We start from the raw sequence: 113,688 nt of genomic DNA, 5'->3' as shown, positions 1-113,688 counted from the left end.
GAGCAAGGGAAAACGGCCCATCACCACCGGCGCTTCAGCGGCGACATTGAGGCGATAACCGTCGATCCGGCGCCAGTGCGCCAGGCCGCTCGAGGGGTAGAACACCAGCACCTGCATGGGCTGGCCGTCGAGCGGATCGGGAATGCTCATGCGGTGCAGGCCGACGTTCCACTGTTGCGCGGGCTCGGCCTGCACCACAAGGCTGCAGCACAACGCACCGAGCACCAACAACGTCCGAAGAACCCGCATTTGCTTTCACCCTGACCCAATGGCGATGACCCGCCTAATGCAAAGCATAGAGCGGGCCACATTGGTGCAGATGAAAGCTCGATGAAAATCCTGACAGCCAGGGCGGGCATCTACTGCCCGCGAAGGCCGGAGACTCAGGCCGCAGCGAACAGGTCGTTGGCGATCTGAGCCTGGGCAGCCTGCAGCGCGTTGTTGCGTGGCTCGTCGCCGTAGGCCAGACCGTGGGCGCGGACGAATTCGATGTCGGTGATGCCGATGAAACCGAGGAACACCTTGAGGAACTCTTCATGGCCGACACCGGTAGGCTGACCGACATGCAGACCGCCCGCGGTGGATACCACGATCACTTTCTTGTTACCGCACAGGCCTTCCGGGCCGGTTTCGGTGTAGCGGAAGGTCTTGCCGGCAACGGCAATGCGGTCGATCCAGGCCTTGAGCTGGCTGGCGATGCTGAAGTTGTACATCGGCGCGCCGATCACCACGGCGTCAGCGTCGAGAAACTCCTGCAGGGTATCGGCGCTCAGCTTGGCTTCGTGGGCCAGGGCGGCGTCGCGTGCTTCTTCCGGAGTGCCCGCGGCCAGCAGAGTGGCGGAGGAGAAATGGCTGATGGCATCGGCGGCTAGGTCACGGTAGACCACCTGAATCGATGGCTCGGCGGCTTGCCAGGCCTGAACCACTTGCTGACTCAGTTGGCGCGAAGCGGAGTTATCGCCGAGGATGCTGGAATCGATATGCAACAGTTTCATGGGGCTCTCCTGAATGAGGACCACTGGTCGGCGGTCACGATGGAGACAATCCTAACGGCATAACCAATAGCTGATAAGATCGCAAAATTGCGTTAGTTCGTCCTACTGATGGAACAATCATGCAAGACCTCAATGACCTGTTCTACTTCGCCCGCGTGGTTGAAGCCGGTGGCTTCGCCGCTGCCGGGCGCCAACTGGGGATTCCCAAGTCACGGTTGTCGCGGCGAATCGCCGAGTTGGAGGAGCGTCTCGGCACGCGCTTGCTGCAGCGCACCACCCGGCAACTGAAGCTGACTGCCGTGGGCGAACGCTACCTGCGCCACTGCCAGGCGATGCTGCTGGAAGCGGAAATGGCCGACGAAGCGGTCGCCAGCATGACCAGCGAACCGCGCGGCCGATTGCGCGTGTCCAGCCCGGTGGGCCTGGCCCACGCCTTTCTGCCGGAGGTGATCACTCGCTTCCTGGCGCTGTACCCGCACGTGCAACTGGAGATGGTGCTGGTCAACCGCCGCGTCGACCTGATCAACGAAGGTATCGATGTCGCCCTGCGCGTACGCGACCTGGGCGATGAAGACCCGGCACTGGTCACCCGCCGCCTCAATCGCGCGCAGATGCAACTGGTCGCCTCCCCCGACTTTGCCCGCCAGCACCCGGTCCAGCACCCGAGCGAATTGGCCGTGCTACCGGTCCTCGGCGCGGTAGAGGCCGACCGGTTGGTGCACCTGCGCCTGATGGACAAGGACGGCCAGCGTGAAGAGCTGAGCCTGGAAGCCCGCTTGGGGATCGACGATTTTGTAGTGCGCAAGGCCGCAGTGCTCGCCGGCCTGGGCTTCACCGCCCTGCCCTTGCTGCACTGCGAAGCCGAACTGGCCAGCGGCGAGCTGGTGCGGCTGCTGCCGGACTGGTCGATGCCCAGCGGTTACCTGCAAGCGGTTTATCCGCATCGGCGCGGCGTACTGCCGGCGGTGCGGGCGTGGATCGACCATCTGGTCGCGTCTTTCGAGGAATGTGGAGAGCGTTATGTCTGAAAAGACCCTGAACGAAGACCAAGTGGCGGAGTTTTGCCTGACGCTGCCTGGCGCGCGGGAAGACTATAAATGGGGCGGCGTGCGGGTGTTTTCCGTGGCGGGCAACAAGATGTTCGCGGTGCTCGACCTGGCGGGGGCTGGGCTGTCGTTCAAGGTCGACAAGGACCTGTTCCTCGGCTACGTCGATATTCCCGGGGTTCGCCCCGCGCCGTATCTGGCCAGGGCACACTGGATCAGCGTCGCCCCGCCCTACGCATTGGGACGCGGGACGCTTGAGGACATGTTGAGGCGGTCGCACCAGTTGGTGGTGAGGAAGTTGCCGAAGCGGCTGCAGGTAGGGTTGTTGCTGGATTGAATCGGGGCGTTGAGGCGGCGGCTAAAAGATATGCCGCCATTGCCCCAGAAACAGCACGTCCACCCACACCACCTGATGCACCAGCACGATCAGCCAGAACACCACTTGATAGGACAGCTTGCGCGTCTTGTGCCGCCACAGTTGCTGCGCCACCAGCGCGCCCGGCCAGCCGCCGAGCAGTTCGCTGAGGTGCAGCAGCTTTTCCGGAATGCGCGGGCCCTGCACCTGCGCCTGGCGCTTGTCGTGCCAGTAGAGTCCGGCACACACCAGGCTCGCCGCTATATACAGCAGCGCAGGGAACCAGAACTGTTCGGCGAGGCCCGTTTTCAGGGCCCCGCCCAGCGGCAGCAGGCAGAGCATGGCGAACGCCAGCAGCTTGAGCCGTGGATAGCGCATCAGCCGTGGGCTACCGACCAGTCGACCACACCGAAGGCCCAGGTCCCGAGGATCACCAGACCGAAGACGATGCGATACCAGGCGAACGCCGCGTAGCTGTGGCTGGCGATGAACTTGAGCAGGCCGCGCACGGCGATCATGGCGAAGATGAACGAGACCACGAAGCCGATGGCGAAGACCATGAAGTCGTCCGGCTGGAACAGGTCGCGGTACTTGTAGCCCGAGTACACCGCAGCGCCGACCATGGTCGGCATGGCCAGGAAGAACGAGAACTCGGTGGCCGCCTTGCGCGACAGGCCGAACAGCAGGCCGCCGATGATGGTCGAGCCGGAACGCGAAGTCCCCGGGATCATCGCCAGGCACTGGGCCAGACCGATTTTCAGGGCGTCGGTCCAGTGCATGTTGTCCACCTCGGCAACACGGATCACATGCTCGCGACGCTCGGCCCAGAGCATGATCACGCCACCCACCACCAATGCCGCAGCCACGGTGATCGGGTTGAACAGGTATTCGTGAATCAGATCGGCGAAGGCCACGCCCAACACCACGGCGGGCATGAAGGCGATCAGCAGGTTGACAGTGAAGCGCTGCGCTTCACGCTGGCGTGGCAGCCCCACCACCACGTCGAAGATCTTGCGGCGAAACTCCCACACCACCGCCAGGATCGCACCCAACTGAATGATGATGTTGAAGGCCATGGCCCGTTCACCGCCGAAGTTCAGCAGGTCGGCCACGATAATCTGGTGGCCGGTACTGGAAATCGGCAAAAACTCTGTCAGACCCTCGACGATGCCGAGAATCACTGCCTGCATGGCGGTCCAAAAATCCATCATTCCCCCGTAGGGCGATGCGCGTGGCATGCCCCTTTACTAGTTTTCGATACGCTTTGGTTGTTCAAGGCCCAGGCATGCGACGGCGACCATAAAACGGAAACGGCCACTTAAATCGCGACATGCCCTTCAGGTTTGGCGCAGGAAGGCCGAAATCCTATCAGACATGTGGGATAAACGCTGCCCGGTCGCACGTAATGGAGCCAGCTGAATCAACCACTTAGCCATTGGTCGAGTAGGTGGAAGCGGCAAAGCATGCTTGGATGCTCAAAATAACAAGAACTTGAGATGACCTTCATGAAGACTTTACGCAGTATGTCGATCAGCCGGCGCCTGTGGCTCATCCTGGTGCTGGCCGTGGCGATGTTGGTGACCCTCGGGTTGCTCATGCTCAATCAGATTCACTCTGACCTGTACCGGGCCAAGGCGGAAAAAACCCGCCATGTGGTCGAGACCGCCGCCGGGATCCTGACGTACTACCAGGGTCAGGAAGCCACCGGCAGCCTCAGCCGCGAAGCCGCACAGCAACAGGCGCTGAACGCGGTGCGGGCGCTGCGCTACGACCAGAATGATTATTTCTGGATCAACGACCTGGGCCCGAAGATGCTCATGCATCCGACCAATCCCAAGCTTGAAGGCCAGGACCTCTCCGGCATTCGCGATCCCGACGGCTTCGCCCTGTTCAATGAAATGGTCAGCCTGGCCAAGACCCGCGGCGCCGGCAGCATCGACTATCGCTGGCCCAAGCCCGGCGCCAGCGAGCCGGTAGAGAAGACCTCCTACATTCAGTTGTTCAAGCCCTGGGGCTGGATCATTGGCTCCGGTGTGTACATCGACGACATGCAAGGCGAGTTCCTGCGGCAGTTGCGTGACGCCTCGCTGCTGGGCGCCGCCATCGCGGTGATCCTGACGCTGCTGGTGGTGCTGATTTCCCGCAGTATCGTCCGCCCGTTGCAGGAAGCCGTTGAGGCCATGGCCACCATCGCCAGTGGCGAAGCCGACCTGACCAAGCGCCTGGACACCCACGGCAACGACGAAATCACCCGCCTCGGCCAGCACTTCAACAGCTTCACCGGGCAGTTGCAGCAGGTGGTCGTGCGCCTGCAGGACGCCGCGCGCGAGCTGGGCCACTCGGCCGGCGAGGTCGGTGACAACGCCGGGCAGACCCAGCAGCGCAGCGACCAGCAATCGCAGCAAATGGAACAGGTGGCTACCGCCATCAACGAGGTCACCTACGCCGTCCAGGACGTGGCGAAAAACGCCGAGCAGGCCTCCAGCGAAACCAGCGAGGCACAGCAGCGCGCCCGTCAGGGTCAGCAGAGCATTCACGGCAGCCTGCGCAAGATCGACGAACTGTCCGCCACCATCGACCAGGCGGTCCATGTGATCCAGGCCCTGGCCAACCAGAGCACGCGGATAGGCAGCGTGCTGGAAGTGATTCGCGCCATCGCCGAGCAAACCAACCTGCTGGCCCTCAACGCGGCCATCGAGGCCGCTCGCGCGGGAGAGCAAGGTCGCGGTTTTGCCGTGGTCGCCGACGAGGTGCGCCTGCTGGCGCAGCGCACGCAGCAGTCCACCGCCGAGATCCAGGCCATGATCGAGCACCTGCAAGGCCAGTCGGAAGCGGCGGTCAAGGCCATCGACGCCAGCAGCCTGGCCTCGCGGGAAACCGTCGAGCAGGCCAGCGAAGCGGGCGCCAGCCTGGATGCCATCAGCCAGGCGCTGCACAACCTGACCGCCCTCAACGCCTCGATTGCCAGCGCCACTTTGCAGCAGGCCCATGTGGTGGAAGAAATCAACCGCAGCGTCACCGAAACCGCCGACCTGTCACGCCAGACCGCCGTCGCCGCGCAGCACTCCAGCAACTCCGGTCACGCGCTCAATCGCCTGAGCGCGCATCTGGAGCAGGTATTGGGGCAGTTCCGGGTATAAAAAAACCTGCCGCTACTCTCCGGTGGCGGCAGGTCCAACACTTCCCAAACGGCGGTTACTTGCCGGGGTTACATGGCGAAGGCTGCTTGACCGCTTCCTTCCAAGGCATCATCGGGCGAACCGGCTCAAGGTTCATGACCTTTTTGTCCGGATATTCGTACGCATGGCAATAAAACTGCTCACGCATGGACCCGCCGTTTTGGGCGTACTGCTGCCAGTGCGGACTATTCTTGTGTTTATCATACAAATCGGCGTACATGCGCTCCAACCCGACTGCATTGAGCTTTTTAATGGAACAGGTGGGATTGGGCGTCAGCGAAAGCGACCAAGTGTTAGGCCCGAAAACCGGATCATCGCGAGAAATCCACTCACTCTTCTCGAAGTAAGGCGTGCAGTACTTCTTCTGGGCGAGGTCCGCGTCGGCAAGCGCGGCAGCAGCAGCGGCCGCGGCCGCCTGGCTGGCCTGAGACTGAGCCGGCGTCTGGGTCGGTCCTGAACCGGTACCCGGCCCGAAGCCAGGGCTCGGTGGTTTACCCGTAATACAAAAACCCGGGCTTGCACTCTGGGCCGGAGGCGCCATCTGGTTGGCGGCGCAAGAGAAGGTGGCCACATCATTTGCATGCGCCGGGAACTTGATATTGATGATCGGTCGGTAGTTACCGGTCTTCTTCAAGTAGTCCTCCTGATTTAACCGGGCTGCGGCATCGCCACGCGCATCACTGGTAAAGAAAGCCAGCACGGCACGTTGATCAGGATCGGTGAGGGACAGTCGCAGCTCTGTCTGGGTCTGGAACTCCCGGGTGTTTATCAACTTGCGCGCGTCCAGAAAATTCTTGAAGGCAGTGGCGCGGTCGGCTCGGGTCACGCCCTTTCTCATGTCGAACCCGCATTGGCGGATGTCCTGGTAAGTCTGACCGTTGTATTTATTGAAATGTGCAAGCCACTGGGTGCCACTGTTGACGCCCATTTCCTTGCAAGTGCCTTCAATTTCGGCTGTACCCGGGCTGTTGCCACGCTTGTAGCTGTCTCGGCAGCCTTTGTCCGTGCGCATGTCCGTCCAGGCATCATTCGGAAAGGCACACTGCAGATGACCGCCCTGTTTCCCCTGGCAGAGAAGATCAAAGGGCGTGGTGATGTAACCGTTCTGCGTCTGCATGCCAGGGTTGTCGTACTTGATGTCCTTGCGCATATAGGAAAACGCCTCGCTATCCAGCTCCTTTGCTCTCGGGCTCGGGCTCCATATATCCCATTTCTCGCCCTTTGCAGGATCCGCCCGGTGCGTGCCTCTGATCAGCAGACCGGAACAGTCCGAGGCCGGATCGTCGCCACACTTATCGACCGTCTTGTTGTAGAGCGTCTGGACAACCTTCAGCGTTTCCTCGCAGGTTTCCGCATTGGCCAGGGACATCCCGAACAGCAAGGGACATATAAGTAACGGGACTATTTTTTCAGCAGTCTTTCGCATGACACGCGCCTCCAGGAACGATGAGTACTCCGCTCATTGAATTGGCGTGAAAACGACTGAATGCCACTACCGACCGCCTGCCTCGAAAACTGCCACACCCCCCTCGTTTGCGAAACTGACAGAAATATCAGGAGGGTTTCGAAAACACCGCCGGCCCGTCCTGTCGGCGGAAGCCGTTCGGACATGAAAAAACTGCCGATACCCGCGGGATATCGGCAGTCCAGATGGATCAACAAAATGTTGTCTCAATCAACAGGCATCGACGCTCATCACTTGGGGTTGCAGTCGGCTGCGTTGACTTGCTCCTGAGTAGCTTCGTTCGGCCTGACCGACTCCACATACACCGGGTTCTTCTTGGCGTATTTCTGGGCAAGGCAAATACTCTGGCGACGCATCGTTGTATCTTTGTCGCCCCAGTATTTCGCGCCCTGTGGATCTGCCGCCAAGGCTTTTTTCTTCATCTCCGCCATTACCGCAGCGGTTTTATCAGGCCCGAATCCGAATGCACAGTCGTTGTACGTCACCTCCAGCGCCTTGATCTTTCTGCCGGGGTATTCGGCATACGTCCGGTCCATCCATTTCACCGACTTGATGTAATCAGGGCATTGCGCTGGCGTACCGCCCCCGCCGCCACCAACGGGCGCATCGGCCTTGATGGAGTTGCAGTTATCCCTGATCGATTGCTCATGCGAGACGTACGGTCTGACCGGCTCCAGGTTGTACTCGTGCTTGTACCTCACCTCGGAATCACTGCCGTTTGCATCCTTGACGGTCAGCGCCAGATGACAAACATACTGACGACGTAGCGTCTCCGATCTGTCACTCCACTTTTTCGCTCCACCGGGCGCTGCCTTGCCCTTTTGTTCCAGTTCACGGAACGCTTTATCGGTCTGATCAGGTCCGATAATGCGACCGCATTCGGACGGCACTGCCGAGACCGAATCGACAAAGGCTTTGAGGTAATCGTCCCAGCGGTTGATCCAGGTCACCGAGTCGAAGTAACGAGCACACTGCTTCGGATCGCTGCCTTTCCCCCAGCCACCTGCTTCTTTTTGAGCATCGGTGAGCCCTACTCCAGTTGCGGGCACGGGTGCAGGTCGAGGATCCGCATCACACGAAAACGTCGCAGCAGTGTTTTTGTCCTTGGGGAACGTTATCTTGATGATCGGCACATCTTTACCGGTGACTTGCTTGTATTCAGTCTGATTCTTTACAGCATCGGCGCAGCTATCGTTGTCGGTGCAATGGAACGCCAGGATCGGCCGCTCATTATCGGCGGTGCTCGGAATGCGCACTTCGGTATACGAATTGAACGCTATATCCTGATTCGGGACATTTTGAAAGTCCCTACGCGCCTCAAGGAATGACTTGAATGCTTGTGCGCGCTCGGCGTCGCTCATATTTCGCATGTTGTAGGTACAGGACTTTCCACCGATATACTCAGTATTCTCTGTCATATTCGGTTTGAAGTAAGTGTCGACCCAGGTTTTGTTATCTTTGAGCGCGTCCTGGCAGAACTGTTCGATTTCAGCCGTTTTTTTGTTATCGCCACACCCCTGGTCAGCCCGCTCATCACCCCACAGATCCGCCGGCGCAGCACAGGCTGCGCGAGTTTTGGGTTCATTCGGTCCCGACTTGACAATGTATCCACTGTTATAATTCCGCCAACCATCCTTGAATACCACGATCTCTCTATTCAGGATGTCTTTACGTACGAATGTTGCTGCCGTGGTACCTCGTTCTTTCACCCCCGGGCTGTCGTTCCACACATACCAGTCGCCGGCATTCCCACCACTGGCCTCCGGGCGCTCGGTGCCCCTTACCATAAGCCCGGAACAGTCAGATGCCGGGGTCGGCTCACCATTAGCCCCCACGCATTGGTCGACGGTGTTGTTATACAACTGTTCAACTGTTTTCAGTGCTTCAGCACAGCTTTGCGCGTGCGCCAACGTCGCCTGCATCAAAAACGGTAGAGCCATTAGCGGAACAAGCCTGTTCATACGCCTTCTCATCGCCGTGTCTCCTGAATTCGTCGGGATCTTTCTTCAATGAGTGAATCGACGTAACAACGACTGAACAGCCACAACTCGACGCCGTAGAAGTAATCTGCCCGCAAACGTCACAGGGCGAAACTGACAAAAATATCAGGTACACGCATAAACCCGACTGGCGGCTACCGGCCCAACAGGTACAATCCCCGCCCCTCTTTCCTTGCTGTATAAGGAGCGCCGATGTCCGGCCTCGAACTGTTCGCCGCCGTACTTGGCGCCCTCTCCGTCTGGTTGACGGTCAAGCAGAATCCGTGGTGCTGGCCCATCGGCCTGGCCATGGTGCTGCTCTACAGTTGGGTGTTCTTCGATGCCAGGCTCTATTCGCAAATGCTGCTGCAAGGGGTTTACGCCGTGCTGCAACTGTACGGCTGGTGGCAGTGGACGCGGCCAGACAGCGTGCGCGAAGCGCGCAAGGTCAGCCTGTTGGCACCCGGCCAGGTCAATCTCGGCCTGCTCTTCGGCATGCTGGGCAGCCTGCTGATTGGCGGCGCCATGAGCACCTGGACCGACGCCGCCCAGCCCTGGCTGGACGCGACCATCACCGGCTTCAGCCTGGTGGCGCAATGGTGGATGGCGCAGAAGCGCGTGCAGTGCTGGGCGTTGTGGATCGTCATTGATGCCGTCTGCGTCGGCTTGTTCCTCTATCAGGAGCTGTACCTGACGGCGGGCCTGTATGCGCTGTTCACCCTGATGGCGGTTCAGGGGCTGCGCGAATGGCGCCGCGACCCCGCCGTGGTGGCGGCATGAAGGTCCTGGTGCTGGCGGGCCCCGAGTCCAGTGGCAAAAGCTGGCTGGCCGGCGAAATCCAGGCGCACTTCGGGGGTGAGCTGGTTGGCGAATATGTCCGCCACTTTATCGACGAGCAGCAGCGCGACACCTGCTATGCCGATATCCCGGACATCGCCCGCGGCCAGTTGGCCTGGGAGGATGCCGCCCGCCAGCGCCAGCCGGAACTGCTGATTCTCGACACCCACCTGCTGAGCAATATCCTCTGGAGCCAGACGCTGTTCGCCGATTGCCCCGACTGGCTGGAGCAGGCGCTGCTGGCACGGCACTATGACCTGCACCTGCTGCTCAGCCCCGACGGCGTGCCGTGGATCGGCGACGGCCAGCGCTGCCAGCCGGACCTGGATGAACGCAGGGCCTTCTTCGACTCCAGCCGGCAATGGCTGGAACAGCATCGTCAGCCGCTGATGATCATCGAAGGCGACTGGACCTGCCGCCGCGCTATCGTTCTCGCCACGGTCCAGCGCCTGCTGGACGGTAAAGCCGCCGCCTGCGCGACCGAGTGTTAACCCGCTGATACACCCGACGCCAGCCCGACCCGCGGCGCAGAGCCGCGCCGCGCGATCTGCAAGGGGACTGTCACGCCGCTGATACAGTGGCCGCCCGCCCCGGTTTGTCGGCATCCGCCCCACACCCCGCCCCTATCGCCGCTGGTTGTCTCACCGGCGTTACAGCCAGCGCGAGGCGTTCTCTGGTACTTCACTCAAGTCGTTGATTCCACGCGATAAACAAAAAGCGGCACAGCTTCTGCTCCCTCTCTCGCAACGCTGAAGGGCCAGCGAATAGAAAGAAGGAATCGCCGCCGTGGGGAATCACAACAATAACCTGCTTCGCCTTATGGTCATCGGATGCGCACTCAGCGCTTCCTTGCTCGCTGCCCAGGTCCAGGCTGGTGGCAACGGTGTGGTCGTCCTGACCCGTGACGTCAAGACCCGCCCGGCCATTCGCAACGACCACCCGGATCCGAGCCCCACCACCGTCAACACCAACGCCTCCAATCGCATCGTCTCGCAGACCAACAACGAACTCAGCGACGGTGACTTTGCCAGCGTCGCCAGTGGCGCCACGATCAACCGGGTGCTGATCCCTGATGCCGCTTCGGGCGGTGTGCGCGGAATCAATGCGATGCCCACCACCCTGCCAGGTCTCGGCAATGCAACCGGTGGCGGCGGTGGCGCAGGCAACAGCATCTCCAATTCGGTCAACTCCGGTATCCAGCGCGGCCTCGCCCCGCTGCAGATCCTGACCGGAGGCAAGTGAGATGAAAGCCTCCCTTCTGTTCATCGCCCTGTTCTGCACGGGCACCGCACTGGCCGCCTCGCCGGTCGAGGACAACGCCCGGATCGACAGCAGCGCCCAAGGCTACAAGGGCAATCTTTCGATCAACCAGGCTGCCGGCGACCAGCAACAACAGAACAACAGCCGGGCCATCGCCATCGGCCACGAAGCCCAGGCCACCACCCGGATCAACCAGAGCATCGATACGGCCGCAAGCCGCGCCATCGATGCCAACGCCAGTATCGGCGGCACTTCCTTCAGTAACGGCAACGGCATCCTGGGCATCAACCAGTCCGCCGGTGCCGGTACTCAACAAGCCAACGCGGTGCGCATCAGCATCAGCGCCGTACCGCAAAGCATCGATGACAGCGTCCTGCTCCAGCAGAACGTGGCGCTGTCCAACAGCTCCGGCTCAACCGACCACACACCCGGCAGTCGCCAGGTCAGCACCAGCGACCAGGCATTCACCGGCAGTCGTGGCGTGGTTCAGTTGAATCAGAGCGCAGGGGTGGGAAACCGAATGGCCAACACCCTGAGCGTCCGGGTCGCTGACTGACCCGATAAGGCAACACAACACTTAACAATCATAATTAATGCGGAGAAACACCATGAAACCCACAATGGCACTCAAGCCTCTGGTATTCGCACTCGCAGCGGTCATGGCAGTTGCTGCACAAGCAGGTGGACGTAACGATGACCATGGCGGTGGTCGCGGACACCATAACGATCATGACAGCACCCAGTCCCTGCTGCTGTCCCTCCTGATCAACGCCGGCTCCGCCGCGACGGTGATCGACACTCAAAACAACAGCGGCAACTGGGTCAAAAACGAAGCCACCCGCAACGACGCCAAGATGGACAATTCGGCCAACGGCTCGCAAGGCAACCTGGGCGCCAACACCGCAGCCGGTGACGGCAACCAACAAGACAACGTCGCTGCAATCGCCACCGCCGACGAAAGCTTCATCTTCGGCAGCGCGCTCGCCGTCTCCAGCGCTACCCAGAACAACGTCGGCAACACGGTCAAGAACTACTCCACCCGCAACACCGCGACCCTCAACAGCTCGGCCAACGGCAGCTCCGGCAACATTGGGGTAAACGTCACCGCCGGCGACTTCAACCAACAGAAAAACAACCTGGCCATCGCCGTGTCCGGCGGCCGCGTCGCCGCAGCCAGCGCCGCTGCCAACCAGAACACCACTGGTCTGAAAGTGACCAACGAAGCCGATCGTACCTACGACACCAAAACCCTCTACTCCAGCTTTGCTGCCTACGGCCAGTACGAAGGCAACGGCGTTGGCTACGTAGAAAGCAAGAAAGACGGCGGTCATGACAGCCATGACCGTGGTGGCCAAACCCAGAAAGATCCGCTTAAGTTCCACGAAGAAGGCGACTTCGCGCTGTACGGCGTAGCCTCCTACCAAGTGCTGACCCCAAGTGGCTGGGTCAACCCTGTGACCAACACCGCGTCGCTGACCAACTCGCTGAACGGCGTGTCGGGCAACGTCGGGGCCAACGTCTCGGCAGGCTCGGGCAACCAACAAAGCAACTCGCTGTCCATCGCCGCCGGCTGCCGTGCCTGCACTGGCATGTAACAGCCTTGATCGGGGTCCTTCGGGGCCCCTTTCCTAATTCAAGGGATGGGGAAGATCATGCGTGCGCTCCTGCTAACGCTGCTGGTAGTCCTGAGTGGTCAGATCGACACGGCAAACGCCGCACAGATGGCGGTCGCCGCCCTGCCAGGCGGAGTCACGATCTACAAGCCAGTACAGAGCATCCGTGAACGCCGCTTCGCCAACCTGGTTCAACAAAAGACCGACTTCAGTTGCGGCGCCGCCGCACTGGGCACCATCCTCAAACAGGCCTACTGGCTGGACGTGGATGAAAGCCACATCATCGAAGGCATGCTCGCCCACTCCGACCAGGACATCGTCCGCGTCCAGGGCTTCTCGATGCTCGACATGAAACGCTACGTGGAAAGCCTCGGCATGCGTGCCCGGGGTTACAAGATCCCGCCGGAAAGCCTGCATGACGTGAGCATTCCGGTCGTGGTGCTGATGGACATCCGTGGCTACAAACACTTCGTCGTGCTGCAACGCACCGACAAGGACTGGGCCTACGTCGGCGACCCGGTACTGGGCCACAAACGCTACAAGTTCGATGACTTCGTCAAAGGCTGGAACGGCATCATCTTCGCCGTCATCGGCCCCGGCTACGACAAGGCCAACGCCCTGCTCAACCCGCCGGACCCGCTGACCGCCAAGAACCGCGTCAACAACTTCCAGCCCATCGACGATGCGCAATTGATGGAATTTGGATTCATCCAGAGCGACTTCTTCTAACAACAAGCGAGCATGGAGCTCCGGGAGCACCCGATGAAGACTTCACGCTGGCTGATCGCCGCCTGTCTCGCGGCCAGCCTTCCTGCGCAAGCGCAGGTGTTCAAACCCATCGAAGTGAAGGATCAGGAACTGTCTCAACTACGCGGACGCTACGTGATGCCAGGGCGCATCATCAGCTTCGGGGTGGTCATGAACAGCACCTGGCAAAACGCCAATGGCGACCGCATCGGCGCGACGGCCTCGTTGCAGGTGCAGCAGTCGACCTTCAAACCGCAATTCTATGTCTCCCTGACCGGTGAAAACGGCACGGGCACCTCCACTGCCCAAGGCACCGGCATCGTCACCGGTGGCGCCGGACTCGGCAGCGGCCAGGGCGTGATTCAGGTAAACCGCTCCGCAGGCGATGGCAACAGCACGTCCAACAACTTCCAGGTCAATGTCAGCGAAGCCAGCCAGGCACCGCAAATGGCCGCCCAACAAGGCCAGGCACTGGCCAGCGGCGCAACCATCAGCGCCAGCAACAACGCCGGCACCCTGAGCGTCGCGTCAACCTCCGCCGGCATCCAGATGAGCATCCAGGCCGCCAATAATCAGGGCGCCAGCCTGCAGCGACTGGCTGATGGCGGACTGATGCAGGCCACCACTTTGCTAGGCGGCAGCAACGCTGTCAGCAACATCACTCAGCTCAACGTGGTGCTGCGCGACAACATGCCGACAGCAGGCGCACTTAACTGCAATCTGGATCAGTTGAAGGGCCTTCGTATTTCTGGATATTGATCTACGCTCTGTTTCAACTTATTGCGCAGTTGGAAAGGATGGCTAACCTATGCACCGGAAGTTTTCATTCAATGCAGTCGTATGTCTGAGCACCCTGGTTCCTTCAACGATGCTTTTCGCGGCACAGGATCCGCAAGTGGAGGCGCTGAAACAGGAGTTGCAAGCCCTCAAACAACGTTATGAACAACAGCAACAAGCCCTGATGGTCCTCGAACAGCGGGTCCGTCAGGTCGAAGATCAGCCCGCAGCCCCCGCCCCCAAACGCCTCGTGCGCTCCCCCGCAACCAAGCCAAGCCAGCCTTCCGGGCAAGGCCAGGCGGTCGCGGCGTCGGGTAGTGGCGCTTCCTACGGCGAATCGCTGAAAGACGACTCGGCCCCGGCACAGAGCGTCACCAACCTGTACGACGAAGCGAGCGGCTTCTTCGGCGGCGGCAAGTTCAGTGTCGAGACCGGCATCACCTATGCCCGGTACGACACCAAGCAACTGCTGCTCAACGGCTTTCTGGCGCTGGACTCGATCTTCCTCGGCAACATCAACCTCGACCGGATCAAATCCGACACCTGGACCCTTGACCTGACCGGGCGCTACAACCTCAACCAGCGCTGGCAGTTCGACGTCAACGTGCCGGTGGTCTACCGCGAGTCGACCTTCCAGTCCGGCGGTGCGAGTGGCACGCCTGACCAACCTGGGGGCGCCGGTACTGCGCTGTCCGAACGAAGCGTTACCCGCGATCCGACCATTGGCGACGTCAACGTCGGCGTTGCCTACAAATTCATGGACGAGTCGGACTACGCCCCGGATGCGGTATTCACCCTGCGGGTCAAGGCGCCCACCGGCAAGGACCCGTTCGGCATCAAGTTCCGTACCGATCCGCAGAACAGCAGCCTGCAATACCCGGAAAGCCTGCCTACCGGCAACGGCGTCTGGTCCATCAGCCCCGGTATCTCGCTGGTCAAGACCTTCGACCCGGCAGTGCTGTTCGGCAGCCTGTCGTACACCCACAACCTCGAGGATTCGTTCAGCGACATCAGCTCGACCGAAAACCAGAAAATCCCGGGCAAGGTCAAACTGGGTGACAGCTTCCAGCTTGGCGCTGGCGTCGCGTTCGCCCTGAACGAGAAGATGAGTATGTCGTTCTCCGTCTCCGACCTGATCGTACGGCGCTCCAAGACCAAGGAGGACGGCGGCGACTGGACCACCGTCACCGGCAGCGATGCCAACGCCGCCTACTTCAACGTCGGCATGACCCTGGCTGCCACCGACAAGCTGACCATCGTGCCGAACCTGTCGATCGGTCTTACCGACGATGCGCCGGACTTCACCTTCAGCCTGAAATTCCCGTACTACTTCTGATCGGTTTCACACACAAAAGCCCGTGGCTGCTGTTGCAGTCACGGGCTTTTCTGGTTTCTGGCAGGGAATGAACAGCGGTGCTGGCCTCAGCGAATCTGATGCTTATGCAACAAACGGTAGAACGTCGGCCGCGAAACCCCTAACACCTTCGCTGCGATGCTCAGGTTGTCGCTGTGCCGATTGAGCACATCGCACAGGGCCTGGCGCTCCGCCTGGTGCTTGTAGTCCTCCAGCGTGCCGATAGGCGCGAGCATTGCGGTCTGTTCTTGCAGGCCAAGGTCACCGGGCTCGATCTGCCGCCCCTCGGCCAGCACCAGGCCACGGCGCACACGGTTGGCCAGTTCACGGACATTGCCCGGCCAGTCATGCTTGCCCATGGCGCCAAGGGCGTCCTCGCTGAATGTGCGCGGGCGGCGGCCGGTTTCCTGGCTGTAGAAGCGCGAGAAATGGCTGGCCAGCATCGACAGGTCACCGTGACGGTCACGCAGCGGCGCGGTCACCACCTGCAGCACATTGAGCCGGTAATACAGGTCTTCACGGAACCGGCCACTGACGATGGCGCTTTCCAGGTCCACGTGGGTGGCCGCCAGCACCCGCACATCCACGGCAATCGGCTGGCTGCCGCCAACCCGCTCGATGTGCTTTTCCTGAAGAAAACGCAGCAGGTTGGCCTGTAACTCCAGCGGCAGGTCGCCGATTTCGTCGAGAAACAAGGTGCCGCCATGGGCCGCCTCGATCCGCCCGACCTTGCGTTGGTGCGCGCCAGTGAACGCGCCCTTCTCATGACCAAACAGCTCGGACTGGATCAGGTGCTCGGGAATCGCCCCGCAGTTGATCGCCACGAATGGTTTGTCGTGACGCTGGGACTGGCGATGCAGGGTCCGCGCCACCAGTTCCTTGCCGGTCCCGCTCTCGCCACGAATCAACACCGGCGACTCGGTGGGTGCCAGTTTGCCCAGCAATTTGCGCAGCTCGCGGATCGGTCGGCTATCACCGAGCAGTTCATGCTCCGGCTCATCGACCGGTGCCGGGCCCTTGCCGCGCAGGCGCGCCATGCCGAACGCCCGCCCCAGGGTCACCTGGACCCGGGACACATCGAACGGCAGGGTATGGAAATCGAAGAACCACTCACAAACGAAGTCGCCGATCTTCTGCGCCCGCAGCTCCTGAGGGCTGAGCACGGCGATCCACTCGGCGCCGCTGCGCCCGATCAGGTCCTTGACCGCCTCGGGGTGCTGCAGGTGCGACGCCTGCAAACGCAGGAGCCCGACATCACAGGGATGCTCCAGGGCACTGCTCAACGTGCAGCTATGAACATCCCAGCCAACACTGCGTAATCCGGGCAACAGGCGATGGCAATCATCGCAAGGATCGACCACCAGCAAACGACGGTTCTGTGCGGGTTCGAGCATGACCGTTCCTTGACGCCAATTATTGGAAAAGTGAGTAGAAACAGCATCTTGGCAGACCCGCTTGTAACAGTAGCAATGAACGACTGTTGGCCCACTACCGTCTGTCCGTCGAGCACTGGCGTTATTTTTCACCCGCGGGAATTTTCCTGTTATTTCAACGTCTCAAGCGCCAGGAAAAAAACAATGTGCGAAGCGCGAATAAAAAATTTTCGCGAACGGTGTGACTTCACCTGTTACTTCGGACATCAGTACAAGTAACCTGCCGCTGCGAACAACCGCCGGCAACTTTCATTTTGATGTTTGGGACCATAGAGAGACCGAACCCATGAACGCTCCGCTGCGTGTCAACGAAGCACTGCTGATTGCCGACCACGCCTTCGAACCCTTCCAGTGTGTAGCCTGGGACGCGCCAAACGGTACCGGTGAGCTAAGCCTGGCAGTGATCGACCGGACCAGCACCCGGATTGGCAGCAAACAAGTGTCCAGCAGCACTTACTCCGACCCGGCGCAGTGGGCGCACCTGCTCGAAGAAGTACGCGCCGAGTTGCGTCTGAAAGGCTACGACCTGCAACCCTGGACCATGCCGAAGTAACTTCGGACATTTTCAGGCCAATAAAAAAGTGCACCTCAGGGTGCACTTTTTGTTGTCGCCAAGTTGTACTTTATTGTCGCTGCGACAATGCGCCACAGGCCGCGCTATCCAATTGATCCATATACCAATAATCGGCCTGAAGTTGTTCCGCAAGTCGCCGCGCACGGCCCAGGCGCACCGGCCCACTTTCCATATCGATCAGCACACTGGCACAAGGCAGCGGCGCCAGCGCCGCACTTTTGCTCAGGCGACCGTCGGTCAGCAGCAGGCAGCGCTGTTGCTCACCCGGGAACTGCCGTTGCCGGCGCAATAACCATTGCCGTGCCTCCTCCAGCGCCGCCAGCAACGGCGTACCGCCACCCGCCCCCAACCCCGCCAGCCACGGCTGTAATGCCGCGGAGGCTTTCAGCCCATGGCGCTGCCAGCGTGGCGCAGCGCCGCTGGCCGTGAGCAAGGCCAGGCGGGCACGGGCGCGGTACGCCTGATCGAAGAAGCTCGCCAACAACCCCTTGGCCCGGCTCAGCGCCTGATAACGGCGGGTCGAGGCCGAGGCATCGACAATCACCAGCCATAGCTCGGGACTGGCCGCACTGCGCTGACTCCAGCATAAATCGGCACGCTGCCTTGGCCGGCCCTTGAGCAGGGTCGCCGGCCAGGCCACCTTGCCCTGCCCGGCGCTGCGTCCACGGCCGCGCGGGCCCTGGTCGAGCCGGCCGGCCTTGGGCCTGGCATCCGCGGCGGCGCGGGCGCGGATGCTCAGGGCTTTTTTGGCCAGGCCGGCACCTCGCGCCGGGCACCCACCGCCACCGGCTGCGCCGGCATTTCACCCCACTGGCCGGCGCCTGTCGCGTCTTGTGCCGGGGGTTGCTGGCCGGTTTGCGGTGGTGGCGCCGGAGGCTGGCTGCTGCCGGCCTCCGGCTCGCGACGGCGATGGCGCAAGGCAAACTCGGCTACCGCGTCGATATCCTCGTCTTCAATAGCACTGGCGCCACGCCAGGCGGCATGGGCACGGGCCGCGCGCCACCAGACCAGATCAGCGCGCAGCCCATCCACGGCAGCGGCGAAGCAACGCGCGGTAATCAGCTCCAGCGAACGATCATCCAGCTCGATCGAGGCCAGACGCTGGCGCGCCGCCTGACAGCGCTGGCGCAGTTCGGTCTGGGCCGGCGCCCACTCGGCGCAGAACGCCGCCGGGTCAGTGTCGAAGGCCAGTCGGCGGCGCAGGATCTGCCCACGCGCCTCTGGCAGCGGCTGGCCGTGCAGGACGACATTGAAGCCGAAGCGATCGAGCAATTGCGGACGCAACTCGCCTTCTTCCGGGTTCATCGTGCCAATCAGCACGAAGCGCGCGCTGTGCCGGTGCGACAGGCCATCCCGCTCGATACGGTTGGTGCCGCTGGCGGCGACGTCCAGCAGCAGGTCCACCAGATGGTCCGGCAACAGGTTCACTTCATCGACGTACAACACGCCGCCATCGGCCTTGGCCAGCACGCCGGGGGAAAACTGCACCCGGCCCTGCCCCAGCGCGGCATCCAGATCGAGGGTGCCGACCAGGCGTTCTTCGGTGGCGCCCAGCGGCAACGTGACGAACGGCCCTTCACCGAGCAGGTCCGCCAGGCCACGGGCCAGGGTGCTCTTGGCCATGCCGCGCGGCCCCTCGATCAGCACGCCGCCGATCTTCGGGTCGATGGCCGTCAGGCACAGCGCCAGTTTCAGTTCCTCGGCGCCCACCACGGCGGCCAGGGGAAAGTGCACGGGTTCGGTCATTTCAAGTCTCTTCTTCGCCGTCCAGCAACTGTTCTTCGAGGGCTTCGCGGTATTCACCCGGCTCCTCCCAGAGCCCGCGCTGCTGGGCCTCGATCAGGCGCTCGGTGATATCGCGCAGCGCCTCGGGGTTGTGCTGGCGGATAAATTCGCGGGTCGCGGCGTCGAGCACATAGGCGTCGGCCAGCGATTGGTAATGGTGGTCATCGATCAGGTGCGTGGTGGCGTCGAAGGCGAACAGGTTATCCACCGTCGCCGCCAGTTCGAACGCGCCCTTGTAGCCGTGACGCTTGACCCCGTCGATCCACTTCGGATTCAGCGCTCGGGCACGGATCACCCGGTTCAGTTCTTCCTTGAGGGTGCGAATGCGCGGACGGTCCGGCTGGCTGTGGTCGCCGTGATAGCTGGCCACCGGCGCGCCGCCGAGGCTTTCCACCGCCGCGAGCATGCCGCCCTGGAACTGATAGTGGTCATTGGAATCGAGCAGGTCGTGCTCGTGGTTGTCCTGGTTCTGCAGCACCGCCTGCACCTGGCTCAGGCGCTTGGCGAAATGGCCGCGGGCCTCGGTGCCGTCGTCGGCGCCGCCATAGGCGTAGCCGCCGTGGTTCAGGTAGACCTCGGCAAGGTCCTCGCGGCTGTGCCAGAGGCGTCCGTCAATGGCGTTCTGCACCCCGGCGCCATAGGCCCCGGGCTTGGAGCCGAAGATCCGCCAGCCCGCCTGACGCCGCGCCTGCTCCTCGTCCAGCCCGCTGGCGAGCAATTCGGCGCGCTCGCTGCGCACCCGCGCCGCCAGCGGGTTGAGGTCATCCGGCTCGTCCAGCGCCGCCACCGCCTGTACCGCGGCATCGAACAGCTTGATCAGGTTGCCGAAGGCATCGCGGAAGAACCCCGAAACACGCAGGGTCACGTCCACCCGCGGCCGGTCCAGCAGGCTCACCGGCAGAATCTCGAAGTCATCGACGCGGTGACTGCCAGCGGCCCACACCGGGCGCACGCCCATCAGCCGGGCCCGGCGATATCGTCGCCGCCGGTGCGCATGGTCGCCGTGCCCCACACCGACAGGCCGAGCTGGCGGAGGTGGTCGCCGTGGTCTTGCAGGTGCCGTTCGAGAATCAGGTTGGCCGAGGCAAAACCCAGGCGCCAGGCGGTAGCCGTGGGCAGGTTGCGTACATCGACGGTGTAGAAATTGCGTCCGGTGGGGAGCACGTCCAGGCGCCCACGACTTGGTGCGCCACTCGGCCCGGCGGGGACGAAACGTCCGTCGAGGGCGGTCATTACACCGTGCATTTCGGCTTCGCCGCAGGCATCGAGTTGCGGCGCCACCTGGTCGCGAAGCGCGGCCAGCAAGGTCCGCACCTCGTCCCACTGAGGTTCGGCCGGCACGTCCGGCTCGCCGGCCAGCGTTTGTTCGATCAATTGCGCGCCCAGCCATTCCAGGCGTTCGCGGGTGTCGCCCTGGGTGCGCCACGGCGCTGTGTCGAGCGACGCCAGACGCTTCGGGCGCGGGCCGTCCCACGGCTGGCCAAGGTCGCAGTCCAGCGGATCGAAGCCCAGCGCCAGGGCTCGGGCCAGCACACGCGGCAGGCTGGCATTGGCGCCGCGGCCATCGCCACGGGCGACCCGCAGCAGGGCCTGCAAGGTGTCGATGCGCAGGCGCCCGCCGGGCGATTCGCCGAAGACGTGCAAGCCATCGCGGATCTGCGACTCCTTGAGGTCGCAGAGGTAGGTGTCCAGCCGCGGCAGCCAGACATTGGCGTCATCCAGCGCGCCGTCCAGTTGCAGCTCACGGTCGATATGGTTGTCGCGCACCAGTTGCAGGATCTCTTTCTGCAATTCGATGGCGCGACGCGGGTCCAGCAGTTGCGCTTCGTAGTACTCGTCGGCGAGCAGCTCAAGGTTGCGCAGCGGCCCGTAGGTTTCGGCGCGGGTCAGCGGTGGCATCAGGTGATCGATGATCACCGCCTGGGTGCGCCGCTTGGCCTGGGCGCCCTCGCCCGGGTCGTTGACGATAAAGGGATAGATATTCGGCAGCGGCCCGAGCAGCGCGTCCGGCCAGCATTGTTCGGAAAGGCCGACGCCCTTGCCCGGCAGCCATTCCAGGTTGCCGTGTTTGCCAACGTGGATCAGCGCATCGGCGGCGAAGGCGTGGCGCAGCCAGAAATAGAAGGCCAGGTAGCCGTGGGGCGGCACCAGGTCCGGGTCGTGGTAGACCGCGCTCGGATCAAGCTGGTAGCCCCGCGCCGGCTGAATGCCGACGAAAGTCAGGCCCAGGCGCAAGCCGGCAACCATCATCCGTCCGCCACGGAACATCGGGTCTTGCTGCGGCTCGCCCCAACGCTCGCGCACCGCCTGCTGATTGGCTTCGGGCAGTTGCGCGAACGCCGTCAGATAGTCATCCAGCGCCATGCTTTGCGCGCAGGGGCGTTGGTCGAGGCTGTCGAGGTCGTTGCTGACGCCGCCGAGCAGGTCGTGGATCAACGCGGTGCCGCTGTCCGGCAACTCGCCCACCGGATAATCCTGCTGCTTCAGCGCCCGCAGGATATTCAGCGCTGCCGCCGGGGTGTCGAGGCCGACGCCATTGCCGATACGGCCATCGCGGGTCGGGTAGTTGGCGAGAATCAACGCCACCCGCTTCTGCGGGTTGGGCAGCCGCGCCAGTTCGCACCAGCGCCGCGCCAGTTCGGCGACGAAATCCATGCGCTCGGGATGCGCGCGGTAGCAGACCACATCAGACTGGCTGCGCTCGCTGCGCCAGGCCAGGTCCTTGAAGCTGATGGGCCGGGTGATGATGCGCCCGTCCAGTTCCGGCAAGGCGATGTGCATCGCCAGGTCGCGGGCCCCCAGGCCCTGCTCGCTGGCTTGCCAGCCGGGTTCGTTGTCCTGGGCGCAGATCGCTTGCAGCACCGGGATGTCGCGGCGGAACGGACGCAGGTGCGGCTGTTCCGGACTGGACTGGGCAAAACCGGTGGTATTGAGGATCAGCGCCGCGTCGGTTTCGTCCAGCCAGGCCTCGACCTGGGCCAGGCAACCGGCCTCCTTGAGGCTGGCGACGGCGATCGGCAGCGGATTGAGCCCGGCGCCGATCAAACGCTCGCAGAACACGTCAACGAAGCCGGTGTTGGCCGCCTGCAGGTGCGAGCGATAGAACAGCAGCGACACCACCGGTTGCCCGGCACGCCAGTCGGCCCGCCAATCGGCGAGGTCCGCCTCGGCGTGATCCGGGTGATAAAGGCTGGTACGCGGCAGTTGCCGGGGCTCGTCCCAGGGGTAATCACGGCCCAGCCAGAGACTGGCCAGGCAGTTGAACAAATTCAGGGCATTGGCCTTGCCGCCCTGGCGCAGAAAGTGCCAGAGCCGCTCGGCTTGCTCGCCAGTAACCGTGCCCAGGCTGCTCAGCTCCGGGTCCGGGCGGTCGTCGCCCGGCACCAGAATCAGTTGCACACCGCGCTCGGCCAGAGCCACCAGTTGCTCGACGCCGTAACGCCAATAGCCGATGCCGCCATGCAGCGACACCAGGATGACCTTGGCGTGGCGCAGCACCTGATCGACATAAAGGTCGACCGAGGCGTGGTTCTGCACCTGCATCGGGTTGGCCAAGCGCAGACTGGGGTAGTCGTCCGGCAACTCGCGGGCGGTTTCCGCCAGCAGCGCCAGGTGCGAGTCACCGCTGCAAAGGATCACCAGCTCGGCGGGAGACTGCCCGAGGTCGGCAATGCTGTCGTCCGGCACGAAGCCGCCGGGCTGGGTCCGCAGCAGGTGCATGGATCAGGCGCCCAGGGCCGCGCGCAGACGAGCTTGCAGCGCCTCGGCGTCGAGTTCCTGACCGATCAGCACCAGGCGCGTGACCCGCGCTTCGTCAGTGCGCCAGGCGCGGTCGAAGTGCTTGTCGAAACGCGTGCCAACACCCTGGATCAGCAGGCGCATCGGCTTGCCGGGAATCGCCGCGAAACCCTTGACCCGCAGAATGCCGCTGTCCACCACCAACTGGGTCAGCGCGTCGAGCAGCAAGGCCTCGTCAGCTTCGGGCAGTTCCAGGGAGATGGAGTCGAAGGCGTCGTGGTCGTGATCGTCATGATCATCGCCATCGTCGTCGTGATGGCTGTCGTGGTGCGTGCGGCGGCCGTCGATATGCGCTTCGGACTCGGCGCCCAGGCCCAGCAGGACTTCCAGCGGCAGCACGCCTTTGCTGGCTTCGATCACCTTCACGGCAGGCGGCAGCTCTTCAGCCACTTCGGCGCGCACGGCGGCCAGGGCATCGGCAGCGATCAGGTCGGCCTTGTTGAGGACGACGAGGTCGGCGCTGGCCAGTTGGTCGGCGAACAGTTCGTGCAGCGGGGATTCGTGATCCAGGTTCGGGTCCAGCTTGCGCTGGGCATCGACCTGCTCAGGGAAGGCGGCGAAGGTGCCGGCCGCTACCGCCGGGCTGTCGACCACGGTGATCACCGCGTCAACGGTGCAGGCGTTGCGGATTTCCGGCCATTGGAAGGCTTGCACCAACGGCTTGGGCAGCGCCAGACCGCTGGTTTCGATCAGGATGTGGTCGAGGTCGCCACGGCGGGCGACCAGTTCACGCATGACCGGGAAGAATTCTTCCTGCACGGTGCAGCACAGGCAGCCGTTGGCCAGTTCGTAGACCCGGCCGCTGGCTTCTTCTTCGGTGCAGCCGATGCTGCACTGTTTGAGGATTTCGCCGTCGATGCCCAGCTCGCCGAATTCATTGACGATCACCGCAATGCGGCGGCCCTGGGCGTTGTCCAGCATGTGCCGCAGCAAGGTGGTTTTGCCCGAGCCGAGAAAGCCGGTAACGATGGTGACGGGGAGTTTGGCCAGTGTTTTCATGTCGGATGCCCTTGGCAGGATGGCGGGCATGCGGGACGGGAGCCGCAGGCCTGCAGCCTGGGCGCGTTCGCCACCGGATCACCCCGCCCGGTTGAAAGTCGGAAACTGAACGAGGCAGGTCTCCTGGCTCGCGCTGTGCCCCTCAAGGGCAGCATCGACGCCTTCCCGCCGGTTTGGCAGTGGCTGTGTCGATGAAGGCAGCGCTTACAGTTGCGGGGGCAGCCGCGGCCTGGCCTGAAAAAGGCGCACCGCGTTCCCGTCTTAGCTCCGGCCCTTGCCGGAGAACCTCGAACCGGCAAGGCTACGCAGTGCCCCGAAGCCGGTCAACCGCTGTATTGACGGATGTCAACGCGCGTGATTTCCTAGCGCGATTCGTTTGGGTGCCTTTTTGTTACAAGGTGAAACGGGAAACCGGTAAATTCCGGTGCTGCCCCCGCAACGGTAAGCGAGGAAAGCGTCAAGACCACTGTGCCTGCGGGCATGGGAAGGTGACGCCACGGCGAAATGCCCTCGCAAGCCCGGAGACCGGCCTGAACAACAGCATTGACCAAACCCGCGGTGGGCGGGCGACGTTGCAACCCCTGGGCGATTCCGGCCAGGGGTTCTTCGCGCTTGCCTGTTGCCGACAACACCAAGAGGAAAGCGCCATGCCGATCATCGCCAGTCACGCCATCGTCACTCCGACCACCCTCAGCCAGCGCATCGTCGCTGCCGTCAGCGCTTCGGTGCTGGGCCTGTGCCTGGTCTACTTCGCTGGCTTCTCGCACATCGAAGCGGTGCACAATGCCGCGCACGATACCCGTCACAGCGCCGCTTTCCCTTGCCACTGAGGCCTGCCCCAATGTTCATGCGCATCGCTCGCACTGCAGGCTTCGCCGGCCTGCTGGCCGCACTGCTGCTGACCCTGCTGCAAAGCTTCTGGGTCGCGCCGCTGATTCTCCAGGCGGAAACCTATGAAACCGCGGCCCCGGCCGTCCAGGAGCACGAACACGCCGACGCCGCCGCCGGCGCGGAACATCATCACGACGCCGAAGCCTGGTCGCCGGAAGATGGCTGGCAGCGCGTGCTGTCCACCACGGGCGGCAATCTGGTGGTCGCAGTCGGCTTTGCCCTGCTGCTCGCCGCCATGTACACCCTGCGTCGTCCAGGCCGCGTGACTACCGGCGCGCTGTGGGGCCTCGGTGGTTTCGCCGTGTTCTGCCTGGCGCCGAACCTGGGCCTGCCGCCGGAACTGCCGGGTACCGCCGCCGCCGACCTGGCCCTGCGTCAGTACTGGTGGATTGGCACCGCCGCAGCGACCGCCGTTGGCCTGGCGCTGATGGTGTTCGCCGGTAACTGGCTGCTCAAGGCCATGGGCCTGGTGCTGCTGGTGCTGCCGCATGTGATCGGCGCTCCGCAACCGGAAGTGCACGAAAGCCTGGCACCAGAAGCGCTGGAGTCGCAGTTCATCGTTGCTTCGCTGCTGACCAATGCGGCGTTCTGGGTCGCCCTCGGCCTGATCAGCGCCTGGCTGTATCGCCGCCAGGCTGCCTGATGCCCTTCCCGCCCGGCGCAACCCCGCTGTTCGCCGGGCTGGGCTGCCGCCGCGGCAGTCCGGCCGATAATCTGGCCGGGCTGCTACGGCGGACCTTGCAAGCCCATGACCTCCCTCTCGAAGCCCTCGCCGGCCTTGCCAGCATCGACCTCAAGTACGACGAACCCGGCTTGCTGCAACTGGCCGCGCACCTCGACCTGCCGCTGACCTTCTTCAGTGCCGCGCAACTGGCGCCCTTCGCCACCCGCCTCAGCCACCGCTCGCCGGTCGCCTTTCGCCACAGCGGCTGCCATGGCGTGGCCGAGAGCTGTGCCCTGGCGCTGGCCGAGCAAGTCAGCGGACAGCCCGCGCAACTGCGGGTCACCCGCATCGTCCACGACGACATGACCCTGGCATTGGCCTGGGCGCCGTCGTTTGGCGGATAATCCGCCCCCTCTCGTTCAAGGATTTGCCATGACCGTCTATTTCATCGGCGCCGGCCCCGGCGACCCGGAGCTGATCACCGTCAAGGGCCAGCGCCTGATCCGCCAGTGCCCGGTCATCATCTACGCCGGTTCCCTGGTCCCCGCCGCGGTGCTCGAAGGGCACCAGGCCGAGACCGTCATCAACAGCGCCGAGCTGCACCTGGAGCAGATCATCGCGGCGATCAGCGCCGCCCATGCCAAGGGCCAGGACGTGGCCCGGGTGCACAGTGGCGACCCCGCCCTGTACGGCGCCATCGGCGAGCAGATTCGTCATCTGCGTGAACTGGGCATTCCTTACCAGATCATCCCCGGCGTGACCGCCACCGCTGCCAGCGCCGCCCTGCTCGGCTGCGAGCTGACGCTGCCGGACATCGCCCAGAGCGTGATCCTCACCCGCTTCGCCGACAGCTCGCCCATGCCCGAAGGCGAAGCCCTCGCCAGCCTGGCCAGCCACAAGACAACCATGGCGATTCACCTCGGGGTGCGGCATCTGCCAAAGATCGTCGAGCAACTGCGCCCGCATTACGGCGGCGACTGCCCGATCGCCGTGGTCCACCGTGCCACCTGGCCGGATCAGGACTGGGTGTTGAGCACGCTGGACGACATCGTCGAGCAGACGGCACTTAAAGGTTTCCGCCGCACGGCGCTGATTCTGGTGGGCCGGGTGTTGGCCAGCGACAGTTTCAGTGAGTCCGCGCTGTACCGGGCGGGCCACGCGCATCTCTACCGTCCCTGAGCGCGCTATTGCATTGCCATCAGCGTTGCTTCAATTTAACGCTTCGGCATACCTCAAAGGACTACCTTCAATGCTTGAACTGCGCCCCTGCTGTGAATGCTGCTCCACCGATCTGCCAGGCGACAGCCGCGATGCCCTGATCTGTTCGTTCGAATGCACCTATTGCCGCAGCTGTGCGGAAGGTCAGTTGAAGGGCAAGTGCCCGAACTGCGGCGGCGAGTTGCAGCCAAGGCCTGCCAGGGTGGGCGAGAAGCTGGCGCGCAATCCGGCAACGACAGTGCGCACGGTGAAAGCCGAGGGTTGCCCGACTCATTGAAGAAAGGGCCTGCAATGCAGGCCCTTTTTTTATGGCTAATGCGGCTGCAGCTTGTTCTTGATCAGCCCGACGATAAACGTCAGCACCGCCCCACCAGCCCCGCCGCCCACCACGCTGCTGATGATCGCGGGCAAATCCAGGGTGCCTGCCGCGCCAGCCTGGGCCAGGCTCTGATCGCCGGTGAATGACGCCAGGATCTGTCCCAGCACCACGCCACCCACCCCGCCAAGAATCGAATTGAGCAGCGGCCCCATGCCTTGTTTGCTCATGCCCGCCGCGTTGCCGCCTACCACACCGCTGATGATCTGAATGATCAGACTGATGATATCCATCGCCATAGCCTCTCTTAAGCGCCTGAAATGACGACTCGCGAGCAGGTTACTTCGGATACAGCCACTACCACCGGCGTTGAGACGTCGTGGTCCGACCAACGACGGCAAGCTGTTGCGGATAACCGACAGTATATGTAGGACTTTTCAGTTGCGCGAACAGCCAGGCCCCTCAGGGTTTGACGTTCTTCAGCTCGTTGAGCAACCCCAGCAGCGTTTGCAGCTTGGCGTCGCCGAACTGTTCGAGAATGCGCTGGTAGTTGCGCTCCATGTCTTCGCTCATGTCCACGAAGCACTGCTGGCCTTGCTCGGTGAGGCTGACGAAGACCCGGCGCTGGTCCTGCACGGATTTCTTGCGCCGCACCAGGCCGTCGCGCTCAAGGCGGCTCAGCACGCCGGTCATGCTCGGTTTGAGAATGCAGGCCTGTTCGGCCAGTTGATGGCTTTCCAGCTCGCCTTGCTGGCGCAGGATGCGGATCACCCGCCACTGCTGCTCGGTAAGGCCGTGTTCGTTGAGCGACGGGCGGAAGAAGGCCATGGTGGCTTCGCGGGCTTGCAACAGCGTGAGGGTCAGGGACGGTCTTGGAGTAGGCATTGGCAGGCTGATATCAACGGAGGTTCTGAAGCTTAAGAGCGGGGCTTTCGGGCCGCAAGGCCCGTAATGGCCACGGTGCGGACAGCGGTGAAAGACTCGTCAAATATAATGAACTGCCGTGTCCGCTAAAAATCACATTTACCTGAGGTCAATCAGAGAGTTAAACGATAAATCAAAGGTCTTACGTTAAAAAATATGCACACGGAACGGTTAATCCGCTTGATATATTTAACGGCTCTGGCAAGCTATGCGGCAGGTTTCGACCGGGAATCGACGTTCGCGTGCACACCCGGCAGTGCTCGAAACCTCGGGTAGCGCCCTGCAGCAATCGGCGCGCCTGCACAACAATGACAGGCCGCGCCTGTCCCAAGGTGACATATGCCCAACAGCAACATTGGCAATAAGAATCAAAAAGCCCGCAAACCTGTCGTCCTGATGACCATGGGCTCTCAAGAGCGCAAGGGTCACGACTATCAAGTGATGACCCACAAGTACATCGTGCCGCTGGTCGAACACGCTGACTGCGTCCCCCTCCTGGTTCCGACCTGCTGCGGCACCGAAGACCTCGAACAGTATCTGGACATGGCTGACGGTGTGTACCTGACCGGCGCCGGCAGCAATATCGACCCGGCCCTCTACGGCCAGGAAAACCAGACTCCAGGCAAGGGTCAGGACCGCAACCGCGACCTCTTCGACCTGCCGCTGGTGCAATTGGCTATCGCGCGTGGCCTGCCGATCTTCGGTATCTGCCGCGGCATGCAGGAAATCAACGTGGCGCTGGGTGGCGACATCTACCAGAAGGTCTACGCCGAGCCTGGCTTCAACGATCACCGGGAAAACCCGGAAGATCCGGTGGAGGTGCAGTACAGCGCGGTGCACAGCGTGCGCATCGAGCCAGGAAGCTGGCTGCAGGAACTGCTGCAAAGCGACGAGATTCGCGTCAACTCGCTGCATGGCCAAGGCCTGAAAACCCTGGGTGAAGGCGTTGAGCCGCTGGCCCGTGCCGAAGACGGCCTGGTCGAGGCGATCCATGCGCCAAGCCTGTCGCCATTCCTGTTCGCGGTGCAGTGGCACCCGGAATGGCAAGCCGCGAAGAACCCTGATTCGGTCAGGATGTTCGAAGCGTTCGGCAATGCCTGCCGTACTCAGGCGACCAAACGGCAGCAGAGCAAGACTCAAAGCATTGCTTGAGAAAAAACACGCAAGACGATGATTTAATTGGTTTTTTGCAATTTAAAAAGCCGCACCAAGGACTCCTTGATGCGGCTTTTTTGCGCCACACATAAAACAAACAACATCAAATATATAATGTAAGCCACTGAAATATATGTATTTTTTATAAAACAAAAATCAAATCACTCGCACCAAAAAACCTAACAAAAGAAATCAATAAAACACCATAAGCTATTGTTTTTAATGAGATTACTAAGGAAATGCATCCGTTCTCGGCGCCATCTCCGACTGCGCGCCCAGGCGCCCCTCGATCTCTCCCGCCATCGACCACACCCCCGCCATGACGCCAGAGGCATGATTCTCCATCAGGCTCTGCCACTCCTCGTTCAGCGCCACATTGAGGATCACCCGCAACTGCTCGACCATTTCCGGCCGCTCGCTCTCGTGCATCATCGCGCCGATGCCAGCCGAAGCGACGGAGATCAGCAGACCGGCCGCCTTGCCCACCGCCGCCGCCACCGCACTGGCCGCGCCACGCGGGGCCAGTGTCGCTTCAAGGCGGGTGCTGGCCTTGCTGGCCACCGATGACAGGCCGGTGTCCGAGGCCGTTGCGTTGTTGGTTGCGGCCTTGCGCACCTGTTCATCGAGGGCGAGCCAGGCGGGAAGCTGCACGAAGGGTCGGGCCGCGAGGACCTGTTGAATACTGGCGTCCCGTGCCGGCGGCGGGCCCAGGGCAATGGCGGGAATCCGGTTCAGGTGCAGGGCGAACTGGTCCGGCGCCGCACGGTAGCGCTGGGCGATGCCCTGCAACTGCTGGCCGAGCAACTGCACATAGAGTTCAGTGGCGCGTTCGCGGATCAGATCGGGGTTGATCTCTTTCGCCACCGGCTCCAGCACCCGCTCGCGGTACTGCTCCTGCAGGTACAGCGCCAGGCGATTGTCCGGTTGGGCGTTGTTCTGGCTCATCTTGTACCAGGCGACCTTGAGGGTCAGCCATTGCTGGGTCCAATAGCCGGTGAACCAGGGGATGAAGTCGTCTTCGGTGCGGGCCTGCACTTGCTCGCGCCAAACGCGCATGGAGCGGCGCGCATAATCCCCCGCCGAGCCGGTGGCGCCACGCGAGGCAATGACGATTTCGCGATCCACCTGCTGCCATGCGGCCTGGGACAGCACTACCGGCGGCGGCTCCGGCGTGCGGGATCTGGAGCCGCAACCGCCCAACGCCAGCAACACGCCGACCAACAAAGCGACAGGCAGCACAGGCTGGTTCACGATCGCGCCCCGCCGGAATCGAGGGACAACACCGGGGCACCCCGTACGGGCACCCGCCCCGGACGCCGTTCAGCGTCCGTTTTCCGAGTATAGAAGTGGCCTGTGAGGACGGTAGCGACAAAGACGCCTTATCCAGCCAGCAAAGGCCACTGCGCCACAGCCTGATACCTTCCCTTGACCGATTCGTACAACACGAACGTCTCGGCCACCAGCCGAAACTCGGTATCCAGCGCCGTCTCCGGGACACCACCCCGGAAGTCGCGCATCAGGGTCAAGTGCGGACGGAACTCGCGCGGATCGACCTCGAAGCCCAACGGCAGCATCGCCTGCTGCAAGGCGTAGACCCAGCGCAGCAGGGCTGGCGCTGTCTGTTTCGAGGCCAGCACCAGGGCTTGGCTGCGCCGCCATACCTCGACCTGATCCAGCAAGAGGGTTGCCGGCCGCCCCAGCGGCGGCAAGCGCCCTGCGGCATCAAGGATCGTCGGTAACTGATCGACCCCGACCGCGCCGAGAAACATCAGGGTCAGGTGAAAGTTTTCCGCCGGCACCGGACGCCCGCTGCGCAGCCCCAGGCCACCCCGCCAACGGGATATCGCCCTGCTCTGCTGCACCGAGCAAGGCACGGCGAAGAACAGCCGCTTGAACGGCTCATTCAGGCCCGGATCGACGTTGGTCATGAATCGGTACTCCCCTCGAAAGATGATGGCCATTGTGTGTGACCGGGAGTGTTGACGTTGGTGCTGTGAGTTTATCCATCCCCTGTGGCGAGGCTGCCGCCCACCCAAAAAATCCGCCTGAAAAAAAGCCCCGGCAACATTGCCGGGGCTTCTTGAATACTCAAACCGGAGAAATCGTCCCCAAAGCGCCGATCACGATCGCCAGCACCAGAAACCCGAACAGAAAAATCGCCATCTTGCCCATCACTGCCTCCGATTACCTGAACAACGGTTCAGACGGGAGCAGCGGAACATCCGCTGCCAACCACGCCTTTACGAAGCGTATTGTCGGCAAGCGGCTGTTTGCATAACAGATGCAGAAAGCACTGAAAAATACGGATCAGATGCGTCCGTGCAACACAGATCAGAAGCGGAAATGCCCAACCATCCCGTGCAACCGGTTGCTCAGGTGCTTGAGTTCGGTGCTCGCCGCAGAAATTTCCGCGCTGGCCGTGGCAGATTCCTCGGCAGTTTCGCGCACGCGGGTCACGCTCTGGTTGATCTCCTCGGTCACCGCCGCCTGTTCTTCTGCGGCGGTGGCGATCAGTTCGCTCATCTGCTGGATATTCGATACCTGGCGAGTGATGTGCTCCAGGGCCATGCCAGTGTCGCGCACGCCGGTGACCGAAGCGCTGGTCTGCTGCAGGTTGGTCTTCATCATCCCGGTGCTTTCGTCGGCGATGTGCTGCAGGGTGATGATCAGTTGCTCGATCTCGCTGGACGACGCCTGAGTGCGTTGCGCCAGGTTGCGCACTTCGTCCGCGACCACGGCAAACCCTCGCCCGGCCTCGCCAGCCCGCGCCGCTTCGATGGCGGCGTTGAGCGCCAGCAGGTTGGTCTGTTCGGCCACGGCCTTGATCACGTCGAGAATCGCGCCGATGCGTCCGCACTCTTGCTGCAAGCGCCCCAGGGATTCGGCCGAGGTGCCGACGCCGCTGGCCATTTCTTCGATCTGGCGGATCGCCTGTTGCGACATCGCCAGCACACTGCTGACCTCCTGATCGGCGCCCTTGGCCGCACTGGCCGCTTCTTCCGAGTTCTTCGCGACTTCCTGAACGGTCATGGCGATCTCGTTCATCGCGGTGGCGACCATGTCGGTCTCGTTACGCTGGCTGTCGATACCTTCCTGGGTGGTGCTGGTGATCGCCGCCAATTGCGAGGCCGAAGCCGCCAGTTGCTGCGAACCGCAGCCGATCTGCGAAATCACTTCGCGCAGGCTGGCGTTCATGGTGTTGAGGGAACCCAGCAACACACCCAGCTCATCACTGCGCTCGACCTTGATATCGGCGGTCAGGTCGCCGCCAGCGATACGCTGCGCGGCCTGCACCGCCCGACGCAGCGGGGAGACGATCTGCCGGCTGATCAGCAACGCGACCACGATGCCACAGAGGATCGCCACCAGCGTCACGATGGCCAGGCCCATATGCGTGCTTTTCACCTGCTCGGAGGCGCGTGCCTCTTCGGCGTAATACAGTTCGTTGACGCCGGCCTGCAACTGCGACAACAACTGGTTGGCCTCGGTCAATTCAGCTACCGAGCGGGCCTGGTCGCGGGCCTTGGAGTAAGTGTCCAGATCGGCGCGCAGCTTCTGCGCGGCGCCCAGGTCCTGGGCCGGCCAGCGACCTTCGCGGGCATCCAGCACCAACTGGTCGAAGCCTTCCTTGAGCTTGGCGTGGTGTTCCTGGTGCAGGGTCTGATGCTGGGCATCGCTGCTCAGGGCAAAGTTGTAGTTGGCTTCACGGGTGAAGACGATCTCGTCGAACAGGCTGCTGATAAAGCTGATGCGCTGCAGCGATGCACTGCTGTTTTGCAGGCCAAAGCCCCCCAGCAGCGACAACAGCAAGGCAAACGACAACAGCAGGCCGAAACCCAGGCCGAGTTTGCGGGTAACGCTGAGGTTCTTCAGCGTGAATGCCTGTGACATAGCTTTCTCCAACCTGTGAATTCATCCTCACCGGTCCGCAGGTAACGGTAATCGGCAAGCCCAAAAAACCGGGAGTAATGTCATGACGCTGAAGCCGTGGGGGATCAGGCCGTGTACGAAAAGCCCGTACAGACCCAGGTGCGCAGAGGTGTTCCGGAGGGATTCACACTGGCATCCATGCAGTTCCCCGCGAGTGGGAACCGGGTGTATCCGGGCATCCGTTGCCCTGTTTTTGCCCATACTTTCAGTAAGGGAATAGTAACATTCGCAAACGATTGATCTCAATATGACACTAATGTCTGTTTGCCGCTATTGGTCGCCCTGCCCCGAGCCGAATGCAGTTGCGCCCAGTCCCCTGAAGACCTGCCCGCACAACCTTCGGAACTGTATGCCTGCGGTGCTCGAACAGCACTCACGCTAGAGGCAAAAGACCTTATTGATCATGGCTTTATCGATACACGTAAACACGCGAAACGAGCTGTTTCCCGTGCCCTTGAATGGAATGCCCCGCTGCTCGTCCACGGTGGATAGATCGCAGAGACAGGTGCTGCAAACGACGGTGTAAGCACGGCGATTTCCAGTGAAACCGGAAAAGAGTTGCAACAATTGCCCAGCTCAGATGACCACGCAGTCGCTCAACTGCCGCAGAAACACCTCGCGCCACTGCGGATCAGCCAGCATGCTCTGGAGCAGACCGCTGTGTGGCGCACCCGGAATCACCAACAGCGAGCGCCATTCTGCGTTGACCGCCGCCTCATGCAGCCGTTGCGGAATCTCCAACGGCACCACCTCGTCCTCGCCGGCTGCGATCACCAGCAGACGGCCGCGGAAGCGCGAAAGCATCGACCAGGCATCGCTGTCGGCCCAACTGCGTGGCTGGCGGATCAATTCCGAAAACGCGGGGCCAAATGGCACATCGTAGGCTTCCGGGCAATAAACGCCGGGGACTACCAGCACCAGCGCGCGCAGGTCGAAGACTTCACTGAGGCGGATGGCGTTATAGGCACCCATGCTGGCGCCGATGATAGCCGTCGGGGTCTGTATCGCCTCGATCACCGCCTGCGCCTGGGCGGTGCGGTCCTGCAACGAGGAGCCGAGCTTGTCGCCCGCAGTCCGGCCATGGCCGATGCAATCGAACGCGGTGCAACCCACGCCGTGCCGCGCCAGTTCCGCGCGCACACCCTCATAAATCCCCGAGTGCGCCGCGCCGCCGCCGTGAATCGCCAGCAGGTGGGCCGAGCCGGCACCGGAATGATGATCGGCGAACAGCCGGGTGTGACCGTAACTAACCTCGAGCGCGACTGGGGACGACGTGGACATGGCGATAGATTTTCTACTGGGTTGACGATGGAAAACTGACTCTCTGGCCGGGCGCGTGCCTGCTAGCCTTGGTCAGCTTAAACCTCGAACCACGGGAGCACGATCAATGACGGTAGAAAAAGTGGCGATCATCACCGCCGGCGGCAGCGGCATGGGCGCAGCGGCAGCACGTCGACTGGCGGCGGACGGCTTCAAGGTCGGTATCCTCTCCTCCTCCGGCAAGGGTCAGGCGCTGGCCGAGGAACTGGGCGGCATCGGCGTGACCGGCTCCAACCAGTCCAACGACGACCTGAAACAACTGGTGGATCAGGTCCAGGCGCGCTGGGGCCGCATCGACGTGCTGGTCAACAGCGCCGGCCATGGCCCGCGGGCGCCGATCCTGGAAATCAGCGACGAAGACTGGCACCGCGGCCTCGACACCTACCTGCTCAACGTGATCCGCCCGACCCGCCTGGTGACGCCGATCATGCAGCGCCAGCGCGACGGCGTGATCATCAATATTTCCACTGCCTGGGCGTTCGAGCCGAGCGAGATGTTCCCCACATCTGCCGTGTTCCGCGCAGGTCTGGCCTCGTTCAGCAAGATCTTTGCCGACACCTACGCCCGCGACAACCTGCGCATGAACAACGTCCTGCCCGGCTGGATCGACAGCCTGCCGACCACCGAAGAACGCCGCGCCAGCGTGCCGCTGCAGCGCTACGGCAGCAGCGAGGAAATCGCCGCTACCGTGGCCTTCCTCGCCTCGCCGGGCGCAGCCTATATCACCGGCCAGAACATTCGGGTCGACGGCGGGATCACCCGCTCGGTGTAAGCCATGCCGGTCCCGCAACGGGACCGGCGCGCTTCAATACACCACGCCAACCGGGTAGACGAAGGCGTTGACGTCATAAAACGGCGTGCGCTGATAGAACCAGCTCAAGCGCGCCTGTGGATCGGCGGCGAACGCCGGGTCGGCCTTCAGCGCCTGTTCGAACTCGGCCTTCAGTGCCGGGCTCTCTTCCAGCATTTTCCGCGCCATCGGTTCCATCACGTATTCCTCGGGCTCTTCCGCCACCACCAGGGTCGAATTGAAGAAGCCCCAGGCCCAGAACGAGTCGGGGCTTTCCGGGTACAGCAGGTTGACCGCCAGCACACCCAGCGGCTGATCGAGGTTGATCACCACCGAACCTGCGGGGAAGGTCTGCAAGCGTTCGAAGGGCTTCGCCACGCCGCTGACCAGCAGATGCCCCTCGTAGCCGGGAATTTCGTTGGACTTGGCCCGGTCCGGCTCGAAGCCGCCCGCCACCTTCACCTCGTCCATACGGAACAGGGTCACGGCCACGGCAGTGGGTTTGTCCAGGGTGCGCATGTCGATGCCATGGGCCTTGAGCCGCGCGATCACCTCGCGCCACTGGGCCGGCACGATGTATTGCTTCGGCCGCTTGGTGATCAGGTCCGGCTCGGTGTTGCCGGTGACCGGCACCTCGAGGTTCTTCGGCTGGTTGCTCCAGACGATGGTCTTGGCTCCGGTTATCGGCGAAGTGTCGTAGCGGTAATCGCCCACGGTGAACGGCACGGTTTCGGCCTTGCCCGCCTTCCAGGTGAGGATCACGTCTTTCTGCGCCGCCAGGCGGGCGCGGTCCTTGGCGATGGCTGCGCGTAGCGAGGCCGATTGCTCGCCAATCACCTGGAACATGCTCTTGAGCATCACGTAGTTGCCCAGCACCTGGGTCTTGTACGGATGCAAGGCGTGCTGCTCGATCAGGATCGACGGCACGTTGCGGATATCGCCGTACTGGTTGGAGAACCGCGCTAGGTCGGTGCGGTACGGGTAGTAACCCTGGGTCGGGTCCTAGTTGTCGTTGAAGCTGATGCACTCGTGAACCACATGGCCTGCGTCCTGCAACGCGCGGTACACCGGCGCCCGCATCCCCTCGTCCATCCACGCGCTGCTGGCGGGCGACCAGCCGTTACCGTTGTGGCAGTACGAGCTGTCGTAGGGGTACATGGCGCCGTCGGTGGAATGGGTGTCGGCGAAGAAGCTCAATTCATAGGTGTTGAACACCCAGGCGACGTTGCGGATTTCGGCGCTGTCGAGCTTGGTGAAGTCGCGGTTGAGGTTGTAGTTCAGGCCATTGACCCGCCAGCCGCTGACATCGGGGCCGTTCTGGTTGATGCGCCCGTAGGGGCTGCGGCGCACGTCGCCATCGATATTGACGGTGGGAATGAACAGGATATTGACCCGCTCCAGCAGCCCGGCCAGCGCTTTGTCGCCGCTGGTCATGTCGCGCAGCAGCATGAACATGGCGTCCTTGCCGTTGGACTCGCCGGGGTGGATCTCGGCTTCAACGAAAATGGTCGGCTTTCCGGATTTCTTCAGCCCTGCGGGCGACTTGTCGGCACTGGTGGAGGCGACCGCCAGCAGCATCGGGTAACCTTCGGCGCTCTTTTCCGGCAGGTCGGCAAGCACCACCCGGCCACCGGAAGCGGCGGCCAGCTTTTTCAGCCAGGCGCGGGTTTGTTCGTAGGTGCTGGTCTGGCGGAAATCGCTGGATTCGGCCACCGTGATCAGCGGATTGTCGGCCTTGGCGATGTACTGCGTGCTGGTGATCTGCTGCTCGAACATCGCCGGCAGAATGCGTTGCTTCGCCGCTTGCAGGTAACCGCTGTCATCGATGTAGGCCGGCGCGCCGGGCAAGGCGGCCTGGACCGGCAGACTGGCACCGAGCGACAGCGCGGCGAAAAGCAGGTGCGGGTGCTTCATCATGAGTTCCTTCTCTCACAGGGACTGGCAACCTTAGAACACATTGCAAGACGATACGAGAGCCCCTTCCATGCTGAACAATCTGTTTGTTGATCTAAACACCCCGGCCGCGCAAGAACGCTTCGATGACCTGCTGACCCGGCCGGGCCTGCGCATCGAGCGCATCGTTTCCACCGGACAAAGCAGTCCGCCTGACTTCTGGTACGACCAGGACGAGGGCGAGTGGGTGATCGTGCTGAGGGGTTCGGCGGGGTTGCGGCTGGAAGGTGAAGCCAGCGAGTGGGTGCTCAAGCCGGGGGATTTTCTGGAGATACCGGCACATTGTCGGCATCGGGTGGAATGGACCAGCAGTGAAGAGCCCACGGTGTGGCTGGCGGTGTTCTACAAGGCTTGATGACTGTGCCCGTGTAGATACTCTGTTCGCGGTCAAGCTTTCAGCAGGTGCTTTTCGCTAAAAAGCTTGGCCGTGTCGAAGGGTTCTCCGCTTCTCATACAGGCCCATATGCCCGTCAAATATTTCCGCATGACAGCCGCAATTGCCTGCATTTTCTTCTTCCCCCTTCCCAGTAATACGTCGTAGAAACCCTTCGCATATGGGTCGAAACGTACAGCGGACATCGCGGGCATGAAGAGCGCCGAGCGCAAATAGGTGTTGCCAGCCTTTCCCAAACGCCCCGGCTTGTTCACGCTGGTTCCTGACTGGGTCAGTCGCACATCAAGCCCCGCGTGGCGACTCACCTGCGAGGACTTCAGGGTATCGGGAAGAGTTGTCAGCTCCGCCAAAATTGAGATCAGCGAGACCTCGGCAATGCCTGGTGCAGCAAGAATTGCTTTGGCGACATGTTGAAGTCTCTGGTCGGACTCGATCTGCTCAATCGCCGCTTTACGTATGCGCTCAATGCGGCGGTCAAATGCTGTGATCTCGTCTTTCAAATCCTCAACAATCAAATCAACCTGCTCTTTGGACGCCGTGTAGGCGTGCAACTGATTCTTCGCACGGGTTCGTGCGGCAACCAGCCGATTGGCGTGTCGCCCCAGAGTTCTCAAACTCAACTGAGTAGCCGTCGGTGGAGTCCACAGACGAGGTCGCATCCGCTCTCCGTACTGAGCCAAAAGACGCGCATCAACCTGATCGGTCTTGTTGTGCTCAAGCATGCCTTTGGCGAAGTGGTGGCTACTTTTGGGGTTGATCACCGATACGGGTAGTCCGGCTTCAGCCAAGGCCAAGGCGAGATCCAGGTAATAAATCCCGGTGGCCTCCAAAACGACACGATCGGGTTTGCACTTGCTCAGTAACGCAACGGCCTGCTGATGTCCCTTGGCTGTTTGTTCGATGATCTTGGTGGTTTCGACACGATCTTCGTGAAGGATGGTCAGCACTGCAGTCCTGGCTGCAACGTCGATCCCGGCACTCCTCGACATGGTTTCGCTCTCCCGGTTTTTAAGACAGAATCTCCCAAGGTTCCCCCGACCTCGAACTTCATGCCGCTACAACCTTGTCATGCGAAGTCCGATTCGTCGGCTTCCGGATACTCTTCGTAGTGGGCAATGAGGCGGGGGGGCCTATCTACATACGAGATCGGGTGCAAAGCCCGTCTCCAGGAGCGTCCGGCCTCCCCCTTGGAACTACTTAGGTAGGCGTACCTTTCAAGAATTCAGAATCCCTTTGGGTACGCTCAGAACATACAAGGAGCGGGTTTACCCGCGATGGCGTCAGTGGATTCACTATCGCAATCGCGGGTAAACCCGCTCCTACAAGGTGGGCAAACCGCCGAAATCCTGTCGGATTACCCCGCCTTCGCCGCATCCAGCATGCCCCGATCGACAATGAAGTCGATCAGCGTCTGCAAGCCATGCCCGGTCTTGAGGTTGGTGAACGCCCACGGCCGCTCCGGACGCATGCGCTGGGTGTCGCGCTCCATCACTTCCAGCGACGCACCGACATACGGCGCGAGGTCGATCTTGTTGATCACCAGGAAGTCCGATTTGGTAATCCCCGGGCCGCCCTTGCGCGGGATCTTCTCGCCTTCGGCGACGTCAATCACATAGACCGTGAGGTCCGCCAGTTCCGGGCTGAAGGTGGCGCTGAGGTTGTCGCCGCCGCTTTCGACAAAGATCACGTCGAGGTTGCCGAAGGTGCGCGCCAGTTCTTCCACCGCCGCCAGGTTCATCGAGGCGTCTTCGCGGATCGCGGTGTGCGGGCAGCCGCCGGTTTCCACACCGACGATGCGCTCCGGCGCCAACGCGCCGGCTTCGGTGAGGATGCGCTGGTCTTCCTTGGTGTAGATGTCGTTGGTCACCACGGCGATTTCGTAATGGTCGCGCATGGCCTTGCACAGCGCTTCGAGCAGCGCGGTCTTGCCAGACCCGACCGGGCCACCGACGCCGACACGCAGGGGTTGCTTGTAACTTTGCATAGGGAATTCCTCAGGATCGGAACAATCGGGTGTATTGGGTTTCGTGCCGGGACGAGGCGATTGCCAGCAGCGGCAGGCCGCCACCGATTTGGTCGTCAGGCACAGCCAGGGCCTGTTCCAGGACAGCGGGCAGCTCTTCGGACAGGTCACGCAACAGCGTCTGCGCCGCCTGCTGGCCGAACGGCACCAGCTTGACCCCGGCCATCACCGCGCCTTCCAGCCAGATAAAGCCATGCCCCAAGGCCAGGTCGCGCAGCGGGATCTGCCAGTGCACCGCGAGCCAGGCCATGCCGCCGAGCTGGCTCAGTTCCAGGCTGGCGCGCCACGCCGGGTCCTGGCCCAGTTGCCAGCCATCCAGCAGGCGCATCAGGGCCTTGCCGCGCTGGCGTTCTTCGGTGCGTAGCTCGGCGGTTTCGCGGTTGCTCAGCAGAAACTGGCTCCACTGCGTGAACGCGGCGACATCGCCGGTCTCGCAGGCGCGGTACAAGCGCGCCAACAACGGCCAGTCGAGGTAGCCGAGGGTGTCGTGCAACTGCTGGCGCTGCCAGTCGGCAAAGCCCGCGGCACCGCGCACCCAGCCCGCCTCCACCGCCCATTCCAGCCCCTGCGAGTAGGTGAAACCACCCACCGGCAGGTTCGGGCTGGCCAGTTGCAGCAGGCGCAGCAGCTTCAGATCGGCGCTCATCAGCCCGCCAGCATCACGGCGGCGCCGGCCAGCAGACCGCCGCCGAAGGCTTGTTGCAGGCGGGTGTGGCGACGCAGCAGGCAACCCACGCCAAAGCCGGCCAGCAACAGCAGGCCACTGACGGTGACAAAGCCCGCGCTGAATACCCAGAACGCCCCCGGGCTGGATTCAACACCGTGGGCCCAGCCGTGGAACAGGGCGAACACCGGCATGACCAGCGACAGCAGCACCTGGCGGCGCGGCAGCAACAGCGCGGCGCCCGCCACCAGCAGCGAACCGAGGATCATGGCTTCCATGCCGATCACGCCGCCGAACAGGTGACCGAGCACAGCGCCGCTGAACATCGCGCACAGGGTCAGCAGCGGCAGAGTCAGGCGGCTGCGGGTCAACGCGGCGAGTACGCCGGTGCCGATCAGCATCAGCAGGTGATCGAGGCCGGTCAGCGGGTGCAGCAGGCCGTCCTGCAGCGGGTTGGCGTCGTGGCCGGGGTGAGCCAGGGCAGGTACGGCGACCAGCAGCAAAGCCAGGGCGAGGTATTTCTTCATGGGGTGCTCCTTGTTGGAATCAGTGGGCCTGGGCAGGCAGGCGAATGAAGGGGTGGTCCTGAACCTGGCCATGACTGTGTGCATGGCTGTGCGGCGCGCTCTGGTAGGCGCCGGCCTCGGGCTCGAACGGCGCCTGCTCCAGCGTCACCTCCAGGCCGAAACCGCGAACCATGTCGTCCAGCACATAGTCATGCTGGTAGCGCACGAAACCCGCTTCAATCTGCAGCGGCACATGGCGGTTGCCCAGGTGGTAGGCGGCGCGGGCCAGCAGCAGCGCGTCGTCGCAACGCACCGTCGAGACGTCCTCGGCGGCGGCGATGATCCGCACCACCTCCCTGCCCTCACCATCGGCGAGCAATTCACCGCCGCGAATCAACTGGCCGCGCTCCAGCAGCAAGCCGGCATCGCGACCGTCATCGAGGGTGATGCGCACTCGGCTCTTGATCCGCGTGTCCAGGTTCAGGGTCGCCGTGGCGGTCGCCACGGCATCGGTTTCGGTCACCCGGCGGGTCAACAGAATCATGGGTTCTCCTTGGGGTTAGAACAGGAAGTAGCGCTGGGCCATGGGCAGCACGCTGGCCGGCTCGCACACCAGCAGTTCGCCGTCGGCGCGCACTTCATAGGTCTGCGAATCCACCTCGATGTTGGGCATCAGGCCGTTATGCACCATGTCGCCCTTGCGCACCGTGCGGCAGCCGTGGGCCAGGCCGATCAGGCTGCGCAGGCCCAGTTGCTGGTGGATGCCATCATCGAAGGCGGCCTTCGACAGGAAGGTCATCCGCGTGGCATGCCGCGCCGCGCCGAGGGCGCCGAACATCGGCCGGTAATGCACCGGCTGCGGCGTCGGGATCGAGCCGTTGATATCGCCCATCGGCGCGGTGGCGATCATCCCGCCCTTGATCACCAGCGCCGGCTTGACGCCAAAGAACGCCGGCGCCCAGAGCACCAGGTCAGCCAACTTGCCGGCTTCCAGCGAGCCCACTTCATGGGCGATGCCGTGGGTCAACGCCGGGTTGATGGTGTATTTGGCGATGTAGCGCTTGACCCGGGTGTTGTCGCTGTACGAAGAGTCCCCGGCCAGCGGCCCGCGACGCAGTTTCATCTGGTGCGCCACCTGCCAGGTACGCAGCACCACTTCGCCGACCCGGCCCATGGCCTGGGAGTCCGATGAGGTCATGGAGAAGGCACCGAGGTCATGCAGGATGTCTTCGGCGGCGATGGTCTCGCGACGGATCCGCGATTCGGCGAACGCCACGTCCTCGGCGATGCTGGTGTCCAGGTGGTGACAGACCATCAGCATGTCGAGGTGCTCGTCCACCGTGTTGATGGTGTACGGCAGGGTCGGGTTGGTGGACGACGGCAGCACGTTGGCGAAGCTCGCCGCACGAATGATGTCCGGCGCATGACCGCCGCCGGCACCCTCGGTGTGGAAGGTGTGGATGGTGCGGTCGCCGATGGCGGCCAGGGTGTCTTCGATGCAGCCGGACTCGTTGAGGGTGTCGGTGTGGATCGCCACCTGCACGTCCATTTCCTCGGCCACGCCCAGGCAGCAGTCGATGGCTGCGGGGGTCGAACCCCAGTCTTCGTGCAATTTCAGGCCCACGGCGCCTGCGGCGATCTGCTCGCGCAGGGCCTCCGGTCGCGACGCGTTGCCCTTGCCCAGCAGGCCGATATTGATCGGCAGTTCGTCCGCCGCCTGGAGCATCCGCGCCAGGTACCACGGCCCTGGCGTACAGGTGGTGGCGTTGGTGCCAGTGGCCGGCCCGGTGCCGCCACCAATGAAAGTGGTGATCCCGGAGGTCAGCGCTTCTTCCACTTGCTGCGGGCAGATGAAGTGAATGTGCGAATCGATGCCGCCTGCCGTGACGATCTTGCCTTCAGCGGCGATCACCTCGGTGCCCGGCCCCACCGGCAGGGTCACGCCGGGTTGCACATCGGGGTTGCCGGCCTTGCCGATGCCGACGATGCGACCGTTCTTCACGCCGATATCGGCCTTGACGATGCCCCAGTGGTCGATGATCAGCGCGTTGGTCAGCACCAGGTCCATGGCTTCGGCGGCGAGCATCTGGCCCTGGCCCATGCCGTCGCGGATCACCTTGCCGCCGCCGAACTTGACCTCTTCGCCATAAATCGTGAAGTCCTTCTCGACCTCGACCCACAACTCGGTATCGGCCAGACGCACGCGGTCGCCCACAGTAGGACCGAACATGTCGGCGTAGGCCCGACGGGAAATCCGGCTCATGCCTGCGCCTCCAGCTTGCCCATGACCTTGCCCTGGAAGCCGTAGACTTCGCGCTTGCCGGCGTAAGGCACCAGCGTGACACTGCGCGACTGCCCCGGTTCGAAGCGCACCGCGGTGCCGGCGGGAATATCCAGGCGATAGCCGCGGCTGGCCTCGCGCTCGAACACCAGGGTGTCGTTGACTTCAAAGAAGTGATAGTGCGAGCCGACCTGCACCGGCCGGTCGCCGTGGTTGGCCACGCTGACGCTGATCGTCTCGCGTCCGGCATTCAGCTCGATGTCGCCAGCAGCGACCTGTATTTCTCCGGGAATCATCCTGCTCTCCTGTTACGCCGCTCAGACGATCGGGTCATGGACGGTGACCAGCTTGGTCCCGTCGGGAAAGGTGGCTTCCACCTGGACGTCGTGAATCATCTCGGGCACGCCCTCCATCACCTGCTCGCGGGTCAGCACCTCGCGGCCCATGTTCATCAGTTCGGCGACGGTGCGCCCGTCGCGGGCGCCTTCCATCACCGCCGCGCTGATCAGCGCCACCGCTTCCGGGTAATTGAGTTTCAGGCCACGGTCACGGCGGCGCTCGGCGAGCAGCGCGGCGGTGAACAGCAGCAGTTTGTCTTTCTCTCTCGGGGTCAGCTCCATGGTCGCTCTCTCAGGTGGCCCAGATACGCGGCGGGCACGGCGCCAGGCCAGTGATGGCCGGACGCAGCGCGTGCCAGAGCCGCGCCAGTGTGGATTGAAGACGCTGGTTGTCGTGGTCCAGCAGGCGGACCACCAGCAAGTGGCCGAGCAGGGTCGCCCCGGCCGGTACAGTGAGTTCGTCGAGCAGCGCCCGCGCCTGTTCCAGCAGTTCGGCAGTGGCGGGCGCGGCGCAGAAGGTGGCTTGTAGCGGATAACCGGCGAGCTTGTGCAATTGCCCGCCGTCGATGCGCAGGCGTTCGTGCAGGCCGGGATCGTCCGGCATGTCGATCAGCAGACGGCTGTCCAGCGTGCCGTGGTTGAAACGTTCGCCCATCACCGGACGGCCCAGGCACAGGGTTTCCCAGGCCAGCAGGCGCGCGCCGGGCGCCAGGGTGAAGCGGCTTTCCAGGCTGAGCCGGGCGCCGTCGAAGCAGATATTGCCTTGAGGCAGCCACTCCAGGGTGCTGCCTTCGGCCAGGTGGAAATGCTGCTTGAGCACCGAAACAGGGCCGGCGCTGCGGTAAAACTTGGTGGCGCCGGGCATGGTCAACAGTGCGTGGCTGCCGGGCTCCAGGTGCACGTCGAGGGTCAGGCGATCACCGCCCACCACACCGCCGGGCGGGTGCAGCACATAAACGTGGCACGGCGCGCCCTCGGGGTAGAACGGCCGTTGCACCAAAAGAGGTCCGAAATGACGTCGCGCACCAATACAGGTCTTGCCGCCTCGTTCAACGAAGCGCAGCATCAGCTCGGCGCTCCAGCCTGCGGTGGGATTCGCGAGCGGAAGCTGTTCGGGTAGGGACATTCCAGCGGTTCCGGCAAACACCGCGTTTATTGGGGCTGACGGGCAGTCCCAGGCACACGCGGCGGTTAAAGAACGTCTGCGCGGGCGCGGGTTGCGGGCCGTCGCGCAGACCTGATCGATCGATCAGTAATCGATGGAAGGTGTAAGTGCACATTGCGGGCCAGAATGGCGCATGTAGGGGAATTCGTGCGTTGGTGGTGCACTGGGTTTGGATCTTGGATTGAGGGTGGAGCTGGTGGCCTCATCGCTGCATGGATATCTACACATCTCGCAGGGCATCGCAAACCGTCAGCCACTTGCGATCCTGTGGGAGCGGATTCACCGGACGCCGGACCGCCGCGAAGGGCCGCACAGCGGCCCTAAATCCATCCAGCACACTGTTTCTGCCTGGACTGGTTATCACATTCAAGCGTCCTGGCAGCCGAAAGAAATGCCGGACATAGACAGCCACCTCGTGCGGGATGGTTTTGGGGCCGCTTTGCGGCCCTTCGCGGCGGTCCGGCGTCCGGTGAATCCGCTCCCACAGGATTGCAGGTGACCGACGCTTTGCGATGCCCTGTGAGATGTGTAGATACCTATGCAGCGATGAGGCCCTCAGCAGAAGCACCTACCGCAAAAACATCGCCTGCTCCACCAACCCCTTCACATACCCCGTCTGCGGCCGGTCCAGCACTTCGCTGCTGGCCCCGGCCTCGATGATCCGGCCTTCCTTGACGACCACAATACGGTCGGCAATCGCCCGTACCACGCCAAGGTCATGGGTAACGAACACCAGGGTCATGCCCTCCGCCTGCAATTCGCGCAGCAGCGCGAGGATCGCGGCCTGTACCGACACGTCCAGGGCCGAGGTGACTTCGTCGCAGATCAGCACTTCAGGCTCGCAGACCAACGCCCGCGCAATCGCCACGCGCTGGCGCTCGCCGCCGGACAGGTGATGCGGGTACTTGTTCGCGGTTTCCAGCGGTAATGCCACCCGCGTCAGCGCCGCATCGATGCGGGCCCGGCAGGCGGCGCCCTTGAGGCCGAAGAAGTGTTCCAGCGGCGCTTGCAGGCACTGGGCGACGGTCTGGCGCGGGTTCAGCGCGCGGTACGGGTTCTGGAAGATGTATTGGATCCGGTGCCGCGTCGCCGCAGGGCGCTGGCGGGCCAGCAGGCTCAGCGGCTGGCCCTCGAAATTCAGGCTGCCAGTGGCGTTGTCGCCAAGGCCGGCCAGCGTCCGCGCCAGGCTGGTCTTGCCCGAGCCAGACTCGCCGACCACCGCCAGGCATTCGCCGCGGTACACCTGCAAATCCAGGTCGAACAGCACCTGGCGGTCATAGGTCAGGTTCAGTTCGCGCAGTTCCAGCAACGGCGTGCGCCCTTCGACAAACAGCCGTGGCGCAGCGCTTTCCGCCTCTGGCAACACGGTCAGTTGCGGGTGCAGGCACGCCACCTGCTGGGTGCCGTCCAGCGCTTGCAAAGCAGGTTCCGCCTGCTCGCACGCGGCAGTACGCCGTTCGCAACGGCCCGCGAAGGCGCAACCGCGCGGACGCTGCCCCGGCGCCGGGGCATGCCCGGCGATGGCGCGCAGCACGCGCTGGCGTCCGACTTCCGGAATCGCCGCGAGCAATCCAAGGGTGTACGGGTGGCCAGGCCGGGCGAACAGCCGTTCGCGGCTGGCGACTTCGACGATGCGCCCGGCGTACATGACCATCACCCGGTCCACCAGGTCCTTGATCACGCCCAAATCATGGGACACGTACACCGCCGCCACGCCCTGTTCCTTGCACAGGCGCCGCACGGTTTGCAGGATGTGCGCGCGGGTGCCGACGTCCAGCGCAGTGGTCGGCTCATCGAGCACGATCAGTTTCGGCCGCAGAATGAACGCCAGCGCCAGCATCACCCGCTGTTGCTGGCCGCCAGACAGTTGATGAGCAAAACGCCGGAGAAACTCGCGGTCGCCCGGCAAACCGACATCCACCAGGGTCTGTTGCAGACGTTGCTCCCAGGCCTCGCTCCCCAGTGTCGGTTCGTGGGCGCGCAGGGTTTCCAGCAGCAGTTTGCCGATGCGGATCGCCGGGTTCAGTGCCAGCGCCGGGTCCTGGGCGACGTAGCCGATCAGCCCGCCCCGGGCACGGCGCAAGCCCTCGCCGTCGAGGGCAAGGAAGTCGGTGCCGGCGACCCGCACTCGCCCACCCGTGATGCGTGCGCCGCGACGGGCGTGGGCGAGCAAGGCGGTGGCGAGGGTGGTCTTGCCGGAACCCGACTCACCCACCAGACCGAGGATTTCCCCAGGTTCCAGGCTGAAGTCGATGTGGTCGATCACATCGCTGCCGTTGTCGAGGTCGACCCGCAGGCCCTCGACCTGCAGGGCCGCAATGCGGCCCTCATCGGCGCTGGCGCCGGTCTGCACCGGTTCGGACAGGACGAATGCATTCATGAGCGCGCTCCCGCGCTGTACCGGGCAATGCCTTCGGCCAGCAAGTTGGTGCCATAGGCGAACACCGCGATCAGCAGCGCCGGGGCCAGCACGGCCCAGGGCTGGACCAGCAGGCCCGCCTGGTTTTCATTGATCATCAGGCCCCAGTCCGCCGCCGGAGGGGCGACGCCGTAGCCAAGAAAGCTCAGGCCCGAAAGCATGCCGATGCCCCAGGTGAGCATGTTGCCGAAGTGCACCAGCAACGGCGTCAGGACATTGGGCAGGATCTCGCGCAAGAGAATGCGGGTCCGGGAAAAGCCCATCATCTGCGCTGCCTCGACAAACTCCTGGCTGGCCACCGACACCGCGCTGCCGCGCGCCAGTCGGATCACCCCGGGAATAAACGCGATGGCCACGGTAAGGACAATCAGCCACGGCGCGCGACCCAGCATGGAGACGATCAGCAGCACCAGAATCAGGTCGGGGAACGCCAGCCAGACATCCGCCAGCCAGGTGATGACCTGGTCCAGGCGCTGCCGCGACAGGCCGGCGAGCATGCCCAGCACGCTGCCCACCACCAGCGCCAGCCCGGCCGCAGCCAGGGACATCCAGAGAATCGACAGGCCGCCGGCCAGCAGCCGCGACAGCACGTCGTGGCCAAGGAAGTCGTGGCCCAGCGGCGCGGCGGCCGTGGGCGCGCCGTACACGCCGCCGAGCATATCGGTCGGCGCATGGGGCGCCAGCCACGGGCCGAACAGCGCCAGCAGCACCACCGCCAGGGTCACCAGGGCGCCGCGGCGAATACTCGGCTCACGCCAGAATCGTGCAGTGAACATGCTCTACTCCTTTCAAGGGGCTTTCGCCGCCGGACGCCGCCACCAGCTCTGGATGCCGCGGCGATTGCGCGCGATCAGTCCGGGGCGGCGTGCGGTACGCAGTTTCGGGGTCAGCAAGACGGTCAGCAGGTCGGCCAGCAAATTGATCAGCACCACGCCGAGGGTGATCACCAGCACCACGCCCTGAATCAGCGGCAGGTCGCGCATCTGGATCGCGCTGTTGAGCAAGGTGCCGATGCCGGGGTAGCTGAACACCACTTCCGCCAGCAGCGCGCCGCCGATCAGCACTCGCAGGGTCAACGCCACGCCCTGGATCGCCGGCACCAGCGCATTGGGCAAGGCGTGCCGCCAGACGATGCGCCGCTCCGGCACACCGCGCAGGCGGGCGGCGCCGACGAAGTCGGAATCCAGCGTTTCGATCATCGACGAGCGCACCAGCCGCGCCAGGTACGGCAGCGCCGTCAGGCTCAGGGCAATCACCGGCAGCGCCAGGTAATGCAGTTGCTGCCACAGCGGCCGGTCCGGGTCGACCAGCGACACTGCCGGCAGCAGATCGAAGTGCGGCATGGAGAACAGCAGCACCAGGCCGATAGCCAGCAAATAACCGGGGGTGGCCTTTAGCACGATCAACGCCGCCAGGCCCCAACGGTCCAGGCGGCTGTCACGGCGCAGGGCCAGGCCGACGCCAATCACCAGCGCCAGCGGCAGCACCAGCAGCAACACCCCGAGCAGCAGCGCCAGGGTATTGCCGAAGCGGTCGAAGAGGATGGCCGCCACCGGCTGCGCCGAGTCCAGCGAAACGCCGAGATCGCCGCGCAGCAACTGGGCCAGCCAGCTCAGGTACTGCAGCAGGATCGGCCGGTCGAGGCCCAGTTGCTGGCGCAGGGTGAGGATGCTTTCCAGCGGCGCGTCGGGGCCGAGGATGACCCGCGCCGGGTCCGACGGCAGCGCCTGGGTGGCGAGGAACACCACCAGGCTGATGACCCAGGCGGTGAGTAGGCCATAACCGAGGCGGCCGATGAACCACGGCAGCCAGGCAGGCAAACGGGGAGTTTTCAGGCGATCAGGCATGGTTCAACCACAGGCTGTCAAAGCGCCAGGAGGCGAAGGTGGTCTGTTCGCCGTGCAGGCCGCCGACCTTGTTCGAAGCGGCGTCGAGCACGTCACTGAAGCCCCAGATCAGCAGGCCGCCGCGCTGGTGCTGGATGGTCTGCGCTTCATGCACCAGCTCGCGGCGCTTGGCCAGATCCGGCTGGCCGAGGGCCTGGGTGAACAGTTGCGAGAAACGCTCGTCGCGGAAATTGCTGCGGTTGTAAATCGCCAGCGGCGCGTCGTTGTGCAGGCCGGTGGCGAGGAAGCCGCGGGCCGGCGTGGAGCCCGGCGACATCAGCCACTGCTCTTTCTGCGGACCGTTGAACACCGAGCCGTCCACTGGCGTGACCTTGATTTCCACCCCGGCTTTTTTCGCCTGTTGGGCGAACACCAGCGCGGCGTTGACCTCGTTGGCGGTGGTGGTCAGTTCCAGGCGCAGGTCGCTGACGCCGGCCTGGCGCAGCAGCGAACGAGCTTGCTCCAGGTCGTAAGGGCGCTGGGCGATGGCGTGGTTGTAGGTCGGGTCGTTGGGCGAATACAGGTCGTTGGCGACCCGGCCGAAACCGTTGAGGCCGCGGTCTACCAGCTCCTGGCGGTCGGCCAGCAGGCGGAAGGCCTGGCGCACACGCTCGTCCTGGAATGGCGCCTTGGCGGTGTTGAGGTTGAAGCCGGTGAACGAGGTGGTCGGCGAGACCACCAGTTGCAGCCGTGGGTCGGCCTTGAGCAAGGCGCTGTGCTCGGCCTGCACGCCACTGGCGACGTCGATCTGCCCGGCACGCAGGGCCGCGACCCGCGACACCTGGTCCTTGAATTCGATGATTTCCAGCTCGTCAGCGTAAGGCTGGTTGGGCTTGAAGTAGTTTTCGAAACGGGTGAACAGCGCACGCTGGCCCGGCACGAAGCGCTTCAGGCGATACGGGCCGGCGCCCACCGGATTGTTCGGGTCATAGTCGGTCGGCACGATGCCGCCGAAGGCGATCAGGGTTTCGTCCAGCGGGAAGAAACTGCGGCCTTCCTTGAAGCGGATCTCGATGGTGCGGTCGTCCAGCTTGCGCAGGGCCTGGCGGTCGATGGCGCCAACCAGCCCGGCATAGGGCGAGGCCAGTTTCGGATCGGTCAGGCGCAGGATCGAGAACAGCATGTCATCGGAGGTGATGGTCTTGCCGTGGTGGAACTCAAGCCCCGGACGGATGCGGATGGTCCAGGCCGTGGCGTCGGCGTTGGGTTCGGCGAACTCGGCCAGGCCCAGGCGGGTGCTGACGTCGTCGTTCCATTCCCAGAATTTGCTGTACAGCGCCCAGCCGCGAATGATCCCGCCGCCAGACGGCTTGTGCGCGTCGAGGTTGCCGGCCTGGTCGCCGTCAATGATGCCGACGCGCAGCCGTCCGCCCCGCACCGGAGTGCTGGCGATGGCCTTGGCGCCGGCCACGGCGGCGGGTTCACCGCCACCGCAGCCGGTCAGCAGGCTGGAGCCGAGGATCAGGCCGCCACCGATGGTCAGGCTGTTGCCGAGGAAGATCCGGCGGGAAAATTCGTTGGGCATGGGTCATTCCTCAGGCCGGTTGGGCGGCCGTTTCAGCGATGGTGCGGGCGTTGAGGCGCGGGACCTCGAAGCCGTGGTCCAGGTCGAGCAAGGGGAACAGCAGGTCGGCGACCCGGTGCGCTTCATCGATCAGCGGGAAGCCGGAGAGGATGAAGGCGCTGGTGCCCTGGGCTTCGTATTCGCGAATCCGCTCCGCGACCTGCTCGGCACTGCCCACCAGGTAGGTGCCGGCAGCCGGCCCCAGCAGGTTGAAGCCGAACAGGCTCGGCCCGGTCCAGACGTTCGGGTAGATCTCCAGGTCGCGGGCCTTGGGCAGGCGGCCTTCGCGGATCGCCTGCAGGTTGGCTTCGATACGCGGGTCGTCGCTGTGGAAGCTGTCCAGCGTCTGGCCCGCCGGCAGTTGCCGTTCGAGGGCGGCGCGGGTGGTCGCCAGCGAGGTGTTGTCCAGCAGCTTCTGGGCGTGGGCCCAGGCTTCTTCTTCGGTTTCGCGGACGATGATCTGGAAGCGCGTGCCATAGCTCAGCTCACGGCCGAGCTTGGCGGCTTCGGCACCGACGCGGCGGAACTTGTCGCCCAGCTTCGGCGGGGTATCGGCGAAGCTCAGGTAAACGTCGAGCAGTTGCACCGAATGCGCCACGCCCGGACCCGAGGTGCCGGCGCCCCACAGCGGCACCGCCAGGCGTTTCGGCGGATGCCAGCCACCCAGCGGATGACGCGCCGCCGCAGCCGGACGCGGTGCCAGCTTGACGTACTGACCGTCGAAGCCCTCGGTGCCGCCGGCGTAGATGTTCTGGAAGGCGCGCCAGTATTCCAGGCTGAACTGGTAGCGCTCGTCGTGCGGGTAATGCACGCCGAGGGTCGCCAGGCCGGCGTCACTGCCGTTGACCACGTTGAACAGCAGGCGGCCACCGGAGAACTCGTCGAAGGTCAGCGCCCACTTGGCCAACACCGCCGGCGAGACTTCGCCCGGATGTTGCGCCACCAGGAAGCGCAGGCGCTCGGTGGCGTCGATCAGGGAGGCGGCCACGGTCAGGCTTTCGTTGGGGCTGGAGCCCAGCAGCGAACCGTAGTAGCCAAGACGGTCAGCGGTCACCGCCAGTTGCTTGAGGTGGGAGAAATCAGTCACCCAGCGGCCCTTTTCTTCCCATGGATACGGGCCATCGGGGCTGGTGAGGTACCAGAGAATCTTTACTGCCATGATCGGATGTCCTTATGCGCGCGGGCTGTCGTTCGGTGGAACCAGACCCAGCTCACGGGCCTGGCCGAGCAGCTTGCTCATGGTCCATTGCTGGGTCAGCACGCCCGGGCCGTAGGCGCGGGAGCCACCAAGGGCCTCGGCGAGCAGTTGGAGTTGCGCGCCCTCCTCCAGCAACAGGATGAATTCGGCGGTGGCCTGCAGGCCCTCGGTGCCCCACACGGTGGAGCCGCCGTTGGCTTCGAGGATGGCGGTGGTGAACGGGTTTTCGGCAAGGCTGTCGAGGATGAAGTCGACTTCGTCCTGGCGGCGGTCGATGTACACCGGCAGCTCGCGGGACAACTGGAAGCGCTGCACCGGCACATAGCTGATCGGCAGCGAACGCTGGGTCTGTGCCCAGGCACCGAGGTACGGGCTGTGCACGTGGGACACGGTGGTGATCTTCGGTTGCTCGATGAACAGGCGGGTGTAGCGGTTGAGGCCGCCCTTGCCCTGGCCGAACACCAGATTGCCGGCGAAGTCGGTGACGCTGGCCTTCAGCGGCTGGTCCTTTTTCCACGGGCCCGGGTAGTTGACCGACACCAGCAGGTCGCGGCCCGGCACCCGCTCGATAAAGCCGACGGTGCCGTTGGCGGTGATGGTGTTGGTTTCGCGGTAGACGCGGAACGCCTCGCCGGCCAGGTGCGTGACCTGGTCAACGAAGGCTTTCAGTTCGGCATCGATCAGGTGTTCAGTGGTCAATACGGTCATGGTCTTGCTCCTTTAGACGCGCTTCGTGCGCTCGGCCAACAGTTCATGGGCAGCTTGCAGTGGACGCGGGTCGACCCAGTCGGCCAGGGCAAAATCGGCTTCGAGGAAGCCGTGCAGGTTGAGGAAGGTTTTCTGCACATCAAGGAAGGCCAGGCGCTGCTCGGACAGGTCCGGCGCCAGGGTGGTGTGGAAGTCGCCGCGGTAGGCTTCATCGACGCCTTCGGCACCGGCGCGGGTTTCGTCCTGAAGAATGCGCAGCAGGCCTTCGCGGTTGTCCTTGGCCCATTCGGCGGCGCGCAGGGTCTGGGCGAGGAAACGCACCACCAGGTCGAAGTGGTCGTCCAGCAGGCTCTGGTGCACGGTGATTGGCCGTGGCGTGCCGTTGTTGATGCGGAAGCGCGGCTCCAGCTGGTCGAGGTCGATGCCCACTTCCAGGCCCAGGCGGCGGGCGGCGTCGGCGGCGGATGCGCCCTTGACGTAGACCGCGTCGACTTCGCCGCGCACCAGATATTCCAGGCCCGACCACAGGCGTTGCAGGCCCTGCTCCGGGGTCGGTGCGGCGTCCTGATCTGCCAGCGCCACTTCCACCAGGGAGACGTCGTCGAAGCTCAGCCCGACCGAACTCAACGCGCCTTTATAACCGTGCAGGCTCATGGCCCGGGCGATGCTGCCCGGACGGTTCTCGCCCCAGGCCGGCAGGGCCAGGCGCTTGCCCTTGAGGTCGGCGGCACTGCGAATGCCCGAGCCTGGACGGACCAGAATGGTCTGCCATTCCTCGATCCAGGTCAGGCCGATCAGGCGGCTCGGCGAACCGGCGGCGCGGGCGGCCAGGGCCGGAACGTTGCCGCCTTCGCGAAACAGGCCTGGCAATTGATGATCGTAGTGGTGATGGCCCAACTGACGGGCTTCCTGCAGGGTCAGCACCGGCAGGCCTTCGGCGGCGAATTCTTCGCCGAGCCAGCCCAGGGTGTAGGCGATACCGGAAGCGGTCGGCACCGGGCAGCGGGTGAACCAGAGTTGCTCCAGGGTCGTTGCGGCGGGCAACGGCTGAGTGGAGGCAAGAGCGGCGGCAAGTGACATGAACAGACTCCATCAAGCGGATCGAAGGGGCCGGGTGGCCTTTGCCAGTGTCATTGCAGCGCCCGTGCCAACTCGTCAAACCCTTGATTTCATTGGGCTTTAGCCATGGAGCCAGACGCGGACTGCTGATCTGGCAACACCCGTGCAACGGACCTGCTGCTGCCTGAGCAACAACCACCCGCCGACTGCTGCTGGAGCAGCAGCCGCGCCTGTCGATTTCACTGAAAGCCACGCCGCACAAGGGCTGCAGGCTGATGGCACAGAACCTGCTCCAGTCCACGCACCTGTTCATTCAAGGAAGCGTTAATCGTGACTACCCTGCCCCGCCGTCTGGAAAGCGAAGCCCAGGCCATTACCGTCGCCCATGAGATCGCCGAGCACATCGCCGCGATCGCCGCCGACCCGCAACACAACCACACCCTGCCGCGCCGCCAGGCCGAACTGCTGTCCGAAAGCGGCCTCACCGCCATCGGCGTGCCCCATGCCGACGGCGGCCTCGGCGCCTCGGTGGAAACCATCGTCGAGACCGTGCGGATCATTTCCCGCGCCGACGGCGGCGTCGGGCAGTTGCTGCAGATCCACAACGTCATGCTGCGCGGCGTGCTCAATGGCTACCCGGAAGAAGTGCGCCAGCGCCTGGTCAGCGATGTGCTCGCCGGCAAGCGCCTGGGCAATGCCCTGGCTGAAGTCGGCGGCAAGAACAAGTTCGCCCTGAAGACCCGGGTCGAGCGCCGCGAGGACGGCGTACTGGTGCTCAACGGCAGCAAGTTCTACTCCACCGGTTCGTTCCTGGCCGAGTGGATTTCGCTGACTGCCGCCAGTGACGACGGCGGCGCCGGCGTGCTGCTGCATCGCGACACCCCCGGCCTGACCCTGGTCGACGACTGGGACGCCTTCGGCCAGCACAACTCGGTGAGCGGCACCGTGCGCTTCGACAATATCGAACTGGACGAGCGTTACGTGCTGCGCCGCCAGGGCCCGATGAAACGCACCGGCCTGACCTTCCCGCAGATCCTCCACGCCGCCATCGACACCGGCATCGCCGCCGGCGCCCTGCAGGCCGGCATCGACTACCTCAACCAGCACGCCCGGCCGTGGGTCGAGAGCGAGGTCGAGCGGGCCAGCGACGAGCCGCACATCATCCGTCAGGTTGGCGAATACGCGGTCGCCCTGCGCGCCGCCGAATCGCTGCTGCGCGACGCCGCGCGGGTATTCGACGCCCATGAGCGCGACCCGGAAAACAAGGAACTGCAGGACGAACTGATCCTCAGCGTGGCCACCGCCCGTGCCCATTCCGATGGCGCCTCGCTGAAGATTTCCAGCGACATCTTCTCGCTGCTCGGCGCCAGTTCCTCCCTGAGCAAATGGAACCTCGACCGCTTCTGGCGCAACGCGCGGGTCCACACCACCCACGACCCGATCCGCTGGCGCCTGCACCACGTCGGCAACTACTACCTCAATGGCGTGGACCCGGGCGAGTACACCGCCATCCTCACCGCCAAGCAGAAGGCTGGTGCCAGCCGTTGACCCGCTGGCGCGGCGCCCCGGCGAACAACGCCGGCGCCGCGCCCTTCTTCACCCTGCTATAGAGCCGTTCATGAGCCATCGACACCCGCTGCTGCGCAGCCTGGCGATCTACCGCGAAATGCCCTGGCGTTTCGCTCTGGTCGCCGGGCTGTTCGTCTTTATCAACCTGGGCCTGGTCTGGCAGCAATGGCTGATCGGCCACGCCCTCAACGACGTCACCAATGGCGTCGCGGTACAGCGTCAGGCCGATGGCAGCCTCGACAGCCACATCGCCTGGACCTGGTTCTGGCTGATCCTCGCCGTCGCCTTCGGCCGCGCCGTGCTGCAATACGCCGCCGGGCTCGGTTCGCTGATCCTCGGCCAGGCGCTGCTGACGCGCCTGCGCGAGCGCATTCTCGAACAAGTGCTGCGCCTGCACCTGGGCTACCACTGGCAGCACGGCATGGGCGAGATTGTCACCCGCACCACCCGCGACGCCGACAAGGTCCGCGATGCCCTGGTGAGTTTCTGGCGGCAACTGGTAGAAACCCCGCTGGTGGTGCTGGCCACGGTCGGCCTCCTGGGCTGGTATCACCCGCTGCTGGCGGTCGGGCCGCTGCTGCTGACCCTGCTCGGGCTGTACCTGTTCGTGCTGCAGACCGAGCGTCTGGTGGAACTCGACCGCGCCGTTGGCGCCGCCTATGACCGGGTCAACCAGGACCTCGCCGAAGGCATCGGCGCGGTGCGGGTGATCAAGTCGTTCGGCCTGCAACAGCAGCGCATCGACGGCTTTACCGAACAGGTCCGGCAGTTTTCCGGGCTGGCGCGCCAGGCGCTGGCCTGGGCCAGTTCGCGGATTCCGCTGCCGCAGGCGCTGGTGGCGCTGGGGCATGTGTGGATTCTGGTGGTGGGCGCGCAACTGGTGGCCGCCGGCAAGATCGGCATCGGCGAACTGGTGACCTCACTGCTGATCGCCACGACCCTGGTGTTCCGCATCGAAGGCATTGGGCGGGTGATGCAGACCTTCGCCGACGCCCGCGCCTCGGCCGGGCGCATCTGGCAGTTGCTGGATGCCCCGACGGAGATTGAAAGCGGTCCGCGGCGCTTGCCCGAAGGGCCGCTGGGGCTGCAACTGGAAGAGGTCAACGTCAGCGCGCCGGGCAGCGAGCGCGACATTCTGCGCCAGTGCTCCTTGCTGCTCGCACCGGGCGAAGTGGTGGCGCTGGTCGGCGCCACCGGCACCGGCAAAAGCCTGCTGGCCAGCCTGCTGCCACGGTTGACCGACGCCGGCAGCGGCCGGGTGCTGATCGGCAATCAGGCCGGTGGCTGGCAGGACGTGCGCGCCCTGGACCTGGCCGACCTGCGCCGCCGCGTTCACGTGTTGCCGCAGGAAAGCTTCCTGTTCGCCGACACCCTGGCCGCCAACCTGCGCCTGAGCGCGCCCGCCGCCAGCGACGCCGAACTGCTCGACGCGCTGCACCGCGCCGCCGCCGACGACATCCTCGAACGCCTGCCGCTGGGACTCGACAGTCCGCTGGGCGACCGTGGCGTCACCCTTTCCGGTGGCCAGCGCCAGCGCCTGTGCCTGGCCCGCGCGCTGCTGGCCGCACCGGACCTGCTGTGTCTCGACGACGCCACCAGCGCCCTCGACGCCATCAGCGAACGCCATGTGCTGGACAACCTGCGCCGCCCTGGCGGGCCGACCCTGCTGCTGATTGCCAGCAAGGCCAGCACTGTGCAGCGCGCCGACCGGGTGTTGCTGCTCGACCAGGGCCGCATCGTCGACAGCGGCCCGCACGCCGAACTGCAACGCCGCAACCCGGCCTACTGCGACCTGCTGGGGATCGACCATGAGTAAGACCGCCAACAACACCGCCATGAGCGACATCGAGATCGAAGAGCGTCTGGCCAAGAAGTCCCTCGACCGCAGCATGCTGCAACGCCTGTTGCCGCTGCTCAAACCGGTGCGGCGCCAGGTCGGCTGGGTGATCGTCCTGGAGCTGATCCTGGTGTTCACCGTGTTCCTGCGGCCGTGGTTTGTCCGCGAACTGCTCGACCGTGGCCTGGTCCACAACGGCAACGCCTGGCTGCTGGACCTGCCGCTGGTACTCTGGCTCGGCGCCGGGCTGGCCGCCAGTTGGCTGGGGCGCATCCTGCTCGGCGGGCTGTCGCAGTACATCGCCGGCAGCGCCGCCATTGAAGTGCTCAACCAGTTGCGGGTGCGGGTGTTCGCCCATGTCCAGTCGCTCAGCGTCGGCTACTTCGACCGCACCCGCGCCGGGCGCATCCTGTCGCGGGCCGACCGTGATGTGGATGCCCTGGAGCCGCTGCTGATCCAGGGCCCGCCGGAACTGCTCGGCGCCCTGCTGCGCTGCACCCTGGCGGGCTTGATGCTGTGGCTGATCACGCCGTTGTTCTTCTTCAGCCTGATCGCCAGCGTGCCGCTGCTGTTTATCGCCACCTGGGCGTTCAAGCGGGTGGCCCAGCGCAACTGGGCGAAGGTCGCCGAGCAGCGCAGCCGCTTTACCGCGCACCTGGTGGAAAGCGTCAGCGGCGTGCGCCTGCTGCAACAGAGCGGCCGCGAAAGCGAGAACCAGCAGCGCTATCGCGGCCTGCTGGACGACTTCAACAATGCCCTGATCACCGGCAGCATCCGCTCCGGCTGGTTCGCCCCGTTCACCGCCCTGCTCGCCGCCACCGGCATGGCTGTGCTGGTGCTGGTGGGCGGTTATTCGCTGGCCGAGGGCACGGTGACCGTCGGCCAGGTCGGCGAAAGCCTGTTCTACGTGATGCTGTTCCTCGGCCCGCTGCAGGAACTCACCGACCTGTTCGAGCGCTATGCCACGGGTTCCGCGTCGGCACAGCGGATCTTCCTGCTGCTCGACACCGCGCCGCAGATCCTCGACCCGCAAAACCCGCTGCCGTTGCCACGGGTGCAGGGCGAGGTGCATTTCGAACGGGTCCGTTTCGCCTACCAGCCTGGGGCCGCGCAACCGGTGATCGACAACCTCGACCTGCGCATTCGCGCCGGCGAGGTGCTGGCCATCGTCGGCCCGTCCGGGCATGGCAAAAGTACTTTGGTGCAGTTGCTGACGCGGTTCTACGAGGTCGACGACGGCGCGGTGAAACTCGACGGCGTGGACATTCGCCAGTTGAGCCAGCAGCAACTGCGCCGGCATGTGGGCGTGGTGCTGCAGGACAACGTGCTGTTCGCCGGCAGCATCCTCGACAACCTGCGCCTGGCGGCCCCCGGCGCCGACGACGCGAGCCTGATCGCCGCCGCGCGGGAACTGGGTGCCGATGAAGTGCTGGAACGCCTGCCGCATCAATACGCGACCCAGGTCGGCAGCCTCGGCAGCCACCTCAGTCACGGCCAGCGGCAACTGGTGTGCCTGGTCCGCGCTTACCTCGCCAACCCGGCAGTACTGGTGCTCGACGAAGCCACTTCGGCGGTCGACGTGCACACCGAACGGCGCATCCAGCGCGCCCTGCGCCGGCTCTGCGAAGGCCGCACGGCGATCATCATCGCCCACCGCCTGGCGACCATTCGCGACGCCGACCGCATCGTGGTGATCCGCCACGGCCAGGTGCAGGAGCAAGGCGCCCATCGGCAGTTGCTGGAGGCGAATGGCGCGTATGCGGCGCTGTATCGCAGCTACGAGCAGCGCGGCGAGCTGGTGGAGGGCTGATGTTGCCTCTCCCACAGAGACTGCGTTTGAAGTGCTGCTCAGGCAGCAACTGGTGAGCGTCTCACCGGCCTCATCGCTGGCAACGCCAGCTCCCACCGGGTCGGTGTCGTGCCGGGATTGCGGGCCTGCGCATGACTTTGTGGGAGCTGGCGTTGTCAGCGATGAGGCCCTCCAGCCAGCGTGGCACGCCGGTTGCACCACCCCTTCCATATCCACTGAGGACCTGCCATGAGCACCGAATTCTTCTGGCGTCTGCCACTGGGCACCGACGGCCCGCAACTGACCACCGACAAGCACAACCGCGGCAGTTTCGCCGGCCGCCACGGGCATATCGCACCGGGCCTGCTGGCCGACGGCACGCCGGACGGTTTCACCTACATCGACTACATCGCCCAGGTGGCCAAGGCCGCCGAACTCGCCGGCTTCGAGGGTGCGCTGCTGCCCACCGGACCAGAGCCGTGGATCGTCGCCGCCGCGCTGGCCCGGGAAACCCGGCGCCTGCGTTTCCTGATCGCCTTCCAGGCCACCTGGACCCTGCCCGCCTATGCCGCGCAGCAGGCGGCGATTCTCCAGCACCTGAGCCACGGCCGCCTGGACTGGAACATCATCACCGGCGGCAACCCGGCCAGCCAGCGCGCCCAGGGCGATTACCTCGACCACGACCAGCGCTACCAGCGCACCGGCGAGTTCCTCGACATCATCCAGGGCCTGTGGACCAACGAGCGCTTCAGCTACGACGGCGAGGTCTATCAACTGGAAAACGGTTCGTTGCCGCCGGGCCTGGGCAACGAGCGCAAGCCGGGGGTGTATTTCTCCGGCTTCTCCGACCCGGCGCTGGACGTCGCCGCACGGCATGCCGATGTCTACCTGAACTGGGCCGAACCGGTGGACCAGCTCAAGCCGCACATCGAACGCGTGCGCGAGCTGGCGGACAAACAAGGCCGCAGCGTGCGCTTCGGCCTGCGCGTGGACCTGTTCGCCCGGGAAACCGAAGAAGCCGCCTGGGCCGACCTGCGCCGCCAGTTCGAGCGGATCGAAGGCAAGCCCAGCGTGGTTTCCAGCGCGTTCACCCGCGCCAGCGACTCGGTCGGTGCGGCGCGCCAGACCGCCTACCACCAGAACATCCAGCGCTTCGACGACCTGATCCTCGGGCCGAACCTCTGGGCTGGTTTCGCCAAGGCCAAGCCGGGGCCGACGGTCGGCCTGGTGGGCAGCCACCAGAACATCGCCGAACGCCTGGCGGAGTACCGCGACGCCGGCTTCTCCACCTTCATCCTGGCCGGCAATCCACACCTGGAAGAAGCCCTGCGCATCGGCCAGGAAGTGTTGCCCCTGCTGCGCGAACGCAAGCCCGAAGCGCTCAAGGCCAGCGCCTGAGCGCACGCCCACAAGGACAGGCCGAATACACCACTGGCCGGATAACCGGCCACTTTGCAAGGACCAGATCCGCACATGAGCAAACCCCTCGATACCCTCTGGTACACCCATAGCCCGGTGCCCACCGGCCTCGGCATTGCCGTGCAGACCGGTCGCCTGGCCGAAGCCTTCGCCCCGCAGGGCACCTCGATCCAGTCCCTGCGTGAATCCAGCGAACGGGAAGTGCGAGAAGCGCACTACGACCACCACCTGCGCAACTCGGTCCGCCACGGCGGCAACATCCCGGCCATCTGGGCCTACTCGGCCGGGGTCGATACGCGGGTGCTCGGCCTGAGCTGGGCGGATGAAGTGCAGTTGATCCTGACCACCGCCGAAAGCGGCGTGAAAACCGTCCGCGACCTGAAAAACCGACGCTTCGGTCTGCCGAAATGGGCCAACGTGCAAATCGACTTCACCCGCGCCCAGGCCCTGCGCGGGCTGGAAAACGCCCTGCGCCTGGAAGGCCTGAACGTGGCCGACGTCGAACTGGTGGACTACCCCTACGGCGGCACCCACAGCGACGAGCAAGTCACCCATGTGCATGGCGCCGCCGTGTACCTTGGCGGCACCCGCATCAGCCGGCGCAACAACGAACTGATCGGCCTGCTGCGCGGCGATATCGACGCGATCTTCCTCAAGGGCGCCTCGGCCCTGCAGTTGGCCTACGAGTTGGGCCTGCATGTGGTGATCGACACCGGCTCCCACCCCGATCCGCTGATCCGCGCCAACAACGGCACGCCGCGCACGCTGACCGTGGACATCAACCTGCTGAACGAGCATTTCGGCGCGTGTAAACGCATCGTCGATGTGCTGCTGCGCACCGAGCAATGGGCCTGGGCCAACCCGGACGAAACCCGGCGCTACCTGGCCCGTGAGCTGAACACCAGCGAATACTGGGTCGCGGCGGCCTATGGCGAAGATGCGCACCGGCGCCTGCGCACCACCCTGGACAGCCGCTCGATCACGGCGTTGCAGGACTTCACCGATTTCCTCTACCGCTGGCAGTTCATCCCGCGGCATTTCGATGTGCGCGACTGGATTGATTTCAGCGTGTTGGAGGCGGTGATCGGCTCGACGTCGCGGGTGGCGACCTGAATGGCGACCAGGGGTTAGCCGAAAGGTTTTCAGCGCTCTCAAGATCGAGCGCCGCCCGCGCGGCGCATCGCGAGCGAGCTCGCTCCTACATCGGTTGCAACGTGCCTCTGCCTGTCAGGCCATGGTTGACCGCCTTGTTGGTACGACACGGTATCGTGTAGACCTCAACAGCCTCTCCGCGATTCATCGCCAAACGCCAAGGGCGGTCAACCCACATCTCACAGGCCATGGCACGTTGCAACCGATGTAGGAGCGAGCTCGCTCGCGATGCGCCGCGCGGGCGGCGCTCGATCTTGAGAGCACTAGAAAACCTCCGCCATGCGCCTGGCAGTCATGACCCAGGGTCTAGACTCAGTCTTCACGACTCGGGAGCCCCCGCCATGACCGCCAAGAACACCATTTGCCTCTGGTACGACCACGACGCCCTGGAGGCCGCCACTTTCTACGCCGCCACCTTCCCGGACAGCGCCGTCACCGCCGTGCACGAAGCCCCCGGCGATTACCCTTCGGGCAAGCAAGGCGATGTGATCACCGTGGAATTCACCGTCATGGGCCTCCCCTGCCTTGGCCTCAACGGCGGCCCCGTCTTCACCCACAACGAAGCCTTTTCCTTCCAGATCGCCACCGACGATCAGGCCGAAACCGATCGCCTGTGGAACGCCATCATCGACCACGGTGGCGAGGCCAGCGCCTGCGGCTGGTGCCGGGACAAATGGGGCATTTCCTGGCAGATCACCCCGCGCGTCCTCACCACCGCCATCGCCAGCCCGGACCGCGCCGCAGCCAAGCGCGCCTTCGAAGCCATGATGCAGATGAGCAAGATCGACATCGCCACCATCGAGGCCGCGTTCAAGGGCTGATCGCGAGGATCAGGCAAGAACACGGTCGAAATGGGTTACCGGCGCTCGCCGCTTCGCGCGGAACATGAAGCTGTCTTCACCCCTTCCAAGGAGTCCTTTCATGCAAGTCATCGCCTACGGCGCCCACGCCAGCGACAAACCACTGGAACCGCTGACCATCACCCGTCGCGAGCCCGGTGCCCACGACGTGCAGATCGACATCGCCTTCTGCGGCATCTGTCACTCCGACCTGCATCAGGTCCGCTCCGAATGGGAAGGCACCCAGTACCCGTGCGTGCCCGGCCATGAAATCGTCGGTCGCGTGACCCACGTCGGCGCCCACGTCAGCGGCTTCAAGCCCGGCGACCTGGTGGGCATCGGCTGCATCGTCGACAGTTGCAAACACTGCGCCGACTGCGACGACGGCCTGGAAAACTACTGTGACGGGATGATCGGCACCTACAACTTCCCGACCCCGGACGCACCCGGCTGGACCCTCGGCGGCTACTCGCAGCAGATCGTCGTCCACGAACGCTACGTCCTGCGCATCACCCACCCGGAAGCACAGCTTGCGGCCGTCGCTCCCCTGCTTTGCGCCGGCATCACTACCTACTCGCCGCTGCGCACCTGGGGTGCGGGGCCTGGCAAGAAAGTCGGCGTGGTCGGCATCGGCGGCCTCGGCCATATGGGCATCAAACTGGCCCACGCCATGGGCGCCCACGTGGTGGCCTTCACCACGTCCGAGTCCAAGCGCGAAGCTGCCTTCGAACTGGGCGCGGACGAAGTGGTGGTGTCGCGCTATGCCGCGGAAATGGCAGCGCATGGCAAGTCCTTCGACCTGATCCTCAACACCGTCGCCGCACCCCATGACCTGGATGCCTTCCTCGTCCTGCTCAAGCGCGACGGCACCCTGGCCTTGGTCGGCGCCCCGGCCACCAGCCACCCGTCACCGAACGTGTTCAACCTGATCATGAAACGCCGCGCCATCGCCGGTTCCATGATCGGCGGCATCCCGGAAACCCAGGAAATGCTCGACTTCTGCGCCGCACACAAGATCGTCGCCGACATCGAACTGGTCCGCGCGGACCAGATCAACGACAGCTACGAGCGGATGCTCAAGGGCGAGGTGAAGTATCGGTTCGTGATTGATAACGCGACGCTGGCGGGGTAACCCCCAAGGGGAAGGTGCGTCGGGCCATCTCAACCTGCCCGCCGCACTGCCCCACTCAACGCGCTGCTATCCACCTGCGCAAACGTCCGGCGCAACATCCATCCCGCCAGCCAGTCCGGCGTGTAGCGCATGAACAGGTTGCGCAGGTGCCAGCTTCGGCGGGTCAGCGGCACGTACCAGTTGGCCATGCGCGGCGCCAGCGCCTGGAGGGTTTCGATGTCCGGGCGCAGCCGCGCTTCATAACGGCTGAGGGCCGCCACATCGCAACTGCGGGCCAGCTCTTCCGCCAGCAGCCAGGCGCCGGTGATGGCCATGCTCGCACCACGGCCCGAGGCCAGAGTCAGGCAGTGCGCCGCGTCGCCCAGCAACACCAGCCTTCCCTGATGCCATGTCGGCAGATGCACCTGCATCAAATGGTCGAGATAGAACCCGTCGGGCTGCGCCGCCAGCGCGGCCTGAATATCCTGATGGGCATGGGCGAACACCTCGCGCAACCATGCTGCCCGCTGCTCACGCGGCACCCGCGCGCCGCTGTCGTCCTGCCAGACGAACAGCGCCGCCAGCAGGTCCTGGCGCATGCCGTACAGCTCGACCGTGTAACCCGGCTCGGAGAACGACACATGCCGCTCCCCGCCCCGCGCTTGCGGCCCTTCCAGGGTGAAGGCCGCCGCGCTGTAGCCGAGGGATTTCAGACACTGCTCATCACTGGCGAAATGGCGTTGGCGCAGGCTGGAGAAGCAGCCATCGGCGGCGATGACGAAATCGAATCGTTCACGGGTTCCATCATCGAAGCCCACCTCGACGCTGTCCTCGCTCTGCTGCAGGTCCTGCACCTGGGTGTTGAAGCGGATGGGTACGGCATCGTTCAACGCCCGGTGCAGCGCCATCACCAAATCATCCCGGCACACCGGCAGCAGGTTGGTCTGGCGCAGGTGCTTGCGGTGGTCGATCAGCAGCACGTCGCGGCCCTGGCTGTCGCGGAACTGGGTGCGACCCAGCTCCACGCCCTTGGCTTCCAGGCCTTCGAGGATGCCCATGCGCCCGGCGATCTGGTAACCGGCACCGCCCAGGCTGAGGACGAAGCCATCGCACCGCAGGTCTGTAGCCTTTTCGACGATCACGGGGGCAAACCCGCGTTGTTTCAGCCACCAGGCGGCGGCCAGGCCGGCAATACCGGCGCCTTGAATCAGAATCTTCGCTGTCACGGTCTATCCCTTGGGTTATCAGGCCCGACGCAGGTTGCCGCGAGCGCCGCAACCGCGCGCGCGCGATCAGGGATGGAACGCGCGCGATCAGCACATTAATGATAAGTGTTATCATTTCGACATCGTTCACCCTGGGACTTCTCCATGTCCATCAACCACTACGTCGCCGACCAGCCGCTCTCGCCCTCCTTCGCCAACCTCGCCGACGAGGAACTGGACATCCGCGTTCTCGACCTGCTGACAACCGAGGACTGCCGCATTCAGGCCAACAGCGCGCCGTCGCTGTCGATCGCCTACTATGCCGAGGGCGGCGGCTGGCGCCAGTTCGCCGATACGCCGTTCATGCTGCTGAGCCCCGACACCTGCTGCCTGTACCACGGCACGGTGGCGATTCAGGGCGAAGGCATGCTGGCGGCCAACACCCGGGTGCGCGGGGTCAATATCAGCTTCGCCCCGCAGGTACTCAGCCGTATCGGCCTGGATGAACACCTGCTGGATCGGGCCGGACTGTGGGAACGGCGGATCTCCGGCGATGGTCAGGCGCGGCTGGTGCAATTTCCGGCGCCGACGGTGCTGCGCAAGGTCGGCCTGGCCATGCTCGACTGCCCGTTGCAGGGCGTGGCGCGGGAGATTTTCCTGCGCGGCAAGGCGTTCGAAATGCTGGGGGAAATGGTCGGCTACCTGCAAAGCGGCGCAACCCAGCCGTCGGTGGGTGCGCGTGATCGGGCGCGGATCGAGCAAGCCTACGGCTTGTTGAAAACCCGCCCCGCCGAGCCCTGGACGCTCGAAGCACTGGCCGACGCCGTGGCCCTGAACGTGCGCAAACTCAAGCAAGGCTTTCGCCAGGTCTATGGCAAAGGCGCCTACACCCTGCTCCAGGACCTGCGCATGGAACTCGCCGCCGAGCGCCTGCAACGCGGCGAGCGGGTGGTGGATGCGGCGCTGGAGGTCGGCTATTCCAACCCCAGCCACTTCGCCAAGCTGTTCCGCCGCCATCACGGCATCAGCCCCAGCGACTTCCGTAACCGCTGCGCCACATAGATGATAATGACTATCAACAAATGACCCGATCGCGCGCGCCGACACCCTGATCGCGCGCGCAGGCCAGCAGCCAGTTCGCGACCATCTGGCCATCTCCCATCCTCAGGTTATTTCCATGCAACGCTCCTTGCTCAGCCTCGCGGTGCTGTTCGCCATTGCCCCCTGCGCCTTCGCCGACGCGACCCTGACCCTGCCCGAACTGCAAGTGACCGCCAGCAAGCGCGTCCAGGCGCAGAACCAGACCGACCTGGCCCTGTCCGTCGCCACCCCGGCGGACCTGGAGCAGGCCAATGTCTACCGCAGCGGCGAGCTGGAGCGGGTGTTTCCCGAGTTGCTGGTGCGCAATACCGGCGCCGACCTGTTCCCCAGCCTGAGCCTGCGCGGTATTTCGTCTTCGGACCCGTACAACGCCCCGGTGGGCATCTATGTCGATGGCGTGCCGCAGTACCTCGGCACCTTCAATCAGGCACTGCTGGATATCGAACAGATCGAGCTGCTCAAAGGCCCGCAAGGCACCCTGTATGGTCGCAACGCCCATGCCGGCGCGCTGAACATCCCCCCCCGCCAGCCCGGCGAGACGCCGACCGCCACCCTGCAAAGCCGCTTCAGCAACCTGCATCAGGAGGTGATCGCCAGCGGTTCGGCGCCGCTGATCAGCGACACGCTGTACGTTCAAGGCACGGTCTACCACGACGACACCGACGGCGAACTGACCCGCAGCGAGCACCACGGCGACAGCGACAACGGCGGCGCTCGCGCGGGCCTGCTGTTCAAGCCCAATGAAGATTTCAGCCTGCGTCTGGCCTATGCCCGGGACAAACTGCGCTCCTATGACGAGCAGTACCTGGCCGACGCGACCTACGGCCAGCGCCGGGCCAGCGTGCCGTTGATGGAGTCGGTGTATGTGCGACGCGTGGAAAGCAGCAGCGCGACCCTGGACTGGAGCCTCAATGATCAGTGGCGCCTGACCGCCATCAGCGCCCTGCAGAACTACCGTCATGAGCGGCTGTTCGGCGACCTCGGCTTCCTCTGGCCGGAAACCCAGCGCACCCTGAGCCAGGAATTGCGGCTGGCCACCCAGGGCGCCAACCGTGACTGGGACCTGGTCACCGGCCTGTACTGGCAGAACAGCAAGAGCCATTCGCAGCGCGAGCCCGACGCCAGCGCGCCGCTGTCCGGCCTCTACGGCCGCGCGGACAGCCGCATCGAAAACACCGAGAAAGCCGTGTTCGGCGAATTCACCTGGCACCTGGCGCCCCGCTGGGACCTGACCCTCGGCGCCCGCCACAGCCAGGAAAAGGCCGAGACGCGCTACCTCCAGCAAAACGTGCTGTACACGCCGGGCTTCGAGTACCGCGGCGATGACACCTTCACCAGCACCACACCGAAGATCGCCCTGGGCTTCCAGGCCACTCCCGATACGCGCCTGTACGCCTCGGTGAGCAACGGCTTCAAGGCCGGCGGCTACAACCGCATCGGCGCCATCACCCCGGATGCCGTGGCCTACTCGCCGGAGAAATCGCTGAACATGGAAGTCGGCATCAAGGCCAGCCTGCTGGACAAGCGGGTGTGGCTCAACGGGGCGCTGTACCGCATCGATATCGAGGATGTGCAGCAATTCGTCGGCAACGCCGGCACCGGCACCCAGTCCCTGGCCAATATCGGCAAGGCCCGCAGCGAGGGCGCGGAACTGTCGCTGGACTGGCAGGCTACCGACGCCACCCATGTGCGGGTGGCCGGCACCGTCAACCGCAACCGCCTGCTGGATTCGGCGCGCCAAGGCAATCACCTGACCTTCACGCCGCAGCGCACCCTGCGCGTCTCGGCCGAGCACAGCCTGTTCTTCGACGGCCTGCTGGGTGAAATCCGCCCGGGCGTGGGCCTGAGCTACACCGGCAAGCACTACTTCGATGTCGACAATCAGGTCGCGCAAAGCGGCTACAGCCTGCTCGATGCGCGCCTCGCCTGGCTGCCGCAACCCGATCTGGAACTGGCGCTGTACGGCAACAACCTCGGCGACAAGCTCTACCGCACCTACGCCTATGAATCGGCGCCGGGCCAACAGTTTTCCCAACCGGGCCATGGCCGGGAGCTGGGGCTGAGCATGAAGGCGACATTCTGACATGCGGCGTTACCTGCCCTATTGGTGCTACTACCTGCACCAGGGAATGCTCGCCGCGCTGATGCTGCAAGGGGTGACGGGGTACTTTCGTCACCAGGGGCTGGACCTCGCCAGCCTGAGCCTGCTGTCGCTGACCTTCCTGCCGTGGATCGGTAAATGCTTCTGGGCGCCGTGGTGCGAGCGCCATTGCCTGGGGCTGCGGGGTAACCGCTACCTCGGCAGCCTGGTGCTGCTGCAACTGGGCATGGCGTTGATTCTGCTGGTGGTCAGCGCCTTGAACCCGGAACACGCGCTGTACCCGATCCTGATGGCGTTGATGTTGCTGGCAGTGCTGTCGGCCAGCCACGACGTGTACGCCGATGCCATCACCATCACCACCTGCGACAGCCACGAACGGCCTTTCGCCAACGCCGCCCAGGTGGGCGGCAGCTACCTCGGCGTGGTGTTCGGCAGCCTGGCCTTTCTGTACCTCGCCGAACACTGGGGCTGGCGCGTCGGGTTCATGGGCATGGCGCTGTTGTCGTTGAGCCTGCTGCTGCCGCTGCGCGGCTTGCCGGCCAGCCAAGCGCGACCGGCACACGCGCCACCGCCACGCCTGGACGGCGACAGCCTGCGGACGCTGTGGCCGGCACTGTGCCTGGTGGCGATCTATTACCTGGCGATGCGCGGGCTGATGGCGGTGCAAACCGTGATGTTGCTGGACAAGGGCCTGGACTTCAGCCAACTGGGGCTGGTCACCACGCTCTACGGCACCGTCGCCAGCGGCCTCGGCATCCTGCTCGGAAGCTGGATGGCCCGGCGCTTCGGCACCTGGCGCTGCCTGCTGCCGAGCATGCTGATCCATGCCGGCATCACCCTGGCGGCGGCGCTGGGTGTGCGGCTGTTCGACCTGCAACTGTGGCTGGTGGTGTTCGCCCTGGTGAATGTCGCTGCGGCGATCGGCTTCGTCACCTTGTACAACCTGTTGATGGGCCAGGTGCGGCCGCATCAACCGGCGTCGGATTACGCGCTGTTTCAATCGGCGGACGCAGCGGTGGCGATGCTCGCTTCACTGGCGGCGATGCAGGTGGCGCATCAGGTGGGTTATGGGCCGTTGCTGGCGGGGTTGGCGGTGATTGCCTGGGGCAGTTTATGGCCGGCGAGATGGTTGGTGAAAACCCTGCGAACCGCACCGATAAGGCCAGACGGGTCCCACTAGACCAACCGCTCGAAAATCGCCCCCTCCACCCCAAGCACCTCGCCGCTGCTGGAGTAAATCCCCACCCCCGTCTCCCAGACATCCTTGATCCGCCCCTCCGCGCAGCGGATGCGGTAGCTGAGCTGATACGGCTCGTGCTTGAGCAGCGCGCACTGCACGCAGTACCAGATGTAATCGGCGTACTCATCAAGAATCAGCGAGCCGAAACTGCGCTGCGGGTTGCTGGTGAGGTAGTCGGCGGGGTAGCCGGTCAGGGGCATGCAGCCGGCGCTGACGTACTCCATGTACCAACTGCGGTCGTTCTTGCCGCGATAGATCAGGCCCGGCAATTCATTCAGCAGGCCAAGGGCGAACGGAATCGGTGCAGCCGGCGCCGTGGTTGCACGCTCAGCGGGCACGCCACGGTGCACCCGTGTCGCCAGTGCCAGGCGTGATTCCATGCGGAATTTGCGCAACAGGTTACGCACGTAGATCTTCACGGTCCCGTCGCTGATTCCCAGCTCCCGGGCGATCTGCTTGTTACTCAGCCCCGCGCCGATCAGCGTCAGAGTCTGGCCCTCGCGCTCGGTAAGTGCGTCCCAGCCGGGCGTCGACAGCATGGCGTTGTCCATCCCTCTACTCCTGCAACCCTGGGGAATTGCCTGAGGGGCAGCAACTTCCATGCCCTTTCATGGCAACTACCCCTTTTGGCATACCTCCTCTAGCGGATTGAGCGAAATTTCTTCCGGGGAAATTATTTACCCCACGAAGAAACACGACTTTATCCGCCGAGGTGCCCATGAGCAGTGTCGCCACCGTCCATCCGTTCAGCGTCCCGTGCTATCCGGCCAGTGCGTCGCGCCCGGCCATCGATCTGCTGGTGACCCGCGCCAGGGACACCCAGATAGCAGACGAACGCCAATTGGTGCTGACCGACTTCGCCGACAGCGCCGCCCTGCACCACGCCCTGAGCAGCCGCCTGGCCCAGGCCCGCTGCGGCCTGCGTCTGGAACTGCGCGGTGACGAAGCGTTTATCTGGCCGCTGCACGCCGTGGCACGGCAAGCCGGCCTGCAAGACGACGAAATCGTCCTCAGCCATGTGCAAGGCAGCCGCCTGGTGTTCTGCGTGCACTGCGCCCGCTGCCAGCCCGCCAGCCCGGAAGACACCCTGGTCTGCAGTCACTGCGGCGTGCACCTGGAGGTGCGCCGCCACTTCTCGCAACGGCTGGGCGCCTACCTCGGCGTTTGCGCCGATGCCGAGCAACCGTTCGCCGAGGTGCACCCATGATCGACGTCCGTATCGCCGCCATCCGCGAACTCACCCCGGTGATCCGCGAGTACTGCCTGGAAGCCCTGACCGGCGAGTTGCCCGGTTTCTCCGCCGGCAGCCACGTGCAAGTGCGCCTGCCTAATGGCCGGCGCAACGCCTACTCGCTGCTCGGCGACCCGGCCGACCGGCGCCAGTACCGCATCGCCGTGCGTCATCAGGACGATTCCCGAGGCGGCTCGCGCTTTCTGCACCAGGAAATGAACGCCGGCGACAAGCTCGCCATCAGCGCCCCGGCCAACCTCTTTGCGCTCTACGGCAAAGCCCGCCAGCACCTGCTGGTGGCGGCCGGCATCGGCATCACGCCGTTCCTCGCCCATGGCCGCGAACTGCTGCGTCGCGGCGAAGACTTCGAGCTGCACTACGCCTACCGCGCCGGCAGCAGCGATGCCTACCTGACCGAACTGCGCACGCTGCTAGGCCCGCGCTTGCATGAATACCCCAGCGGCACCCGGCGCCTGGACCCCGCCGTCCTGCTACGCGATCGCCCGCTGGGCGCCCACGTCTACAGTTGCGGCCCGCAATCGCTGCTGCTGGCGATCCAGGAGCAGGCCGCCGCCTTCGGCTGGAGCCCGCGCCGGGTGCACAGCGAAGCCTTCGCCGCGGCGCAACCCGGCCAGCCGTTTCGCGTCGAGCTGCTGCGCAGCGGCCGGCACCTGCAGGTCAGCGCCGAGCAAAGCCTGCTCGAAGCCCTCGAAGCGGCAGGTGTGGAGGTACCCAACCTGTGTCGCGGCGGGGTCTGCGGCCAGTGCCAGACCCCGTACCTGAAAGGCGATGTGGAACACCGCGACCACGTCCTCGCCGCCGCCGAGCGCGCCAGCAGCCTGATGCCCTGCGTATCCCGCGGCTGCGGCAGCCCGATCCTGCTCGATATCTGACCCCGGAGACGCCACGCCATGACCCTGACTTTCACGCCGAACGAAACCTACCGGGACGACTTCAGTTTCCACAACAGCGCGGCGGCGATCGCGCGCTTCCCCTTCCCGTTCCCCGAAGACCAGTACATGTATTCGGTGAACATCGAGCCGGCGGTATCCCGCGATCCGGGCTCGGTGTTCGAACACACCTTCGATGTGGACGAGCACTACGTCTCGGAAATGGCCGAGCGCGCGCGGGTGCTGGAGCAGGACCCGGAGCGCTGCATGGTCATGCCGCACATGGTGCCGGCGGCCTGGGACATCCTTGAAGTGCTGATGGAGCACCTCGCCCGCGACTACCCGGAACACTTTCAACTGTCCCGCCAGGGCGACGCCTGGCACTGGCGCAACCTCGCGCTCGGCATCGACCAGCGCTTCACCTACGGCGACCCGGCCACCCTGCCCTGCGAGCCACTGGAATACATCACCCGGCAGATGCAGGGCGACTTCGCCCTGCTCGACCAGCGTGACAACGACCTGTTCATGGACGCCGGCATGGTCACCTGCCCGGCCGACTGGTCGCTGCGTTTCGACGCCGGCATGAGCTTCAAGCAATGGCATTCACCGGTGCCCATCGCCAACCAGATCGGCGTGTTCGACCGCGCCCTCAAGTACCTGCTGAACCTTCAGGTCGGCCAGCCGGTACGTCGGCTGAACTGGACCCTGACCATCAACCCGCGCCTGGACACCTCGCCCGAGACCTTCCACCAGTGGGGCAGCGACCGCGGCAAGGTCACCGCCGACAACGCCGGCGAACTGGTGCACTTGCGGGTGGAACTGCAACTGATGCTGCGCCTGCCGCGCTCCAACGCGCTGCTGTTCGGCATCCGCACGTACCTGATCAGCCTGGATGAGCTGGTCACCAACCCGGCCTGGGCGCAGCGCCTGCACCGGGTGATCCGCGACCTGCCCGAGGCCATCGCCGACTACAAGGGCATGACCCGTTACCGCCAGCCGCTGGTCCAGTGGCTGAGCCGCTTCGACCCGCAAGCCTGAACCCCGATTCACCACAAGAGGAATTACCCATGAGCAACTCATGGCGCATCAGCGCGCTCCGCGAACGCCACTTGGCCCTCGGCTCGAACCTGGAAGACTGGAACGGCATGGGCACCGCCTGGACCTACGCCAGCGACCTGGCCGACCACCACGAGGCCATCCGCACCCACGCCGGCTTGATGGACGTTTCGGGGCTGAAGAAGGTGCACTACGTCGGGCCCCACGCCGAAAGCCTGCTGCAGTACGCCACCACCCGCGACATCAGCAAGCTCTATCCGGGCAAATCGGTGTACGCCAGCCTGCTCGACGAAGACGGCACCTTCGCCGATGACTGCATCGTCTACCGCACCGGACCCAACGCCTTCATGGTGGTGCACGGCGCCGGCATCGGCCACGAAATGCTGATCCGCTCGGCCCAGGGCCGCCAGGTCGCGGTGCTGTTCGACGACGACCTCCACGACCTGTCGCTGCAAGGGCCCAAGGCGGTGGACTTCCTCGCCGAACACGTCCCCGGCATCCGCGACCTGCCGTACTTCCACCACCTGCAGACCAAGCTGTTCGATCGCCCGGTGATGATTTCCCGCACCGGCTACACCGGCGAGCGCGGCTACGAGATCTTCTGCAAGGCCGCCGACGCGCCGCTGATCTGGGACAGCATCCTGGAAAAAGGCCAGGGCCACGGCATCATCCCCTGCGCCTTCACCGCCCTCGACTGGCTGCGGGTCGAGAGCTACCTGCTGTTCTTCCCCTACGACAACTCGCAGATGTACCCCTTCGCCGACCAGAAAGCCGGCGACACCCTCTGGGAACTGGGCCTGGACTTCACCGTGTCACCCGGCAAACGCGACTTTCGCGGCGCCGGCGAGCATTACCGGCGCCAGGGCCAGGAGCGCTTCAAGATCTTCGGCGTACTGCTCGACGGCCACAGCGCCGCGCAGAACGGCGACACCCTGTGGCACGACGGCCGCCAGGTCGGCGTGATCACCTGCGCCATGTACTCGCGCCTGACCGAACGCTCCATGGCCATCGCCCGCGTCGAGCCGCACATCGCCAGCCAGGGCCTGCCCCTGGAAGTGCGCGGCAGCCTCAGTGCCAGGGCCATCGCCCACAGCCTGCCGTTCGACGACCCGGAAAAGAAAAAGCGCACCGCCAAAGGCTGAACGCTTCCGACCTTGCCTGCACGAGAACCACCGACATGACCCACTACATCCTCAAGATCAGCTGTCCGGCCACCTCCGGCATCGTCGCGGCGGTCACCACGTACCTCGCCGGCCGCGAGTGCTACATCAGCGAACTCGCGCAGTTCGACGACGAACTTGCCGGACGCTTTTTCATGCGCGCCGTGTTCCGCTTCAACGACGGCGTGAAGCCCGATCTGGACGCCTTGCGCCAGGGCTTCGTCGACGTCGCGGTGCCCTTCGCCATGGACTGGGACCTGTTCGAAGGCAACCGACCGATGCCGGTGCTGCTGATGGTCAGCAAATACGACCACTGCCTGGCCGACCTGCTCTATCGCCACCAGAAAGGCGAGATGGACATGCGCATCACCGCCATCGTCTCCAACCACCTCGACCTGCGGCCGATGGCCGAGCGCGAAGGTATCCGCTTCGTCTACCTGCCGGTGACCCGCGACACCAAGGCGCAACAGGAAGCCGCGCTGCTGCAACTGGTGGAAGAGACCGACACCGAACTGGTGGTGCTGGCGCGCTACATGCAGATTCTGTCCGATGACCTGTGCCGGCAACTGTCTGGCCGGGCCATCAATATCCACCATTCGTTCCTCCCCGGATTCAAGGGCGCCAAGCCCTATCACCAGGCCTACGCCCGCGGCGTCAAGCTGATCGGCGCCACCGCGCACTACGTCACCTCCGACCTCGACGAGGGCCCGATCATCGAACAGGAAGTTCAGCGCGTGGACCACGCCTGGCTGCCCGACGACCTGGTCAGCATCGGCCGCGACACCGAGACCGTGGCCTTGTCCCGCGCCGTGAAATACCACCTGCAACACCGGGTGTTTCTCAACGGCGAACGGACCGTGATTTTCCGCTGACAGGCGTTCTGCTCATCGCCGTCCCCCATGACCTGAGATGGAGTACCCCCCATGAAACTGCGTGTTGCCATCATCGGCGCCGGCCCCTGCGGCCTGGCCCAGTTGCGTGCCTTCCAGTCGGCCCATGCCAAGGGCGCCGAAATCCCCGAACTGGTCTGCTTCGAGAAGCAGGCCGACTGGGGCGGTATGTGGAACTACACCTGGCGCACCGGCCTGGACGAACACGGTGAACCGGTCCACGGCAGCATGTACCGCTACCTCTGGTCCAACGGCCCGAAGGAATGCCTGGAGTTTGCCGACTACAGCTTCGACGAGCATTTCGGCCGGCCCATGGGCTCCTACCCGCCGCGCGAGGTGCTCTGGGATTACATCCAGGGCCGCGTGGAAAAAGCCGGCGTCCGTCCGTGGATCCGCTTCAACACCGCCGTGCGCGACGTGCGTTTCGACGCCGACCGCCAGACCTTCAGCGTCACCGCCCACAACTACGAGAAAGACCTCACCTACAGCGAAACCTTCGATTACGTGGTGGTCGCCAGCGGGCATTTCTCCACGCCGAACGTGCCCTGTTTCCCCGGCTTCGAAAGCTTCGCCGGCCGTGTGCTGCACGCCCATGACTTCCGCGATGCCCTGGAATTTCGCGGCAAGGACGTGCTTATCGTCGGCGGCAGCTACTCGGCCGAAGACATCGGCTCGCAATGCTTCAAGTACGGCGCCCGCAGCATCACCAGTTGCTACCGCAGCGCACCGATGGGCTACCAGTGGCCGGAGAACTGGGAAGAAAAGCCGCTGCTCACCCATGTCAAAGGCAGCACCGCGTTCTTTGTCGATGGCAGCAGCAAGCACGTCGACGCGATCATTCTCTGCACCGGCTACAAGCACCACTTCCCGTTCCTGCCGGAAGCGCTACGCCTGAAGACCGACAACCGCCTGTGGCCGCTGAACCTCTACAAAGGCGTGTTCTGGGAGCAGAACCCGCGGCTGATCTACCTCGGCATGCAGGACCAGTGGTACAGCTTCAACATGTTCGACGCCCAGGCCTGGTACGCCCGCGACGTGATCCTCGGGCGCATCGCCCTGCCCGACGCGACGCTCATGCAGGCCGAAGACCTGAGCTGGCGCGACGAAGAAGAAAACCTGCAAACCGCCCAGCAGATGTTCGAGTTCCAGGGCGAGTACATCCGCCAGTTGATCGAGGCCACCGACTACCCGAGTTTCGACATCGCCGCAGTGAACGAAACCTTCCTGAAATGGAAGAAAGACAAGTACGAAAACATCATGGGCTACCGCGACAAATGCCACCGCTCACTGATCACCGGCACCCTCGCCACGTCCCACCACACGCCCTGGCTGGAAGCGCTGGACGATTCCCTGACGGCCTATCTCGCCGATGACCCGCGCACTGCATCGAAGACGCTGGAGCCGATCCCCGGCGCGATGACCACCTCGTAAGCGCGCAACCCGTCAGCCAAGGAGCCTTGCATGCAAACCCCCGTGATATCCCGACCGCTGGAGCCGGCGTTGTTCGCCCGCGCGGCGAGCCTGGAACGCCACCGCGTCGCCCCCGGCGGCCTGACGGTGATTGGCCTTGAGCCGGGCGACCGGCTGGAGGTGATCGACCTCGAAGGCGACCAGCGCGCCGAGCTGCTGGCCTTCGCCGGCAGCCGCCCGGCGCTGGGTGCCCTCGGCCTGCGGCCAAGCCCCGACACCGGTTTCATCAGCCACCTGCTGCACGACGGCAGCCGCGAAGCCGCGTACATGACCGAGGGCCTGGTGCGCCGCGGTATCGACTGCCGGCACCTGCCGGAGGCCGCGCGACTGTGGCCCGCCGGTACGCCGGCCAATCACAGCCGCCGTTTCCATGCCGCCGAGGCGCTGCTGGTGATGGTCGCCGCGCCCGGCGGGCCGACCGCCGTCGACAGCCAGACGCGGGCCAGCGAGCTGCGCCTGCTGATCCACCGGGCCAATCCGCGCAATGCCCTGGCGCCGCCGCTGCCCGCACCGTTGGGCGAGGTGGTGGACGAGTTCACCATTCGCCCAGGCTCGGCGCGGGACTATTCAGTCAGTGCCGGCCAGTACATCCAGGTACTGGACGTCGCCGGGCGGCAGTGCTCGGACTTCGTCGCCTTCGACCGTCGCGGCCTGGATGCCGGCCGCGAAATCGACCTCGACCCGACCGTGACCCGCACCCTCAACGGCAGCGCCTACCCGGGGCCCGGCCTGTACAGCCGCTTCTACGACCGCGACCTACAACCGATGCTGGAAGTGGTGCGCGACACCGTGGGCCGCCACGACACCTTCGCCCTGGCCTGCACCGCGCGCTACTACGAAGCGCAGGGTTACTTCGGCCACGACAACTGCAGCGACAACCTCAGCCGTGCCCTCGCCGCCCACGGCGTGACGGGCCGCGCCGGCTGGCCGGCGATCAATTTCTTCTTCAACACCGGGGTCGATGCCCACCAGCACCTGACCCTCGACGAACCCTGGTCGCGCCCCGGCGACTACGTGTTGCTGCGCGCCATGACCGACCTGGTCTGCGCCAGCAGTTCCTGCCCGGACGATATCGACCCGGCCAACGGCTGGCTGCCCACCGACATCCATATCCGTGTGTATTGCGAAAAGGAGCGTTTCAGTATCGCCATGGCCACCCGAAAATCGCCCGACGCCGACCCGGTTCTGACCCGCGAAAGCGGCTTCCATCCCGGCACCTCCGCCCTCACCCGCCAGTTCAGCGAATACCGCGGTTTCTGGACCCCGACCCAATACGACGGCTACGGCACCCTGGCCGAATACCACGGCTGCCGCGAACGCGTGGCGGTGATGGACCTCTCCGCCCTGCGCAAATTCGAGGTGCTCGGCCCCGACGCCGAAGCCCTGCTCGACCACTGCCTGACCCGCGACGTGCGCAAGCTGGCGGTGGGTCAGGTGGTCTACAGCGCGATGTGCTACGACCACGGCGGCATGCTCGACGACGGCACCTTGCTTCGCCTGGGCGCCGATGCCTTCCGCTGGATCGGCGGCGAGGACCATGCCGGCGACTGGCTGCGCGAGCAGGCGGCCAAGCTGGGCATGAAGGTGTGGATCAAGACCGCTTCGGAGCAGATCCACAACATCGCGGTGCAAGGCCCACTGGCCCGCGCCCTGCTCAAGGAGATGATCTGGACCCCGGGCACCCAGCCGAAACTCGAAGACCTCGGCTGGTTCCGCTTCCTCACCGGGCGCCTGGACGACTACAACGGCCCGCCGCTGATGGTCTCGCGCACCGGCTACACCGGCGAACTGGGCTACGAAATCTGGTGCCACCCCGGCGACGCCCTGCGCGTGTGGAACCGTGTCTGGGAGCTGGGCGACCCGCTGGGCCTGGTCCCCCTCGGCCTGGCGGCGCTGGACATGCTGCGCATCGAAGCCGGGCTGATCTTCGCCGGCTACGAGTTCTGCGACCAGACCGATCCGTTCGAGGCCGGCATCGGCTTCTGCGTGCCGCTGAAAAGCAAGCAGGCCGACTTTATCGGCCGCGAAGCGCTGCTGCGCCGGGCCGCCCATCCGCAGCAGAAACTGGTGGGCCTGGAACTGGACGGCAACGAACCGGCGAACCATGGCGATTGCGTGCGGGTCGGCCGGGCCCAGGTCGGGGTGATCACCAGCGCCACCCGCTCGCCGGTGCTGGGCAAGAACATCGCCCTGTGCCGCCTCGACGTCGCCCACTGCGAGCCGGGCTCCCGCGTCGAAGTGGGCAAGCTCGACGGTCAGCAGAAGCGCATCGGCGCAACCGTAGCCGCCGGCACCGTGGCCTATGACCCGGACAAAAGCCGCGTGCGGGCGTGAGGACGAAACTGGAGGAGAAATTGCTAGGTGTAAGCCGAGGGACTGTCCCCACCGTCAAGGAGTAGCGAGCGATGTGGTTCAGCAAAGCGTCCAGTGAACTGGCCAATGAAGTCATCCAGTGGCTCGAACACCTGTCCAGCAACGGCGGCGGCGAGCTCAATCCGCCGGTTCTGCAGCGTCAGCCGCGTTTGGCCGGCGCCCTGCAGCACCTGCAACGGGATTGGACGGAGCTCCAGCGGGTACGCCAGCAGGCCGAGCGCCAACCGCCGCCGCCCTGCACCGCCGAGGAGCACGCCGCCCTCGAACGTCGCGTGGCCCAGGCCGAGGCGCGGGCGGCGAGCCTCGTCGCCGAGCGGGACGATGCCGAACAACGCTGCCTGGCCCTGGAAGCCGAGCGGCAGCGCTGGGACGAAGAACGCCAGGTCTGGGACCTGACCAAGCGCACCCTCACCGAAGGTTGCTGGGCGATGAATGTGGTCAACGGCGACCCGGACCATCCGCAGAACGTGATCCGCTGGTCCGAGCAGTTCCGCAACCTGATCGGCTACAACCGTGAAACGTTCCCCGATGGCTGGGACAGCTACTTCGGCGTGGTCAATGCCGACGACCTGAAGAACGTGATGAAGGTATTCAACAGCGCCATGGTCGACAGCCAGGGCGACGGCCTGTACGCAGTGGAATACCGCATGCGCCACAAGACCCGTGGCGAAGTCTGGTTCCGCGAGCGTGGGCGTTGCCTGCGCGACGCCCAGGGGCGGCTGACCTGGGTGACCGGTGCGGTGCGGGAAATCAGCGACGAGAAAACCGCCGCCTCGCTACATGACCGCGAGCAGGCCAGCATCCAGGCCACCTACGGGCAGATCGCCCAGGTCGCCGGGGTGATTCGCGGAATTGCCGAGCAGACCAACCTGCTGGCATTGAACGCCGCCATCGAAGCGGCCCGGGCAGGCGAAGGCGGCCGCGGCTTTGCGGTGGTGGCCGACGAAGTGCGCAACCTGGCGCGCAGGACACAGGAGTCGGTGCAGCAGATCCAGACCATGTTGCAGAGTCAGTAGAAAGGCATCGCTGGTTCGCCAGCGATGAAGGCCCCACGTCACCCAAGATCATTTGTCTTCAACACAACAACAAAAGCCCCAAGGCAAGCAGTCCCCTTCCCTCTGCCCACCACAACTATTCCAGCGACAACGCATCGAGGATTGAGTGATGGAAGAACAGAAAACGCCGACCCTGGAGGAACTCAAGGGTCTGATCGAGATGACCAACACCCTCAATATGGAAATCTTCTATTGGTGGTGCATCGCCCTGATGATCCTGATCCACGCGGGGTTCCTCTCCTACGAAATCGGCGCCTCGCGCCTGAAGAACGCCCTGGCCGCCGGGGTGAAGAACATCCTCGCCTTCGGCTTCATCGTCCCCACCTTCTTCCTCTTCGGCTGGGCCATCTACAACGCCTTCCCCGACGGCATCGTGCCGCGCATGGACGCCCTCGCCGCAGCCATGCCCTGGAGCCAGAGCATGGGCCCGAACATCAAGGACAACGCCACCGGCATTTTCTGGGGCGCCTTCGCCCTGTTCGCCGCAACCACCGGCTCGATTCTTTCCGGGGCCATCATCGAGCGGGCGCGCATGAGCGCCTTCATCATCATGACCATCCTGCTCGGCTCGGTGCTGTGGCTGTTCGGCGCCGCGTGGGGCTGGCACCCGGAAGGCTGGCTGACCGTGAAGTGGGGCTACCATGACGTCGGCGCGGCGGGTGTGGTGCACATGATCGCCGGCTTCTTCGCCCTGGCAGTGGTGATCAACCTCGGCGCCCGCATCGGCCGCTTCAACCCCGACGGCAGCGCCAACGCCATCGTCGGCCACAGCATGCCGATGAGCGTGGTCGGCCTGATGCTGATCATCGTCGGCTTCTTCGGTTTCCTTGGCGGCTGCATCATCTACAGCTCGGGCGCGCAGTGGATCAACATCTACGGGGCGCCCACCACCCTCTCCGCCTTCGCCTTCAACACCCTGATGGGCTTCGCCGGCGGCCTGATCGGCGCCTACCTGACCAGCCGCGAACCGTACTGGATGATGTCCGGTGGCCTGGTCGGGATCATCTCCGTGGCCCCCGGCCTGGACCTCTACCACCCCGGCCTGGCTTACCTGATCGGCATGGGCGTGGCCGCCGTCGCGCCACTGGTGAACAACCTGCTGCTGAAATTCCGCCTCGACGACGCCGTTGGCGCCTTCGCCGTGCACGGCTTCGGTGGCTTCGCCGGGCTGGTCATCAGCGGCATCTTCCTTGCCGGCTACCCGAACATGAACGGCATGGCGCCGATCAGCTTCTTCGGCCAGCTGGGCGGCGCGGTGGTGATGGCAGCGCTCGGCTTCATCCCCGGCTATCTGGTTTCCTGGGGGCTGAAGAAGGCTGGCGTGCTGCGGGTTCCGGCGCATGCCGAAGAGCGTGGCCTGGACCTCACCGAAGTCCCGGCCCAGGCCTACCCGGAATGGAGCGGGATCTATGGTGAACCGGTCAGCAAACCCAAGGCGAACCTGATCGCCGAAAGCAAAGCCACAGTCTGAGGAGCAACGCCATGAGCATCAGTACCTACGAAGGCGCCAGCGCCGTATTCACCTTCGCCGACAAACCGGTCGTGCTCGGCTTCATCACCTTGGTGGTGGTGGCCGCAACCCTGTATGCCCTGGTGACGACGTTTGTGCATGAGAAGCACAGCTATGCGATGCCGGATGAGGAATTGCCGAAGCTGAAGTGACGGGGGATTTCACAGGCACCATGCCTTGCGGCCTGGTGCCTGTGGAGTTACGTTGGCGATACTTGGGACGGTCACGGTTAAAGACAGGCTCAGTTGGCTCTATGCTTTTGCTGAAAACCGAGATTGCCAGGAAGCAGAGGAAGATGTGTTTGCATCCATGACTACCCCGCCTACAGCCTTCGCTATCATTGCGGCGCGAAGCGAGCCCAAATCCCCAGAGTTATCACCAGGGAGATTCAGGTTTTTCAGCTGTGCGGCGTAGGCGTCGGTAACCGCTACCACGCCAGACTTGTAAATTGTCGCAACAAGCTGATCACCCTTCATGACAACGTTGGTTGCATTGTGGGGAGCGTTATCGGCATCAATACGACCTATGCCTCGTTCCAGTTCTTCGGCTTTACGCAGACCTTCAACTGCGGCCTTCAGGTCATGAGCGAAGTTGGCGTTCGGTTTGACCAGCGGAAGATTCAAGTCTGCAATGCTGCGCGACTTTGTCGTCAAAGGTATGCCTTTGGAAATTTCCATGAAATACACCTCCTTGTGTTAAATGCTTTCCAGTCTGAGAAAACTCACGCCAACGCCAGGTTCTGCAACGAGTTCTCGGTGTACGAAGCCTGGTCAGTGGGCAGCAACTGGGACAGATCGAACCCGGCACCAGTGCTGTCTGCCAGGTATTGGGTATTGATACTGTTCAGGTAGAAGCCCTGAATAATGACCCCATGCTGAATGAGTCCATTCTGATCCACGCCTTCCGAAGTGTACAGTAGAAGGTCATTGTTCACCGCTTGATAGTGGTGCCGAAACCGCGCGGCGATACCGACGTTGAGGTGCACCCAATCGATGGGGATGCCTGCACCTCGTGCTCGGATGACGGGTCGGTATTTGGGTGCCTCGGGAAGAGCATCCTTGCGCGTGGCTGTTGAGTTGCCCTGCAGCCAACGCAATCACCCTGCCAAGTCGCCAACGTGCTACCGATTTAATTTCAACCGGTTGAAAAAAGAACTCTTACTTTTGAAAGAGACTTCATTCAGGCGAACCATCAATTCCCCTAGGGAAATTCAGTTTCCTTATATGCAATTTTAAAGTGCATGCCGACTGCACTCTGCTCCGATTTTGGCGGTGGATTTCAGCGAACGTGCAAAAACGCCCAGCGCACAATCACTTTGATATCATGCCGCCCAAATCATGGACCCCGCCCGTCCACGCAACGAGCGCTAGCAACCGTACCCGAACCCTCTCGGGTCTCTGCAGTCAGGAATACGACCACCATGAACGCCTACTTCAACCGAGAGCAGTTCACCGCGCTGCAATCCTGTGCAAACCAGCGCCGAGAAGCTGGCAACCCTCTGCACGAAAACGCCTGGCCGCAGCTCAAGGCTGCCTACGAGGTGACCGCCTCCTGGGCCCAGGCGCTGCAGCGCCAACTGTTCCCCGAAGGCCATGTCAAGGTACGCAGGGCCCCGCTCAACCAGGCACAGTTTTTTCACGCCTACAACTGGGCGCGCATCTATCCGGCGGCGGACTCTCCCGTCGAGTTGGCCTACACGGTCGGTATCGACAGCGAGCTGGGCTTCATCGTCAAGATCGACACGGTCTTTCCCGACGCCGCGCTGCAACGACGCTTCGAGCAGCAAGTCGGGAACGACCACGCCAGCTCTCCCGTTGCCGCGATGCTGACAATGGAAGAAGGGCTGGCGAAAGACTTCGATGAACTGGTCGCCTGGTCCGTCGATGCCATCCAGCAGTTCAGGCTGGACTACCCGAGCCTGGTCAGAACCCTTGAACTGCGCCGCCCCCTGACGGATGACGAAGTGCTCGCACGCTTTGACAAGCGCCCGGAGTTTGCCGCGTTTCGACGCAAGTACTGGAGTAGCGCAGACGCCGCGCTGTTTTGCCGGTTGGCCCGAGCGGTGCACCTGGCCGGGCTCGACTGGTGGCACGCCAACAAGACCGGCGTGCTGCGCTTCGGGCGCAAGCAACCGGGAACCGGGCGTGCCATCGGCCTGCTGGGTGTGGTGCGTGGCCAGCAGGCGCTCCGGGTTTCATGGATCAAGCCGGTGGACGGCATGGACACCTTCCGCCGGGCCCGATTCGACGACCCGCGGATGGCCGAGCTGGAGGAAGCGCTGGAGAACCGCAACGAGAACGGCCTGAGCGCTTTGTGGCCGACCAACCGCGAAGGCTACTGGCCCGATCAGTTGCTGATCGACGACGCCTCGGGCGACCAACAGGATGAGGACGAAGAGATGGAGAAGGACGGCGAGGTGATGAAGCCGATCAACCGGATTTACTACGGTCCGCCGGGGACGGGCAAGACGTGGACGCTGCTGCAGTTGCTGAAAAGCGACTACGAGGACGGCGCCGAGGTCGTGGAAGCGCAGGAATGGCAGCAACAGGTGATCGCCGAACAGGTCGCCTCGCTGACCTGGTGGGAGGCCATCGCCTGGGCGCTTCACGACCTGGGCAATGAGGCGAGTATCACCGACATTCGCAAGCACAAGATCATCCAGGCGCTCGAGCAGGCTAAAAGTAACCAGAGCGTCTACCAGACCATCCGCAACATGCTGTTCTGCCATGCGGTGGGGAATCTGCCCCTGGCCCCGTCGCAACGGCGCCTTGCGCCTCTGGTTTTCGAGAAAGCGTCGGAGGGCACATGGACGCTGACGAGCGACTGGAAAGAGAGCTGTACCGAGCTGCTTTCCCTCATGGACAAAGCCCACCAGCCCCCGGCAGCCGGCGAAAAAGTCCGCCGCTACAGCATGGTGACCTTCCACCAGTCCTACGGTTACGAAGAGTTCGTCGAGGGGCTGCGCCCGGTCCTCGATGACACCGAGGCCGAGTCAATCCGCTACGAGATTCGCCCCGGCGTGTTCAAGGAACTGTGTCGCCGTGCTCGGGAAACCCCTGACAAGCGCTTCGCCATGGTGATCGACGAGATCAACCGCGGCAACATCAGCAAGATCTTCGGCGAGCTCATTACCCTGATCGAGGCCGACAAGCGCGAAGGCGCCGAACACGCAGTAAGCGTCGCACTGCCTCACTCGCCCTTGCCGTTCAGTATCCCTGCGAACGTCGACATCATCGGCAGCATGAATACCGCAGACCGCTCGCTGGCCCTGCTCGACACAGCGCTGCGCAGACGCTTCGAGTTCGTCGCGGTCATGCCCGATGCCCGCGACGAAGTCGGCGCGCCGTTGGCAGGGCTGCGGGTCAATGTGCACGGCCAGCAAATCGACGTACCGAAGCTGCTGAGCGTCATCAACCAACGCATCCGCGTGCTGTACGACGACGACCACTGCATCGGCCACGCCTATTTCGTGTCGCTGGCAAAGGTCCCCGACGGCCAGGAGCGCCTGACGGCCCTGGCGAACATCTTCCAACACCGCATCCTGCCGCTGCTCGAGGAGTACTTTTTCGAAGACCGCCACAAAGTGCAGTTGGTGCTGGGAGACCAGCGCAAGAAGACACCGGCGCACCGCTTCCTCGTCGAAAGCCCCGAGAGCGACTGGGCGCTGCTGTTTGGTACCGGACAAGAGCGGGACAGCTACGGTCAGGGCCAGTTCTATGAGTTGCAGTTGTCCGCGCTCCTCGAACCGCAGGCCTACATCACCACGTACCAACCACGCTGAAGATGGCCAGTCTCACCGTATTCGAGTTCCAGTTGCTGGTCGGCGACGCCCAGGGCGCGGTCGAGGCCGCCGATGTGCACGCCATCCCCGAGCCGGTCTTCGCATGGCTGGAGCAGGAAAGTCTGCGGGCCAGTGAAGACGGCACAACCAACTGGTCGCGCCTGGCGCAGTACCGCGGCCGCCGGGCCATCCGCCTGAGCGGATACGTCGGCGTATTGCGGGCCCCGTGCGGCTATCAGATCGAAGTGCTGCCCAAGATCGGCAAGGACGAAGGCAACGATCCGGGGTACCAACGCGACCTACTGCTGGGCATGCTGGGCTGCCTGCGGCAGTTCAGGCACCTGCGTGTGGATCGGGCCTCACTGGCCGCGCGACGCATGCCGCTGCTTGAAGTCTTCATTGGCGAGTTCCTGCTGTCGGTCAGGGACGTGGTCAAGCACGGGCTGCGCCGGGATTACCTGGCCAGGCAGGGCAACCTGCCGGTCTTGCGCGGCAAGTTGATGATTGCAGCCCATCTGCGGGACAACCTGGTCCGCGCCGATCGCTTCCATACCGAACATGACGAGTTCTGCGACCATCGCCCGGAAAACCGCATTCTCCATGCCGCGTTGCGCAGGGTACTGGCGCAGGCTCGCTCGCCAGAGCATCAGCGCCTGGCCAGGGAGCTGTTGTTCGTATTCACCGATATCCCGCTGCCCACCGACGTCACCTTGGCGTTTCGCCAGGTCCGCATCGACAGAGGCATGGGTTACTACGAACCGGCGCTGGACTGGGCACGCCTGATCCTGACCGGGCACTCGCCCTTGACCGGCAGCGGCGGCAATCTCGCCACCTCGATGCTGTTTCCAATGGAGGCGGTGTTCGAAGCCTTCGTTGGCAAGCATCTGCGACGGCAGGTCGGGCAACGGGCGGTCCTGCGCGAACAGGTGCAGGAGCAACACCTGGTGCAGCACCAGACGCAGCAGTGGTTTCGCCTCAAGCCTGACTTCCTGCTCCAGCAGGAAAAACGCTATCCGGTGGTACTCGACACCAAGTGGAAACTGCTCAACCAGTACCAGACCGAGGCAAAGCACAAGTACGGGCTGTCGCAGAGTGATTTCTACCAGATGCAGGCCTACTGCCTGGCCTACATGCCAGAAGGCGGTCATGTGATGCTCATCTCCCCCAAGACCCGCCTGTTCAACCAAGCGCTGCCGGTCTTCGAATTTCAGTTAGAGAAGCGCTTCAAGCTATGGGTCGTACCGTTTTGCCTGGAACACAAAACGCTGCTGCTACCCGCGGATTGCGACGAGGATCTGACGGCGCTCATCGGCCCCTGACCGACCACCGCAGCGGTTGCCGCCAATCCGGCCCGCTGCGTATCCTCCCCCGCACACCACTAACTCCAAGGCCCGCGCCCGATGTGGCACATCGACCCGATTTCCCTTCGCCTGTTCATCGCGGTCTGCGAGGAAGGCACCATCGCACGCGCCAGCGAGCGGGAGTTCATCGCGCCGTCGGCAGTGAGCAAGCGCATCGCCGATATAGAGGCCGACCTCGGCGTGCCGATGCTGCGCCGCAGCAAGCGCGGGGTCACGCCTACGCCCGCCGGCCAAGTGTTGCTGCGCCATGCCCGCCAGTTGATGCGCAGCATGGAGCGCCTGCAAGGGGAGATCAGCGAGTACGCCGAAGGCGCCCGTGGCCAGGTGAAGGTGCTGGCCAATATCTCGTCGATCATGGAGTTCCTGCCAGAATCGCTGTCGTCGTTCATGACTCTCCACGAGAACATCCGCGTGGACATCGAGGAACGCTTCAGCTTCGACGTGGTGCGGGGCATTCTCGAAGGCCAAGCGGATATCGGCATCTGCCGCAAGACCATGGCCCGGGGCGAGCTGGAGTTCATCCCTTACCGCCATGATCACCTTTCGCTGGTGGTCAACGCCCGCCACCCGCTGGCCAACCGCACCAGCGTGACCCTCGGCGAGACGCTGGATTACGAACACATCGGCCACTCGGCCTTCGCCACGCTCAACAGTTTCATGCAGAACACCGCCCAGGAGCTGGGCCGCGAACTGCGTATCCGCGCCCATGTGCCGTCGTTCGATGCCGCCTACCGCATGGTCCAGGCCGGTACCGCCCAGACCATCCTGCCGCGAGAGGCGGTGTCGCGGTATGCCGAGCTGTTCGGCCTGCGCATCATCCCGCTGACCGACCCCTGGGCCCGGGGCGAGTTCGTCATTTGCGTGCGCGACCAGGACGCTCTGTCACCGTCCGCGCGCCGCCTGCTGAATCATTTGCTGGCGGAAATCCCGTCGCAGGAGTGAGGCAATCCCCTATCCATCGTGGTTGGCGATGGATAGCCCCTCCAAAGACGTCTTTTCCCCGCTCTGCTCGCTGCCTACCTTAGGACCTGTCGGTGCTGATGCCCCGACCGTGACCCGTAGCCATACGAGAAGACCATGACAAGAATAATCATCAACGAGGTCGGCATGCGTGATGGCCTGCAGAGCCTGCAGAGCATCATGGCGACCGATGACAAAAAGCGCTGGATCGACCTGGCCTACGCCGCCGGCGTGCGCCACATGGAAGTCGCCTCCTTCGTACCCGCCCGCCTGCTGCCACAGATGGCCGACGCCGCCGAAGTGGTGGCCCATGCGCTGACCTTCCCTGACCTTGCTGTCACCGTGCTCGCCCCCAACCTGCGCGGTGCAGAAAACGCTCTGGCCTCAGGCGCCCAGCGCATCGTCGCGCCGATCTCGGTCAGCGCCGCCCACAGCCAGGCCAACGTGCGCCGCTCGCCAGAAGAGATGGTCGAGGAGTTCGCCCGCATGTGCGACCTGCGCAGCAGCAGCGGGCGCCATGACGTGGTGATGGTGGCCGGTATGTCCACCGCATTCGGCTGCACCCGCCAAGGGGAGGTCAGCCTCGATGACCTCTGTGCCCTCACCCGCAGGGTGCTGGAGGCTGGCTGCGACCAGGTGTCCCTTGGCGACACCACCGGCTACGCCACCCCCGGCCAGGTCGGCCGCACCCTCGACGCGGTGCGCGAGATCGCCGGCGGCAAGCTCCAGGCCGCGCACTTCCACGACACCCGCGGCCTGGCCCTGGCCAACAGCCTGGTAGCGGTGCAGCACGGCATCAGCGAACTGGATTCGTCCCTCGCCGGCCTCGGCGGCTGCCCCTTCGCCCCGGGCGCTTCCGGCAACACGGTGAGCGAAGACCTGGTGTTCATGTTGCAGAGCATGGGCTACATCACCGGCATCGACCTGGAGCGCCTGATCGCCTGCCGCGAGCTGCTCACCCACGCCCTGCCCGGCGAGCCGCTGTACGGCTACATCGCCCGTGCCGGCCTGCCCAAGCACTTCGCCGCGCCTGCGCACTGAGGAGATCCGCCATGCAACAGTTGCCACTCGACGGTGTGCGCGTCGTGGAAATGTCCCATATGGTCATGGGCCCCACCTGCGGGATGATCCTTGCCGACCTTGGGGCCGAGGTGATCAAGGTCGAACCGCTCAAGGGCGACGGCACCCGGCGCCTGCTCGGTGCCGGCGCCGGGTTCTTCCGCACCTTCAACCGCAACAAGCAGAGCATCGCCGTAGACGTCGAGAGCGCCGAGGGCCGCGACGCGGTCCTCAAGCTGCTGGACAGCGCCGACGTGTTCATCGAAAACTTCAAGCCCGGTCGCATGGACGCCCTCGGTTTCGGCTACGAGGCCCTCAAGCAGCGCAACCCGCAACTGATCTACGCCACCCACAAAGGCTTTCTCGCCGGTCCCTACGACCAGCGCCTGGCCCTCGACGAGGTGGTGCAGATGATGGCAGGCCTGGCGTACATGACCGGTCCGGTGGGTCGCCCCCTGCGTGCCGGCAGTTCAGTCAACGACATCATGGGCGGCATGTTCGGCGCCATCGGCGTGCTCGCCGCGCTGTTCCAGCGTCGGGCTACCGGCCAGGGCCGCGAGGTGCAGAGCGCGCTGTACGAGAACTGCGTGTTGCTGGCCGCCCAGCACATGCAACAGTACGTGGTCACCGGCGAAGCAGCGGCGCCAATGCCAAACCGCATCAGCGCCTGGGCCATCTACGACGTGTTCACGTTCGCCGGCGGCGAGCAGATGTTCGTTGCCGCCACCGGCGACGGCCAGTGGCGCACCCTCTGTACCCTGCTGGGCCAGCAAGAACTGATGAACGACCCGACCTTGGCCAGTAACAACGACCGGGTCCTGCAGCGCCCGCGCCTGTTGTCGCACTTGGCGGAAATCTTCGTCACCGTCGATGCCCAGACCCTGGCGCCACAACTGGAAGCCCACGGCATACCCTTCGCGCCGATCCGCAAGCCCGAGGAACTGTTCGACGACGAGCACCTGCTGCACAGCGGCGGCCTGGCCGACCTGCAACTTGAAGACGGCAGCCACACACGCATGCCGCTACTGCCCTTCTCCCTCGACGGCGAACGGCTGGTGCCGCGCCGGGCCATTGCCCGCATCGGCGAGAACACCCGACAGGTCATGCGCGACCTGGGCTACAGCGACAGCGACATCGCCCGCTTGAGCGATGCCGGCGTGTTGCGCAGCGAACCTTGACCAGACCAAGAGACAATCGACATGGCAATCTACGAATACGACGGCCACCGGCCGGAACTGCACGACAGCGTCTACGTGGCCGAAGACGCGACGGTAATCGGTAAAGTGGTCCTGGGCGAAGGCAGCAGTGTCTGGCCCCAAGCGGTGCTGCGCGGCGACAACGAGCAGATCGAGATCGGCGCCGGCAGTAACGTCCAGGAAGGCGCGGTACTGCACAGCGACCCAGGTTTTCCGCTGCGGGTGGGCAACGACGTCACCCTCGGGCACCAAGTGATGCTGCACGGTTGCAGCATCGGCGACGGCAGCCTGATCGGCATCCAGGCGGTGATCCTCAATGGCGCGGTCATCGGCCACAACTCGGTGGTGGGCGCAGGCGCCGTGGTCACCGAGGGCAAGGTGTTTCCAGACAACTCGCTGATCCTCGGCGCGCCGGCCAAGGTGGTACGCGAACTCACCGACGGGGCGATCAAGGCCTTTCAGGAAAACGCCCGGGACTACGTGACCCGCGCACAGATCCACAAGCGCACCCTGGTGCGCATCGGCTGACCACCGAACCCGGAAAATGACCCAACCGCCGCACACTGGCGGCCACTCTCCGACAATTACAAGAAATGGAGAACACCATGACCACGTCCTCGACGACGCTGGAAATTCCCCGTGCATCTGGGCAAATGAATGAACTGCTGCTGTACCGCCGGGTGGCGTGGCGCATCATGCCGCTGGCGATCATCTGCTTCCTGTTTTCCTATTTCGACCGCATCAACATCAGCTTCGCCAAAACCCAGATGCAGGCCGAACTGGGCCTGAGCGACGCCGCCTACGGCCTGGCCGCGAGCATGTTCTTCATCGGCTATGTGTTGTTCGAAGTGCCCAGCAGTTGGGGCCTGAAGAAGTACGGGGCGCCGGCGTGGATCTGCCGCATCATGATTTCCTGGGGCCTGGCCACTGCCGCGCTGGTGTTCGCCTATACCCAGTACACCCTGTACTTCCTGCGTTTCCTGATCGGCGTGATGGAAGCCGGTTTCGGCCCGGCGATCCTGTTCTACCTGGCGTGCTGGTTTCCCAAGCGCTACCTGGCACGGATCAACGGCCTGTGGTTTCTCGCCGTGCCGCTGGCCGGTGCCATTGGCTCGCCCGTTGCGGGGCTAATTCTGGGCAAGATGAACGGCTTGCTGGGGCTTGCCGGCTGGCACTGGCTGTTTCTGCTCTCGGGCCTGCCCTGTGTGCTGCTGGGCGCGGCGGTGCTGTGGAAGCTGGACAAGGACATCGACTCGGCGAAATGGCTGACGCCGGAAGAAAAGCACCAGCTCAAGGCCAACCTGGAAAACGATCGCGGCAGCGCCAAGGGTGCACACGGCTCGCTCTGGCGGGTGCTGTTCACCCGTGAGGTGGCGGTGTTTGCGATGATCTACTTCGTCGTAAAGAGCGCCGCCTACGGTCTGAATTTCTGGATGCCCAACCTGATCCAGATGTCCGGAGTGAAAGACCTGCTGCTGGTGGGCCTGCTCAGTTCTTCGCCCTATATCGTCGCCTGCATCGGCATGCTGATCGTCACCCGCCACTCCGACCGCACCGGCGAGCGCAAGCGCTACCTGCTTTGGTGCATGGTAGCCTCGGCGCTGGGCTATATCCTGGCCTGCAGCTTCTCCGACAACTCCATTGCCCTGATGCTTGCGCTGGTTCTGGCCACCGCCGGCACCTTCATCGCCATCCCGGTGTTCTGGACCATCCCGCAGTCCACCTTCTCCGGACTGGGTATCGCCACCGGCACTGCGGCGATCAACTCCCTCGGGCAGTTGAGCGGCATCGTCTCGCCGGCGATGGTGGGCTTCGTCAATGACCTCACTGGCGTCAGCTACATGGGCATGCTGTCTATCGTGCCGCTGATCCTCGCCAGCGTCGTGCTGATCGCGCTGTACGTCAAAGACCCGGCCAAGGACTGAGCTTGGCTTCGCCGCGGGCTCTTCGCGGCGAGTTCCATCACCTCCCGACAGGTAACAACAATGACAACCACCACCTACCGGTTGCGCCTCGTCGTGGGCGCTGGCTTGGGCCTCGGCCTGTTCGCCCAGTACGCTTCGGCAGACTTCATCGACGACGGCAAGGGCCGTCTGGAACTCAAGAACTACTACTTCAGTCGCGACTTTCGTGACGGCTTTCCCAACCAGTCGAAGCGTGAGGAATGGGCCCAGGGCTTCTTGCTCAACTGGCAGTCGGGCTTCACCGCCGGCACCGTTGGCCTGGGCCTGGATGCGGTGGCCATGCTTGGCTTGAAGCTGGACTCCGGCCCCGGCCGCTCGGGCACCGGCCTTTTGCAACGGGATTCGGACAACCAGGCAGAGGACGCCTACTCGAAGCTGCTGCTGACCGCCAAGCTGCGCATCGGCAAGACCGATCTGCTCTATGGCGGCCTCAATCCGCAGTTGCCGCTGCTAGCCTCCAACACCAGCCGTCTGCTACCGCAGTATTTCAGTGGCGGGCAACTGATCTCCCGGGACCTGGGGGACTTCACCGTGCATGCCGGTCGGGTCGACAAGGTCAGGCAACGTGACTCCACCGACGCCGAAGACCTCACCACCATGGGCCAGCTCGGCGCCTGGTCGGCCTCGGCACGCAGCGACGGCTACCGCTATGGCGGGGTCGATTACCAGCCGTTCGCCGACCTCACCCTCAGTGCCCATGCCAGCGAACTGGAGGACTTCTACCGACGCACCTTCTTCGGCGTGAAGTACGCCCTGCCGCTGGGGCCAGGCAAGGCATTCAGCGAGGTCCGCTACTTCAGCGCGCGGGACACCGGCGCAAGGCGCATCGGTGAGGTGGACAACCGCGCCCTGAGCAGCAACCTCGGCTACCAGTTTGGCGGGCATCGGCTCAGTGGCGGTTACCAGAAACTGGCGGGAAACACCGCCTATGCCTATGTCGGCGGCAGCGACACTTACCTGTTCAGCGAGCAGCAGGCCTACACCTTCGCCCTGCAGGACGAACGTGCCTGGCATGCCCGCTACGACTACAACTTCGCTAGCCTCGGCGTGCCAGGCCTGACCTTCACTCTGCGCTATGTGAAAGGCGATGGCGTCAATCCCGGTCATGTCGCCACAGGCAAAGCCGCGCGATTGCGGGCGCGGGACGAAGATGGCCGGGAATGGGAGCGCACCACCGACCTCACCTATGTCATCCAGAGCGGCACGCTGAAGAACCTGAGCCTGCGCTGGCGCAACGCTACCGCGCGCTCGAGTGTCCAGGACGGTGTGGATGAGAACCGGGTGATCGTAGCGTACGAGATCGCGTTTTGAACCTTGTGCAGACCGTGTGAAAACCCAAATCAAGCAATCAGTCCGTCAAGGCTGATTGCTTGTAGCGATGTCCAAGCACCCCGAAAAGAACCTCTCAGGCCAGCATCTCGAGCATCCGGGATCAGATCATCCATCGACGCTGGAAACAGGCTGGGTCGCCCAAGATCCAATCGCCGCCAAGCCCCGCAGAGCATCGTTCAAACAGCCTGCCCTTCCCCCACCAGCTTCAACCCGACAATCCCGCCAACAATCATCAACAAGCACAACCCCTTCAACACCCCCAGCGATTCCCCCAGGAACAGGCTGCCATACACCACCGTCCCCAGCGTGCCGATCCCCACCCATACCGCATACGCCAGGCCCAGCGGCAATTCGCGCACCGAGAGGCTCAGCAGGTAGATGCTCAGCGCTAGGAAGAACCCGCAGTACAGGCTCGGCCACAGCCGGGTAAAGCCTTCGGTGCGGGGGATGATCGAGGCGTAGAACACCTCGCACACGCCCGCGAAAATCAGGTAGCCCCATCCATTCAACCCGCCCATCGCACAACTCCCTCGATCCCAATGAAAACGCCGACGCAAGGCGTCGGCGCGGGGTTTTGCAGCTCTCAATTCGAGTATTTGTAGCCCACCTCACCATGGGCGGAGAGGTCCAGGCCATCGACCTCGGCCTCTTCATCAACCCTCAGGCCACCGCACAGCGTCGCCGCCACTTTGAAGGCGATCCAGCTGGTGACCGCCGAAACGCTGATGCTGAACAGGATCGCGCCGGCGTTGATCGACAACTGTTCCATCAGGCCGCGCCCTTCGGCGAAGCCCTGGCCGCCAATCGCCGTCAGGGCAAACACCGGAGTCAGCAGGCCACCCAGAATGCCGGCCACGCCATGCACGCCGAACACATCGAAGGCGTCGTCCAGGCCGATCATCGGCTTGAGTTTGTCCACCGACCAGACGCACACCGGACCTGCGATCAGGCCCAGCAGAATCGCGCCCATGGGCCCGACGTAACCGCACGCCGGGGTGATCGCCACCAGCCCGGCGATGGCGCCGGAGATCGCGCCGAACAGGCTCGGCCGGCCGCGGTGCTGCCACTCGACGAGGATCCAGCCCAGTGCCCCGGCGCAACTGGCGAGCATGGTGTTGACCATCACCAGCATCGCGAAGCCGTTGGCCGCCAGCGCGCAACCGCCGCAGAACCCCAGCCAGCCAACCCACAGCATGCAGCCGCCGGTGAAGGTCATGGTCATGTTGTGCGGCGCCAGCGCCGAGGTGCCGAAACCGCGTCGACGCCCCAACATCCAGGCCCCGACCAGCGCGGCGATACCGACGTTGAGGTGCACCACGTTGCCGCCGGCAAAATCCTGTACACCCAGGTTGAACACCCAGCCGCCACCCCAGGCCATGTGCGCCATGGGGATGTAGTTGATGCTCAGCCAGATCGCCATGAACACCAGCACCGCGCTGAACTTCATGCGCTCGGCGAAAGCGCCGACGATGATCGCCGGGGTGATCGCGGCGAACAGCAGCATGAACAGGAAGTAGAGGTATTCGGGGATGGTGCCGACCACCGTGTCCTTGGTCACACCGCTCATGAACAGCTTGTCGAGGCCGCCGATCACCGCTTGCAGCGAACCGCCGTCGGCGAAGGTCAGGCTGTAGCCATAGACGGCGAACAGCACCGCCATCAGTGACGAGGTGCAGAACACCTGCATCATGATCGACAGCACGTTCTTGCTCCGCGCCATGCCGCCATAGAACAGCGCCAGGCCCGGCAGCATCATCAACAGCACCACCAGCGAGCACAACGCCACGAAGGCGGTGTCGCCACTGTTGATCGCGGGCGGCGCTTCCTCGGCCAGGGCCGCAGTCGCGCTCAACATCATGGAAAGGCCCAAGGTACCGCGGACCACAGGTGAAAACCGGATCATTGCCCACTGCCTCCAATCGATGGGGATGCCTGCACCCCGTGCTTGGATGACGGGTCGGCATTCGGGTGCCTCGGGAAGAGCATCCTTCCACGTGGCTGTTGAGTTGCCCCATGGACAAGGCAATTGGCCTGCCAAGTTCTTCGCGCAGCTTTCATCAAGATTCAAGCAGATGATTTAAAAGACTTTTATTTGAAATTTCGGCGGGAAGACGGTCTTTTTAGTATTTCCCCAAGGGAAAGTTAGTTTCTTTTTGTGCAACTTTTAAGTGCACTTCACCCTGAAGGTGCTTCACTCCGGGCGGCCCGCTTCAGCCTCGTGCACCGCCGCTCAAAATTCCCGAGGCAGCCGAAGAGGCATCACCTTGATATCATTGTCCAAAACCAAGGACTGGAGAGTCTTGAGCAATGACTACGAACGTTGATATCGCCGCCACGCTACACCGTAAATATGGCGTGCTGGTCGAGCCCTCCTCACTGAGCGACGAGGTGGTCCAGCGGCTGGCCAAGAAGATCAACTACCCGCGGATCACGTCCTGGCAAACGTTGAAGGACTGGAGTGACCGGGTGCTCGGCGAAGGCGAGTCCGTGCGTTTTCTGCTTCCGCAGTCGCCAGGCCGCAACACCCATTTCGGCACGCTGCGCTTCCTCAGCGAAGAAGCCCGGGAATTGGTCGAACATATCGCCGAGCGTCAGGTAGACCAGGCGATCGGTCAACTGGAGGAGGCCGAAGAGGACGTCGATTTCGACGATGAAATCGAGGCCGAAGTCGCCGTCTTCGCACCCGGCGCCGCGGAAGTTGAAGCCATTACCTCGAGCGCGCAACGCGGCCTGAATACCTTGCACGCCCTGCTCGAAGAAAGTGACCGCTGGGAACCGGTGATTGCCGCACGCATCGAAGACCTGCTCAAGCAGCACCGCAGCACAGAAGAAGTGGACACGCTGAGCGTGATGAGCGCGCTGCTGGACCAACTGAACAAGCCGATCAAGGCGATCCGCGAACTGAACGAAAAGCGCTCGGCTGACGTAGCCCGTTCGATGGCGCCCGCTGTAAGCAACTAAGCCAAAAAGCCTCCCGCCAGGCCGGCAATCCGGCCTGGCATCTCTACGCTAGAACCGCGTAAGACCCTCTATTCCAAGACATTTTTCTGTCTGATCCATCAAGTTTCCTGGCATACCATCAGTTTAAAAAGTATTTGCAAATGCGAATTACACGCAGATACTATCGCCCGCCTTTCTCGTTGTCCTACAACCTCCCGCCAGGATTTCAAACTCGATGCGTCGCACGATCGTCTCGCTGTGCCTGCTCCACGCCATTCCTTCGCTGGCTTTGGCTGCCCAGTCCCCCGAAAACGCCACCGGCAACGTCCAGCTCGACGCGGTGAACATCAACGCCGACGCCGCCGACTACGAGCGCGCCGACGGTCCGGTGCAAGGCTACAAAGCCACCCGTTCCGCCAGCGCGACGCGCACCGACACGGCGCTACACGAAACCCCGCAATCGATCAGCGTGGTGCCGCGGGATGTGCTGGAAGACACCGCGTCCACCCGCCTGCAGGACGCCCTCGACTACGCCGGCGGCGTGGGCCGGGCCAACAACTTCGGCGGCCAGGGGCTGACCACCGTGACGGTGCGCGGCTTCACCACCGGCGAGTACTACCGCAACGGCTTCCCGATGAACCGCGGCTACCCTAACGCCCCGGACGCCAACAGCGTCGAGCGCCTGGAAGTGATTCGCGGCCCGGCCACCAGCCTGTACGGCCGTGGCGACCCTGGCGGCACCTTCAACGTGGTCAGCAAGCAGCCGCTGCCGGAAACCCGAGTCACCCTCGGCAGCCAGTTCGATGACCAGGGCATGCACCGCGCCACTCTCGATGCCACCGGCCCGCTGAACCAGGACGGCAGCCTCGCCTATCGCCTGAACATCCTCGGCGAAGGCGGCGACAGTTTCCGTGACGATGTCGAGAGCGAGCGCTACGAAGTCGCGCCGGTGCTCAGCTGGCAGGTCAACGACGCCACGAAGATCATCTTCGAAGGCGACTTCATGCGGAACAACCACCCGCTGGACCGCGGCCTGACCCGCTACACCACCCAGACCGGCAGCGCCTCGCGTGACACCAACATCTGGGAAAAAGGCAGCGACAACCTGCTGCACAACGACAACGACATGGCCCAGTTGCGTTTCGAACACGCCCTGAACGACAACTGGACCCTCGGCGGCGGCTTCCAGTGGCTGGACGGCACCTTGCAAGGCAACGCTGTCGAAGCCAACGGCGCGCCGGCGGACGGCCGCACCCTGCAGCGCAACTTCAACTGGCGCAAGCTGGACTGGACCGACCGCGACTACCAACTGAACCTCACCGGCCACTTCGACACCGGCGGCTTCGCCCACACCTTGCTGACCGGCGTGGAGTACGAAGACTACGACTACCAGTCGATCATCCTGCGTTCGGCGACCGCCGCCGGCACTTACCCGATCGATATCTACAACCCGGTGCTGGGCCAGCCGCGCCCGGCCCTGACCCGCACCACCACCCACGACCAGGAAAACCTCAAGACCTGGGCCTACTTCCTGCAGGATCAGGTGGCCCTGACCGAGCGTCTCAAGGCGCTGGCGGGTGTGCGCATCGAACGCTTCGAGCACCACTACGACAACTACCTGCCGGGCACCAAGGGTTGGGAAGCTGCGGAGAACGCGGTGACGCCGCGCTTCGGCCTGATCTACGACCTCACCGACAGCCTCGCGGTCTACGCCAACACCGCGCGCTCGTTCAAGCCCAACAGCGGCGCCAGCCTGCAAGGCGACGGCTTCGAGCCGGAGAAAGGCAAATCCTATGAACTGGGGATGAAGTGGGAAGCGCTGGACCGCCAGCTCAGCGTCGACGGCGCGATCTACCACATCGTCAAGGAAAACGTGCTGACCCGCGACCCGACCGACCCGAACTACAGCATCGCCGCAGGCGAGGTACGCAGCCGCGGCCTGGACCTCAACATCGCCGGCAACCTCACCCCCGAGTGGCGCGTGATCGGTGGCTACGCCTACGTCGATGCCGAAGTGACCAAGGACAACCGCCTGCCGACCGGTACCCGCCTGGCCAACATCCCGCGCAACAGCTTCAGCCTGCTCAACACCTACGAATTCCAGGACGGCGTCGCCAAGGGCCTGGGCCTGGGTGTGGGAGTGAAATACGTCGGCGACCGCAACGGCCAGACCGAAGCCGTGACCTACACCATGGAACGCTACAGCGTGGTGGACCTGTTGAGCTTCTATAAGGTCAACGAGCACGTGCGGCTGAACCTGGATGTGAAGAACGTCTTCAACAAGGGGTATGACGAGGGTGCGTTCAACACCTACGCCTATCCGGGTGCTCCGCGGACAGTGCAGGCGGGGGTTGCGTATACCTTCTGAGTGAGCTGATGACTCACACAAGGTGGTGACCGGTCTCACAATCGAGGCCGGACATCCAGCCTGCGGGAACGGGTTTGTCGGGCGCCGAACCGCAGCGATTGCGCCAGTCCATTCACCCACCGTAGTTGCTCAGCTTCGGTTTTTGCTGTGGCAGATCAGACACAGGTGCCGAAAGCGTTTACCCTGCTTTCCGCAGCCGATGCTCTGAAATCGGGTTTTGCAGAGAATGCCGCGCTGCTATCCTCGGCCCCTCCCGCCATGACGCAAGGACCGACATGCAGATCCTCTTCTACGAAACCGACAAGCCCTACGGTTGCTTCTCGAATTTCTCCCGGCACCCCATCACCCTCGACGACATCCTCTGGCCAACAACGGAACATTATTTCCAGGCCTGCAAGTTCACCGAGCAGGTCGATATCGATGCCGTGCGCGAGGCAAAGACGCCTTTCCTCGCCGCACAGATCGGCCGCGAGCGGCATCGTTCGTTCCGCAGCGATTGGGATCAGGCCCGCGATCCGGTGATGCTGGAAGCCCTGCGCGCCAAGTTCACCCAGCATGCCGACCTGCGTGAAACGCTGCTGGGTACCGGCGATGCGGAACTGGTGGAACACACCAAAAACGACCGGTACTGGGCGGATGGAGGCGACGGCACAGGGAAGAACATGCTCGGCAAGTTGCTGGAGCAGGTTCGGGCCGAGCTGAACCAGACCCATTGATGCCAGATGACGCATACCCTGTGAGAGCTAACTCCCACAGGGTTTTGTGCCAGCCTGAGACGCTTTAGTAGATCCCGCGATAGATCGCTTCGACCTCCTCCACCGTCATATCCCGCGGATTGCTGTCGATCAACCGCTTCAACCCACCGACCACATCCTGCGCCATGCCCCGGATCGAGGCTTCATCGATCCCCAGTTTCGACAACCTCGTCTCCAGCCCGCTATCGCGCACCAGATCCTCGATCGCCCGGACGAACGCCTCCGCCGCTTCCGTCTCGCCGGCAAACACTTCACCCGGCAACAGATGCTCCGCCAACTCGGCATACAGCCGCTGCGCCGCGCTCAGGTTGAAGCGGATCATCGGCGCCATCACCAGCGCATTGGCATGCCCATGGGGGATGTGGAACCGCGCCCCCAGCGGATAGGCCAACCCGTGGATCGCCGCCACCGAAGCGTTGACGAAGGCCATGCCGGCCATCAGTGACCCCTGCAACATCGCTTCCCGCGCCGCGACGTCGCTGCCGTCGGCCAGCACTTTGCGCAGGTTGCCGCCGAGCAGGCGCAGCGCGGTGGTGGCCAGGCCGTCGGAAATGGGGTTCTTGCGGGTGCGGCTGGTATAGGCCTCGATGGCGTGGACCATGGCATCGAGCCCCGTCGCCGCAGTGACCTGGGCCGGCAGGCCGAGGGTCAGTTGCGGGTCGAGCACGGCAACGTCGGGCATCAGTTGCGCCGAGTACACCGCCTGTTTGCGCTGCTGGGCATCGGTGATCACCGACACCCAGGTCACTTCCGAGCCGGTCCCCGCCGTGGTCGGCATCAGCACCAGCGGCAGGCGCTGGCCGCGCGCTTTGTCGGTGCCGTAGAGGTCGGCCAATGGCTGGTCACTGTTGATCAGCAACGCCACCAGCTTGGCTGCGTCCAGCGAGCTGCCGCCGCCAAGGCCAAGCACGCCGTCGGCCTCGAAGGCGCGGCCCTGGCTGACGGCCTGTTCGACCACCGCAGCCGGCGGGTCGGCCACCACCTGGTCGAACACCGCGACGGTGCAGCCCGCCGCTTCCAGCGCGGTGCGGGCCTGATCGGCGAAGCCAAGCTTGACGATGCCGGGGTCGCACACCAGCAGCACGCGACGGGCCGCGAGGCCAGCGAAGACCTGGCCGATGCCCTGCAAGGCACCCGCCTCGCAGACGATACGCGGAACACTTCTGAATTCGTGGTTCATGGCGATTTCCTCACAGCACCGAGGCGTAGATGGCGCGGGCATCTTCCCGGCTGACCGGACGCGGGTTGTTGATCAGCAGGCGCTCGACTTTCATGGCGTCTTCGCTGAGGCGGTCGAGGTCCGCCTCGGTCACGCCCACCTCCGCCAGGCGCTGGGCGAACGGCATGCGTTCCACCAGCGCGGTCATGAAGCCGATAAACGCTTCGCAGGCCTGCGCCGGCGTGTCGAAACGCTGGCCGGGCAGCACGGTCGCGGCCAGTTCGGCGTACAGCGGCTCCGCAGCGCTGCGGTTGAAGTTCAGCACCGGCACCAGCACCAGCGCATTGCTCAGGCCGTGAGGCACATGGAAGTGCCCGCCCAGCGGATAGGCCAGCGCATGCACCGCCGCCACCGGCGCGTTGGCGAACGCCATGCCGGCGAGCATCGAGCCGAGCAGCATGTCAGAGCGCGCCTGCAGGTCGCCCGGCTCGGCCAGCACCCGATCAAGGTTGCCGCCCAACAGGCGCAGGGCCTGCAAGGCCAGGCCGTCGGACAGCACGTTTTTCTTGTGTTTGCTGGTGTAGGCCTCGATGGCGTGAACCATGGCGTCGACGCCGGTCATGGCGCTGACCGCCGCCGGCAGGCCAACCGTCAGGCGGGCATCGAGCAAGGCGATGTCCGGGTAGAGCAAGGCGCTGACCACGCCTTTCTTCTCGTGGCTGGGGGTGGTGACGATGGCCACGGCGGTGACTTCCGAGCCGGTGCCGGCCGTGGTCGGCACCTGAATCAGCGGCAGGCGCGGGCCCTTGGCCAGGTTGATGCCGTAGATGTCGGTCAGTACCTGCTCATGACCGCAGAGCAGCGCCACCAGCTTGGCGGTGTCCAGCGAACTGCCGCCGCCCAGGCCAATCACCGCCTGGGCACCGCAGTTGCGCCCCGCCGCTACGGCGTCGAGCACCGAGGCTTCAGGCGGGTCGGCCTGGACGTCGCTGTACAGGGTCACTTCAACCCCGGCGTCGCGCAGCGCCTGCATCGGCGCCTCCAGCAGGCCGGCGCGTTGCAGACCCGGGTCGCTGACCAGCAGCACGCGTTCAGCACCGAGTTCGCGGCACAGTGCGCCGAGGCGCAAGGCGCCATCGACTTCGCAGATCACCCGTGGCGTGGTTTCAAAGGTAAAGGTCGACATGGCTTTTTATCCTGCTCGCACGCTGCCGCGTTCGATGCGGTAGACGGCATCGACCAGGTCAGCGGAATGGGTGTCATCGGATTCGGAGATCAGCACGCACAGGCCTTCCTGTCCGAGCTGGGCGATCACTTCGCTGAGGCGCCGGGACAGCACCGGCGCCACGCCCTCGAACGGCTCGTCGAGGATCAGCAGGCGGTTGCCCGGCATCAGCGCCCGGGCCAGGGCCACCAATTTCTGCTGGCCGCCGGACAACTGCATGGCGCGGCGATCGCGGAACTGGGCAATTTCCGGGATCAGGCCGTAGACCCACTCCAGGCGCTCGGCGCTGCCCGGCAGCTTGTTGGCCCACACCGGCAGCAGGATGTTTTCTTCCACGGTCAGCGCCGGGATCAGCCGGCGGTCTTCCGGCAGGTAGCTGATCCCCGCCGCCGCACGCTCGTGACCGGGCTGTGCGCAGAGGTCGTTGCCGGCGAAACGGATCGAGCCGGAGGTGGCGTCGAGCAGGCCCATGAGGGTGCGGATCAGGGTGGTCTTGCCGGCGCCGTTGTGGCCGATCAGGCCGACCATCTGCCCGGCACCGACGTCCAGCGAGACGTCGTGCAGGATCGGCACCGATTCGATGGCGACATTGAGGTTGCGAATTTCCAGGCTCATGCGGTTGCCCCTTTGTGTGCCCGCTGGCCGCCGGTAACCAGTTCCTGGACCCGGGCGTTGGCCAATACCGTTTGCGGCGGGCCGTCGGCCAGCACTTCACCGCTGTAGAACGCGAGGATCCGCGACACGTAGCGGCGCACCACGTCCATGTCGTGCTCGACGAACAGCACGGTGACCTGATGCCGCGACACCACCTGCATCACGGTGTCCATCAACTGGGTCTTTTCCTCGGCGCTGACGCCGCTGGTGGGTTCGTCGAGCAGGAGCATCTGCGGGTCGCCAATCAGCGCCATGGCGATATCGATCAGCTTGCGCACGCCTTGCGGCACCGCGGTGACCTTGCTGTCGCGCCAGGTGAGGATGCTGAACTCGCTGAGAATCGCCTCGGCGCGGACGATCCGTGCGTCATTGCGCAGCGGTCGCAGCAGCGACGGGAACGGCGATTCGGCGGCGGCCAGGGCGATCAGCAGGTTGTCCAGCACAGTCAGTTCGGGGAACAACTGGGCGACCTGGAACGAGCGGGCCATGCCGGCGCGGGTGATCGCCCGCGGCGTGCGGCCGATGATCGACTGACCGTTGAAGAGGATTTCGCCCCGGCTCGGCTTGAGGTAGCCGGTCACCATGTTGATGAAGGTGGTCTTGCCGGCGCCGTTGGAGCCGATCACCCCCACCACTTCGCCCTTGCTGATGCTGACGTTGACGTCCTTGGCGGCGGTAACCGCGCCGAATTCCTTGTACAGCCCACGGGTTTCGAGAATGCAGCTCATGCCTTGGCCTCCACTGCCTTGGCCCGGCGGGCCTGACCACTGAACAGGCTCCACAAGCCCTTGGGTAGGAACACGATGATCGCCAGCAAGGTGATGCCGAGGATCATCTGCCAGCTATGCGGCACCAGCTCGATGGCGTAGGTGCGCACCACGGCGAACAGCACCGCCGCGATGATCGGCGCCGCCACGTGGGCCGTGCCGCCGAGCAAGGCGATGAAGACGAACTCGCCGGAGGTGATCCAGTAGGCCATTTCCGGGTCGATGTGCCCGGCGGCCAGGGCCATGAAACCGCCGCCCAGCGCCGATACCCCGGCGGCAGCAACGTAGTTCATGTACAGCACCCAGCGCGGCGACTGGCCGAGGTACTCGACCCGCACTTCGTTTTCGCGGATTGCCTCGCACATCGCCCCGGCGCTGCTGCGGCCGTAGCGGTGCAGCAACACGGCGAGCACCGCGCTGACCGCAACGATGATGACGAACAGCGCCAGCGGCGCCTGGCCTGACGCCGGGCTCCAGCCAAACAGGGTCCAGGCCTTGACGTTGAAGCCGTCGGTGCTGCCCAGGGCCGGGCTTTTCACCAACATGCCGTAGAGGATCATCGAGAACGCCAGCGACAGCATGGCGAAGAAGATCTCGCGGTAGCGGGTCATCAGCAGGCCGAGGATCATCGCCAGCGCCACGGCGGCGGCGACACCGATCAGCAGCAGGGTCGGCAGATCACTGATGTTGAGAAAGTGGCCGCTCATGCCCACGGCATAGCCACCGATGCAGAAGTACAGGCCCTGGCCAAAGGTCACCAGGCCGGCGCGCATTTGCATCACCACCCCTTGCACCACCATCGACTTGGCCAGCGCCATGGTCAGCAGGAATACCAGCCATTGCGGCGCGATCAGGCCGCTGAGGGCGAGCAGCACGGCGACGCCCAGCAGAATCAGTTCGGTTTTATCCAGGCGCATCAGATTTTCCTCGCAAGCACGCGGCCGAACAGCCCCTGCGGACGCACCGCGAGGACCAGCGCCATCACGCCATAGATCACGAATAGTTCGAATTGCGGCGCGTAGTGCACCGCCGCCGCGCGGCTCAGGCCCACCAGCAAGGCGCCGAGGGCGGCCCCTTCGATGCTGCCCATGCCGCCAATCACCACCACGGCGAAGGCCAGCACGATGATTTCCACGCCGATGCCGGGGGCGACGGAAATCGCCGGGGCGGTCAGCGCGCCTGCCAGGGTGCCGAGCACCGTGCCGAGCACGAACACCAGGGTGAACACCCGGCGCACGTTGACGCCCATGGCCAGGGCCACTTCGCGGTCATGAATCACCGCGCGCAGCACCTTGCCCTGGTGAGTGCGCTCCAGCCACAGCCACAGGCTCAGGCCAAGCACCAGCGAAACGCCCACCAGCATCAGGTCGTAATTGGAGACTTTCAGCCCGGCCAGCACGCTGCGGCCCATTTCCGCGTAAGGCTGGTAGGCAAAGTACGGATTGACGCCCCAGATCATCTTCATGGCGTCTTCGAGAATCAGCAGCAGCGCGTAGGTGATGATCACCATCAGCACTTCATCGCGGCCGTACATGAAGCGCAGCAGGCCGCGCTCGATCAGCAGGCCGACCACAAGGCCTGCGGCCAGCGCGCAGCCGAGCATCATCAGGTAGCCGATCCAGACCGGCCCGACCCCGTTGTTGAAATACCAGCCCACCAGCGAGGCGGCGGCATAGGCGCCGATCGCATAGAAACTGCCATGGGCCATGTTCAGGATGCGCATGACACCGTAGATGACGGTGAGCCCCGCCGCGACCAGAAACAGCCACGAGGCATAGATGGCGCCGTCGATCAGCACCGCGTAAAGACTCAGCATAAGTGTGTCCCAGGCAAGAGTGGCGGCCAGGACCGGCCGCCACGATCAGTCAGGTGTGGGCAATGCGATCAGTTGCACTGCGCGCCAGGGAAACCGGCCTTGATCCACTCATGGGCGGTGGTGCCGTCCGGTGGCGTCACGCACTCGCCGGAGAAGGCGATGACGTTCTGCACGCTGCCTTTCTTGCTGGCCGCGTCGTAGTGGTATTCACCGTAGGCGATGCCCTGCATGGCCTGGTGACCGCCAGCGCGAGCCATTTGCACGGTGCCAGAGACCGATTCAAACGTGGCGCCCTTGAACGCCTTGGCGATTTCCAGCGGCGCAGGGATCTTGCCAGCCTCGACCTTGGCGTTTTCCGCGGCGAATTTCAGGCCGAGGATGGCCTGGGCCATCTTGCTTGCCGGGTAGGTCGGCGCTGCTTTGTAGGCCGACTGATAAGCCTCGGTGAACCAGTTATTCAGTGGGTTTTCCGGGGCGAAGGCGCCGAACGGGCCACGGCCGCCGATGATCATGCCGTTGGGTGCCTGGTCCTTGTAGCGGGCCAGGGCCGATTCGCCGCAGGTCAGCACGGCGGTGGCGTCTTCCAGCAGGCCGCGGGAGTTGGCCTGGAGCACCAGGGCCTCCATGTCGCCGCCCCAGAAGCTGGAGTGGATGATTTCCGGACGCTTGACCGACAGCGCCGAGATTTCCGCGCCGTACTGGCCCTGGAACACCTTGGGCATCTGCGATTCGACCACCTGGCTCTTCGGCATGACCTGGGCCATGGACAAGGTGAAGTCGTTCCAGCTGTCCTGGCCCCAGGCGTAGTTCTGCTGGATGCCGCCGACGCGCACGGCGTCCGGACGGATCTTGGCCAGGTAACGGGCGGCGCCGATGTTGTCGACGGCGGCGTCGAGGCTGGTGCGGAAGACGAATTGCGGAGTCTTGTCTTCGCTGAACAGTTGCGAGGTGCCGCAATCGTAGAACACGGTCATCGCGCCCAGCTCTTCGGCCACCGGCGCGATCGCCAGGCAGTCGCCGGACGAGATGTAGCCGACCACCGCATCGACCTTCTGCCGCTGCACCAGGTTGCGGAATTCTTCCACCTGTTTGGCGGCACCACCGGCCTCATCGATCATCACGATTTCGATCTCGGCGCCATTGATGCCCAGCTTGTCGTAAGGCGCGGGCAGCTTGCCCTGGTTGAGGCCTTCCACCAGCACCTTGGCGGCATTGGCCGACGGCTCGCCGAACGGACCAGCCGCCGGGCCGGAGAGGAAGGTCACCACGCCGATGCGGAACTTGCCGTTCTCGGCGGCAACGGTTGCGCCAGTGAAGACAGTGGACATCCCCGCTGCGGCGATCGCCAAAGCCAGGGGCAGTGCTTTACGGTGTTGCGGGACGCTTTTCTTATAGTTGTTCATGGTCATTTCCATTACGGGTTTACAGGTCTAGGGGGCATGCCCCTGGGGATTACGGGTGTTCTGGGCTTGCCGGCGCATGCGCACGGCCGGGTCGGGCAACAGGTCCTGGGCCGAATACACCGACCACTCGCCGAGCATCAGTTGCGCCGGCGGGTAATCGTCGTTGCGCACTGGCGTGCCGATGGCCTGGGTCTGCTGGATCTGGTGGGTCAGCGGGTCGATGCGCGAGACAAAGCCAGGCGGGTCTTCCGGCAAGGCGATTTCCAGGCCTTCGAGGGCGTTGACCAGCGACTCGGTGTCGGTGGCGCCGCCGGCCTTCTCGCTGGCCTTGGCCAGCACCATCACGCCGGTGTAGGCGCCTTCGGCGGCGTAGGTCGGGTAGCGCCCGGTCAGGGTGTGGAAGCGCTCGACGAACGAACGGTTGCGCGGCGTCTGCGGCCAGTTGTTATGGTGCCGCGCCGAGAGGATCAACCCCGGCGGCGCCTTGTCGCCGAGGGCGACGAGAAAGTCGTAGTTGCCGCCGGTGTCGAAGTTGGCCAGGCGCGAGGTTTCGAACAGCCGGGTGCCAGCGGCCTGCTTGACGAAGGCGTGGAAATCGCCGCCCCACAGGGCCGAGACAATGATGTCGGGCCTGGCCTGCTCCAGTGCGGCGATATAGGCCGAGTAGTCCGGTTCGTAGAGGCGCGGCCAGAGTTCGGTGACGTCCTCGAACGCCACGCCCAGTTGCCGAAGCGCTTCGTGCAGGTCGTCCCGCGAGACATGGCCGTATTCGTAGTCGGGGCCGATAAACGCCAGACGCTTCCAGCCGGTTTTCGCCTGCAGCGCCTTGAGGTAATGGGCGCCGGCAGCCATGGACGTCCAGGTGTCGTTGGTGACGCGGAAGTAATAGCGGTGGCCGTTTTCCAGGGTCATGCGCGACGAGGCGTGGTCGGTGCCGATCATCAGCACCTTCTCTTCACGGGCCAGTTGGCTCACCGCGATCGCCACCCCGGACGACACCATGCCGCACAGCACCTGCACGCCGTCCTTGCGAATGAAGGACCGGGCCAGGCTGGTGCCGTAAGAGGCCTTGGACTGGTCGTCGTCGATGATCACGCGCATGCGAGGCACCTGCTGCCCGGCTTCGCGCTGGGCCTGCAACTCGCCCAAGGCGACCTGAATCCCGGCGATGCTGTCCTGGCCGTAGATCGCTGCCCGCTCGGTCATCGGGTATAGGCAGCCGAGGGTCAGGTCGGCGTGCGCGGCGGCCGCGCCCAGCTCGACGCGGCCGGCCTGAGCATTGCCGACAGGGGCAAGCAGCAGGCCGCTCAGGGCGATAACGGTGGGCAGGTGGGAAAACGGCAGTTGCATAGAATCCCTTTTGGGGCGTTCGTGGACGCCCTCTTGTCAGTTTGCGAAATGGGTTATCGCAAAGGCTGTGCCAGCCTCTGCGCGAACGTGCATAAGAAACCGCCAAAGCGCTCTGGAACAAGGCTTTTCGCGGTGTTGTGTGACGTATTCGATGCGCCGCGGCGAGGTCTGCCGCGACGCTTGGGGAGAGAGGTTGAGCGGCTTGCGCTCAGTGCGCGCGAGCGGTTGAGCGGTTAGCGCTCATCGCCCCGCTCGATGCCCAGGCGCTGCAAACGGCGCTTGAGCGCATGCCGGGAAATCCCCAGCAGGTCGGCGGCCAGGCCCTTGTGGCCGGCGCTGCGGCTGAGGGCATCGTTGACCAGTTCACGCTCGGCGCGTTCGAGTTGGTCGTCCAGCGCCGACAGCGAGGTGGGTGCGGGCTCGCTCGCTTGCAGGTGCGCAGGAAGCTGGGCGGCGCTGATCGCCTGGCCCGGCAGCAGGATGGTCAGGCGCTCGATCAGGTTCTTCAGTTCGCGCACATTGCCCGGCCAGCGATGCCGCACCAGCGCGGCGGCGGCATCGGCCTGGAGGTCGATGGGCGCGGCCTTTTCCTCACGGGCCTGGCGCGCGGCGAAGTGCCGGGCCAACAGCAGCAGGTCGTCGCCGCGCTCGCGCAGCGCCGGAATGTCGATGGTGATGACATTGAGGCGGTAGAACAGGTCTTCGCGGAAACGGCCTTGGCGCACATCGTCGGCGAGGTCGCGGTTGGTCGCCGCCACCACCCGCACATCGGCGCTGCTGGCTTGACTCGCGCCCACTGCGCGGTAACTGCCGTTCTCCAGGAAGTGCAGCAGCTTGGCCTGCAGGGCCAGCGGCAGTTCGCCGATCTCGTCGAGAAACAGCGTGCCGTTGTTGGCCTGGGTCACCAGACCGACGCGCTTCTGATGGGCCCCGGTGTACGAGCCCTTTTCCGAACCGAACAGTTCGGCTTCGATCAGTTGCTCCGGCAGCGCCGCGCAGTTGACCTCGATAAACGGGTGCGCGGACCGCGCGCTGTTGGCATGCAGCGCCTGGGCCACCAGGGTTTTGCCGGTGCCGGACTCGCCCAGTAGCAGGATTCGCGTGGCCGAGCTATTGGCGATCCGTTGCACCGCCGCTTGCAGGCCGCGCATCGCCGGGCTCTGCCCGAGCAAGGCGCCCTGCTCCGCGACCGCCATCTCGTCGCTGGCCGGCACCGCGAGGGTGTTGTGGATGGTCGCCAGCAGGTCGTCCAGTTCGAACGGCTTGGTCAGGTAATCGGTGGCGCCGCCCTTCACTGCCTGCACTGCGGCGCGGGTGTCGCCGTGAGCGGAAATCATGATCACCGGCAGGTCCGGCCGGCATTTGCGCAGGCCTTCGAGGGTGGCGATGCCGTCCATCCCCGGCAGGCCCAGGTCGAGCAGGACGATATCGACGTCTACCTTGCTGTCGGCCAGCAGCGCCAACGCCGCCTCGCCGCTGTAGACCGCGCGGGGCTGCATGCCTTCGCCGCGCAGGGCGTAGCTCAGGGAGCGCACCAGCGCTTCTTCGTCATCGACGATCAGTACATGTATTTCAGGCATCGGTCGCTCACTTCAGATAGATCGCTGCGGGCGTGGGGAAATCCAGGGTCACCACAGTGCCCTCGCCCGGGGTACTCGCGAGCTCCATTCGCGATGCATTGGCTTCCAGCAGTTGTTGGCAGATGCTCAGGCCCAGCCCGGTGCCGCGGGCTTTCAGGGTGAAAAACGGTTGGCGCACCTGCTGCAGCGTGGCCTCGGGAATGCCGCAGCCCTGATCGGCCACGGTCACGCAGACCCGCTCGGCCCAGGCCTGGCCGACGATGGCGACGCCCTGCCCCGGCGCGCTGGCTTCCACGGCGTTGAGGCAGAGGTTGAGCAGGATCTGCTGCGCCTGGTCCGGGTCGACCCACAAGCGCAGACCGGTTTTGCAAGTGACGGAAAATCTGATGCCCTTGGCGTCGGCCTCGGGCGCGATCAGCCGCGCCGTGCGCTCGAACAGCGCCGCCAGGCCCACCACCTGCGGGTTGGCCGGGTGTGGCCGGCCGTATTCGAGCAGGTCGCTGGTGACGTGGGACAGCCGATCGATTTCCTGGCACAGGTCGCTCAGCAACAGGCGCCGTTCGGCTTCCTGTTCGCGGCGCAGCAAGGCTTGCACGGTGGTTTTCATGGTCGCCAGCGGGTTGCGCACCTCATGGGCCACGCCGGTGGCGAAGGTGCCGAGCACCGCGAGGTTTTCCGAGCGCACGGTGCGCTCCATGACGTCGGCCAGGCGCCCGGCCATGACATTGAAGGCCCGCGTCACCCGGCCAATTTCGTCGTTGTGGGTCTGTTCCGGCAGGCGATAACCGAGGTCGCCCGAGGACAGTTGATGCGCGCCGTCCACCAGCGTGCCGACCCGCGCGCGCAACTGCCGCGACAGGGTGAAAAACACGATCAGGATGAAACCGATAAACCCGACCGCCGCCAGGTACAGCCACCAGCGGGCGTCGTCCAGCGGCTTGAGCACGGCGTCGGGCTGGACGCTGAAAACCACCTGCCAGCCGGGCAGGATCACCGGGCCTTCGCGCCAGTCGGCGGGGGCGTCGACCTGGCGCCCGGTGGCATCGATAAAGGCCCCGCCGGGCACCCGCAGCAGCGGCGTGACCACCCCGCCCAGGCCGGAACTGACCAACAGTTCGGTGACCGACGCCAGGCGCAGGTGCAGGCCGATGCGCACGCGGTGATCGGTCCGGCCATTGCGGATGGTCTTGCGGATCAGCAGCCAGCCGGAGCGTCCGGCCTGGGGCGTGACCGGGCCGATCACTTCGATATCGCCGACCATCTGCCGCGGCAGACCGTCGAGCGACCAGCCCTCACGGCCCCAGTACGGCGCTCCCGAGGCGGCCTGTCCGGGCATCACCTTGAGCAGGCGTTCGTTCTCGTCGAAAAACAGCACGCCGTAGAGAAACGGCAGCTCGCCTTCGAGCTTGAGCAGCGCGTCGACATCGCCGGCCGGGTGCGCCTGGTCGGCAATGAAATCCGGCATGTTGGGATGATTGGACAGGGCCGAGAGCTGGTAGAAACGGTCGTCGAGAAACGACGACACTCGGTTCGCCGTGGACAGCGCCTGGGCATCGAGGCGTTCGCCGGTCAGGCGGTTGAGCAGGTCCTTGGCGAGCTGTTCATAGAGCACGGCCAGGGCGATCAGCGCGACGCTCATCACCACGATGGACAACAAGGTATAGCGCGCTACCAGGCTGCGGCGCGGGCGAGCAAGCCGTCGCCAGAAGGCGCTGGCGGGGAATTCGATATCCATGGGATTTGTAATTGTTTTTCATGTGATGGCGGGGAGGATAAGGAGCGCAGGTCGGGGTTGTCCATTGATTCAGAGGCAAGCAGCCGCCCCGCTGAACTGTTGATGCACTGCTCCAGCAGCAACAGCGCACTGCTTGCCAGGCAACAATCAGCCACCGTTTTGCGCCTGAAAACCCTGCCCCGCCGGCCTTTGCGGCACATGGCGCGAAACCTGCTCTGACCCATCGATTGGACAGTCAAAAGGCCCGCTCATGAGTTACGACAACGCCCCCTTCTCCCGCCGCCGCTTTATCGGCAACAGCCTCGCCCTCGGTGGCCTGGCCCTCGGTGGCCTGGCCCTCGGTGGCAGCCTGCTCGCCGGCTGCGGCGACGACAGCCAGCCCGCTGCAACAGCCCTGATCAGCAGTGGCCCGCGCCAGGGCGGACGCCTGCGCCTGGGCATTCTTGATGGCAGCAAAAGCGGCAACCTCGACGCCCACAAGCCGACCGGCAGCGGCATCGTTCGCGGCTTCGCGCTGTACAGCAAGCTCTGGGAGTGGGACGAAAACATGCTGCCGCGCCTGGCCCTGGCCGAGGAAGCCGAGGTCAGCCCGGACGGCAAGGTCTGGACCCTGCGGTTGCACAAGGACCTGGAATTCCATCACGGCAAGACCATCGATGCCGACGACCTGATCTTCTCGATCCGCCGCCTCACCGACCCGCAACTCGCCTCGCCCTACGCCGCGCTGCTGCACTGGATCGACCGCGACAACCTGGAAAAACTCGACAACCGCACGATCCGCGTTCGCTTCAAGGACGGCGCCGGCTTTGTGCCGCTGCCGGAAACCTGGGTCAATTTCGGCGGCATCGTGCCGGTGGATTACCACCCGGTCAGCAACCCGGTCGGCGCCGGCCCGTACAAGCTGAAGAGCTTCAACCCCGGCCAGCGCTCGCTGTTCACCCGTTTCGAGAACTACTACAAGCCCGGCCGGCCCTATGCCGACGAGCTGGAAATCATCGAGTTCAAGGACCAGACCACCCGCCTCGCCGCCTTGCAGGCCGGGCAGATCGACATGGCCAACGCCCTGGCCAACGAGCACCTCAAGGTGATCGAAAGCGACCCGCGCCTGCAGTTGATCAGCTCGGTCACCGGCAACTGGCTGAGCCTGGACATGAACACCCAGAAAGCCCCGTTCAATGACCCGCGAGTACGCCAGGCCTTCCGCCTGCTGGCGGATCGCGATGAGCTGGTGAAGCGCGTGCTCAATGGCCAGGGCCGGGTGGCCAACGACCTGTACGCACCGAACGACCCGACCTTCGACCACAGCATCCCACCGCGCAAACACGACCTGGAGCAGGCCCGGACGCTGCTGCGCGAAGCTGGCCAGGAACACCTCAAGCTGGACCTGGTGGCCGAGCAGAACAGCGTCGCCCTTGCGTCCGCGCTGGTCTACGCCGAACAGGCGCGCCGTGCCGGGGTCGAGATCAATGTGCGCCAGGTCGATAGCGCCACATTCAATGGCCCGCAGCACACCGAATGGACCTTCAGCACTGGCGGCAGCATCGGCGCGCCGTTCCTGACCTGCGCCCTGCATGCGGATGCGCCGGTGTCGGTGGCAAACAAGACCCACTTCGACGACCCGCGCTTCTCCGAACTGTTCCTCAAGGCGCTGGCCGAGCCCGACCTGGAAAAACGCAAGCCGCTGGTGCATGAAGCGCAGCGCATCCAGTACGACCGGGGTGGGTTGTTGGTGTGGGGCTATGCCAATTTGCTGGATGGTTTCTCGCAGCGGGTGGGGGGTGCGGCGGCGGAGAAAACGTTGTTTCCGACGTGGCGGTTTGATCAGTTGTGGTTGAAGGGTGGGGCCTGAGGTTTAGTCCTCATCGCTGCATGGGTATCAGCCACTTGCGATCGGTGGGAGCGGATTCACCGGGCGCCGGACCGCCGCGAAGGGCCGCAAAGCGGCCCTAAATCCATCCAGCACGCTATTTCCCGCCTGATCTGGATCTTACATTCAGAAATCCTGAGGTCGAAAAGAATTACCGAACATAGACAGCCACCTCGTGCTGGATGGCTTTGGGGCCGCTTTGCGGCCCTTCGCGGCGGTCCGGCGCCCGGTGAATCCGCTCCCACAGAATTGTGAATGGCCACCGCTTTGTGATTGCCTGCGAGATGGTCAGCGCTGGCAAGCCACGCGCCGCAAAGCGCGTGGCCCTTGCCCCAATCAGAAGTGCGTCGTCACCGACACCCCATACGTGCGCCGATCACCCCGCGCATCCCAGGCGATATCGAACGGCAGCGGCACGCTGTCGGTCTTGTAGCGCTTGTCGGTGAGGTTGTTGACGTAGCCGCTGACGTCCAGGTCATTACGCCCGCCGAAGTGGTACGTCAGGCTGGCGTTACCCAAGGTGTAGCCGCCCTGCGAAACGCTGTGGTCTTCCTGCGCAGTCGGCAGGAAGAAGATCCGGCTCTGGTAGCGCCAGCTATTGTCGAGGGTCAGTGCATCACCGCCTGACAGCGGAATGCGGTAGCTCGCCCCCACCGACAACGTGCGCGACGGCGAACGGGCAATGCGGTTGCCGGAGTAATCCGGGCCACCTTCCGAAGCAAAGTCCTTCAGCTCGGTATGCAGCAAGCCAAGGGAGCCGCGCACTTGCAGGTTCTGGATCGGCAACGCCTGCAACTCGAACTCGGCACCGCGGATCACCCCACTACCGCTGTTGGTCAGCAACGACACCACTTCGCCGTTGCTCACCATGACGTTGTTCACCTGGATATCGGCGTAGTCGTAGTAGAAGACATTGGCGTTGGCGATCAGGCGCTCGTCGAACCACTCGCTCTTGATCCCCAGCTCGTAGGCATCGACGTTCTCCGGCGCCACCACCGAGGTTTCCGCCTGCACCGTCGCGCCGCCGTTGAAGCCACCGGAGCGGAAGCCCTTGGCGTAGCGGAAGTAGACGCGGGCGTTGTCGTTCAACTGGTATTCGGGGGTGAAATCGTACGTCAGCTTGCTCCAGGTGCGCTTCTCGTCCTGCACGGCCACGGTGGCGAGGTCGCCGCTGTAGTTTTTCCACCAATGATCGCTGCTGCCGAAGGCAACGGAATCGGCGCCCGGTGCGGAGACGCGGTGCAGGTCGATGTCCTTGGTCTCGCGGGTCCAGCGCAGGCCCAGGGTCAGGCTCAGGTCGTCGGTGGCCTGCCAGGTGCTGCTGCCGAACAGCGCGTAGCTGGTGGTGGTCTGGTCGAGGTCGGTACGGCCATAGCTGGCCACCCCGAATGGCGCGTTGTAGGCGGTCGGCAGGATGGCGCTGCTGCTGGAACTGTCGAGGCTTTCGTGGAACAGGTGGGTGCCGACGATCCAGCTCACCGGCTGGTTCTTCGGCGAGGACAGGCGCAGTTCCTGCGACACCTGGCGCCAGTGGTCATCGGCATAGGATCGGCCGAATTCGTAGATGCCCATGTTCGGCCCCTGGGCCTTTTCGTGGACATCATCCAGGGCGGTGATCGAGTCCAGCGTCAGCTCGCCCAGCTCCCATTGCAGGTTCAACTGCACGCCGTTGCGCTCGACGCGGTCCTCGGCCTTGCCGGTGTACGCCGCTTCATCGTCCTTCAACGACGGCGCCGGACCGAACAGCGTGGTGCCGCCGGGGCCTGCGCCCCAGGCGCGGGTCGGAATGCCCTGGCCCTTGTAGTCGCGGGCGCGTACTTGCAGGGTGGCCTGCAAGGTGTCGCTCAGGCGCGCGA

At 64.3% G+C, this 113,688-nt stretch carries 101 protein-coding genes, 5 pseudogenes and 2 riboswitches (2 of these 108 running past the window's edge); of the genes and pseudogenes, 55 read left to right on the top strand and 51 right to left on the bottom strand.

The window, feature by feature from the left end; all coding sequences use genetic code 11:
• Together HWV67_RS04650 and HWV67_RS04645 are read right to left on the bottom strand one after the other, a co-directional pair.
• Positions 1-249, bottom strand: partial view of an alpha/beta hydrolase family protein gene (locus HWV67_RS04650; RefSeq protein WP_175650132.1) — the beginning only. It extends 783 nt beyond the left edge of the window; the window shows 249 of its 1,032 coding nt (coding positions 1-249); it begins with the start codon at positions 247-249; its stop codon lies beyond the left edge, outside the window.
• A 134-nt stretch (positions 250-383) separates the two neighbouring features.
• Positions 384-995, bottom strand: a complete 612-nt coding sequence (locus HWV67_RS04645) for an FMN-dependent NADH-azoreductase (RefSeq protein ID WP_175650131.1) — start codon at positions 993-995, stop codon at positions 384-386.
• Between the two features lie 119 nt (positions 996-1,114).
• Here HWV67_RS04645 and HWV67_RS04640 point away from each other — a divergent pair, with 119 nt between their 5' ends.
• The gene (locus HWV67_RS04640) at positions 1,115-2,023 is read left to right on the top strand and encodes a LysR substrate-binding domain-containing protein (protein WP_175650130.1); all 909 of its coding nucleotides are present in this window, start codon (positions 1,115-1,117) and stop codon (positions 2,021-2,023) included.
• A complete protein-coding gene (locus HWV67_RS04635; RefSeq protein ID WP_175650129.1) occupies positions 2,016-2,378 on the top strand; it encodes an MmcQ/YjbR family DNA-binding protein in 363 nt (120 codons plus the stop codon). The genes HWV67_RS04640 and HWV67_RS04635 overlap by 8 nt, the downstream gene beginning before the upstream one ends.
• 21 nt (positions 2,379-2,399) lie before the next feature.
• On the opposite strand, the gene HWV67_RS04630 is transcribed toward HWV67_RS04635, so the two are convergent.
• Positions 2,400-2,774 (bottom strand): DUF1294 domain-containing protein, encoded by a 375-nt coding sequence (locus HWV67_RS04630; protein ID WP_175650128.1) that lies wholly within the window; start codon positions 2,772-2,774, stop codon positions 2,400-2,402.
• A complete protein-coding gene (locus HWV67_RS04625) occupies positions 2,774-3,604 on the bottom strand; it encodes an undecaprenyl-diphosphate phosphatase (protein WP_175650127.1) in 831 nt (276 codons plus the stop codon). Before HWV67_RS04625 ends, HWV67_RS04630 begins: the two co-directional genes overlap by 1 nt.
• A gap of 288 nt (positions 3,605-3,892) precedes the next feature.
• Here HWV67_RS04625 and HWV67_RS32365 point away from each other — a divergent pair.
• Positions 3,893-4,681 (top strand): annotated as a pseudogene (locus HWV67_RS32365) (cache domain-containing protein); the annotation flags it as partial.
• Positions 4,682-4,801: 120 nt separating this feature from the next.
• Positions 4,802-5,536: a methyl-accepting chemotaxis protein gene (locus HWV67_RS32360; RefSeq protein WP_444851803.1), complete on the top strand. Its 735-nt coding sequence runs from the start codon at positions 4,802-4,804 to the stop codon at positions 5,534-5,536.
• Between the two features lie 55 nt (positions 5,537-5,591).
• Here the strand turns inward: HWV67_RS32360 and HWV67_RS04615 are convergent, their stop codons facing one another.
• Positions 5,592-7,001, bottom strand: a complete 1,410-nt coding sequence (locus HWV67_RS04615; RefSeq protein ID WP_175650125.1) for a DUF2599 domain-containing protein — start codon at positions 6,999-7,001, stop codon at positions 5,592-5,594.
• Between the two features lie 269 nt (positions 7,002-7,270).
• The gene (locus HWV67_RS04610) at positions 7,271-9,001 is read right to left on the bottom strand and encodes a DUF2599 domain-containing protein (RefSeq protein ID WP_175650124.1); all 1,731 of its coding nucleotides are present in this window, start codon (positions 8,999-9,001) and stop codon (positions 7,271-7,273) included.
• A gap of 231 nt (positions 9,002-9,232) precedes the next feature.
• On the opposite strand from HWV67_RS04610, the gene pnuC reads away from it, so the two are divergent.
• The 8 genes from pnuC (at position 9,233) to HWV67_RS04570 (ending at position 15,589) form a co-directional block, all read left to right on the top strand.
• Positions 9,233-9,799, top strand: a complete 567-nt coding sequence (gene pnuC, locus HWV67_RS04605) for a nicotinamide riboside transporter PnuC (RefSeq protein WP_175650123.1) — start codon at positions 9,233-9,235, stop codon at positions 9,797-9,799.
• A complete protein-coding gene (locus HWV67_RS04600) occupies positions 9,796-10,347 on the top strand; it encodes an AAA family ATPase (RefSeq protein ID WP_175650966.1) in 552 nt (183 codons plus the stop codon). Before pnuC ends, HWV67_RS04600 begins: the two co-directional genes overlap by 4 nt.
• A gap of 295 nt (positions 10,348-10,642) precedes the next feature.
• The gene (locus HWV67_RS04595; RefSeq protein WP_371929270.1) at positions 10,643-11,098 is read left to right on the top strand and encodes a hypothetical protein; all 456 of its coding nucleotides are present in this window, start codon (positions 10,643-10,645) and stop codon (positions 11,096-11,098) included.
• Between the two features lies 1 nt (position 11,099).
• On the top strand, positions 11,100-11,672 hold the full coding sequence (locus tag HWV67_RS04590; protein WP_175650122.1) for an adhesin: 573 nt from the start codon (positions 11,100-11,102) through the stop codon (positions 11,670-11,672).
• A 52-nt stretch (positions 11,673-11,724) separates the two neighbouring features.
• Complete coding sequence (locus tag HWV67_RS04585; RefSeq protein ID WP_175650121.1) at positions 11,725-12,711, top strand: heme utilization protein; 987 nt, start codon at positions 11,725-11,727, stop codon at positions 12,709-12,711.
• Between the two features lie 57 nt (positions 12,712-12,768).
• Positions 12,769-13,458, top strand: a complete 690-nt coding sequence (locus tag HWV67_RS04580) for a C39 family peptidase (protein WP_095153589.1) — start codon at positions 12,769-12,771, stop codon at positions 13,456-13,458.
• 33 nt (positions 13,459-13,491) lie between these two features.
• Complete coding sequence (locus HWV67_RS04575) at positions 13,492-14,235, top strand: hypothetical protein (protein ID WP_175650120.1); 744 nt, start codon at positions 13,492-13,494, stop codon at positions 14,233-14,235.
• 49 nt (positions 14,236-14,284) lie between these two features.
• The gene (locus HWV67_RS04570) at positions 14,285-15,589 is read left to right on the top strand and encodes a transporter (RefSeq protein WP_175650119.1); all 1,305 of its coding nucleotides are present in this window, start codon (positions 14,285-14,287) and stop codon (positions 15,587-15,589) included.
• 86 nt (positions 15,590-15,675) lie between these two features.
• Here HWV67_RS04570 and HWV67_RS04565 read toward each other — a convergent pair whose 3' ends face one another.
• The gene (locus tag HWV67_RS04565; RefSeq protein ID WP_175650118.1) at positions 15,676-17,001 is read right to left on the bottom strand and encodes a sigma-54 dependent transcriptional regulator; all 1,326 of its coding nucleotides are present in this window, start codon (positions 16,999-17,001) and stop codon (positions 15,676-15,678) included.
• A gap of 325 nt (positions 17,002-17,326) precedes the next feature.
• Between HWV67_RS04565 and HWV67_RS04560 the strand changes: the two genes are divergently transcribed.
• Positions 17,327-17,593 (top strand): hypothetical protein, encoded by a 267-nt coding sequence (locus HWV67_RS04560; RefSeq protein WP_095153593.1) that lies wholly within the window; start codon positions 17,327-17,329, stop codon positions 17,591-17,593.
• A gap of 70 nt (positions 17,594-17,663) precedes the next feature.
• Here the strand turns inward: HWV67_RS04560 and HWV67_RS04555 are convergent, their stop codons facing one another.
• From HWV67_RS04555 to cobW, 4 genes and pseudogenes are all read right to left on the bottom strand, one after another.
• Positions 17,664-18,254, bottom strand: a complete 591-nt coding sequence (locus HWV67_RS04555; protein WP_256680004.1) for a vWA domain-containing protein — start codon at positions 18,252-18,254, stop codon at positions 17,664-17,666.
• A 95-nt stretch (positions 18,255-18,349) separates the two neighbouring features.
• Positions 18,350-19,360 (bottom strand): ATP-binding protein, encoded by a 1,011-nt coding sequence (locus HWV67_RS04550; protein ID WP_175650117.1) that lies wholly within the window; start codon positions 19,358-19,360, stop codon positions 18,350-18,352.
• 1 nt (position 19,361) lies between these two features.
• Positions 19,362-23,119: pseudogene (gene cobN / locus HWV67_RS04545) on the bottom strand (cobaltochelatase subunit CobN).
• A gap of 3 nt (positions 23,120-23,122) precedes the next feature.
• Positions 23,123-24,196, bottom strand: coding sequence for a cobalamin biosynthesis protein CobW (gene cobW, locus HWV67_RS04540; RefSeq protein ID WP_175650116.1), 1,074 nt, complete (start codon positions 24,194-24,196; stop codon positions 23,123-23,125).
• Between the two features lie 96 nt (positions 24,197-24,292).
• Positions 24,293-24,501: riboswitch (cobalamin riboswitch) on the bottom strand.
• Positions 24,502-24,557: 56 nt separating this feature from the next.
• Positions 24,558-24,744, top strand: a riboswitch (cobalamin riboswitch).
• A gap of 99 nt (positions 24,745-24,843) precedes the next feature.
• Between cobW and HWV67_RS04535 the strand changes: the two genes are divergently transcribed.
• The 5 genes from HWV67_RS04535 (at position 24,844) to HWV67_RS04515 (ending at position 27,246) form a co-directional block, all read left to right on the top strand.
• Positions 24,844-25,026 carry a CbtB domain-containing protein gene (locus tag HWV67_RS04535; RefSeq protein ID WP_110972831.1) on the top strand — a complete coding sequence of 61 codons (183 nt, stop codon included), beginning with the start codon at positions 24,844-24,846 and terminating at the stop codon, positions 25,024-25,026.
• An 11-nt stretch (positions 25,027-25,037) separates the two neighbouring features.
• Positions 25,038-25,730, top strand: coding sequence for a CbtA family protein (locus HWV67_RS04530; RefSeq protein WP_175650115.1), 693 nt, complete (start codon positions 25,038-25,040; stop codon positions 25,728-25,730).
• Positions 25,730-26,155, top strand: a complete 426-nt coding sequence (locus tag HWV67_RS04525; protein ID WP_175650114.1) for a cobalamin biosynthesis protein — start codon at positions 25,730-25,732, stop codon at positions 26,153-26,155. Before HWV67_RS04530 ends, HWV67_RS04525 begins: the two co-directional genes overlap by 1 nt.
• A gap of 28 nt (positions 26,156-26,183) precedes the next feature.
• A complete protein-coding gene (cobM, locus tag HWV67_RS04520) occupies positions 26,184-26,930 on the top strand; it encodes a precorrin-4 C(11)-methyltransferase (RefSeq protein ID WP_175650113.1) in 747 nt (248 codons plus the stop codon).
• Between the two features lie 70 nt (positions 26,931-27,000).
• Complete coding sequence (locus HWV67_RS04515) at positions 27,001-27,246, top strand: DUF1272 domain-containing protein (protein ID WP_175650112.1); 246 nt, start codon at positions 27,001-27,003, stop codon at positions 27,244-27,246.
• Positions 27,247-27,281: 35 nt separating this feature from the next.
• Here HWV67_RS04515 and HWV67_RS04510 read toward each other — a convergent pair whose 3' ends face one another.
• Both HWV67_RS04510 and hpaR read right to left on the bottom strand, forming a co-directional pair.
• The gene (locus HWV67_RS04510) at positions 27,282-27,578 is read right to left on the bottom strand and encodes a hypothetical protein (protein WP_371864249.1); all 297 of its coding nucleotides are present in this window, start codon (positions 27,576-27,578) and stop codon (positions 27,282-27,284) included.
• 169 nt (positions 27,579-27,747) lie between these two features.
• Positions 27,748-28,170, bottom strand: coding sequence for a homoprotocatechuate degradation operon regulator HpaR (hpaR, locus tag HWV67_RS04505; protein ID WP_175650111.1), 423 nt, complete (start codon positions 28,168-28,170; stop codon positions 27,748-27,750).
• Between the two features lie 378 nt (positions 28,171-28,548).
• Here hpaR and HWV67_RS04500 point away from each other — a divergent pair, with 378 nt between their 5' ends.
• Positions 28,549-29,361, top strand: a complete 813-nt coding sequence (locus HWV67_RS04500; protein ID WP_175650110.1) for a gamma-glutamyl-gamma-aminobutyrate hydrolase family protein — start codon at positions 28,549-28,551, stop codon at positions 29,359-29,361.
• Positions 29,362-29,595: 234 nt separating this feature from the next.
• Here HWV67_RS04500 and HWV67_RS04495 read toward each other — a convergent pair whose 3' ends face one another.
• Complete coding sequence (locus HWV67_RS04495; protein ID WP_256680003.1) at positions 29,596-30,615, bottom strand: hypothetical protein; 1,020 nt, start codon at positions 30,613-30,615, stop codon at positions 29,596-29,598.
• A gap of 128 nt (positions 30,616-30,743) precedes the next feature.
• Entirely contained in the window at positions 30,744-31,292 is a 549-nt protein-coding gene (thpR, locus tag HWV67_RS04490; protein ID WP_175650109.1) for an RNA 2',3'-cyclic phosphodiesterase, read from the bottom strand.
• A gap of 65 nt (positions 31,293-31,357) precedes the next feature.
• On the opposite strand from thpR, the gene HWV67_RS04485 reads away from it, so the two are divergent.
• On the top strand, positions 31,358-31,642 hold the full coding sequence (locus HWV67_RS04485; protein ID WP_175650108.1) for a hypothetical protein: 285 nt from the start codon (positions 31,358-31,360) through the stop codon (positions 31,640-31,642).
• 53 nt (positions 31,643-31,695) lie between these two features.
• Here the strand turns inward: HWV67_RS04485 and HWV67_RS04480 are convergent, their stop codons facing one another.
• Positions 31,696-32,754, bottom strand: coding sequence for a methyl-accepting chemotaxis protein (locus HWV67_RS04480; RefSeq protein WP_371929283.1), 1,059 nt, complete (start codon positions 32,752-32,754; stop codon positions 31,696-31,698).
• Between the two features lie 1,116 nt (positions 32,755-33,870).
• Entirely contained in the window at positions 33,871-34,575 is a 705-nt protein-coding gene (locus HWV67_RS04475; RefSeq protein ID WP_175650106.1) for an alpha/beta fold hydrolase, read from the bottom strand.
• A gap of 106 nt (positions 34,576-34,681) precedes the next feature.
• Here HWV67_RS04475 and HWV67_RS04470 point away from each other — a divergent pair, with 106 nt between their 5' ends.
• Positions 34,682-35,386 carry an SDR family oxidoreductase gene (locus tag HWV67_RS04470; protein ID WP_175650105.1) on the top strand — a complete coding sequence of 235 codons (705 nt, stop codon included), beginning with the start codon at positions 34,682-34,684 and terminating at the stop codon, positions 35,384-35,386.
• 33 nt (positions 35,387-35,419) lie between these two features.
• Here HWV67_RS04470 and HWV67_RS04465 read toward each other — a convergent pair.
• A pseudogene (locus tag HWV67_RS04465) lies at positions 35,420-37,318 on the bottom strand (M14 family metallopeptidase).
• A gap of 70 nt (positions 37,319-37,388) precedes the next feature.
• Between HWV67_RS04465 and HWV67_RS04460 the strand changes: the two are divergent.
• Positions 37,389-37,712, top strand: coding sequence for a cupin domain-containing protein (locus tag HWV67_RS04460; protein WP_175650104.1), 324 nt, complete (start codon positions 37,389-37,391; stop codon positions 37,710-37,712).
• Positions 37,713-37,744: 32 nt separating this feature from the next.
• Here the strand turns inward: HWV67_RS04460 and HWV67_RS04455 are convergent, their stop codons facing one another.
• The 16 genes from HWV67_RS04455 to HWV67_RS04380 form a co-directional block, all read right to left on the bottom strand.
• A complete protein-coding gene (locus HWV67_RS04455; RefSeq protein WP_175650103.1) occupies positions 37,745-38,740 on the bottom strand; it encodes an IS110 family transposase in 996 nt (331 codons plus the stop codon).
• A gap of 365 nt (positions 38,741-39,105) precedes the next feature.
• On the bottom strand, positions 39,106-39,735 hold the full coding sequence (ureG, locus tag HWV67_RS04450; protein WP_110971030.1) for an urease accessory protein UreG: 630 nt from the start codon (positions 39,733-39,735) through the stop codon (positions 39,106-39,108).
• Positions 39,736-39,745: 10 nt separating this feature from the next.
• Entirely contained in the window at positions 39,746-40,420 is a 675-nt protein-coding gene (locus HWV67_RS04445; protein ID WP_175650102.1) for an urease accessory protein UreF, read from the bottom strand.
• A complete protein-coding gene (locus tag HWV67_RS04440) occupies positions 40,420-40,965 on the bottom strand; it encodes a HupE/UreJ family protein (RefSeq protein WP_110971032.1) in 546 nt (181 codons plus the stop codon). The genes HWV67_RS04445 and HWV67_RS04440 overlap by 1 nt, the downstream gene beginning before the upstream one ends.
• Before the next feature lie 19 nt (positions 40,966-40,984).
• A complete protein-coding gene (gene ureE / locus HWV67_RS04435) occupies positions 40,985-41,488 on the bottom strand; it encodes an urease accessory protein UreE (RefSeq protein ID WP_175650101.1) in 504 nt (167 codons plus the stop codon).
• A 15-nt stretch (positions 41,489-41,503) separates the two neighbouring features.
• On the bottom strand, positions 41,504-43,207 hold the full coding sequence (gene ureC / locus HWV67_RS04430) for an urease subunit alpha (RefSeq protein WP_175650100.1): 1,704 nt from the start codon (positions 43,205-43,207) through the stop codon (positions 41,504-41,506).
• Positions 43,204-43,521 (bottom strand): urease subunit beta, encoded by a 318-nt coding sequence (locus HWV67_RS04425; protein WP_175650099.1) that lies wholly within the window; start codon positions 43,519-43,521, stop codon positions 43,204-43,206. Before HWV67_RS04425 ends, ureC begins: the two co-directional genes overlap by 4 nt.
• Positions 43,522-43,542: 21 nt before the next feature.
• A complete protein-coding gene (locus HWV67_RS04420; RefSeq protein WP_110971036.1) occupies positions 43,543-43,845 on the bottom strand; it encodes an urease subunit gamma in 303 nt (100 codons plus the stop codon).
• A gap of 10 nt (positions 43,846-43,855) precedes the next feature.
• Positions 43,856-44,689: an urease accessory protein UreD gene (locus tag HWV67_RS04415; RefSeq protein WP_175650098.1), complete on the bottom strand. Its 834-nt coding sequence runs from the start codon at positions 44,687-44,689 to the stop codon at positions 43,856-43,858.
• 607 nt (positions 44,690-45,296) lie between these two features.
• Positions 45,297-47,108: a dipeptide ABC transporter ATP-binding protein gene (locus HWV67_RS04410; RefSeq protein ID WP_175650097.1), complete on the bottom strand. Its 1,812-nt coding sequence runs from the start codon at positions 47,106-47,108 to the stop codon at positions 45,297-45,299.
• Positions 47,105-47,923 carry an ABC transporter permease gene (locus tag HWV67_RS04405; RefSeq protein ID WP_175650096.1) on the bottom strand — a complete coding sequence of 273 codons (819 nt, stop codon included), beginning with the start codon at positions 47,921-47,923 and terminating at the stop codon, positions 47,105-47,107. The genes HWV67_RS04410 and HWV67_RS04405 overlap by 4 nt, the downstream gene beginning before the upstream one ends.
• A gap of 12 nt (positions 47,924-47,935) precedes the next feature.
• Complete coding sequence (locus HWV67_RS04400; protein ID WP_175650095.1) at positions 47,936-48,994, bottom strand: ABC transporter permease; 1,059 nt, start codon at positions 48,992-48,994, stop codon at positions 47,936-47,938.
• Entirely contained in the window at positions 48,987-50,558 is a 1,572-nt protein-coding gene (locus tag HWV67_RS04395; protein ID WP_110970448.1) for an ABC transporter substrate-binding protein, read from the bottom strand. Before HWV67_RS04395 ends, HWV67_RS04400 begins: the two co-directional genes overlap by 8 nt.
• 10 nt (positions 50,559-50,568) lie before the next feature.
• Positions 50,569-51,756 (bottom strand): LLM class flavin-dependent oxidoreductase, encoded by a 1,188-nt coding sequence (locus HWV67_RS04390; protein ID WP_175650094.1) that lies wholly within the window; start codon positions 51,754-51,756, stop codon positions 50,569-50,571.
• Between the two features lie 12 nt (positions 51,757-51,768).
• On the bottom strand, positions 51,769-52,503 hold the full coding sequence (locus tag HWV67_RS04385) for a class II aldolase/adducin family protein (RefSeq protein WP_175650093.1): 735 nt from the start codon (positions 52,501-52,503) through the stop codon (positions 51,769-51,771).
• A 12-nt stretch (positions 52,504-52,515) separates the two neighbouring features.
• Positions 52,516-53,583 carry an ABC transporter substrate-binding protein gene (locus tag HWV67_RS04380; RefSeq protein WP_175650092.1) on the bottom strand — a complete coding sequence of 356 codons (1,068 nt, stop codon included), beginning with the start codon at positions 53,581-53,583 and terminating at the stop codon, positions 52,516-52,518.
• A gap of 309 nt (positions 53,584-53,892) precedes the next feature.
• Between HWV67_RS04380 and HWV67_RS04375 the strand changes: the two genes are divergently transcribed.
• From HWV67_RS04375 to HWV67_RS04345, 7 genes are all read left to right on the top strand, one after another.
• Entirely contained in the window at positions 53,893-55,110 is a 1,218-nt protein-coding gene (locus tag HWV67_RS04375; protein ID WP_175650091.1) for an acyl-CoA dehydrogenase family protein, read from the top strand.
• Between the two features lie 70 nt (positions 55,111-55,180).
• Positions 55,181-56,947, top strand: a complete 1,767-nt coding sequence (locus tag HWV67_RS04370) for an ABC transporter ATP-binding protein (protein ID WP_175650090.1) — start codon at positions 55,181-55,183, stop codon at positions 56,945-56,947.
• The gene (locus HWV67_RS04365; protein WP_175650089.1) at positions 56,940-58,778 is read left to right on the top strand and encodes an ABC transporter ATP-binding protein; all 1,839 of its coding nucleotides are present in this window, start codon (positions 56,940-56,942) and stop codon (positions 58,776-58,778) included. Before HWV67_RS04370 ends, HWV67_RS04365 begins: the two co-directional genes overlap by 8 nt.
• A 228-nt stretch (positions 58,779-59,006) precedes the next feature.
• The gene (locus HWV67_RS04360; protein WP_175650088.1) at positions 59,007-60,155 is read left to right on the top strand and encodes an LLM class flavin-dependent oxidoreductase; all 1,149 of its coding nucleotides are present in this window, start codon (positions 59,007-59,009) and stop codon (positions 60,153-60,155) included.
• Between the two features lie 75 nt (positions 60,156-60,230).
• A complete protein-coding gene (locus tag HWV67_RS04355) occupies positions 60,231-61,289 on the top strand; it encodes an ABC transporter substrate-binding protein (protein WP_110970456.1) in 1,059 nt (352 codons plus the stop codon).
• A 380-nt stretch (positions 61,290-61,669) separates the two neighbouring features.
• Positions 61,670-62,149 carry a VOC family protein gene (locus HWV67_RS04350; RefSeq protein ID WP_175650087.1) on the top strand — a complete coding sequence of 160 codons (480 nt, stop codon included), beginning with the start codon at positions 61,670-61,672 and terminating at the stop codon, positions 62,147-62,149.
• A gap of 100 nt (positions 62,150-62,249) precedes the next feature.
• A complete protein-coding gene (locus HWV67_RS04345) occupies positions 62,250-63,299 on the top strand; it encodes an NAD(P)-dependent alcohol dehydrogenase (protein WP_175650086.1) in 1,050 nt (349 codons plus the stop codon).
• Between the two features lie 29 nt (positions 63,300-63,328).
• Here the strand turns inward: HWV67_RS04345 and HWV67_RS04340 are convergent, their stop codons facing one another.
• Positions 63,329-64,504, bottom strand: a complete 1,176-nt coding sequence (locus tag HWV67_RS04340; protein WP_175650085.1) for an FAD-dependent monooxygenase — start codon at positions 64,502-64,504, stop codon at positions 63,329-63,331.
• A 144-nt stretch (positions 64,505-64,648) separates the two neighbouring features.
• On the opposite strand from HWV67_RS04340, the gene HWV67_RS04335 reads away from it, so the two are divergent.
• From HWV67_RS04335 to HWV67_RS04325, 3 genes are all read left to right on the top strand, one after another.
• A complete protein-coding gene (locus HWV67_RS04335) occupies positions 64,649-65,545 on the top strand; it encodes a helix-turn-helix transcriptional regulator (RefSeq protein WP_175650084.1) in 897 nt (298 codons plus the stop codon).
• A 115-nt stretch (positions 65,546-65,660) separates the two neighbouring features.
• Positions 65,661-67,667 (top strand): TonB-dependent receptor, encoded by a 2,007-nt coding sequence (locus HWV67_RS04330; protein ID WP_175650083.1) that lies wholly within the window; start codon positions 65,661-65,663, stop codon positions 67,665-67,667.
• A gap of 1 nt (position 67,668) precedes the next feature.
• Positions 67,669-68,865, top strand: a complete 1,197-nt coding sequence (locus tag HWV67_RS04325; protein ID WP_175650082.1) for an MFS transporter — start codon at positions 67,669-67,671, stop codon at positions 68,863-68,865.
• Here HWV67_RS04325 and HWV67_RS04320 read toward each other — a convergent pair.
• Positions 68,862-69,476 carry a LuxR C-terminal-related transcriptional regulator gene (locus HWV67_RS04320; protein WP_175650081.1) on the bottom strand — a complete coding sequence of 205 codons (615 nt, stop codon included), beginning with the start codon at positions 69,474-69,476 and terminating at the stop codon, positions 68,862-68,864. The genes HWV67_RS04325 and HWV67_RS04320 overlap by 4 nt on opposite strands.
• 167 nt (positions 69,477-69,643) lie before the next feature.
• Here HWV67_RS04320 and HWV67_RS04315 point away from each other — a divergent pair, with 167 nt between their 5' ends.
• The 11 genes and pseudogenes from HWV67_RS04315 to HWV67_RS04270 all read left to right on the top strand — a co-directional run bounded on the left by HWV67_RS04315 (position 69,644) and on the right by HWV67_RS04270 (position 80,712).
• Entirely contained in the window at positions 69,644-70,132 is a 489-nt protein-coding gene (locus HWV67_RS04315) for a dimethylamine monooxygenase subunit DmmA family protein (RefSeq protein WP_175650080.1), read from the top strand.
• Positions 70,129-71,049 carry a PDR/VanB family oxidoreductase gene (locus HWV67_RS04310; protein WP_175650079.1) on the top strand — a complete coding sequence of 307 codons (921 nt, stop codon included), beginning with the start codon at positions 70,129-70,131 and terminating at the stop codon, positions 71,047-71,049. Before HWV67_RS04315 ends, HWV67_RS04310 begins: the two co-directional genes overlap by 4 nt.
• Before the next feature lie 18 nt (positions 71,050-71,067).
• On the top strand, positions 71,068-72,084 hold the full coding sequence (locus HWV67_RS04305) for a heme-dependent oxidative N-demethylase family protein (RefSeq protein WP_175650078.1): 1,017 nt from the start codon (positions 71,068-71,070) through the stop codon (positions 72,082-72,084).
• 29 nt (positions 72,085-72,113) lie between these two features.
• Positions 72,114-73,244, top strand: coding sequence for an aminomethyltransferase family protein (locus tag HWV67_RS04300; RefSeq protein ID WP_175650077.1), 1,131 nt, complete (start codon positions 72,114-72,116; stop codon positions 73,242-73,244).
• 35 nt (positions 73,245-73,279) lie between these two features.
• On the top strand, positions 73,280-74,134 hold the full coding sequence (purU, locus tag HWV67_RS04295) for a formyltetrahydrofolate deformylase (protein WP_175650076.1): 855 nt from the start codon (positions 73,280-73,282) through the stop codon (positions 74,132-74,134).
• A gap of 51 nt (positions 74,135-74,185) precedes the next feature.
• Positions 74,186-75,583 carry an NAD(P)-binding domain-containing protein gene (locus tag HWV67_RS04290; RefSeq protein WP_175650075.1) on the top strand — a complete coding sequence of 466 codons (1,398 nt, stop codon included), beginning with the start codon at positions 74,186-74,188 and terminating at the stop codon, positions 75,581-75,583.
• Positions 75,584-75,613: 30 nt separating this feature from the next.
• Positions 75,614-77,956: a DUF1989 domain-containing protein gene (locus HWV67_RS04285; protein ID WP_175650074.1), complete on the top strand. Its 2,343-nt coding sequence runs from the start codon at positions 75,614-75,616 to the stop codon at positions 77,954-77,956.
• A gap of 71 nt (positions 77,957-78,027) precedes the next feature.
• Positions 78,028-78,756: pseudogene (locus HWV67_RS31895) on the top strand (PAS domain-containing protein); the annotation flags it as partial.
• Positions 78,736-78,999, top strand: a pseudogene (locus HWV67_RS32000) (methyl-accepting chemotaxis protein); the annotation flags it as partial. The pseudogenes HWV67_RS31895 and HWV67_RS32000, both read left to right, overlap by 21 nt.
• Positions 79,000-79,159: 160 nt before the next feature.
• On the top strand, positions 79,160-80,521 hold the full coding sequence (locus tag HWV67_RS04275; RefSeq protein ID WP_175650072.1) for an ammonium transporter: 1,362 nt from the start codon (positions 79,160-79,162) through the stop codon (positions 80,519-80,521).
• Positions 80,522-80,532: 11 nt separating this feature from the next.
• Entirely contained in the window at positions 80,533-80,712 is a 180-nt protein-coding gene (locus HWV67_RS04270; RefSeq protein WP_095155140.1) for a hypothetical protein, read from the top strand.
• Positions 80,713-80,811: 99 nt separating this feature from the next.
• Here the strand turns inward: HWV67_RS04270 and HWV67_RS04265 are convergent, their stop codons facing one another.
• Both HWV67_RS04265 and HWV67_RS04260 read right to left on the bottom strand, forming a co-directional pair.
• Entirely contained in the window at positions 80,812-81,237 is a 426-nt protein-coding gene (locus HWV67_RS04265; RefSeq protein WP_175650071.1) for a hypothetical protein, read from the bottom strand.
• A gap of 44 nt (positions 81,238-81,281) precedes the next feature.
• Positions 81,282-81,656, bottom strand: coding sequence for a hypothetical protein (locus HWV67_RS04260; RefSeq protein ID WP_175650070.1), 375 nt, complete (start codon positions 81,654-81,656; stop codon positions 81,282-81,284).
• Positions 81,657-81,980: 324 nt separating this feature from the next.
• Here HWV67_RS04260 and HWV67_RS04255 point away from each other — a divergent pair, with 324 nt between their 5' ends.
• The 8 genes from HWV67_RS04255 (at position 81,981) to HWV67_RS04220 (ending at position 92,192) form a co-directional block, all read left to right on the top strand.
• On the top strand, positions 81,981-84,341 hold the full coding sequence (locus HWV67_RS04255; protein WP_175650069.1) for an McrB family protein: 2,361 nt from the start codon (positions 81,981-81,983) through the stop codon (positions 84,339-84,341).
• A 2-nt stretch (positions 84,342-84,343) separates the two neighbouring features.
• A complete protein-coding gene (locus HWV67_RS04250; RefSeq protein WP_175650068.1) occupies positions 84,344-85,660 on the top strand; it encodes an McrC family protein in 1,317 nt (438 codons plus the stop codon).
• A gap of 81 nt (positions 85,661-85,741) precedes the next feature.
• The gene (locus HWV67_RS04245) at positions 85,742-86,644 is read left to right on the top strand and encodes a LysR substrate-binding domain-containing protein (RefSeq protein WP_175650067.1); all 903 of its coding nucleotides are present in this window, start codon (positions 85,742-85,744) and stop codon (positions 86,642-86,644) included.
• 135 nt (positions 86,645-86,779) lie between these two features.
• Complete coding sequence (locus tag HWV67_RS04240) at positions 86,780-87,703, top strand: hydroxymethylglutaryl-CoA lyase (protein ID WP_175650066.1); 924 nt, start codon at positions 86,780-86,782, stop codon at positions 87,701-87,703.
• An 11-nt stretch (positions 87,704-87,714) separates the two neighbouring features.
• On the top strand, positions 87,715-88,899 hold the full coding sequence (locus HWV67_RS04235) for a CaiB/BaiF CoA transferase family protein (RefSeq protein WP_175650065.1): 1,185 nt from the start codon (positions 87,715-87,717) through the stop codon (positions 88,897-88,899).
• 21 nt (positions 88,900-88,920) lie between these two features.
• Positions 88,921-89,445 (top strand): gamma carbonic anhydrase family protein, encoded by a 525-nt coding sequence (locus HWV67_RS04230; RefSeq protein ID WP_175650064.1) that lies wholly within the window; start codon positions 88,921-88,923, stop codon positions 89,443-89,445.
• A 77-nt stretch (positions 89,446-89,522) separates the two neighbouring features.
• On the top strand, positions 89,523-90,842 hold the full coding sequence (locus tag HWV67_RS04225) for an MFS transporter (RefSeq protein ID WP_175650063.1): 1,320 nt from the start codon (positions 89,523-89,525) through the stop codon (positions 90,840-90,842).
• Positions 90,843-90,902: 60 nt separating this feature from the next.
• Positions 90,903-92,192, top strand: a complete 1,290-nt coding sequence (locus HWV67_RS04220) for an OprD family porin (RefSeq protein ID WP_175650062.1) — start codon at positions 90,903-90,905, stop codon at positions 92,190-92,192.
• Between the two features lie 197 nt (positions 92,193-92,389).
• Here the strand turns inward: HWV67_RS04220 and HWV67_RS04215 are convergent, their stop codons facing one another.
• Both HWV67_RS04215 and HWV67_RS04210 read right to left on the bottom strand, forming a co-directional pair.
• Positions 92,390-92,731 (bottom strand): DMT family transporter, encoded by a 342-nt coding sequence (locus HWV67_RS04215; RefSeq protein ID WP_095155141.1) that lies wholly within the window; start codon positions 92,729-92,731, stop codon positions 92,390-92,392.
• A gap of 65 nt (positions 92,732-92,796) precedes the next feature.
• On the bottom strand, positions 92,797-94,116 hold the full coding sequence (locus HWV67_RS04210) for an ammonium transporter (RefSeq protein ID WP_175650061.1): 1,320 nt from the start codon (positions 94,114-94,116) through the stop codon (positions 92,797-92,799).
• 404 nt (positions 94,117-94,520) lie between these two features.
• Between HWV67_RS04210 and HWV67_RS04205 the strand changes: the two genes are divergently transcribed.
• From HWV67_RS04205 to HWV67_RS04195, 3 genes are all read left to right on the top strand, one after another.
• Positions 94,521-95,174, top strand: coding sequence for a hypothetical protein (locus HWV67_RS04205; protein WP_175650060.1), 654 nt, complete (start codon positions 94,521-94,523; stop codon positions 95,172-95,174).
• 214 nt (positions 95,175-95,388) lie between these two features.
• Positions 95,389-97,521, top strand: coding sequence for a TonB-dependent siderophore receptor (locus HWV67_RS04200; protein WP_175650059.1), 2,133 nt, complete (start codon positions 95,389-95,391; stop codon positions 97,519-97,521).
• 275 nt (positions 97,522-97,796) lie between these two features.
• Positions 97,797-98,237: an NADAR family protein gene (locus tag HWV67_RS04195; protein WP_175650058.1), complete on the top strand. Its 441-nt coding sequence runs from the start codon at positions 97,797-97,799 to the stop codon at positions 98,235-98,237.
• Between the two features lie 64 nt (positions 98,238-98,301).
• Here HWV67_RS04195 and HWV67_RS04190 read toward each other — a convergent pair whose 3' ends face one another.
• The 10 genes from HWV67_RS04190 to HWV67_RS04145 all read right to left on the bottom strand — a co-directional run bounded on the left by HWV67_RS04190 (position 98,302) and on the right by HWV67_RS04145 (position 109,965).
• Complete coding sequence (locus HWV67_RS04190; RefSeq protein WP_175650057.1) at positions 98,302-99,456, bottom strand: iron-containing alcohol dehydrogenase; 1,155 nt, start codon at positions 99,454-99,456, stop codon at positions 98,302-98,304.
• A 10-nt stretch (positions 99,457-99,466) separates the two neighbouring features.
• Positions 99,467-100,621: an iron-containing alcohol dehydrogenase gene (locus tag HWV67_RS04185; RefSeq protein ID WP_175650056.1), complete on the bottom strand. Its 1,155-nt coding sequence runs from the start codon at positions 100,619-100,621 to the stop codon at positions 99,467-99,469.
• A gap of 6 nt (positions 100,622-100,627) precedes the next feature.
• The gene (locus HWV67_RS04180) at positions 100,628-101,275 is read right to left on the bottom strand and encodes a branched-chain amino acid ABC transporter ATP-binding protein (RefSeq protein ID WP_175650055.1); all 648 of its coding nucleotides are present in this window, start codon (positions 101,273-101,275) and stop codon (positions 100,628-100,630) included.
• Positions 101,272-102,042 carry an ABC transporter ATP-binding protein gene (locus HWV67_RS04175; protein ID WP_175650054.1) on the bottom strand — a complete coding sequence of 257 codons (771 nt, stop codon included), beginning with the start codon at positions 102,040-102,042 and terminating at the stop codon, positions 101,272-101,274. The genes HWV67_RS04180 and HWV67_RS04175 overlap by 4 nt, the downstream gene beginning before the upstream one ends.
• Positions 102,039-102,998, bottom strand: a complete 960-nt coding sequence (locus tag HWV67_RS04170; RefSeq protein WP_110971098.1) for a branched-chain amino acid ABC transporter permease — start codon at positions 102,996-102,998, stop codon at positions 102,039-102,041. Before HWV67_RS04170 ends, HWV67_RS04175 begins: the two co-directional genes overlap by 4 nt.
• Positions 102,998-103,897, bottom strand: a complete 900-nt coding sequence (locus HWV67_RS04165; RefSeq protein WP_110971099.1) for a branched-chain amino acid ABC transporter permease — start codon at positions 103,895-103,897, stop codon at positions 102,998-103,000. The genes HWV67_RS04170 and HWV67_RS04165 overlap by 1 nt, the downstream gene beginning before the upstream one ends.
• A gap of 68 nt (positions 103,898-103,965) precedes the next feature.
• A complete protein-coding gene (locus tag HWV67_RS04160; protein ID WP_175650053.1) occupies positions 103,966-105,300 on the bottom strand; it encodes an ABC transporter substrate-binding protein in 1,335 nt (444 codons plus the stop codon).
• A 27-nt stretch (positions 105,301-105,327) separates the two neighbouring features.
• Entirely contained in the window at positions 105,328-106,650 is a 1,323-nt protein-coding gene (locus HWV67_RS04155; RefSeq protein ID WP_175650052.1) for an ABC transporter substrate-binding protein, read from the bottom strand.
• A 233-nt stretch (positions 106,651-106,883) separates the two neighbouring features.
• Positions 106,884-108,230, bottom strand: a complete 1,347-nt coding sequence (locus tag HWV67_RS04150; protein WP_175650051.1) for a sigma-54-dependent transcriptional regulator — start codon at positions 108,228-108,230, stop codon at positions 106,884-106,886.
• A 7-nt stretch (positions 108,231-108,237) separates the two neighbouring features.
• Positions 108,238-109,965 carry a sensor histidine kinase gene (locus HWV67_RS04145; protein ID WP_175650050.1) on the bottom strand — a complete coding sequence of 576 codons (1,728 nt, stop codon included), beginning with the start codon at positions 109,963-109,965 and terminating at the stop codon, positions 108,238-108,240.
• Between the two features lie 250 nt (positions 109,966-110,215).
• Between HWV67_RS04145 and HWV67_RS04140 the strand changes: the two genes are divergently transcribed.
• Positions 110,216-111,814: an ABC transporter substrate-binding protein gene (locus HWV67_RS04140; RefSeq protein WP_175650049.1), complete on the top strand. Its 1,599-nt coding sequence runs from the start codon at positions 110,216-110,218 to the stop codon at positions 111,812-111,814.
• A gap of 354 nt (positions 111,815-112,168) precedes the next feature.
• Here the strand turns inward: HWV67_RS04140 and HWV67_RS04135 are convergent, their stop codons facing one another.
• Positions 112,169-113,688, bottom strand: the 3' portion of a protein-coding gene (locus HWV67_RS04135; protein ID WP_175650048.1) for a TonB-dependent receptor. 724 nt of this gene lie beyond the right edge of the window; 1,520 of the gene's 2,244 nt are visible here — the last part of the coding sequence; its start codon lies beyond the right edge, outside the window; its stop codon occupies positions 112,169-112,171.

Origin of the sequence: Pseudomonas sp. Marseille-P9899 (genome assembly GCF_903166565.1) — a bacterium.
Taxonomy (GTDB): domain Bacteria; phylum Pseudomonadota; class Gammaproteobacteria; order Pseudomonadales; family Pseudomonadaceae; genus Aquipseudomonas; species Aquipseudomonas huaxiensis.
The sequence above is the reverse complement of the archived record's forward strand: the minus strand, read 5'-3'. Positions and strand labels throughout refer to the sequence as shown.

Excerpts from the sequence above, each read along its gene's own strand:
- HWV67_RS04150 (WP_175650051.1), bottom strand. The coding sequence starts at position 108,230 with ATGCCTGAAATACATGTACTGATCGTCGATGACGAAGAAGCGCTGGTG.
- HWV67_RS04575 (WP_175650120.1), top strand. The coding sequence starts at position 13,492 with ATGAAGACTTCACGCTGGCTGATCGCCGCCTGTCTCGCGGCCAGCCTT.
- HWV67_RS04480 (WP_371929283.1), bottom strand. The coding sequence starts at position 32,754 with ATGGGCCTGGCCATCGTGACGCTGGTGGCGATCCTCTGTGGCATCGTG.
- hpaR (WP_175650111.1), bottom strand. The coding sequence starts at position 28,170 with ATGCCTACTCCAAGACCGTCCCTGACCCTCACGCTGTTGCAAGCCCGC.
- HWV67_RS04140 (WP_175650049.1), top strand. The coding sequence starts at position 110,216 with ATGAGTTACGACAACGCCCCCTTCTCCCGCCGCCGCTTTATCGGCAAC.
- HWV67_RS04535 (WP_110972831.1), top strand. The coding sequence starts at position 24,844 with ATGCCGATCATCGCCAGTCACGCCATCGTCACTCCGACCACCCTCAGC.
- HWV67_RS04225 (WP_175650063.1), top strand. The coding sequence starts at position 89,523 with ATGACCACGTCCTCGACGACGCTGGAAATTCCCCGTGCATCTGGGCAA.
- HWV67_RS04445 (WP_175650102.1), bottom strand. The coding sequence starts at position 40,420 with ATGAGCGCCGATCTGAAGCTGCTGCGCCTGCTGCAACTGGCCAGCCCG.
- HWV67_RS04600 (WP_175650966.1), top strand. The coding sequence starts at position 9,796 with ATGAAGGTCCTGGTGCTGGCGGGCCCCGAGTCCAGTGGCAAAAGCTGG.
- HWV67_RS04615 (WP_175650125.1), bottom strand. The coding sequence starts at position 7,001 with ATGCGAAAGACTGCTGAAAAAATAGTCCCGTTACTTATATGTCCCTTG.
- HWV67_RS04250 (WP_175650068.1), top strand. The coding sequence starts at position 84,344 with ATGGCCAGTCTCACCGTATTCGAGTTCCAGTTGCTGGTCGGCGACGCC.
- HWV67_RS04185 (WP_175650056.1), bottom strand. The coding sequence starts at position 100,621 with ATGTCGACCTTTACCTTTGAAACCACGCCACGGGTGATCTGCGAAGTC.
- HWV67_RS04230 (WP_175650064.1), top strand. The coding sequence starts at position 88,921 with ATGGCAATCTACGAATACGACGGCCACCGGCCGGAACTGCACGACAGC.
- HWV67_RS04425 (WP_175650099.1), bottom strand. The coding sequence starts at position 43,521 with ATGATTCCCGGAGAAATACAGGTCGCTGCTGGCGACATCGAGCTGAAT.
- HWV67_RS04635 (WP_175650129.1), top strand. The coding sequence starts at position 2,016 with ATGTCTGAAAAGACCCTGAACGAAGACCAAGTGGCGGAGTTTTGCCTG.
- HWV67_RS04585 (WP_175650121.1), top strand. The coding sequence starts at position 11,725 with ATGAAACCCACAATGGCACTCAAGCCTCTGGTATTCGCACTCGCAGCG.
- HWV67_RS04300 (WP_175650077.1), top strand. The coding sequence starts at position 72,114 with ATGAGCAACTCATGGCGCATCAGCGCGCTCCGCGAACGCCACTTGGCC.
- HWV67_RS04255 (WP_175650069.1), top strand. The coding sequence starts at position 81,981 with ATGAACGCCTACTTCAACCGAGAGCAGTTCACCGCGCTGCAATCCTGT.
- HWV67_RS04515 (WP_175650112.1), top strand. The coding sequence starts at position 27,001 with ATGCTTGAACTGCGCCCCTGCTGTGAATGCTGCTCCACCGATCTGCCA.
- thpR (WP_175650109.1), bottom strand. The coding sequence starts at position 31,292 with ATGACCAACGTCGATCCGGGCCTGAATGAGCCGTTCAAGCGGCTGTTC.
- ureE (WP_175650101.1), bottom strand. The coding sequence starts at position 41,488 with ATGATTCTGTTGACCCGCCGGGTGACCGAAACCGATGCCGTGGCGACC.
- HWV67_RS04305 (WP_175650078.1), top strand. The coding sequence starts at position 71,068 with ATGACCCTGACTTTCACGCCGAACGAAACCTACCGGGACGACTTCAGT.
- HWV67_RS04275 (WP_175650072.1), top strand. The coding sequence starts at position 79,160 with ATGGAAGAACAGAAAACGCCGACCCTGGAGGAACTCAAGGGTCTGATC.
- HWV67_RS32360 (WP_444851803.1), top strand. The coding sequence starts at position 4,802 with ATGGAACAGGTGGCTACCGCCATCAACGAGGTCACCTACGCCGTCCAG.
- HWV67_RS04440 (WP_110971032.1), bottom strand. The coding sequence starts at position 40,965 with ATGAAGAAATACCTCGCCCTGGCTTTGCTGCTGGTCGCCGTACCTGCC.
- HWV67_RS04145 (WP_175650050.1), bottom strand. The coding sequence starts at position 109,965 with ATGGATATCGAATTCCCCGCCAGCGCCTTCTGGCGACGGCTTGCTCGC.
- HWV67_RS04240 (WP_175650066.1), top strand. The coding sequence starts at position 86,780 with ATGACAAGAATAATCATCAACGAGGTCGGCATGCGTGATGGCCTGCAG.
- HWV67_RS04370 (WP_175650090.1), top strand. The coding sequence starts at position 55,181 with ATGAGCCATCGACACCCGCTGCTGCGCAGCCTGGCGATCTACCGCGAA.
- HWV67_RS04565 (WP_175650118.1), bottom strand. The coding sequence starts at position 17,001 with ATGCTCGAACCCGCACAGAACCGTCGTTTGCTGGTGGTCGATCCTTGC.
- HWV67_RS04160 (WP_175650053.1), bottom strand. The coding sequence starts at position 105,300 with ATGAACAACTATAAGAAAAGCGTCCCGCAACACCGTAAAGCACTGCCC.
- HWV67_RS04180 (WP_175650055.1), bottom strand. The coding sequence starts at position 101,275 with ATGAGCCTGGAAATTCGCAACCTCAATGTCGCCATCGAATCGGTGCCG.
- HWV67_RS04470 (WP_175650105.1), top strand. The coding sequence starts at position 34,682 with ATGACGGTAGAAAAAGTGGCGATCATCACCGCCGGCGGCAGCGGCATG.
- HWV67_RS04205 (WP_175650060.1), top strand. The coding sequence starts at position 94,521 with ATGACTACGAACGTTGATATCGCCGCCACGCTACACCGTAAATATGGC.
- HWV67_RS04320 (WP_175650081.1), bottom strand. The coding sequence starts at position 69,476 with ATGGACAACGCCATGCTGTCGACGCCCGGCTGGGACGCACTTACCGAG.
- HWV67_RS04420 (WP_110971036.1), bottom strand. The coding sequence starts at position 43,845 with ATGGAGCTGACCCCGAGAGAGAAAGACAAACTGCTGCTGTTCACCGCC.
- HWV67_RS04200 (WP_175650059.1), top strand. The coding sequence starts at position 95,389 with ATGCGTCGCACGATCGTCTCGCTGTGCCTGCTCCACGCCATTCCTTCG.
- HWV67_RS04385 (WP_175650093.1), bottom strand. The coding sequence starts at position 52,503 with ATGACCGTATTGACCACTGAACACCTGATCGATGCCGAACTGAAAGCC.
- HWV67_RS04190 (WP_175650057.1), bottom strand. The coding sequence starts at position 99,456 with ATGAACCACGAATTCAGAAGTGTTCCGCGTATCGTCTGCGAGGCGGGT.
- HWV67_RS04165 (WP_110971099.1), bottom strand. The coding sequence starts at position 103,897 with ATGCTGAGTCTTTACGCGGTGCTGATCGACGGCGCCATCTATGCCTCG.
- pnuC (WP_175650123.1), top strand. The coding sequence starts at position 9,233 with ATGTCCGGCCTCGAACTGTTCGCCGCCGTACTTGGCGCCCTCTCCGTC.
- HWV67_RS04590 (WP_175650122.1), top strand. The coding sequence starts at position 11,100 with ATGAAAGCCTCCCTTCTGTTCATCGCCCTGTTCTGCACGGGCACCGCA.
- HWV67_RS04170 (WP_110971098.1), bottom strand. The coding sequence starts at position 102,998 with ATGCGCCTGGATAAAACCGAACTGATTCTGCTGGGCGTCGCCGTGCTG.
- HWV67_RS04195 (WP_175650058.1), top strand. The coding sequence starts at position 97,797 with ATGCAGATCCTCTTCTACGAAACCGACAAGCCCTACGGTTGCTTCTCG.
- HWV67_RS04530 (WP_175650115.1), top strand. The coding sequence starts at position 25,038 with ATGTTCATGCGCATCGCTCGCACTGCAGGCTTCGCCGGCCTGCTGGCC.
- HWV67_RS04220 (WP_175650062.1), top strand. The coding sequence starts at position 90,903 with ATGACAACCACCACCTACCGGTTGCGCCTCGTCGTGGGCGCTGGCTTG.
- HWV67_RS04390 (WP_175650094.1), bottom strand. The coding sequence starts at position 51,756 with ATGGCAGTAAAGATTCTCTGGTACCTCACCAGCCCCGATGGCCCGTAT.
- HWV67_RS04400 (WP_175650095.1), bottom strand. The coding sequence starts at position 48,994 with ATGCCTGATCGCCTGAAAACTCCCCGTTTGCCTGCCTGGCTGCCGTGG.
- HWV67_RS04475 (WP_175650106.1), bottom strand. The coding sequence starts at position 34,575 with ATGTCCACGTCGTCCCCAGTCGCGCTCGAGGTTAGTTACGGTCACACC.
- HWV67_RS04380 (WP_175650092.1), bottom strand. The coding sequence starts at position 53,583 with ATGTCACTTGCCGCCGCTCTTGCCTCCACTCAGCCGTTGCCCGCCGCA.
- HWV67_RS04630 (WP_175650128.1), bottom strand. The coding sequence starts at position 2,774 with ATGCGCTATCCACGGCTCAAGCTGCTGGCGTTCGCCATGCTCTGCCTG.
- HWV67_RS04350 (WP_175650087.1), top strand. The coding sequence starts at position 61,670 with ATGACCGCCAAGAACACCATTTGCCTCTGGTACGACCACGACGCCCTG.
- HWV67_RS04290 (WP_175650075.1), top strand. The coding sequence starts at position 74,186 with ATGAAACTGCGTGTTGCCATCATCGGCGCCGGCCCCTGCGGCCTGGCC.
- HWV67_RS04625 (WP_175650127.1), bottom strand. The coding sequence starts at position 3,604 with ATGGATTTTTGGACCGCCATGCAGGCAGTGATTCTCGGCATCGTCGAG.
- HWV67_RS04265 (WP_175650071.1), bottom strand. The coding sequence starts at position 81,237 with ATGGAAATTTCCAAAGGCATACCTTTGACGACAAAGTCGCGCAGCATT.
- HWV67_RS04570 (WP_175650119.1), top strand. The coding sequence starts at position 14,285 with ATGCACCGGAAGTTTTCATTCAATGCAGTCGTATGTCTGAGCACCCTG.
- HWV67_RS04525 (WP_175650114.1), top strand. The coding sequence starts at position 25,730 with ATGCCCTTCCCGCCCGGCGCAACCCCGCTGTTCGCCGGGCTGGGCTGC.
- HWV67_RS04550 (WP_175650117.1), bottom strand. The coding sequence starts at position 19,360 with ATGACCGAACCCGTGCACTTTCCCCTGGCCGCCGTGGTGGGCGCCGAG.
- cobM (WP_175650113.1), top strand. The coding sequence starts at position 26,184 with ATGACCGTCTATTTCATCGGCGCCGGCCCCGGCGACCCGGAGCTGATC.
- HWV67_RS04175 (WP_175650054.1), bottom strand. The coding sequence starts at position 102,042 with ATGAGCTGCATTCTCGAAACCCGTGGGCTGTACAAGGAATTCGGCGCG.
- HWV67_RS04245 (WP_175650067.1), top strand. The coding sequence starts at position 85,742 with ATGTGGCACATCGACCCGATTTCCCTTCGCCTGTTCATCGCGGTCTGC.
- HWV67_RS04395 (WP_110970448.1), bottom strand. The coding sequence starts at position 50,558 with ATGCCCAACGAATTTTCCCGCCGGATCTTCCTCGGCAACAGCCTGACC.
- HWV67_RS04645 (WP_175650131.1), bottom strand. The coding sequence starts at position 995 with ATGAAACTGTTGCATATCGATTCCAGCATCCTCGGCGATAACTCCGCT.
- HWV67_RS04365 (WP_175650089.1), top strand. The coding sequence starts at position 56,940 with ATGAGTAAGACCGCCAACAACACCGCCATGAGCGACATCGAGATCGAA.
- HWV67_RS04355 (WP_110970456.1), top strand. The coding sequence starts at position 60,231 with ATGAGCAAACCCCTCGATACCCTCTGGTACACCCATAGCCCGGTGCCC.
- HWV67_RS04235 (WP_175650065.1), top strand. The coding sequence starts at position 87,715 with ATGCAACAGTTGCCACTCGACGGTGTGCGCGTCGTGGAAATGTCCCAT.
- HWV67_RS04510 (WP_371864249.1), bottom strand. The coding sequence starts at position 27,578 with ATGGATATCATCAGTCTGATCATTCAGATCATCAGCGGTGTGGTAGGC.
- HWV67_RS04610 (WP_175650124.1), bottom strand. The coding sequence starts at position 9,001 with ATGAACAGGCTTGTTCCGCTAATGGCTCTACCGTTTTTGATGCAGGCG.
- HWV67_RS04330 (WP_175650083.1), top strand. The coding sequence starts at position 65,661 with ATGCAACGCTCCTTGCTCAGCCTCGCGGTGCTGTTCGCCATTGCCCCC.
- HWV67_RS04215 (WP_095155141.1), bottom strand. The coding sequence starts at position 92,731 with ATGGGCGGGTTGAATGGATGGGGCTACCTGATTTTCGCGGGCGTGTGC.
- HWV67_RS04455 (WP_175650103.1), bottom strand. The coding sequence starts at position 38,740 with ATGTCGAGGAGTGCCGGGATCGACGTTGCAGCCAGGACTGCAGTGCTG.
- HWV67_RS04500 (WP_175650110.1), top strand. The coding sequence starts at position 28,549 with ATGCCCAACAGCAACATTGGCAATAAGAATCAAAAAGCCCGCAAACCT.
- cobW (WP_175650116.1), bottom strand. The coding sequence starts at position 24,196 with ATGAAAACACTGGCCAAACTCCCCGTCACCATCGTTACCGGCTTTCTC.
- HWV67_RS04155 (WP_175650052.1), bottom strand. The coding sequence starts at position 106,650 with ATGCAACTGCCGTTTTCCCACCTGCCCACCGTTATCGCCCTGAGCGGC.
- HWV67_RS04405 (WP_175650096.1), bottom strand. The coding sequence starts at position 47,923 with ATGTTCACTGCACGATTCTGGCGTGAGCCGAGTATTCGCCGCGGCGCC.
- HWV67_RS04415 (WP_175650098.1), bottom strand. The coding sequence starts at position 44,689 with ATGTCCCTACCCGAACAGCTTCCGCTCGCGAATCCCACCGCAGGCTGG.
- ureG (WP_110971030.1), bottom strand. The coding sequence starts at position 39,735 with ATGCAAAGTTACAAGCAACCCCTGCGTGTCGGCGTCGGTGGCCCGGTC.
- HWV67_RS04210 (WP_175650061.1), bottom strand. The coding sequence starts at position 94,116 with ATGATCCGGTTTTCACCTGTGGTCCGCGGTACCTTGGGCCTTTCCATG.
- HWV67_RS04325 (WP_175650082.1), top strand. The coding sequence starts at position 67,669 with ATGCGGCGTTACCTGCCCTATTGGTGCTACTACCTGCACCAGGGAATG.
- HWV67_RS04640 (WP_175650130.1), top strand. The coding sequence starts at position 1,115 with ATGCAAGACCTCAATGACCTGTTCTACTTCGCCCGCGTGGTTGAAGCC.
- HWV67_RS04310 (WP_175650079.1), top strand. The coding sequence starts at position 70,129 with ATGATCGACGTCCGTATCGCCGCCATCCGCGAACTCACCCCGGTGATC.
- HWV67_RS04270 (WP_095155140.1), top strand. The coding sequence starts at position 80,533 with ATGAGCATCAGTACCTACGAAGGCGCCAGCGCCGTATTCACCTTCGCC.
- HWV67_RS04410 (WP_175650097.1), bottom strand. The coding sequence starts at position 47,108 with ATGAATGCATTCGTCCTGTCCGAACCGGTGCAGACCGGCGCCAGCGCC.
- HWV67_RS04580 (WP_095153589.1), top strand. The coding sequence starts at position 12,769 with ATGCGTGCGCTCCTGCTAACGCTGCTGGTAGTCCTGAGTGGTCAGATC.
- ureC (WP_175650100.1), bottom strand. The coding sequence starts at position 43,207 with ATGAGCCGGATTTCCCGTCGGGCCTACGCCGACATGTTCGGTCCTACT.
- HWV67_RS04360 (WP_175650088.1), top strand. The coding sequence starts at position 59,007 with ATGAGCACCGAATTCTTCTGGCGTCTGCCACTGGGCACCGACGGCCCG.
- HWV67_RS04335 (WP_175650084.1), top strand. The coding sequence starts at position 64,649 with ATGTCCATCAACCACTACGTCGCCGACCAGCCGCTCTCGCCCTCCTTC.
- purU (WP_175650076.1), top strand. The coding sequence starts at position 73,280 with ATGACCCACTACATCCTCAAGATCAGCTGTCCGGCCACCTCCGGCATC.
- HWV67_RS04285 (WP_175650074.1), top strand. The coding sequence starts at position 75,614 with ATGCAAACCCCCGTGATATCCCGACCGCTGGAGCCGGCGTTGTTCGCC.
- HWV67_RS04315 (WP_175650080.1), top strand. The coding sequence starts at position 69,644 with ATGAGCAGTGTCGCCACCGTCCATCCGTTCAGCGTCCCGTGCTATCCG.
- HWV67_RS04460 (WP_175650104.1), top strand. The coding sequence starts at position 37,389 with ATGCTGAACAATCTGTTTGTTGATCTAAACACCCCGGCCGCGCAAGAA.
- HWV67_RS04560 (WP_095153593.1), top strand. The coding sequence starts at position 17,327 with ATGAACGCTCCGCTGCGTGTCAACGAAGCACTGCTGATTGCCGACCAC.
- HWV67_RS04345 (WP_175650086.1), top strand. The coding sequence starts at position 62,250 with ATGCAAGTCATCGCCTACGGCGCCCACGCCAGCGACAAACCACTGGAA.